General features: G+C 36.8%; 88 protein-coding genes (1 of these 88 running past the window's edge). 53 read left to right on the top strand and 35 right to left on the bottom strand.

Annotation, left to right across the window (positions count from 1 at the left end):
- The first annotated feature begins 14 nt into the window (after positions 1–14).
- A complete protein-coding gene (locus IW16_RS26640; protein ID WP_394332457.1) occupies positions 15–140 on the top strand; it encodes an IS3 family transposase in 126 nt (41 codons plus the stop codon).
- A gap of 1 nt (position 141) precedes the next feature.
- Here the strand turns inward: IW16_RS26640 and IW16_RS14080 are convergent, their stop codons facing one another.
- The 3 genes from IW16_RS14080 to IW16_RS14070 are packed head-to-tail and all read right to left on the bottom strand — an operon-like array spanning position 142 to position 3,855.
- Entirely contained in the window at positions 142–459 is a 318-nt protein-coding gene (locus IW16_RS14080) for a hypothetical protein (RefSeq protein WP_034745257.1), read from the bottom strand.
- Positions 456–1,934 (bottom strand): zinc metalloprotease, encoded by a 1,479-nt coding sequence (locus IW16_RS14075; RefSeq protein WP_131327895.1) that lies wholly within the window; start codon positions 1,932–1,934, stop codon positions 456–458. The genes IW16_RS14080 and IW16_RS14075 overlap by 4 nt, the downstream gene beginning before the upstream one ends.
- Before the next feature lie 10 nt (positions 1,935–1,944).
- Positions 1,945–3,855: a type VI secretion system Vgr family protein gene (locus IW16_RS14070; protein ID WP_051890269.1), complete on the bottom strand. Its 1,911-nt coding sequence runs from the start codon at positions 3,853–3,855 to the stop codon at positions 1,945–1,947.
- A gap of 436 nt (positions 3,856–4,291) precedes the next feature.
- Here IW16_RS14070 and IW16_RS14065 point away from each other — a divergent pair, with 436 nt between their 5' ends.
- The 3 genes from IW16_RS14065 to hisS all read left to right on the top strand — a co-directional run bounded on the left by IW16_RS14065 (position 4,292) and on the right by hisS (position 6,797).
- Positions 4,292–4,624, top strand: coding sequence for a single-stranded DNA-binding protein (locus tag IW16_RS14065; RefSeq protein ID WP_034745253.1), 333 nt, complete (start codon positions 4,292–4,294; stop codon positions 4,622–4,624).
- Positions 4,625–4,638: 14 nt separating this feature from the next.
- The gene (locus tag IW16_RS14060) at positions 4,639–5,094 is read left to right on the top strand and encodes an HRDC domain-containing protein (protein WP_228376943.1); all 456 of its coding nucleotides are present in this window, start codon (positions 4,639–4,641) and stop codon (positions 5,092–5,094) included.
- Between the two features lie 350 nt (positions 5,095–5,444).
- Positions 5,445–6,797, top strand: a complete 1,353-nt coding sequence (gene hisS / locus IW16_RS14055; RefSeq protein WP_034745252.1) for a histidine--tRNA ligase — start codon at positions 5,445–5,447, stop codon at positions 6,795–6,797.
- Positions 6,798–6,923: 126 nt separating this feature from the next.
- Here hisS and IW16_RS14050 read toward each other — a convergent pair whose 3' ends face one another.
- The gene (locus tag IW16_RS14050; RefSeq protein ID WP_034745251.1) at positions 6,924–7,502 is read right to left on the bottom strand and encodes an Imm26 family immunity protein; all 579 of its coding nucleotides are present in this window, start codon (positions 7,500–7,502) and stop codon (positions 6,924–6,926) included.
- Between the two features lie 434 nt (positions 7,503–7,936).
- Between IW16_RS14050 and IW16_RS14045 the strand changes: the two genes are divergently transcribed.
- The 4 genes from IW16_RS14045 (at position 7,937) to IW16_RS14030 (ending at position 10,972) form a co-directional block, all read left to right on the top strand.
- Positions 7,937–8,845 carry a PH domain-containing protein gene (locus IW16_RS14045; RefSeq protein ID WP_034745249.1) on the top strand — a complete coding sequence of 303 codons (909 nt, stop codon included), beginning with the start codon at positions 7,937–7,939 and terminating at the stop codon, positions 8,843–8,845.
- A 12-nt stretch (positions 8,846–8,857) separates the two neighbouring features.
- Positions 8,858–9,712 carry a PH domain-containing protein gene (locus IW16_RS14040; protein WP_034745247.1) on the top strand — a complete coding sequence of 285 codons (855 nt, stop codon included), beginning with the start codon at positions 8,858–8,860 and terminating at the stop codon, positions 9,710–9,712.
- Positions 9,713–9,727: 15 nt separating this feature from the next.
- Positions 9,728–10,363, top strand: a complete 636-nt coding sequence (locus tag IW16_RS14035) for a GNAT family N-acetyltransferase (protein ID WP_034745245.1) — start codon at positions 9,728–9,730, stop codon at positions 10,361–10,363.
- Positions 10,364–10,438: 75 nt separating this feature from the next.
- Positions 10,439–10,972 carry a PH domain-containing protein gene (locus IW16_RS14030; protein WP_034745243.1) on the top strand — a complete coding sequence of 178 codons (534 nt, stop codon included), beginning with the start codon at positions 10,439–10,441 and terminating at the stop codon, positions 10,970–10,972.
- Between the two features lie 142 nt (positions 10,973–11,114).
- On the opposite strand, the gene IW16_RS14025 is transcribed toward IW16_RS14030, so the two are convergent.
- The 3 genes from IW16_RS14025 to IW16_RS14015 form a co-directional block, all read right to left on the bottom strand.
- Positions 11,115–11,351 carry a YtxH domain-containing protein gene (locus IW16_RS14025; RefSeq protein ID WP_034745241.1) on the bottom strand — a complete coding sequence of 79 codons (237 nt, stop codon included), beginning with the start codon at positions 11,349–11,351 and terminating at the stop codon, positions 11,115–11,117.
- Positions 11,352–11,448: 97 nt separating this feature from the next.
- Positions 11,449–12,291, bottom strand: a complete 843-nt coding sequence (locus IW16_RS14020) for an isoaspartyl peptidase/L-asparaginase (protein ID WP_034745239.1) — start codon at positions 12,289–12,291, stop codon at positions 11,449–11,451.
- A gap of 255 nt (positions 12,292–12,546) precedes the next feature.
- Positions 12,547–13,437 carry a cyanophycinase gene (locus IW16_RS14015; RefSeq protein WP_394332455.1) on the bottom strand — a complete coding sequence of 297 codons (891 nt, stop codon included), beginning with the start codon at positions 13,435–13,437 and terminating at the stop codon, positions 12,547–12,549.
- A 198-nt stretch (positions 13,438–13,635) separates the two neighbouring features.
- Here IW16_RS14015 and cphA point away from each other — a divergent pair, with 198 nt between their 5' ends.
- Positions 13,636–16,266 (top strand): cyanophycin synthetase, encoded by a 2,631-nt coding sequence (gene cphA / locus IW16_RS14010; RefSeq protein WP_034745237.1) that lies wholly within the window; start codon positions 13,636–13,638, stop codon positions 16,264–16,266.
- A 76-nt stretch (positions 16,267–16,342) separates the two neighbouring features.
- On the opposite strand, the gene IW16_RS14005 is transcribed toward cphA, so the two are convergent.
- The 10 genes from IW16_RS14005 to IW16_RS13960 all read right to left on the bottom strand — a co-directional run bounded on the left by IW16_RS14005 (position 16,343) and on the right by IW16_RS13960 (position 26,868).
- Positions 16,343–16,837: a MepB family protein gene (locus tag IW16_RS14005; protein ID WP_034745380.1), complete on the bottom strand. Its 495-nt coding sequence runs from the start codon at positions 16,835–16,837 to the stop codon at positions 16,343–16,345.
- Positions 16,838–16,950: 113 nt separating this feature from the next.
- Entirely contained in the window at positions 16,951–17,670 is a 720-nt protein-coding gene (locus IW16_RS14000; protein WP_034745235.1) for a glutamine amidotransferase-related protein, read from the bottom strand.
- Positions 17,671–17,701: 31 nt separating this feature from the next.
- Positions 17,702–18,880 (bottom strand): ATP-grasp domain-containing protein, encoded by a 1,179-nt coding sequence (locus IW16_RS13995; RefSeq protein ID WP_034745233.1) that lies wholly within the window; start codon positions 18,878–18,880, stop codon positions 17,702–17,704.
- Positions 18,881–19,202: 322 nt separating this feature from the next.
- Complete coding sequence (locus IW16_RS13990) at positions 19,203–20,036, bottom strand: type 1 glutamine amidotransferase (RefSeq protein ID WP_034745232.1); 834 nt, start codon at positions 20,034–20,036, stop codon at positions 19,203–19,205.
- Between the two features lie 35 nt (positions 20,037–20,071).
- The gene (locus IW16_RS13985) at positions 20,072–21,190 is read right to left on the bottom strand and encodes a carboxylate-amine ligase (protein ID WP_034745231.1); all 1,119 of its coding nucleotides are present in this window, start codon (positions 21,188–21,190) and stop codon (positions 20,072–20,074) included.
- Positions 21,191–21,218: 28 nt separating this feature from the next.
- On the bottom strand, positions 21,219–22,172 hold the full coding sequence (locus tag IW16_RS13980) for an ATP-grasp domain-containing protein (RefSeq protein WP_034745229.1): 954 nt from the start codon (positions 22,170–22,172) through the stop codon (positions 21,219–21,221).
- A 60-nt stretch (positions 22,173–22,232) separates the two neighbouring features.
- Positions 22,233–22,946 carry an alpha/beta hydrolase-fold protein gene (locus IW16_RS13975; protein WP_034745227.1) on the bottom strand — a complete coding sequence of 238 codons (714 nt, stop codon included), beginning with the start codon at positions 22,944–22,946 and terminating at the stop codon, positions 22,233–22,235.
- Positions 22,947–22,973: 27 nt separating this feature from the next.
- On the bottom strand, positions 22,974–24,185 hold the full coding sequence (locus IW16_RS13970; protein WP_034745226.1) for an ATP-grasp domain-containing protein: 1,212 nt from the start codon (positions 24,183–24,185) through the stop codon (positions 22,974–22,976).
- 141 nt (positions 24,186–24,326) lie between these two features.
- Positions 24,327–25,742 carry a leucyl aminopeptidase family protein gene (locus IW16_RS13965; protein WP_034745224.1) on the bottom strand — a complete coding sequence of 472 codons (1,416 nt, stop codon included), beginning with the start codon at positions 25,740–25,742 and terminating at the stop codon, positions 24,327–24,329.
- Between the two features lie 4 nt (positions 25,743–25,746).
- Positions 25,747–26,868 (bottom strand): alpha/beta hydrolase, encoded by a 1,122-nt coding sequence (locus tag IW16_RS13960; protein ID WP_034745378.1) that lies wholly within the window; start codon positions 26,866–26,868, stop codon positions 25,747–25,749.
- Between the two features lie 205 nt (positions 26,869–27,073).
- On the opposite strand from IW16_RS13960, the gene glgB reads away from it, so the two are divergent.
- The 8 genes from glgB (at position 27,074) to apaG (ending at position 38,343) form a co-directional block, all read left to right on the top strand.
- Entirely contained in the window at positions 27,074–29,023 is a 1,950-nt protein-coding gene (glgB, locus tag IW16_RS13955) for a 1,4-alpha-glucan branching protein GlgB (protein ID WP_034745222.1), read from the top strand.
- Between the two features lie 112 nt (positions 29,024–29,135).
- Entirely contained in the window at positions 29,136–30,560 is a 1,425-nt protein-coding gene (locus IW16_RS13950) for a glycogen synthase (RefSeq protein WP_034745220.1), read from the top strand.
- Position 30,561: 1 nt separating this feature from the next.
- Entirely contained in the window at positions 30,562–31,122 is a 561-nt protein-coding gene (locus IW16_RS13945; protein WP_034745218.1) for a hypothetical protein, read from the top strand.
- Between the two features lie 16 nt (positions 31,123–31,138).
- Positions 31,139–32,407: a glucose-1-phosphate adenylyltransferase gene (locus IW16_RS13940; protein WP_034745216.1), complete on the top strand. Its 1,269-nt coding sequence runs from the start codon at positions 31,139–31,141 to the stop codon at positions 32,405–32,407.
- A gap of 216 nt (positions 32,408–32,623) precedes the next feature.
- Positions 32,624–33,640 (top strand): SRPBCC domain-containing protein, encoded by a 1,017-nt coding sequence (locus IW16_RS13935; RefSeq protein WP_223878177.1) that lies wholly within the window; start codon positions 32,624–32,626, stop codon positions 33,638–33,640.
- A gap of 124 nt (positions 33,641–33,764) precedes the next feature.
- Positions 33,765–36,581 carry a 2-oxoglutarate dehydrogenase E1 component gene (locus IW16_RS13930; RefSeq protein ID WP_034745212.1) on the top strand — a complete coding sequence of 939 codons (2,817 nt, stop codon included), beginning with the start codon at positions 33,765–33,767 and terminating at the stop codon, positions 36,579–36,581.
- Positions 36,582–36,621: 40 nt separating this feature from the next.
- On the top strand, positions 36,622–37,875 hold the full coding sequence (gene odhB / locus IW16_RS13925) for a 2-oxoglutarate dehydrogenase complex dihydrolipoyllysine-residue succinyltransferase (protein ID WP_034745210.1): 1,254 nt from the start codon (positions 36,622–36,624) through the stop codon (positions 37,873–37,875).
- A 66-nt stretch (positions 37,876–37,941) separates the two neighbouring features.
- Complete coding sequence (gene apaG / locus IW16_RS13920; RefSeq protein WP_228376942.1) at positions 37,942–38,343, top strand: Co2+/Mg2+ efflux protein ApaG; 402 nt, start codon at positions 37,942–37,944, stop codon at positions 38,341–38,343.
- A 2-nt stretch (positions 38,344–38,345) separates the two neighbouring features.
- Here apaG and IW16_RS25720 read toward each other — a convergent pair whose 3' ends face one another.
- The 4 genes from IW16_RS25720 to IW16_RS13900 form a co-directional block, all read right to left on the bottom strand.
- A complete protein-coding gene (locus IW16_RS25720; RefSeq protein ID WP_051890222.1) occupies positions 38,346–39,062 on the bottom strand; it encodes a T9SS type A sorting domain-containing protein in 717 nt (238 codons plus the stop codon).
- A gap of 10 nt (positions 39,063–39,072) precedes the next feature.
- Positions 39,073–39,630 carry a 3'-5' exonuclease gene (locus IW16_RS13910; protein ID WP_034745209.1) on the bottom strand — a complete coding sequence of 186 codons (558 nt, stop codon included), beginning with the start codon at positions 39,628–39,630 and terminating at the stop codon, positions 39,073–39,075.
- A gap of 247 nt (positions 39,631–39,877) precedes the next feature.
- A complete protein-coding gene (locus tag IW16_RS13905; protein WP_034745203.1) occupies positions 39,878–40,855 on the bottom strand; it encodes a glycosyltransferase family 2 protein in 978 nt (325 codons plus the stop codon).
- A 6-nt stretch (positions 40,856–40,861) separates the two neighbouring features.
- Entirely contained in the window at positions 40,862–41,746 is an 885-nt protein-coding gene (locus tag IW16_RS13900; protein WP_034745201.1) for a lysophospholipid acyltransferase family protein, read from the bottom strand.
- A gap of 81 nt (positions 41,747–41,827) precedes the next feature.
- Between IW16_RS13900 and IW16_RS13895 the strand changes: the two genes are divergently transcribed.
- Entirely contained in the window at positions 41,828–42,400 is a 573-nt protein-coding gene (locus tag IW16_RS13895) for a thioredoxin family protein (RefSeq protein ID WP_034745199.1), read from the top strand.
- A gap of 34 nt (positions 42,401–42,434) precedes the next feature.
- Here the strand turns inward: IW16_RS13895 and IW16_RS13890 are convergent, their stop codons facing one another.
- The 4 genes from IW16_RS13890 to IW16_RS13875 form a co-directional block, all read right to left on the bottom strand.
- Positions 42,435–43,796 carry an aldehyde dehydrogenase gene (locus IW16_RS13890; RefSeq protein ID WP_034745197.1) on the bottom strand — a complete coding sequence of 454 codons (1,362 nt, stop codon included), beginning with the start codon at positions 43,794–43,796 and terminating at the stop codon, positions 42,435–42,437.
- A 43-nt stretch (positions 43,797–43,839) separates the two neighbouring features.
- Entirely contained in the window at positions 43,840–45,402 is a 1,563-nt protein-coding gene (locus IW16_RS13885; protein ID WP_131327894.1) for an MFS transporter, read from the bottom strand.
- Between the two features lie 304 nt (positions 45,403–45,706).
- A complete protein-coding gene (locus IW16_RS13880; protein WP_034745193.1) occupies positions 45,707–46,753 on the bottom strand; it encodes an HlyD family secretion protein in 1,047 nt (348 codons plus the stop codon).
- Between the two features lie 5 nt (positions 46,754–46,758).
- Positions 46,759–48,090, bottom strand: coding sequence for a TolC family protein (locus IW16_RS13875; protein ID WP_228376941.1), 1,332 nt, complete (start codon positions 48,088–48,090; stop codon positions 46,759–46,761).
- Positions 48,091–48,233: 143 nt separating this feature from the next.
- Here IW16_RS13875 and IW16_RS13870 point away from each other — a divergent pair, with 143 nt between their 5' ends.
- The gene (locus tag IW16_RS13870; RefSeq protein WP_034745190.1) at positions 48,234–49,037 is read left to right on the top strand and encodes a helix-turn-helix domain-containing protein; all 804 of its coding nucleotides are present in this window, start codon (positions 48,234–48,236) and stop codon (positions 49,035–49,037) included.
- A 132-nt stretch (positions 49,038–49,169) separates the two neighbouring features.
- Here the strand turns inward: IW16_RS13870 and rplI are convergent, their stop codons facing one another.
- From rplI to IW16_RS13825, 9 genes are all read right to left on the bottom strand, one after another.
- Entirely contained in the window at positions 49,170–49,682 is a 513-nt protein-coding gene (rplI, locus tag IW16_RS13865) for a 50S ribosomal protein L9 (RefSeq protein ID WP_034745188.1), read from the bottom strand.
- 168 nt (positions 49,683–49,850) lie between these two features.
- Positions 49,851–50,153: a 30S ribosomal protein S18 gene (gene rpsR / locus IW16_RS13860; protein WP_034706728.1), complete on the bottom strand. Its 303-nt coding sequence runs from the start codon at positions 50,151–50,153 to the stop codon at positions 49,851–49,853.
- A gap of 32 nt (positions 50,154–50,185) precedes the next feature.
- Positions 50,186–50,527, bottom strand: coding sequence for a 30S ribosomal protein S6 (rpsF, locus tag IW16_RS13855; RefSeq protein WP_034706729.1), 342 nt, complete (start codon positions 50,525–50,527; stop codon positions 50,186–50,188).
- Positions 50,528–50,770: 243 nt separating this feature from the next.
- Entirely contained in the window at positions 50,771–52,123 is a 1,353-nt protein-coding gene (locus tag IW16_RS13850; RefSeq protein WP_034745186.1) for a chloride channel protein, read from the bottom strand.
- Between the two features lie 30 nt (positions 52,124–52,153).
- Positions 52,154–52,729, bottom strand: a complete 576-nt coding sequence (locus IW16_RS13845) for a hypothetical protein (RefSeq protein ID WP_034745184.1) — start codon at positions 52,727–52,729, stop codon at positions 52,154–52,156.
- A 178-nt stretch (positions 52,730–52,907) separates the two neighbouring features.
- The gene (locus tag IW16_RS13840; protein WP_034745182.1) at positions 52,908–53,261 is read right to left on the bottom strand and encodes a hypothetical protein; all 354 of its coding nucleotides are present in this window, start codon (positions 53,259–53,261) and stop codon (positions 52,908–52,910) included.
- The gene (locus IW16_RS13835) at positions 53,258–53,449 is read right to left on the bottom strand and encodes a hypothetical protein (protein WP_034745180.1); all 192 of its coding nucleotides are present in this window, start codon (positions 53,447–53,449) and stop codon (positions 53,258–53,260) included. Before IW16_RS13835 ends, IW16_RS13840 begins: the two co-directional genes overlap by 4 nt.
- Before the next feature lie 31 nt (positions 53,450–53,480).
- Positions 53,481–54,794, bottom strand: a complete 1,314-nt coding sequence (locus IW16_RS13830; protein ID WP_034745178.1) for a dihydrolipoamide acetyltransferase family protein — start codon at positions 54,792–54,794, stop codon at positions 53,481–53,483.
- A gap of 63 nt (positions 54,795–54,857) precedes the next feature.
- Entirely contained in the window at positions 54,858–55,685 is an 828-nt protein-coding gene (locus tag IW16_RS13825; protein WP_034745176.1) for an SAM hydrolase/SAM-dependent halogenase family protein, read from the bottom strand.
- A gap of 139 nt (positions 55,686–55,824) precedes the next feature.
- Here IW16_RS13825 and IW16_RS13820 point away from each other — a divergent pair, with 139 nt between their 5' ends.
- The 5 genes from IW16_RS13820 to IW16_RS13800 all read left to right on the top strand — a co-directional run bounded on the left by IW16_RS13820 (position 55,825) and on the right by IW16_RS13800 (position 60,117).
- Positions 55,825–56,781: a PhoH family protein gene (locus tag IW16_RS13820; protein WP_034745175.1), complete on the top strand. Its 957-nt coding sequence runs from the start codon at positions 55,825–55,827 to the stop codon at positions 56,779–56,781.
- Between the two features lie 120 nt (positions 56,782–56,901).
- Entirely contained in the window at positions 56,902–57,567 is a 666-nt protein-coding gene (locus IW16_RS13815; RefSeq protein WP_034745174.1) for a porin family protein, read from the top strand.
- Positions 57,568–57,712: 145 nt separating this feature from the next.
- Positions 57,713–58,210 (top strand): hypothetical protein, encoded by a 498-nt coding sequence (locus tag IW16_RS13810; RefSeq protein ID WP_034745172.1) that lies wholly within the window; start codon positions 57,713–57,715, stop codon positions 58,208–58,210.
- A 459-nt stretch (positions 58,211–58,669) separates the two neighbouring features.
- Entirely contained in the window at positions 58,670–59,368 is a 699-nt protein-coding gene (locus IW16_RS13805) for an outer membrane beta-barrel protein (protein WP_034745170.1), read from the top strand.
- Positions 59,369–59,460: 92 nt separating this feature from the next.
- Complete coding sequence (locus IW16_RS13800) at positions 59,461–60,117, top strand: porin family protein (RefSeq protein ID WP_034745168.1); 657 nt, start codon at positions 59,461–59,463, stop codon at positions 60,115–60,117.
- Positions 60,118–60,177: 60 nt separating this feature from the next.
- Here IW16_RS13800 and ffh read toward each other — a convergent pair whose 3' ends face one another.
- Positions 60,178–61,539, bottom strand: coding sequence for a signal recognition particle protein (ffh, locus tag IW16_RS13795; protein ID WP_034745166.1), 1,362 nt, complete (start codon positions 61,537–61,539; stop codon positions 60,178–60,180).
- A 621-nt stretch (positions 61,540–62,160) separates the two neighbouring features.
- Between ffh and atpB the strand changes: the two genes are divergently transcribed.
- The 29 genes from atpB to IW16_RS13640 all read left to right on the top strand — a co-directional run.
- Positions 62,161–63,261, top strand: coding sequence for a F0F1 ATP synthase subunit A (atpB, locus tag IW16_RS13785; protein WP_034745162.1), 1,101 nt, complete (start codon positions 62,161–62,163; stop codon positions 63,259–63,261).
- Between the two features lie 47 nt (positions 63,262–63,308).
- Positions 63,309–63,503: an ATP synthase F0 subunit C gene (atpE, locus tag IW16_RS13780; RefSeq protein ID WP_002979108.1), complete on the top strand. Its 195-nt coding sequence runs from the start codon at positions 63,309–63,311 to the stop codon at positions 63,501–63,503.
- An 86-nt stretch (positions 63,504–63,589) separates the two neighbouring features.
- Positions 63,590–64,087, top strand: a complete 498-nt coding sequence (locus IW16_RS13775; protein WP_034745161.1) for a F0F1 ATP synthase subunit B — start codon at positions 63,590–63,592, stop codon at positions 64,085–64,087.
- Positions 64,088–64,089: 2 nt separating this feature from the next.
- On the top strand, positions 64,090–64,629 hold the full coding sequence (gene atpH, locus IW16_RS13770; RefSeq protein ID WP_034745159.1) for an ATP synthase F1 subunit delta: 540 nt from the start codon (positions 64,090–64,092) through the stop codon (positions 64,627–64,629).
- Positions 64,630–64,647: 18 nt separating this feature from the next.
- Positions 64,648–66,225 carry a F0F1 ATP synthase subunit alpha gene (atpA, locus tag IW16_RS13765; protein WP_034745157.1) on the top strand — a complete coding sequence of 526 codons (1,578 nt, stop codon included), beginning with the start codon at positions 64,648–64,650 and terminating at the stop codon, positions 66,223–66,225.
- Positions 66,226–66,298: 73 nt separating this feature from the next.
- Positions 66,299–67,165 carry an ATP synthase F1 subunit gamma gene (gene atpG, locus IW16_RS13760; protein WP_034745155.1) on the top strand — a complete coding sequence of 289 codons (867 nt, stop codon included), beginning with the start codon at positions 66,299–66,301 and terminating at the stop codon, positions 67,163–67,165.
- A 263-nt stretch (positions 67,166–67,428) separates the two neighbouring features.
- Entirely contained in the window at positions 67,429–68,787 is a 1,359-nt protein-coding gene (locus IW16_RS13755; RefSeq protein ID WP_034745153.1) for a hemolysin family protein, read from the top strand.
- Positions 68,788–68,801: 14 nt separating this feature from the next.
- A complete protein-coding gene (locus IW16_RS13750) occupies positions 68,802–69,107 on the top strand; it encodes an ATP-dependent Clp protease adaptor ClpS (RefSeq protein WP_034745151.1) in 306 nt (101 codons plus the stop codon).
- 269 nt (positions 69,108–69,376) lie between these two features.
- A complete protein-coding gene (udk, locus tag IW16_RS13745; RefSeq protein ID WP_034745149.1) occupies positions 69,377–69,991 on the top strand; it encodes a uridine kinase in 615 nt (204 codons plus the stop codon).
- Position 69,992: 1 nt separating this feature from the next.
- Positions 69,993–70,349 carry an FtsB family cell division protein gene (locus IW16_RS13740; RefSeq protein WP_034745147.1) on the top strand — a complete coding sequence of 119 codons (357 nt, stop codon included), beginning with the start codon at positions 69,993–69,995 and terminating at the stop codon, positions 70,347–70,349.
- A 120-nt stretch (positions 70,350–70,469) separates the two neighbouring features.
- Positions 70,470–71,633, top strand: coding sequence for a methylmalonyl-CoA mutase family protein (locus tag IW16_RS13735; protein WP_034745145.1), 1,164 nt, complete (start codon positions 70,470–70,472; stop codon positions 71,631–71,633).
- A complete protein-coding gene (locus IW16_RS13730; protein ID WP_034745144.1) occupies positions 71,633–72,073 on the top strand; it encodes a DinB family protein in 441 nt (146 codons plus the stop codon). The genes IW16_RS13735 and IW16_RS13730 overlap by 1 nt, the downstream gene beginning before the upstream one ends.
- A 110-nt stretch (positions 72,074–72,183) precedes the next feature.
- Positions 72,184–73,341, top strand: coding sequence for a class I SAM-dependent methyltransferase (locus tag IW16_RS13725; protein ID WP_034745143.1), 1,158 nt, complete (start codon positions 72,184–72,186; stop codon positions 73,339–73,341).
- Positions 73,342–73,478: 137 nt separating this feature from the next.
- The gene (locus tag IW16_RS13720) at positions 73,479–73,757 is read left to right on the top strand and encodes a hypothetical protein (RefSeq protein ID WP_034745142.1); all 279 of its coding nucleotides are present in this window, start codon (positions 73,479–73,481) and stop codon (positions 73,755–73,757) included.
- 160 nt (positions 73,758–73,917) lie between these two features.
- On the top strand, positions 73,918–75,297 hold the full coding sequence (locus IW16_RS13715; RefSeq protein WP_034745141.1) for a dipeptidase: 1,380 nt from the start codon (positions 73,918–73,920) through the stop codon (positions 75,295–75,297).
- A 138-nt stretch (positions 75,298–75,435) separates the two neighbouring features.
- Complete coding sequence (locus tag IW16_RS13710) at positions 75,436–76,353, top strand: T9SS type A sorting domain-containing protein (protein ID WP_034745140.1); 918 nt, start codon at positions 75,436–75,438, stop codon at positions 76,351–76,353.
- A gap of 237 nt (positions 76,354–76,590) precedes the next feature.
- Positions 76,591–77,235, top strand: a complete 645-nt coding sequence (locus IW16_RS13705; protein WP_228376945.1) for a T9SS-dependent choice-of-anchor J family protein — start codon at positions 76,591–76,593, stop codon at positions 77,233–77,235.
- Between the two features lie 78 nt (positions 77,236–77,313).
- On the top strand, positions 77,314–78,018 hold the full coding sequence (locus IW16_RS13700) for an SDR family oxidoreductase (protein WP_034745138.1): 705 nt from the start codon (positions 77,314–77,316) through the stop codon (positions 78,016–78,018).
- A gap of 154 nt (positions 78,019–78,172) precedes the next feature.
- A complete protein-coding gene (locus tag IW16_RS13695; RefSeq protein WP_034745136.1) occupies positions 78,173–78,919 on the top strand; it encodes an electron transfer flavoprotein subunit beta/FixA family protein in 747 nt (248 codons plus the stop codon).
- A 100-nt stretch (positions 78,920–79,019) separates the two neighbouring features.
- Positions 79,020–79,967 carry an electron transfer flavoprotein subunit alpha/FixB family protein gene (locus tag IW16_RS13690; RefSeq protein WP_034745135.1) on the top strand — a complete coding sequence of 316 codons (948 nt, stop codon included), beginning with the start codon at positions 79,020–79,022 and terminating at the stop codon, positions 79,965–79,967.
- A 171-nt stretch (positions 79,968–80,138) separates the two neighbouring features.
- Positions 80,139–80,738 (top strand): bifunctional nuclease family protein, encoded by a 600-nt coding sequence (locus tag IW16_RS13685; protein ID WP_034745133.1) that lies wholly within the window; start codon positions 80,139–80,141, stop codon positions 80,736–80,738.
- A 21-nt stretch (positions 80,739–80,759) separates the two neighbouring features.
- Complete coding sequence (locus tag IW16_RS13680) at positions 80,760–82,142, top strand: nucleoside permease (RefSeq protein ID WP_034745132.1); 1,383 nt, start codon at positions 80,760–80,762, stop codon at positions 82,140–82,142.
- A 115-nt stretch (positions 82,143–82,257) separates the two neighbouring features.
- Entirely contained in the window at positions 82,258–83,220 is a 963-nt protein-coding gene (locus IW16_RS26135; RefSeq protein ID WP_084694547.1) for an RNA polymerase sigma factor, read from the top strand.
- Between the two features lie 149 nt (positions 83,221–83,369).
- Complete coding sequence (locus IW16_RS13665; RefSeq protein WP_034745130.1) at positions 83,370–83,774, top strand: hypothetical protein; 405 nt, start codon at positions 83,370–83,372, stop codon at positions 83,772–83,774.
- A complete protein-coding gene (locus tag IW16_RS13660; RefSeq protein ID WP_131327893.1) occupies positions 83,771–84,184 on the top strand; it encodes a carbohydrate kinase family protein in 414 nt (137 codons plus the stop codon). The genes IW16_RS13665 and IW16_RS13660 overlap by 4 nt, the downstream gene beginning before the upstream one ends.
- Positions 84,185–84,243: 59 nt before the next feature.
- Entirely contained in the window at positions 84,244–85,422 is a 1,179-nt protein-coding gene (locus IW16_RS13655) for an acetyl-CoA C-acyltransferase (RefSeq protein ID WP_034745126.1), read from the top strand.
- A 106-nt stretch (positions 85,423–85,528) separates the two neighbouring features.
- Positions 85,529–87,019 carry an MFS transporter gene (locus IW16_RS13650; protein ID WP_034745124.1) on the top strand — a complete coding sequence of 497 codons (1,491 nt, stop codon included), beginning with the start codon at positions 85,529–85,531 and terminating at the stop codon, positions 87,017–87,019.
- 184 nt (positions 87,020–87,203) lie between these two features.
- Complete coding sequence (locus IW16_RS13645) at positions 87,204–89,369, top strand: T9SS type A sorting domain-containing protein (RefSeq protein WP_034745122.1); 2,166 nt, start codon at positions 87,204–87,206, stop codon at positions 89,367–89,369.
- Between the two features lie 208 nt (positions 89,370–89,577).
- Positions 89,578–90,015, top strand: partial view of a mevalonate kinase family protein gene (locus IW16_RS13640; RefSeq protein ID WP_034745120.1) — the 5' end (the start) only. It continues 489 nt past the right edge of the window; the window shows 438 of its 927 coding nt (coding positions 1–438); its start codon is at positions 89,578–89,580; its stop codon lies beyond the right edge, outside the window.

Raw genomic sequence — 90,015 nt, 5'->3', positions numbered from 1 at the left:
TAACAAAAGAAAAAATGGGAATGGAAATATTTGAATACATTGAAATCTGGTACAATAAAAAAAGACGTCACAGTACCCTAAATTACAAAACAATAGAAGAATTTAATAATCAAAACGAAATTTATCAAAATGTAGCTTAACTTATACTGGAAATTTTATTTGCATATCCATTCCTTTGCTTTTTATATTTCCATTAGGATAGTATATTTTTGTTATTGTATAGTAAGAGTTTGGTGAAGTCGCTAAATAGCCTTTCCCATAAGTACCCTGATCTTTTTCTATATATGTCCCATTATACAAAAACTCTCTTAAAACATTAGGGTTTTCCTTTTTTGATTCATTAAATTTCACAGAATCAAATTTTTCAAATTTATTATCTATTTCAGGTATCATAAAATGTTTGTTTTGTGCTTTGCAGGAGATATTAACTAGTAATAACAGTAAAATATATTTTTTCATAAGCTTGTTATTTTAGAGTTTGCTGTTTTCCATTGCCACTTCCAAAGACTGTACCTTTGTTTTCCTAAATGATGAGAATAGTCCATGATATTTTCAGTTTTTGCATAAATATAAGTATACGCCGCATTAAGGTCTGCAACGCTATTCGTGAAGCTATGAGGAACTCCTTTGGTATGAAGAAATTCATGACTTGCAGTTTCATCATTCTTTTTAGCAAAGAGGACTACAAAATCAGCAAGAGCGTAACCGTTAAGGCTTTTGTAAATATTCATTTTATTTTTTTTTCCTCCGTTCTCACCCATATAAAAAGCAATGAAATATTTATTGTATTTGTATTCATTTTCTTTTTTACTTTTTAAATCCTCCTGAAGTTTTCTGTTAAGATAAAATACCAGGTTCATATAGTCCGTTGCATGCTCAGTTGGGATCGTATCTACAGCCTCATAATATGCCAATATCGTAGTGCCATCAACATATTTTCCTCCGGACTGCAGGTTTACATCGGTTGACAAGTCTAAAGAATAGGTTTCAACTTCAACCTCTATCAATGCCTGTTTCAGATATTTTTCAAATAGTTCTTTTTGCCCGATGGAAGATCCTATATTTGAGCTTCTTGAAATGATAGGGGTTTTTACTTCGACCAATAGCACTTTCGCATTCTTTCTTTTGGAAGAATCATTGGCCCAGACCTTCAGTTTACCGGCTAAGTGTTCAGTTTCTTTACCCTCCATATCTTTAGATATGGCATATACTTCTATAACCTGATCCGTAGAGAACTCTTCCAGACATTCTATGGTGACATAGTCTTTAAGGTCATGTTTTCCTTTAGATTTTACCGTGATCTCCATCGGATCGATCTTAAAGTGTGGATTTTCTTTAAACCTTAGTGTTTCAGGTTCTTCATCTGCTTCTACGATAAGGCTTAATAAGGCTGTGGTATTACCAAAACCTGATGGCACAAGATTTCCTGCCGTATCCTTTATAAAAGAAGGGTATACAGAAAGCCAGGAACAAAAATAATCTTCCGCACTGCCATCAGATTTTTTCTTCCAGGGGATGCTGTATACGCCATATTCGTTTCTTAGTTTTGCGAACATCACCGATGATGTTTTGAAAAAACCATCATATTCATTGAGATCATTTTCCAGTGTTTTAAAAGAGGCGTCTTTGTATTGTTCTGCAATAATTTCTTCGTAATAGGTGTCTCCAAAGGCCTCCGTTTCTCCAAGCCTCATCCAGTCAAAGCCATAATCTTCTCCTTTCCAGTTGTCTTTGGGTCTGAAATGGACTACACATTTCGCTGGGAGTTCCAAACCTTTGGCATATCGGGGCATTCCGAAGCGTATTCCTTTTTTAATGCCCTTTTCTTGGATTTCACCTTTCGACCTGCATATAATGTCAGATATAGAATACATATTGTAGTCATCTTCCGTTATTTCGGTAAGTTTACCTTTAATAATTCTCGTCCTGCTCATGGTTATGTTTTTAGTGAAATTTGCTTTTTTCAGCACTGTTGTTCTGAATCTCATTTTGCGCATGTCTGGTGATGGATGAGTTGCTGAATGTTTCAATTCCTTCATCATTATTCACGACAGTTTTTCCTTTCTTCGTTTCACTGCGTACATCGCCTTCTATCAGTTCCGTAAGTTTTCCGCTAATCAGATAACTCGCATTTCCCGCTACAGTATTGATATAATGTACTCCTACCGTCTGCGTATAATTCATTGTTGCTGATGTATTCATGTGATTTCCTGCCAATATACTGACGTCCTGTCCTGCACTGATGATGATATTTCCACCCGCATGAAGGATGATGTCTTTAGGTGCTGTTACTTTCACACTTCCTTTACCGTCCATGAAGCAGCTGCTTCCATTTGAATCTTCAAGAAGGGCGCTTCCTTCGCCATCATTAAAAATGGATTTTATTCCACTTCTGGTCTGTCTGGATTTAATCTGATTGTCGATTCCTCCGCCTACAGCAAGATCTCCGGGAAACATAGCCCCCATTGCAAAGGGAAAATCTGGATGATGGTATTCAAAACCGATCATTACCTGATCACCTACTTCGGGAATAGATACCCATCCTCTGTTTTGGGGTACTGCTCCGGTTCCTCCCGCATCTGGACTCATCATACGGATAAAATGAGTAGTATCATTCAGCTGCCAGCCAAACTTTACCTGTATCCGTCCCTGATTCAGGGGGTCTGCATTGGAGACAACAGTGGCTATCTGTGGTTCTGCTTTTGGAGTTTTGAATTTTGGTGCGGGAAGGTATCCGGTTCCTTCTGCGACGGCTTCAAATGATCCGGTATATATACCGTTGGTATCTAGCTCATGAGATATTTCGGTGATCATCAGTCTGGTAAAATAGGAGGTTTCACTGCTGTCGGGCTTTTTCATTTCCAAATCTGCTGTACAGCCCGGATACAGAAAAGGAATGCTTGTATTTCCTGAAACCTTAAAAACTTCTACAGCAGCGCTTCCCGCAGCACTTTTCTGGACCTCATCTACATCCAGAAATGTATTGGCATTAATAGGAGAAGGATTCAGTGACCGTGTTTTGTAGATTGTACCATTAAGCTCGTAAGCTTTCGCAGCAAGGTATCCCTGATGTCTGATATCTGCAGTTGAACTGGAAAATTTTTCGTTCTTGGCAGGGTTATAGCCGAAAAATTCAGGTTTGATATGGACGGCTTTAAGCTGTACGGTGATGTCGCTTACATGACTTCCGCTGACAAGCCGTATGGATTGTTCCGGAGGTGGGATCTTCCCGAAATGCAAAGTTTCCCCATCATAATACAACTGCTCTCCATAGGTCTCTGCCAGCCTTGACAGATAATTATAATGGGTTTCTTTATATTGCGTACTGTAGTTGATATAACTGTTATTCCCCGAATTTATGATATAGTCGAATTTGCCGGCATCCAGTGTTTCCCGGATGATTCTTTCGGCTATAATAGATGTATTCACAGGCTGGCTTCCTCCGAAGCTCTGGGTATGAATGGCAGAGTCCATCAGTATGGTAGGACTTTCTCCTTTCAGGACGATATCCCCAAGGCTCATCTTTTTCTGGCTGAATTCTACATGGGTGATCAGTCCTACAAAAGTTCTTTCAGGGCTGTTTTCCATATCCTTATAGGTAAAAACCAGGGTGAGGCGTTTCCCCAAAAACTTCATTGCTTCTTCCAGATTATGATTCTGGATTTCCTCCAGAGTATCATGAGCGAGACTAAGGTCAAAATGATGATGGCTTTTTATACTCTGTCGGAGGCTGAGGTGTTTGAAATGACGGATGATCCGTCCTTCAATGATAATGTCAAGTTTTACTACGCGGTTGATTCCCGGAATGTGATGCTCGGAAATCTTCTCGGAATTAGAGATATTTTTGTTCATCATAACGGTGTTTTTGAATAATAATTCATTCAAGTTAGAAATACTGAATTATTTAAACAACAAACTTTTTTGGAAATTTTTAAAAGAGCAGTATTTTGAAAATTTTCAGTTGTAAAGGTTTATTTTATTCATTAAAAAGGATATAAAGTAAAATGTTTTTTTAGAATGGAAATTGGATTTAGTTGGAGAATGAGAGAGGTTTCAATTCAAATAAGAGCTCATGAGAAAATAGGCTGTACAGATTTATTTTGAAGGATGATTTTTTTTGATAACATCTTCACCAATTTTTCTTTAATATCCATTTACAAACGACTACAAACGAATTTAAATAGTTTATAACCGACTATGGTGTCACCCGGTAACAATCTTTGCAACAGATATTTGAGAAAGACAGTGAACGTCTCTTATCTAAATTATTAATCTTAAAAATTTAAAAGCTATGTCACTAAGAAACAAAGTAACATTAATTGGTTACACAGGTAAAGAAGTTGAAATGGTAAACTTCGAAAGTGGAAATGTAAAAGCAAGTGTGTCTTTGGCTACTACCGACCATTACACCAATGCAAAAGGTGAAAAGGTAGAAGAAACGCAATGGCATAATCTGATTGCCTTTGGAAAAGCGGCTGAAATTCTTCAGAAGTATGCTCCTAAAGGAAAGGAAATAGCCATTGAAGGCAAACTTACATACAGATCGTATGATGATAAAGATGGCGTTAAGCGCTATATAACAGAGATTCGCGTAGAAGAAATTCTTCTTTTGGGAGGCAAGTAATTCTAAAAATACAAATGATGAAAGTAAAAGTTTTTAAAATTCGACTTCCTGAAGAATTTCTCTACAAAGATCAGAAGATGCTCGATGCTTTTCTGGAAGTGAACGAGATTATAAAAGTGGAAACCGCTTTTGTAAGTGATGAATGTTATTGGTCCGTTGTTCTGTATTTTGAAGAGCTGCAAACCGCTAAAAATACAGTGAAGGAACCAAAGGCAGTAAAATATACTGCAGATAATGAGTTTTTAAACGCTGATGAAGAAAAAATTTTGGATGCCCTGAAATACTGGAGGTCTGAGAAGGCTAAGGAACAGAACCTCCCGACTTACTTTATCGCGAGCAATAAAGAGCTGACATCTGTGGCAAAATATAAACCTGCAAAAAAAGAAGAGCTTCTGGAGATCAAAGGTTTCGGAAAACATAAGATTGAAAACTATGGAGAAGAGATTCTGGAGATCCTGGAAAGCATTTGACTTTTCATAGTGAATGATGATAATGCATCGAAAGCTGGGGAAGATTCCTTCCTCAGTTTTTTTATGTTTCGGAAAAGTCCTTGCAATTCCTTATTTTTGCACTGCTTATCTATTCAATCTGTAAAAATTATTCTAAAAAAAGGCTTTAGAGAATGTATGTTTAAAGTTTGATCCTTTATACATTTAAAATGATTTAAAGGAGAGAATCAAAGATTTTCAAAAACTTAAGTGTTCTTGTCAACCGTTTTTATAATGAACTTCAATAAAACTTAAGTGTTTTGCTTTGTAGTTGAGAACGTTTGGATAGGTTGAAGCATATATAATATTAATATCATTTATCAATTATAAAAATGAAGCCAAGTTTAGCGAAAGGAACAAGAGATTTTACAGCACAGGAAGTTTCAAGACGAAAATATATCATCAATATTTTACAGAATAATTTTGAATTATTTGGATTTCAGCCATTGGAAACTCCAAGCTTTGAAAATCTTTCTACATTAACAGGAAAATACGGAGAAGAAGGGGACCGACTGATCTTTAAGATTTTAAATTCAGGAGATTATACCTCAAAAGCCAACCAAGAAGATTGGGACAATAAAAGTCATCAAAAACTTATTGCTCAAATTTCAGACAAAGCACTCCGTTATGACCTTACGGTACCTTTTGCAAGATTTGTGGCCATGAATCATGGAAAATTGACATTCCCTTATAAACGCTACCAGATCCAGCCAGTGTGGAGGGCAGACCGTCCTCAAAAAGGCAGATTCAGAGAATTTTACCAATGTGATGCAGATGTGGTAGGAAGCGAAAGTCTGCTGCAGGAGGTGGATTTGGTTCAACTGTACCTGAAGTCATTCTCAGACCTTAAAATTCCTGTAACTATTCATATGAACAACAGAAAGATTCTTTCAGGTCTTGCTGAATATGCCGGGATTACAGAGAAGCTGATCGAGTTTACAGTGGCTTTGGATAAACTTGACAAGATCGGTAAAGAAGGTGTTGTTAAAGAATTATTGGAAAGAGAAATTTCTCAGGAATCCATAGATAAATTAGAATTTTTGTTTAACCAGTCAGATGACGCTCTGGAAAACCTTCTTCAGTTAAAAGAGAAATTTGCAGACAGCGAAATAGGCCTGAAAGGAGTTGAGGAATTGGAATTTGTTCTTACACAGTCTCTAAACCTTGGAGTAAACATGCAGAACCTGGTATTCAATATTACGCTGGCCAGAGGTTTGGATTATTACACAGGAGCTATTTTCGAAGTAAAAGCCGATGAGGTGGCGATGGGATCTATCGGTGGAGGTGGAAGATATGACAATCTTACCGAAGTTTTTGGTGTTAAAAATATTCCGGGAATTGGAATCTCATTTGGTCTGGATAGGGTGTACCTGGTCATGGAAGAGCTTAATCTTTTCCCTGAAGAAGCATCAACCAAGGTAGAATATCTGTTTGCCAATTTCGGAGGAGAGGGAACGGTAGAAGCGTTGAAAATAATCATGCAGTTAAGGGAAAAAGGGATCTCTGCAGAACTTTACCCGGAAAACTCAAAGCTGAACAAACAGTTTACTTATGCGGAGAAGAAGGGAATCAAAAATCTTGTTTTCTTAGGAGAAGAAGAGATTAAAAATAATACCGTTACTTTTAAAGATCTAGAAGCGGGAGAACAGAAAACAGTTTCTTTGGAAGAATTTTTAGGTCTTTAAAATCTTCTGAGAAATAGCTGCAAATATTTTTTGCATGTAGAAAATAACAAAAAAGATTGGCTGATTATAATCAGCCAATCTTTTTTTATTCAACAGTGGGATGTAATAGCTCCGATAATCCGGAATTTACATTTTTCCCCATACCGTAAATTGATTGTGCATACGTTCTGCAATTTCATGAACTGTTTTAATGGCGCCATCATCATCTACTCTGTATTCTACTGGTAGCTTGTGGTAATCCATCACTTCATCTTTTGACAATGAGCCTTTTAAATGAGCCATAACCCTAAATATGATATGGCTCATACGCCAACAAATTGATGGTTCAATATTGACCAGCTGCTCCGGCGTTGCCATTTTAGTTTCACCACCAATCCATATATTTTGACCAAATGCAAAAGATATGTGTTCATATCCAGATTCAGACTTATCATAATCCGGATCGCTGAATAATTTTTTCCATCTGGGAATGTCAGCAAAACGCATACTGCAAAAGATAGGTCTAAATAGCCTTTCTGTTGTTTTTACATCCGAAATATCCTTGGGAGGCTCGGTGTAAAAATGATCAAAAACCTCAATCAAATGACCTAAATTAGGTTTAATTAATTCTATATAGCGGGCTATAACAAACCCTTCTTCATTCAAAATACCGATTGCCGGAATATAAAATAAATCACCGGGATTCGGTTTTATTAAGCTCTTCATTTTAAGATGTCATTTGTTTTATCATGTATTATGTTTGAGATGGGACAAGATATGTTTTGATAAAAATACAGGATTTCCCGAATAGTTACAACATCATATCCCTATATCTGTTGGTTTGAAACGGTAGTACAATTTGTCTGGCTAATTTATAATACTGAAAATGACAGAGCAAGTTTAAAAAATCAAGCAGATTAGGGGCAAAAAATACTTCTTATGAATAAAACTAATTGACAGGTTGTAAAAAATACTTATTTTTAAAACAAAAATTAATACTAGTGGGGGAAATCATACCAGAGGAAAAATTTTCATCACAAAAGAAAAAATCACCTGAAAGATTATAATAATATCTTTCATTGTAAACACAAATTTGTAATTTGGATTAATGCAAATACTGTCTGGCATTTAATCATTAAACTATTAAACATAAAACGTAGATGAACACTGAATGTGCTTTATGCGGAACTCCGCTTACATCCATGGATACGCTTTTAGGCGAAAATAAACTGTCAGACGGAGGAATTCTCTGTAATAAGTGCCTGAATAAAGCTACAAATATCAATAAAGATCTTGTCTCTGATCTTGTGAATTACAGCATTGTTCAGATAAGAGATATGGTACTTGAAGGAGATCAGGAACCCGAGGTGGTTACTGAATCGGAGAGGGTTGATATAGTGGAGCCTTCCGGTCTGGACATTGTTCCGACACCATCGCAAAGTATTCAGTTTACGTATACAGCAGACGCACCCTCGCGACTTGATGAAATAAAAGATCAGATTGTAGCAACAGGAGCTAAACTCAGTATTTTTGTAAATAGTGAAGTGGAGGAACTGGTGAATGTTCTCGATAAAAATGAAAAACTGATTGCCATCGCAGAAGGTAAATATCTTTACAATGATTTGGAAGGAATTGTGATTGCAACGGAAAAGAGAATAATTTTCGTTGACAAAAAGTTTTTTGGTGGTGTTTTTGAAAATGAATTTCCTCTTCATAAAGTCACTTTAATACAGCATGATACAAGTCTGATATCTTCAACTCTGAAAGTATTTACGCCTGGCTTCACCGCAGAATTTAAATTGTACATAAAAAGCGCTGCCAAAAACTTCTGCGATGCGGTACAAAACCATATCAGTCGTTCTTCTGTAGATCAGATCAGACCACAACAGGCGCAGCCTATTCCTCAGCAAACAGTTCAGCAGCCACAGCAATCTCAGCAGAGTAGTGACAAAGAAACCTCCGCAGTAGTTTTTGAACAGCTGGAGAAACTGGGGAAGCTTCGTGAAATGGGAGTTCTTACGGAAGAGGAATTTGCAGAACAGAAGAAAAAACTTCTGGCTAAACTTTAAAACCAACAAAAAATGAGTAACACTTGTGCATTATGCAATGCTGAACTGACGTCAATAGATACTCTTTTAGGCGAAAATAAACTTTTAGACGGCGGAAATCTATGTAATAAATGCCTGGATAAAGTGAGCAGTATCAATCAGGAACTGTTGTATAATCTCAGCACATTCAGTATCCATAACATTAAAAGCCTTGTACAAAACGGAAAAACGGAACCGGAAAATCTGTCTCAGGAAAAAAGTATTGAACCGGGTGTCTCGAAATTTGAAGGTACACAACCCGGATTGGTCTCCAGTAGTGCTGATTCCCGCAAGTTTTATAAAAGGAGACTGAAAGAAATAAAATATGAACTGGAACAGGTAAACGCGAACCTGTCCATATTCACTAAAGGAGAGATAAAAGAACTTCCCGGAATACTCAGTGCAAATGAAAGAATTATTGCGGCCACAGATGCGCAGCTTTTAAAGTCTTTAGATGCAGGTGTTTTGCTGGTAACGCATCAAAGAATGCTTTCCGTGTCAAAGGGAATGTTTTCAAATGTGATTGTCAATGAGTATCCGAACGAAACCATTAACGAAGTCAGTATCGTAAACAATCCGTTATCTCCAATCATCAAGCTGCATACGGAAGATAAAATTGTGCAATTTGAATGTTTCTGTGACCGGGAAGATGCAGAACGGTTTTACAGTTTCATCAAAGAAATTTATAACAAACCGAAGCCTCACGATAAAACAGCTGAAGCCACTGAAGTATCTTCGGAGGCTATTTTCAGTCAGCTTGAAAAACTGGGAAAACTAAGAGAGAGCGGAATTCTTACTGAGCAAGAATTTGCGGAACAGAAAAAGAAACTCTTGGGCCAGCTTTCGTAACCATAAAGTAAGACGATGAATGCTAAAGTATCTCACGACATTCTGGAAAAATGGCTGACAGCATGGTCATTATCCAGAAAACTTCCTCTTCCTGTAAAATACAAATCTGGTTTTAAGGTAGAGGTAGGAGAGGAACAGCAAAAAGAGAGATATGTTTTTTCCGAACTCAATGAGGATTTTATCGAGCTTTCCCAGCAGATTGAAGAACCGTGGATCTATCTTAAAGTGTGTAATTCCCGTGATGAAATAAATAAAGTTGTACCCGAAAAGTGGAAAATACAGCCTCCCGGATATATGATGTCCTGCTTCGGATCAATGAAAACTTATGATTCACACCTTTGTGCGGGTTATAAAATTGAATACGAAGAATATAACTCTACAACAGCAATCAAAATCATGAACCAGAGCGGAGAACTGGCTTCTATTGGTCGTATTGTACTTGTTGATGATCTGGCTGTCTATGACAGAATTGTAACAGAAGAAATACACCAGAGAAAAGGTCTTGCTACATTTCTGATGCGGGAACTCGAGAAAATAGCCTTATCGAAAGGTGTTTACCATAACTTTTTAGTAGCAACAGAGGAAGGAAAGGCTCTTTATGAATCAATAGGATGGAAACTTTACAGTGATTATACCTCTATCGTAATTTGATGGGACTTTAAATTTTAAAACCAATCCAATTATTTTTCGGAAAGAAATAGTAATTTACGCTTCTAAACTACTGCTATGAGCGAACGATCAAGACTTGACGAAATAAAAGAGGAATTGGAAAAGTTGGATATCAATCCGACATTTTTTGCAAGAAAAGAGATCCGTGAATTACCTGATGTCCTTTCAAAAAATGAAAAAATCGTATACCTTGTTGAAGGTAGAAGCAAAGCAACAAAACATCATATTATTCTGGTTGCTACCGACAGAAGACTGATTTTCGTAGACAAAGAGTTTATGTATGGATTGAAAGTAGAAGATTTTTCCTACGATAAAATAAGCTCTATACAATATGAAACCGCACTGTTGTTAGGATCTATAGACATTCATGTATCAGATGATGTGGTAGCGATTGATGGTGTTGGTAAGTATGAGGCAGAATTATTTTGCGAAAAAGTAAGAGATTTCATGTCCCGTCCCAAAGAATATTTTCAGAATCCTTCTCAGTCAGGTACTTTAATTCAGCTGGAGCAGTTGGGAAAACTAAGAGAAAGCGGAGTTTTAAGTGAAGAAGAGTTTACTGAGCAAAAGAGAAAACTGCTTGGTCAATAGATTTTTATAAAAGAGATTAATTTTAGAATTGGCCCGTTAAAAGGCATGGAATCTGCCATTCGGCTATGATAAAGAAAAGTCATCGTAATCCTAAGACTGCGATGACTTTCTATATATGAATGTTAAAAAAACTAATATGCTTTTAGCTTAAAGAATCTTCTGCTTTTGTTTTTGCTTCATCTACTTTGTTCTGAACCTGGGAAGCCACATCATTAGCTTTGTTTTTGACATCATTTCCCCATTTGTTTAGATTATCCTTAGCTGTATTGATTTTATCCTTTACAGCCTGCTTGTCTTCAGGTGAAGAATTTTTGTATTTCCAATATGCTAAAGCACCAATACCTAGTAAAGCTAATAAACCTTTTGTCTTATTTCCCATGATTTCTATTTTTTAAAATGTGTATTAAAATTTGTTACTTATTAACATGTAAAATACGTGCCAAAAAAATAAATCAGATGATAAAAAAATGTTAAAATTATTGGAAGACCTGAAACGCTTCTCCATCAAAACTTGCGAAGACCATTGTAGGATAAGAATCCTGATGGCATATGTTTCCGTCTTTGTCAATGGCAATAGCTCCTGCGAATCCGTCAATTGTTTTAAGTTCATCAAAAGTCTTGGTAAAAGCCTGTTTCAGACTCATTCCATCTGTTGTTCGCGTAACGATTTTGGCAGCAGTGGCATTGCTTACGATGTCTTCGCCTACGCCCGTACAGCTTACTGCACAAATTGAATTGGCATAATTTCCAGCTACTGTTGCTGAGTCTGAAATTCTTCCGGGAATCTCAAAACCTTTCCCTCCGGTAGAGGTTGCTACGGCCAGTTTTCCTTCTTTATCCAGGGCAACGCAGCCTACGGTTCCTTTTCCTCCGTTTTTAAGTTTGGTTTCATATTCACTTCTTCTTTGCGGCAGTTCTGTAGAAAAGTTGTCAAAACCATGTTGAGACGCATAAATTTTAGCACCATTTCCGCCCAAAACTCTGTCATCTTCTCTGATCAGCTCTTTAGCGACCAAAATTGGATTCCTGACATCCTGAAGATTGATTACGCCGCTTAATTTCTGAGTTTCTCCATCCATAATGGCTGCACTCATCCTGATCACGCCATCACTCTGTATCTGCGAACCAATCCCTGCGTTATATAAGGGATCGTCTTCCAGAAGGGAGACAGCATAAGCTGCGGTATCAAAAGCAGAATGCGTCTGAAGATAGTCGAATGCCTGCTGAGCGATATGTTTTAAAGAATTTTGTTTTGCGGTTTTTACTTCATGGCTTTGGTCGCTTTCAGAGAAAAAACCGCCGTGGATGATAATTTTCATAAGATATATGGATTTCGGATGATGAGCTTCATGATCATGATTAAAATTTACGATAACTACTGCTCATCCTTTGTTTTCAAAAATATAGAGACAAGATAAGAATTTTCCTGATATCAGTATCGTAATATTATCTGTGAATTCTTCATTGCTTGTTTCTGATTGCAATGTTTTTTACCCTATAAAAAACCTGCCTTTCTTTTGAAGGGCAGGTTGAGTCTGTTTAATGATATTTATAGGGTATCTTTAATCCTAGGGCTATTTATCCTGCGGTATTGGATTAAACTGTGAATTCTCTATCGTCAGTTTTTTTGTGGTAAGATCGTAATGGTCGTTCATAGACATTACGTGTACGGTAAGATTATCAATTGAAATAGGTTCACCAAGGTTGATATTGGTAAGGTTGGTATCTTTAATGAATCTTCCGTCTACAAGAATGACAAGGCCGGAACCTACAGCAGTCATTACGTCATTATAGATAAAAAGTCCGGTATCTTCACCTAATCCTATTCCTAATGTTCTTGGATTGTTGACGACAGCCTGGAAAAGACGTCCGATTCTGCCTCTTTGTACAAAGTGGGTATCAATGATCACATTGTCGATTAATCCGAGTCCCTGCGTAGTCTTAATTTCACCTTTCAGGAGAGATTCAGAGCTGCTTCCCTGATAGATCATATTTTCAGAAGCTGCGGCAGCACCGGCAGAAGTTCCGGAATAGATAAAATCCTGTTCCTGATATTTCAGCAATATCGTGTCATGAAATCTTGTTCCACCAAGGATAGAAGTCAGTCTAAGCTGATCTCCACCTGTGAACATCACAACATCTGCAGCATTGGCTCTTGCAGCCATGGCATCAGAATTGGCTTCTTCACGGTTGTGTATATCAAGTATATTTACATTTTTGGCACCAAGAAATTCAAAAGCTTTCTTATATTCTGTACCTACAATTTGAGGGATCTGTGAGGCTGTCGTTACAATTTCAATGACAGAGTTTTCCTTATGCTTAGATTCATTAATGATCTTTCGCAAGATTCCTCTTTCAAAGAAATTAAGGTTTTTTTCAATGTTCTGATCGAAATCGGTTTCTGCAAAACTTCCTTTGTTTACAGCGCCTCCGATAATAATTAATTTTCCAACGGGTCTCATCATAGTGTGCAAATTTAAAAAATATTTAACATTTGACGAAATTCATGCCACATTTAAATGGTTTTTAATGTTTTAGGATTGTTAATTTTTTTTAATTCTTTTTTGAGAAATGTTTAAACGTGGTATAGTTTCGTTTAGGGTTTTACATTATCTTTGATTTTTGAAGGAGTTATTGTTAACTGATAAAAATGCAAATAGATTATGAAAATTGAGAAGATACAGGCATTACGCGGCCCAAATATCTGGAGTATCAGAAGAAAGAAGCTGATACAGATGAGATTGGACCTGGAGGAAATGGAAAATTATCCTACGAATAAGATCGATGGTTTCAGAGAAAGGATCCAAAAACTACTCCCATCCCTGATGAGCCACAGATGCTCAGAAGGAGTAGAAGGGGGATTTTTTCATAGGATAGAAACAGGAACCTGGATGGGACATGTTATTGAACATATTGCCTTAGAAATACAGACCCTGGCTGGTATGGATGTGGGGTTCGGAAGAACACGTGAAACCAAATCACCTGGAATATACAATGTCGTCTTTAATTATATTGAAGAAAATGCAGGAATCTATGCTGCGGAAGAAGCCGTAAAAATAGCGCAGGCTTTGATTGAAGATCAAGAATATGATATCCATGCCTGTATCCATACGCTTAAAGAAATAAGAGAACGTGTACGTCTTGGACCTTCTACGGGAAGTATTGTGGAAGAAGCTGTTTCCAGAAGAATTCCTTGGATCAGATTAGGAACAAACTCTTTAGTACAGTTAGGTTACGGTGTCAATCAACAGCGGTTTCAGGCTACTATTACCGGAAAAACAAGTTCAATTGCAGTGGATATTGCTTGCAATAAAGAACTGACAAAAAAAATGCTGCATGATGCGGCTATTCCGGTTCCCATTGGAGACCTGATCGTTGATGAAGAAGGATTAACGGAGGTTATCAAAAGAATAGGGTATCCCATTGTTCTGAAACCACTGGATGGAAATCATGGAAAAGGTTCCTCCATTAATGTAAATGATTGGGAAGCTGCAAAAATAGGACTTGAACATGCTCAGAAGTATTCCAGAAAAGTAATTATAGAAAAATACATTACAGGATACGATTTCAGAGTTTTGGTTATTAATAATAAAATGGTTGCGGCAGCAAGGAGAGTTCCTGCCCATGTAGTAGGTGACGGAGAACTCAATCTTCAGCAGCTGATAGATAAAGAAAACAGTGATCCGAGAAGAGGATACGGACATGAAAATGTTCTTACAGAAATCGCGGTTGATAAAGATACTTTAGAGCTTCTTGAAAAGCTTCATTATACCCTTGAAACAATTCCTCAAAAAGGAGAAATAGTTTTCTTAAAATCCACGGCTAATCTTTCTACCGGAGGAACATCCATTGATGTTACAGATATGGTACATCCGGAAAATATCACGATGGCTGAAAGAGTTTCCAAAATTATTGGCTTGGATGTATGCGGTATTGATATCATGGCAGAAAATTTAACACAGCCATTGAAAGAAAGCGGGGCTGCCATCATCGAGGTAAATGCTGCGCCAGGATTCAGAATGCACCTGGCTCCAAGCGAAGGTCTTCCAAGAAATGTAGCTGCTCCTGTTGTAGACATGCTGTATCCGCAAGGGAAACCTTATACCATTCCAATTATTGCGGTAACAGGTACGAATGGGAAAACAACAACAACGAGACTGATCTCACATATTGTAAAAAGTAACGGGTATAGAGTAGGTTTCACCACTTCTGACGGTATTTATATTCAAAATACAATGCTTTCAAAAGGAGATACTACTGGACCGCTTTCTGCTGAATTTGTTTTAAAAGATCCTACCGTAGAATTTGCAGTTCTGGAAACTGCCAGAGGGGGGATTCTTCGTTCCGGTTTAGGATTTTCACAATGTGATATTGGGGTTTTAACCAATATTGAGGAAGATCATTTAGGAATGAATGACATCCACAACCTGAAAGATCTTACCAAAGTAAAAAGAGTCGTTCTGGATAGTGTGAAGAAAAACGGTTGGAGCGTTTTGAACGCAGACAATGAGTATTCCATGAAAATCATCAATGACCTCGACAGTAATATCGCGATATTCAGTATGGATGAAAACAATCCCCATATTGTAAAATTTGCGAAAGAAGGGAAGATTACCTGCATCTACGAAGAAGGTTTTGTAACCATCAAAAAAGGCGACTGGAAAATAAGAATCGGAAAGGCCAAAGATTTTCCGATTACAATGGAAGGAAAGGCCAGATTTATGATCGAAAATGTATTGGCAGCGAGTTTGGCAAGTTATTTACACGGTTTTGGAATCGAAGATATTTCTAATTCTTTAAGAACTTTTATTCCGAGTGCTCAGCTTACACCTGGAAGACTAAATATTTTTAAATTTAAAAGCTTTAAAGTATTGATTGACTTTGCGCACAATCCTTCAGGTTACGAGGCGATCGAAGATTATCTTAAAAATGTAGAATCTACAAAGAAGATCGGTATCATTTCGGGAGTAGGTGACAGGCGTGACAGTGATATCAGGGAGTGTGGGAAAATCGCAGGAAGGATGTTTGATTATATCATAATCAGAAACGAAAAGCACCTGAGAGGAAGAACAGAAGAAGAGATCAATGGTCTGATTATCGACGGTATTAATGAAGCAGGAAGAGATGTGAGCTATGAGATTATACCAAAAGAAATTGAAGCTTTGAAACATGCAATGGGTATGGCTGAAGATGGAACGTTTATTACTGCTTTAAGTGATGTTATTTCCAATGCGATTGATCTGGTACAGGAGTATCAGGCCCGTGAGCTTCTTGAAGACGATAAAAATTCATGAACATAAATTATCTGTAATCATAAAAACGGCTGAATTTTCAGCCGTTTTTTATTTTGGAAAAAGCAAATCAGTGGCTCTATTTCAAATCCAATAATGCTTTAGCCTTTTGAAGATATGACTCCTTATTCTGTGAAAGATCAATAAAATATTCTGTCTGCCATTTTTGAGTAGCTTTAGCCTGTTTACTTTCTGTAAGATCCCAACCAGGGTAAACTCTTATGCCTCTTTTACCGGTCTTTTTTTCATGAGAGACAATTCCTTTTTCTATCAGTATATCTTTCGGAAAAATAAAAATGCCTTTGTCATTGTCTTTGGAAGCTGAAATCAGATAGAAATCAAACGGATCACGGGAATCAAACGGAGCTGTTTCTCCTTTTGCGTCCCTTTTCCAGATGGTTACAAACTGCCCTGTTTTGGTAGGGGTTATTTTAGAGGTGCGGAATTTTATTTTAAGATGGTTTAATGTAAAATTAAACCCCGAATACTCTCCACATTCATCCTCTTCTTCAACATTGGAATATTTTAGGCCAAGCGGTTGGTAAATTAATTCATCAACATTTTTAGGATCCATTAATTTGACTTTAATTTTTTCTGAATACAAGAATATTATCATTATCTGATATTTCCAGTATTTTTTGCGTTATAAAATTTGATCTTTTGAAGATTCTTGCAATTGGTTTATAATTATTTTATGAGTCTATTTACATTTTCTAACGACTTCTTTATAAACTCAATAATCAATGGATTGGGTTCTTCCAAAGTTGAAGTTAAAGCGGGTTGAAAAAGTGTTCCTACAAAGAAAGGATGGTCTTTGATTTCAAAAGATCTGTAATTATTATCCTCAGAAATCGAGGTGAATATCATACCGTGAGCTTTTAAATTGTCTGTATATATTTCATTGATGCCATAACTACAATAATATTTCCCCAAAATTGTATCCTGTTTTAAAGTTTGATAAAGGAAGCTGCTTTTTTCAATTAAATTAAGGGTTTCTTCTTCACCTTTTAACGAACATGATAGTTTTTTAATTAATAGATAAGGATTAGAAGGGGTTATTTCTTCATGACCAGCATTTTGTATATCACAGACATTTTGGGCAAATTCTATAATCATGTGTTGGAAACCTCCACAATTTCCAAAGGTAGGAATGTTATTTTCTCTGGTATACCTGATTGCATTAATTACGCCGTCCATATCTTTATAGGGGCTCCCCGGAGCTATCCATAATCCTTTGTAATTTTGCTTTTCAAATACAGTTTTAGAGTCAAAAATATCAGTAGAAATCCAGTCAAACTGAATTTCTCTTTTTAATACTTTTTGTACATCTCTTGCTGTGTTATTTAATTGATGTAAAGTGTAGTGTATGGGATTAAAATCTCCCAGAATAGCTATTTTTTCGATCATTTATTTGTTTTTATTTAAAATTTGTTTTTTTTTATTTAAAAAAGGCATTGGAGCTTCCAATCCATATCGCGTCTTTCTTATTGAAATCCACATTCACCATAGCTGCTTTTGTCATTCTCCCCAGGTTTTCCAAAAGGATAGGGCGTTCATCATCTTCATGCCAGATATAAAGAAGTCGGATTTCTGCTTTTGAAAACTCTCCGTTTATATCTTCAAAGATGGGTTCATAGGTTACTTTTCGCTGCAATATATAATTTTCTTTATCTTCAATTGCTTCTGTGATTTCTTTTGTCGGATTTAAATTTACACCGCTTCCCGCAAAAGAAAATAGAGGTTTCAATACAAAATCGTCAAGACTTTCATTTTTTGGAAATTCATGCAGAAAATAACTTTTAGGAACAAATTCATGCTTCAGCATAGGAAGAAGGAATTTAGACACCTTAAAGAACCAGTTTGGATGTGTGACCCACTTTACATCGATATCTTCACGGAAATCGAACCCGGCTTTCAAATCTGGAATTCTGTCCAGTTCATCAAAAATAACACGGTTGTAAATTCTTTTGATCTCCACCAAATTTCCTTCGCTTTCATAAAATAATTTTCGACCTTCTTTTTTTACTTTTGTCAGACAAACTGTTTTTATCCCTAATAACTTTTCTGTTAATGCAAAGTCTATTGCTGTTTTCTGTTTCTCCGGGAAAATCTCAAGGAGAATAACATTTTCAGGATTGTCATCTCCTACGATCAGTTTTTTTAAATGATTTTTAAAATCATCAGCAGGCATTTTATTTTTGATCTCTGACAGGAAAGGGTATATCTCACAAAAGGTCTCTTCAAAAGTTTTTTGAAAAACATATAAGGAAGGAAAAGCCTGAAGCTCTATCAATTGCGGTTCGATCTCTCCGTTTTCACTTCGGCAGATTCCAAAGTCTATCGTAAAAAAATGAGGTTGTAGTGTATCATTGGGAACTCTGCAGTTATCAGGAACAGCTTTTAATAAAATTTCGCCGGGAATTTCTTTGATTTGGTCAATAATACTGTTACTGGCATCCAGAAGTTTATTTTTAAATTCTTCAGTAAGAAAGAGTGGGCTTTCTGATATTCGGAATGCCGGTGCAATACCTCCTTTTTGGGTAAGACTTTCTTTAAGCTGGTCGTATTTTTCCTGTGAAAATTCCTGGTTGAACTGTTTTCTATATTTAGGGATCATATTTTTTCTTTGTGATTTGATTTTAAAAAATCGAGCATTTCTGCTCGATTTCAATACTTTTTAATTTTTTAATGCGACTCCAATAAAGCTTTGATACATTTATTTTAACGACAAAAGGTCTTTTCAAAAGTTTTAAATACTTAAGATTACTTCAGACAGTTTAAGTATGATATGTAAAATTCAACAGAAGATGAAAATCAAATATTATCAGAGAAAACTTAAGTGTTCTTCTCAACAGCTGGAATACTTACTTTTACTTAAGGGTCTAAAACTTTTGTAGTTGTATATTAAATCAATGGCTTTTGAATCTGCATTTTTCCTTTTAAGCTAAAGCTTTACTTTCCTTCAAAATGTTTTTTTTTGCAGACTGGAGGAATCTTGGCAGGATTTGTCCTCTGGTCAGAATGATCTTGTCTTCATCATCAATTCTGTCTACTGTTTCAAGATATTTCTCCATTCCGAAGTTTTCAATCATTGCCGTTTTGTTTTTTTCGTCTTTCAGATTTTCGATCATGCCTTTAGGATCAGCTTCCGGATGGAACTGTGTCCCGAAGATCTCATCTGAGAAACGTACAGCCATCACGGCCCTTTCCAGATGAATATGCGGTCTTGATTTCTCTATAGCCACAATCTTCATACCCAATTCATTTAAACGGTCCATATCGGGTTCAATAAACTGATAAGCTCTTGAATCTACGGCATAAAAAGGATCCTGAAGATTTTTGAATAAAAACTCCTGATCACCTTCCTCTGTTTTATGAACCGGCATTACCCCAAAAGAATACGATCTTCTTTTGCAGATGTTGCCCAGTTTCCAGTGAATACTTGCCAATTGGAATGAATGGCAGATCAGGAACAGGTACTTTTTATCTTCATTGTATTTATTATGCTCTAAAACAGTATCCAGAAAACCTGCATATCTGTCTTCCCATTCAAGACCTTCCCGGTGTGGATCTCCAGGTCCGCCTGAAGAAATGAAAATGTCAAAATCTTCAATCTTTGGCATTTCATTCCTGAATCTTAGATCAAATGTTTCGATGATCACATTTTCTTCAGAGCTCTCTTGGAATGCTTCCGAAATTTCTTTAATATTTCTAAAGCCTTGATTAACATGGTTGTTGTTCATGTCGATCAGTGCAATTCTAATATCTTTCATACTACTTCATATTTTTTGTAAAGTTACCAAAAATATTATGAAGCCGTTTCGCCATGCGTTATACCATACTCTGTTTCAGAGATCATATAATCAACTACTTTGGTGAGATCACCGGTCTCTTTGTAGATCTGAAGCTGTCTGTCTGCACCGGTTCCGTTTTCTAGAATGGTCCATGCGTATTCTACCTCCTTTCTGCAATCCAGCTCATCGACAACATCGTCAATAAATTCCAGAAGTTCCTTCAGAAGATGCGGATAAGGTACAGATTCTTCTTTCCCAAAATCAATCAGATGTGCTTCTATACCACTTTTAGAGGCCCGCCATTTATTTTCATTCAGTAAGAGTCTTCTGTAGCTTCTGAAGCTTAAATTCTGCTGATGAAGTTTATAGATTTTTGCGACAAGACACTGCATAATTGCGGCCAGGCATACGGTTTCATCAATACGTAAAGGCATGTCGCAAATCCTGAACTCAATGGTAGGGTAGAAAGGGTGGACCCTGAGATCCCACCAAATCTTTTTAGCATTGTCAATAGTTCCTGTTTTCACCAAAAGATCTACATAGCTGTCAAATTCACCAAGCGAATTAAAGTAGCTTGGAATACCTGTTCTTGGAAATTTAACGAAAATTTCCTGTCTGTAAGATTTGAAGCCTGTATACCTTCCAATCCAGAAAGGGGAGTTGGTAGAAAGTGCATATACATGCGGCAGAAAATAACGCATTACATTCTGTATCCTTACACCTTCTTCTCTGTTTGGAATTCCGATATGTACATGAAGTCCGAAAATAAGGTTTTCGCGGGCAACATCGCCCATATCGTCAACGATTTTAATATATCTCTCGCCCTGGGTGATATTATTATCAGACCAGTGAGAGAAAGGATGTGTTCCACCGCCTGAAACCCGGAGTCCCTGTTCATGGGCCGTATTGATTAAATGCCTTCTCAGGTTGGTAAGCTCGGCTCTGGCTTCCTTGATATTTTGGCAGATACCGGTTTCCATTTCTATCATGGATTCATGCATCTCGTGCTTTAAATTTTCACTTAAAACAGCTTTTCCGCCTTCAATAATTTTCGAAACATGAGATATTAAGTCTCTGCTCTCAACATCAATGATCTGATATTCTTCCTCGATTCCTATGGTAAATTGATGCATTTTTTTTCGTGTTTTTTTATTTTTACTCTTATTTTACTGAATCTTTTACAAAAGTGCCCCAAGAGATATTAGGTTTTCCCGGAACATATTCTTTAGCTTTTTCAATGGCTAGTTTAGCGGCATGTTCTACGATCCATGCAAAATTTTCTTCGCCTACCGAATTTTTATCTGCATCAGGAGCAGGATTACAGAAGTCAATAGCATATGGAATGCCGTCTCTGATAGCAAATTCTACCGTATTGAAATCATATCCTAAAGCCTCATTCATTGTGATTGTATAATCATGAATAGTCTTTAATAGTTTTTCCAGTTCTTCCCCTTGGGTCTGATGTGTTGTCGCGTATCTCAGATGATGCGGGTTACGCGGTTCGTAAGGCATAATATGGACATATTTTTTGCCCAGACAGTATACCCTGTAATAATCATCAAAAACAATTTCCTCCTGTACCATCATGACAAGCTGTTCTGTTTCACTTAATTTATTCCAGAGATCATCCGGGTTTTCCACTCTGTAAACACTTTTCCATCCGCCGCCATCATGAGGTTTCATATAAGCAGGAAAGCCTACATAATCGAAAATATATTCCCAGTCGTGTGGAAACTTCAGGTTTCTGAACGATGTTTCCGAAGTATCAGAAGGTCTTTCATGTGAAGGGAGCAGTACCGTCTTAGGAAGCGGAATTCCCAGTTTAATCATCAGCGCATTATTGAAGAATTTTTCATCTGCACTCCACCAGAAAGGATTATTGATTACATAAGTTCCATTAAGTGCAGCATTTTTCAAATAAGCTCTGTAAAAAGGAACATCCTGCGAAATTCTGTCGATAATTACTGCATAGCCGTAATCAGCACCCTGTTCTAGTTTGTCGATATTTACCGGTTCAGCGATGATTTCACCGCCTCCCAGTTCATTTACCCTGTCGATAAACGCCCAAGGAAATGTATCTTCCATACCGAATAGAATTCCCACTTTTTTTGTCATAATTTTTGTTTTTAAATTGGTGTATATATTACTTTTTTATCTTCTTAAATGTACAGTTTTTCAGGAGAAAAAGGTGCCAATAAATGTTGGGAAAACCATTCTCCATAGTGTCCAGTCGTGGTTAATCCATTTTCTCTCGTCGTACCAGAAATCTATCCCTTTCGAGCTTAAGATCTCCGCCATTTCAATATTCTTATCTCTGCAGATATCCTGATCCGAAGTACTTAGGACAATGTGCATGTGTTTGTATTTCCAGGCTTCATCGTTCTTTACAAATTCCCTTGGACAGTTAAAATAAACCAGCTCATCAGAATATCCATCCATGAAATTTCTGATGCTGAACGCTCCTGAAAGACAGAACAGATGAGAAACCACGTCCGGAAACCTAAAGGAAAAATTGGCCGCATGATATCCCCCGAAGCTTGCCCCGGCTACCGCTACACGATGTGTTTTGTGGATCTTCTGGATATAGGGTATGAATTCCTGAATCAGGAACTGTACGTAAAGTTCATAATTTTTGATCCTTTTCTGAGGCGGTATTTTTTCATCATAAAAACTCCATGCATCAATGGTTTGGATATTATAAAGCTTTACTTTTCCCTGCTCTATAAACCAGTTGATACTTCCGTTGAGATGGAAATCATGATTTTGGGTATACTGTCCCTGTGAAGTCGGAAACATGATGATCGGATGTCCGTAATGTCCGGTTACTTCTATTTTAAGGTTTGTTCCTAATATATTTGAATAATAATCTGTATGTTCTATATGCGGCATTGATAAATTTCTTTGATTATACGGTGTCTAGCTTGTCAATTTACTTTTTGGCGGAAGAATATTCAGCATTTCTGCCTGTATCTTTTCGGCAGCACTGTCTAATCTTTCCTGTATAATTTCCGGATCACTGGATTTATAAACAATTCCCACATGATGGTCTATTGGAAGGAACTTTACGGCTTCTTCATTTTCAAAAGCACTGTAATCAGGATGTTTATCTTTGATGAGGGCAACAATAAGCCCTGAAAAATAACCGGTAGGTTTTGAAGCCTGATAAGTCTTTCCGCGCAGCAGAGCATCTTCAATTTTTGCCCATTCACGCCATATGTTGATATTGCTTGAAGCCTCTACAAGATCTGGAATGTGTGCGCCTCCTACTCTTGAGGACGTTTCAAGAAAATACCATTTTCCATCTGCTTTCCCACGGATAAATTCAGTGTGTGTCGCTCCGTTGAGCAGGCCAAAGCTGGAAAGAACTTTTGCATTCACCTCATCGAGGGCTTTGAATTCCTCAGAATACCTTCCCAATGTTTTGGTCCTGAATACACCGCCTTCATGAGAGACCTGCATAGGAGGAGCCAGATACTTTGAAGCTGATGTGAATACAATTTCCTTATTAAAGGTCAGGCTGTCCACATGAAAAACATCACCGGGTTTAAAGCTTTCCAGTAAAAACAGGTGGCGTTCTTCTCCAAGTGCGTCCAGTTCTGCCCAGAGCTCATCTTTGGAAGACAGTTTCTTAATGCCTGATGCAGATGCTTCAGAACGTGGTTTTAATACCCATGGGGCGGGAACTTTATCTGTAAATTGGTCAACCTGGTCATTGTTGAAGACTGCGGTAAATTCCGGGACATTGATTCCTGAATCTTTCGCTTTCTGGCGCATGGCCAGCTTATCTCTGAAATAACGGTGCGTGGTTTGTCCCATGCCGGGAATACGAAATGTTTCCCTGATCAGCGCTGCTTTTTCTACATCATAATCATCAAGTGCCACTACAGCATCTACCTTTCTGGTTTTCATCAGATGTGAAAACCCCTGAACCAGATGCTCCAGATTCCAGACAGAAGGTTTTAGCTCAGACATATAAAAGACTTCTTCTATGGCATGCCAGGGCCAGTTTTTTTCTTTAAGACTCTCCGATGTTACTAAGATGATTTTATTACCGAGCTTCTTCATTTCATCCATGAAGTCATAGCCCTTGTAATAGCATGAAATACATACTATGATTTTTTCCTCCATATAATGTTTTTTTAATATTAGTGAATTATCAAAAATAAAAGCAAATTTCTGTTAATTAATTAATGTTAAAAAACCGAAATCATCTATGTTTTTGGAAATCCATACTCAAGTATACAGAGAAATTTTGTAAAAAACTAATTTTTAGTGATAATTTTCGATTAAATCGGCCAGCAACTGCACTCCAAAGCCGGTTGCAGCTTTTTCTTTGGCATATCCGGTACTTCCGAATGCAACTCCTGCAATATCCAAATGCGCCCAGTTAGGATGCCCTTCGATAAACTGTTCCAGAAATTTTGCCGCCACAATACAGTCGCCGATGGGTTTCATTGAAATATTTTTGAGATCGGCAACATCAGATTGGATATCATCCTTCCAGATGTCCCACAAAGGAAGATTCCAAACCCTTTGATTGGTAGTGTCGCCTGTTTTTATCAGAAGGTTTTTTAGTTCTTCATTATTCGAAAACATCGCTCCACAGGTATCCCCAAACATTCTTACAGAACTTCCCGTTAAGGTAGCGAGATCTATAAGGAAATCGGTCTTGTAGTTTTTAGCAAGGTAAGAAAGTCCATCTGCGAGAATCATTCGGCCCTCAGCATCGGTATTAAGAACTTCGATCGTTTTTCCATTATAAGCGGTGATCACATCGCTTGGAAGGAAAGCTTTCTCAGAGATAGCATTGTCTGTGATTGGAAGTACAGCAACGATATTCACCGGAAGTTTCATTTCTGCAGCATAAATAAGGGTTCCAATAACCGCTGTAGCGCCGCCCATATCGGATTTCATATAGTGCATGTTATCTGGATTTTTCAGTGAAACACCACCGGTGTCAAACAAAACACATTTTCCTACCAAACCGAAGGTTTTAGCATTTTTAACCGTGGTCTTGTATTCTATGATCGTAAAAGCAGCATCATAAGCACTTCCCTGATTGACGGACAGATAAGCGCCAAGACCTAATTCCTCACATTTTTTTCTGTTAAAAGCTGTATATTTTAATTCATACTTCTTTGCCAGGTTTTTAAGATACAGGCTTAAAATATCAGGCTTTTTAAGATTGGCAGGTTTGTTCAGCCATTCCTGACAGGCAGTCTGTCCGTTAGCGACAGCCTCAGCTTTTGAACCGATACCATCCAGTTTTTCCTGGCTTATATTTTCGAAATGAATCTCAAATTTGGAATTCCAAAATGCATGTTTTTTATCAAAAGGATAGTGGTAAGTTCCTAAAAGTAATCCCTTAACAAATTCTTCAAACTGTTTTTCATTCAGAAAGTCTGCTACAACCAGAGTTGGGGAAGGCTGTAGTTTTTCTTTTTGTGTTTGAGAGAATTTTACCGCAACCTGCTGCATTTCAAAATTCTGTAAGATTGATTTTCCTAAACCGATCAGGTAAGTAACACTTTCTGTGTCGGTATGGATGAAGACTTCATATTTCTTTCCAGAGAAAAAAGAATCGATGTTTTTGTTGTAGTTTTTGCTGGATTTGGTCCATTCTTCTTCTGTGAAAAGTTGGAAGATCTGCGTGTAGCTTTTATTTTTTTTATTAATTAATTTCATAAACTTAATTTTTAATGCTTTGTTGTTGTGGTGTTACTTCTACAGGGTTCTCTGTATTGTCATAGAAAAGCCATTCAATCGCTCTTGGAAACTCCTGAGACCAGTAAAATTCACTGTGGGTTCCCTCCGGATTAATGCTGGTCCTGAATTCAAAATCAAAAAGATTTTTCTTCTCCCATCGTTTTAAATATTCTTCGAAAACATGAATTCTTTTCACCATTTTAGAACCTTCCTGACCGCCTCCGTACAGATAAATTTTTGTTTTAAAGGGTACTCTGAAATTCATCATGGGGAAATTATTGTTGGGCTCCACCCACAGGGAGGGAGAGAAGATTAGCAGTTTAGAATAGACCTCTGGATAGAGGAATCCACTGTAAATACTAATCAAAGCACCTAAGGAACTTCCTCCGATTCCTGTATTGTCACGGTCTTTTTTGGTGCGGTAATGTTCATCCACAAAAGGCTTTAAAGTATCTGTGATGAAACGGATGTATTTTTTGCCTTCTGAGCCGTTGGCAACATTGTCATTATCAAAGATGTATTCCTTGATGCGGTCTTCACTTCCATGTTCGATGGCTATGATAATGACATCACCCCGACCATATTCTGCGAGTATAGAAAGTTTTTTGTCGATTTCCCAGTTTCCATAACCGCTTCCTTCGTTAAACAGATTTTGAGCGTCCTGTAAATAAAGAACAGGGTAGCTTTTTTCAGAAACATAATAGTCATAGGGCAGGGCTGCCCATATTTTACGGTAACGGTCAAGCTGCGGGATATAGAATTCATCCGAAATAACTTCAGCGATCGGAAAAAATTCTTTTTTGAAAGGGCCCCAGTTGAGTCTCCACTTTTCTACAATATCAGATGCTTTTCCGTTCGTTTTTACTGCTTTACGGTTGGGTGTAATACTTCCGTACTTATCAAGTTCTACATTTTCCCAGCCTCCCTTTGTGAATTTATATTCTACAATATCGGGTAAGATTTCGCTGTCGATCTCTACGAAATAATTGTTCTGATCCCTCTGTTTAAGCTGATAATTAGAGTCTCTGGGGTTCCAGTTATTGAAATTTCCGGTGATGTATACTGTTCTGTCGTCGCTTTCCTCAGTATAAAGTTCAAACCTCATCATGTGTGTTTAATATAAAATTAGGCAGCTAAATTTATAAAAAAGATTGTTTTAAAATCATAAAAAAATAAACGTAAAAAATAATATATTTGGTCAATGTGCCGAAAAGGAAGTAATTAACATAATAATTATTTGACTAATTATTAACCGTTATTGCAGGGAATTTTCGTAGTTTCAAAGAATAATAAAGTACAACGATATCTTGATGAATTCTGTTAAAACCTATACACTGTTCACTGACCATGATGTCTACCTTTTCAAAGAAGGCAGGCATTATAAACTGTATGGGAAATTTGGTGCACATTCTGTTGAAAAAGACGGTGTAAAAGGCGTCTATTTTTCAGTCTGGGCTCCCAATGCTAAAAAGGTTTCCGTGATAGGAAATTTCAACAACTGGAATCATAAAGATCATATCCTGTTCCCCCGGTGGGACGGGTCAGGTATCTGGGAAGGCTTTATTGCAGGGCTTACCTGGGGGACTTTATACAAATACGCTGTAGAAACGGCAAGAGGAGAAATTTTAGAGAAAAGCGATCCCTACTCATTAAGCTGGGAGCAGAATCTGCAGGCAGCATCACTCGTTTCCACGACCTGGTATGAATGGAGTGATAAAGAATGGATGGAAAAGCGCTGGAAAAATAACAGTCTGAACGCGCCGATATCTGTTTATGAACTTCATTTGGGTTCATGGGTAAGACAAGGCGATGACCCGGAAAAGTATTTGAATTATCGTGATATTGCCGCGAAACTGGTTCCTTATGTCAGGGAAATGGGATTTACCCATGTTGAATTCATGCCTGTTATGGAGTATCCGTATGATCCGAGCTGGGGGTATCAGATTACCGGATTTTATGCGGCTACCTCGCGCTTTGGTTCACCACAGGATCTGATGTTTCTGATCGATGAACTTCATAAAAATGATATTGGAGTTATTCTGGACTGGGTACCTTCCCATTTTCCGGGAGACGCCAATGGAATTCACTGTTTTGACGGATCTTATCTTTATGAGCATGAAGATCCCAGAAAAGGATTTCATCCGGACTGGAAATCTTATATCTTTAATTACGGACGGAATGAAGTTAAATCTTTTCTGATCTCCAACGCGATGTTCTGGCTGGAACGTTATCACGCAGACGGTCTTCGTGTAGATGCAGTAACCTCGATGCTTCATCTGGACTATTCCAGAAATGAAGGGGAATGGGAGCCTAATATAGAAGGTGGAAACGTAAATCTAGAGGCTAAAGCCTTCCTGCAGGAATTCAATACAGCGGTTTATAAAGAGTTTGGAGACAGCATTATTACTATTGCTGAAGAAAGTTCAGATTTTCCACTGCTTACAAAGCCTGTCCATGACGGTGGAGTGGGATTTGGAATGAAATGGATGATGGGATGGATGCATGATACACTGGATTATTTTAAAGAAGCTCCTGAAAACAGAAAATACCATCACCATAAAATCACCTTTGCGTCCGTTTATATGTATAATGAAAATTATATGATGCCGCTTTCACATGACGAAGTGGTACACGGAAAAGCAAGCCTGATTTACAAAATGCCGGGTGACGAATGGCAAAAATTTGCTAATCTCAGGGCTCTTTATGTTTATATGTATACCCATCCAGGAGCTAAGCTTCTCTTTATGGGCGACGAATTTGCACAAACAGGTGAATGGAATTTTACAAGAAGCCTCGATTGGCATTTACTCGAGTACCCTGTTCATAAGGGAATGCAAAACTTGGTAAAAGATTTGAATCATCTCTATCGGGAGGAACACGCTCTTTACGAAAATCAGTTTCATAAAAACGGGTTTGAATGGGTAGAGGCAGATGATCTTGAGAACTCTGTGTATGTATATCTTAGAAAAGGAAAAAAAAGAGATGATGTTTTGATGGTCATTTTAAATCTGACCCCAAATGTCTTGGATTATAAGGTCGGAGTGAATGCCGGAACACACTGGGAAGTGATTCTCAACTCTGATGATGATAGGTATAGCGGAAGTGCTGTAGGTGCAGATATTTTGAACGAAAAAAATGAGGAATGGATGAGACATGCAAAATCTGTTACGATACAACTTCCACCATTGGCGGGAATTATTTTAAAACAGAAGAAAGATAAAAAGTATAAACTTCACAGAATAAAACAGCATAAGAAATAATTCATATTTTAGATGTTTTAGAAAAAAGACTGTGATGAAATAGAAATTGATGTGATCAATCTGAATTTTGATAGAAGAACAGTCAGAATAAAAAAACAAATGATATTTAGAAATGAGTAAGGAAAATACGATGGTAATATATCACTTAAGTACAGAATGTTATCCGGTGGCTAAAGTAGGTGGTTTAGCGGACGTTGTAGGAGCGTTGCCGAAATATCAGAATAAAATGAAAGGCATTGATGCTAAGGTGGTCATGCCATGGTACAACAAAAAATTTGTTCACGATCATGAATTTGACATAGTTTTTGATGGCTTTATTCATCAGGGACCGGATATGCTGCAGGTTCAGGTGATGAAAGAAAAGACGGATGTTTTTGGATTTGAATTGTATATGGTTAAAATTCCAGGGCTTTTAGACAGAGAAAATCCATACGGTTACCAGGATGAAAGTTTCCAGTTTCTGGCTTTTCAAAATGGTGTGCTTCATTGGCTGACTGCCATGAAAATTCGTCCGGATGTACTTCATTGTCACGACTATCACACGGGATTGGTGCCTTTTATGACACAGCATTGCCCTGAATTTGATTTTTTAAAAGGGGTAAAAACAATAGGAACGATCCATAATGGAGAGTATCAGGGAATGATGAGCTGGAATATGGCGAATTATATGCCTTCTTTTGATTCCTATAAATGGGGACTCATGGACTGGAACGGGTATATAAATCCTCTGGCAAGTATGATCAAATGTTCCCATGCTTTTACAACTGTTTCTGAAGGTTATCTTGAAGAACTGTTTGTCAGCTTCCGCGGACTGGAAAGTCTGGTACGTGAGGAATTTGGGAAAGCCTATGGAATTATCAACGGAATAGATACCGAAGTATGGGACCCTGAAACGGACCCGATGCTGGATTTCAATTTTAATATTAAAAATGCCGTTGCACAAAAGAAGAAAAATAAAGAAAAGCTTTGCAAAGAATATGGTTTGAAACCTGAACTGCCTTTATTTGCTTTTATAGGTAGGTTTGCTGCAGAAAAAGGAGCAGATTTCCTGCCTGATGTTGTATGGAAGAGCATTAAGCAAAGTTATGGTTCATTAAATATTATGATCCTAGGTTCCGGAAACAGTTATATTGAAAATAAACTTAAAGAATACCAGCATACATATACCAATTTTGCATTGGATCTGGGCTATAAAGAGCATCTTTCCCATAAGATTTATGCCTCTGCAGATTTTCTGCTGATGCCTTCCAGGGTAGAGCCTTGCGGGCTTAATCAGATGTATTCGATGAGATATGGTACGGTTCCTGTGGTAAGATATACCGGAGGGTTGAGAGATACGGTAGAAGATATTTCAACAGGAGGAGCGGGACTTAATTTTACGTATCCGGGAGTTGATGATATCGTTCATGCAATGAACAGAGCAATGGGAATTTATAATCAGAAAGGTGTTATGAAGGATCTTATCCATGCCAACATGAATTTTGATTTTGCTTGGGAGAAGTCTGCGGAAAAATATATAGCTTTATACAATAGCTGATATGACAAGATATTTTCTTTTTGGAATGATAGCTCTGGCATTGATTTGCTGTAAGGGAAAAGACGGTAGTTCTTCCGAAAAAGAAAATACTATACCTGATCATCTTTATGATAAGATTTTGACGTATGGACTTCCCAACACCGAAAGACAGATATTGTCAGATGGTATTTCCGAAAAATGGAAAATTTTGCAAGTTGATGTTGCCGGCTGCGAAGTCACGCAGAAACTGATGGATAGTGTTGCCGCTGAAAATAACAGAACGTATGCAAATTTAGAAAGCAAATATGGCAGGGACTGGAAAGAAAGATATGAAAGAGATCTTCAGGATTTTGCGATGAAGAGAGTAGATGTGATGGATGTTTTGATTACAAACAAAATATTTAGAGATAAACTTAAACAGTGCAATATAGAAATCGACGGAGTGGATAAAGACATTATACAGTCAAAAACTCCCGGAATATATGAAGCAGCTGTTTACAGTTTTGATGAAGACTTTAACAGGAAAAACTGTTGTAAAGTGAGAGTGGATATTAATAAACGAACAGTAACTTTAATTCAATAAAAAACGCAATATATTTATGAAACGAAATGTAATCTCCATTGTGTTGGGAGGCGGCAGAGGGACAAGATTATTCCCGTTAACGTATTCGAGGTCAAAACCGGCAGTTCCTATTGCGGGAAAATACAGGCTGGTAGATATTCCTATTTCTAACTGTCTGAACTCGGGACTCAATAAAATTCTTGTTTTAACGCAGTTTAACTCGGCTTCGTTAAATTCACATATCAAGAATTCTTATCACTTTGATATCTTCAGCAAAGGTTTTGTAGATATTCTTGCGGCAGAGCAGAATGTGGAAAATGAAAGCTGGTATCAGGGAACAGCAGATGCGGTTCGTCAATCGATGAAGCACCTGGAAAAATATGATTATGATTATATTCTAATTCTTTCCGGTGATCAGCTCTATCAGATGGATTTCAAGGAAATGCTGGATTTTCATATTGAAAATGGAGGCGACGTGACGATTGCTACCATTCCTGTAGTGGCAAAAGATGCGACAGGATTTGGGATCTTAAAGTCTGATGATGACGGAAATATCACATCTTTTTATGAAAAACCTGATTATGATATTCTTGAGAGCCTGAAATCCGAAGTTTCAGAAGAAAACAAGCATAAGGGGAAAGAATATCTGGCTTCTATGGGAATTTATATTTTCACAAGAACGATTCTTAAAAAAATGTTTGAAGACGGAGCGGGTGATGACTTCGGAAAAGATATTATTCCCAATTCGATAGGGAAGTATAAAACATTGAGTTATCAGTACGAGGGATACTGGACAGATATCGGAACGATAGAGTCGTTTTATGAAGCGAATCTGGATCTCTGCCAGGATCTTCCGCAGTTTAATCTGTTTTCTTCTTCGCCGATCTACACAAGAGCGAGAATGCTTCCTCCTTCAAAAATCAACGGTTCTTATGTAAGTAAAGCTGTTTTTGGAGACGGATGCATTATCATGGCAGATAAGATCGAAAATTCAGTGATCGGAAACAGAACAAGAATAGATAAAGGAAGTACCATTGTCAACTCTTATGTAATGGGTGCTGATTTCTACCAGAATACGACTGAAATTGTCATTAACGACAGAAGTGGACGCCCAAACATGGGAATCGGAAAATACTGCTATATAGAAAAAGCTATCCTTGACAAAAACTGCTATATTGGTGATAATGTGAAGATCATCGGTGGAAAACATCTTCCGGATGGCGATTATGGAACCCATTCCGTTCAGGATGGAATTGTGGTAGTGAAGAAAGGAGCCATTCTTCCTTCAGGAACGCATATCGGCTGAAAGAAAGGCAGAAGATGAAACATATTTTTGAAACTTTTAGAATAAATCAGATAGAGAATTATTACAAATTAAATGATCAAATGGTAGCTTCAATCTTCCGCCTCTAACTTTAATTATGTCTATTAATGTTAAACATAAAACAAGAGTGATCAATATATTGGTCACTTTTTTTATTTGTATTACTTTTGTGCGATGCGTTTTTTTAAAATAACAGCCGTGATTCTTGTTTTAATGGTGGGAGCTTATGCTGCTTCCATGTATTATTTTGTAGATGAAAACAAGGACTTTAAGATAGAGAAAGAGATTGATTATCCCATTGATAAAGTCTTTTCCCAGTTTAATAATCTACAGCATTTTACGCGCTGGAACAACTTTTTTACGAGTTCACAGTCTATCGATATTGATTATTATACCCCTTATGAAGGGCAGGGAAGTGCAATCAGTTATGTAGATCCTAAAAATGATACAGACGGGGAAATGTTCATCCGTTATGAGAACCCTGAAAAGAGCTTACGGTATCAGCTTTTTGAGGACAGAAATGAAAATCCTACAGTCGTTGATGTTCAGTTCAAAGTCCTTTCTGCTGAAAAAACAAAAATCACCTGGTATGTACATACTCCCAAGCTCTCCGTACTGAGAAGAGTGGAAAACTTCTGGACAGAAGACCGATTTGCTGAAAATATCACCAAAAGCATGGTCAATCTGAAAAATGTTCTGGGTAATAAAGTTGAAAAAGATAACCAGATGGCTTCCATTAAATATGACAGTCTGATGGTAGAAAATGAAGAAGATAAACTGCTTCTGGGAATCAACGTAAGTACATCAAACAAGAAAGAAACGCTCTATAAAAATATCGTTATGAATTACAGTAAAATTTATAACTATACCACGATGGATCTTGGCAAAAAAGACGATGAATTCGGCTTTCCCATACTGATCACTGATGCCGATAACTATAAAGACAAAGAGGTTTCTTACTTTCTCGGAATTCCGCTTTCCAAAAAGATAGGAGTTACGGATAATAATTTCAATTTCCGCACAATAAATCCTTCTCAAAATTATGTGATGTACTACAAAGGAAACTATGAGGGAAGAATAAAGGCAGTTCAGCAACTGATTCAGAAGGCGAAAAAAGATGAAATGCGCTTCGGTGATATCCGTATTACCTTTATTGAACGTCCGATTGAAGGACAGGACGTAAACATGAAGCTCTCATTATCAGTGTTTAAGTGATTTTTTTTTCTTAATTTTTTTCTTAATTTTTTTTAACGGTCTCAGGCTGTCTTAACTCGGTTTTTTTTATTAAATTTGAGGATTAATTCTACAAATAAATTTTAATAATAGATAAACTGTAATAATGGACAGATTTTCATTCCTAAACGCAGCTCATTCTCAGTTAATTGAGGATTTATACCAACAATACTTAAAATTCCCGGATTCTTTGGAGCCATCATGGAAAGCCTTTTTTCAAGGTTTCGATTTTGCTTTGGAGAACTATGGAGATGACGATAACATCCAATACATCCAGGCACCAGCCAGCACTGCTCCGGCAGTACAGCAGATTTCTCAGGCAGTAACAAGCGGAGAGGTTCCTGAGCACATCAAAAAAGAATTCAAGGTAGTAAACCTTATTGAGGCTTACAGAACGAGAGGGCACTTGTTCACAAAGACAAACCCAGTTAGAGAAAGAAGACATTACACCCCTACTTTAGACATCGAAAACTTCGGGCTTAGCAAGGAGGACTTAAATACAAAATTCAACTGTGCTGTTGAAACAGGTATGAAAGAACCTGCAACATTACAGGATCTTATCAAGCACCTGGATAGCATCTACTGTGATTCTATCGGTGTTGAATACACGTACATCAACAATGTTGAAGAAAAAGATTTCATTAAAAAATGGCTTCAGGTGAATGAAAATCACCCAAGTCTTTCTGCTAATGAAAAAACTGAGATTTTATTAAAATTAAATCAGGCAGTAGCTTTTGAAAACTATCTTCATACCAAATTTGTAGGGCAGAAAAGATTCTCCCTTGAAGGAGGTGAAACGTTGATTCCTGCACTGGACCAGTTGATTTCAAGATCTTCTCAATTGGGAGTGGATGAAGTTGTTTTGGGAATGGCTCACAGAGGAAGACTAAACGTATTGTCAAATATTTTTGGAAAGTCTTACAAGCAAATCTTCTCAGAATTTGAAGGAAAAGAATTTGAAGAGGATGTATTCTCAGGTGACGTTAAATATCACTTAGGATCATCTAAAAAAGTGAAAACTGCTTCTGGAGAAGAAGTAGCGATCAACCTTACTCCGAATCCATCTCACCTTGAAACTGTAGCAGCTCTTGTAGAAGGGATTTGCCGTGCAAAGATAGATGACAAATACAAAGGAGACGGTTCTAAGATACTTCCTATTGTAATCCATGGTGACGGTGCTATTGCCGGTCAGGGTATTGCTTATGAAGTTGCTCAGATGATGACTCTGGAAGGATATAAAACAGGAGGAACTGTTCATATCGTTGTTAACAATCAGGTTTCATTTACAACAAACTATGCAGATGCAAGATCATCTACATACTGTACAGATATTGCAAAAGTAACGGAATCTCCTGTAATGCACGTCAATGCTGATGATGCTGAGGCGGTAGTACATGCCATGCATTTTGCAGCAGATTTCAGAGCTAAGTTTGGTAAGGACGTTTATATCGATTTATTAGGATACAGAAAATATGGGCACAACGAAGGTGATGAGCCTAGATTCACACAGCCTAATTTGTATAAATTAATTTCAAAACATCCAAATCCGAGAGAAATTTATAAAGATAAATTACTTAAGGACAGCATTACTTCTAATGACGTGATCGCAAAAATGGAATCAGATTTCAAAGTACTTTTAGATAAAGACTTTGATGCTTCCAAAGAGATCGAGAAGAATGTAATGGATCTTTTCATGGCAGATGACTGGGTTAATTATCCTATCGGAAAGAGAGGGGCGGTTCAGATTCCTGTAGATACAAAATATGACTTGGAAAAGCTTAAAGAACTGGCTATTAAAATGTCGTCTCTTCCAGCTGATAAAAAGTTTATCAATAAAATTACAAGACTGTTTGATAACCGTGTTAAGGCTATCGAAGGAAATTCATTAGACTGGGCTCTTGGAGAATGGTTGGCATATGCTACACTTCTTGTGGAAGGGCACAACGTAAGAATATCCGGAGAAGATGTGGAAAGAGGAACATTCTCTCACAGACATGCGGTAGTAAAAACTGAAGATACAGAAGAAGAGTATATCCCTTTAAGACACGTATCAGAAAGTAGATTTGATGTATTCAACTCTCACCTTTCAGAATACGGAGTTTTAGGTTTCGATTACGGATATGCAATGGTATCACCAAATACACTGACGATCTGGGAAGCTCAGTTCGGAGACTTTGTCAATGGTGCTCAGATTATTGTTGATCAGTATCTGGCTGCAGCAGAAGAGAAGTGGAAAATTCAGGACGGATTGGTGATGTTATTACCTCATGGTTCAGAAGGTCAGGGTGCGGAACACTCTTCAGCAAGATTAGAAAGATTCTTAACGCTTTGTGCGAATGAAAATATGGTGGTAGCGAATGTAACTTCACCAGCAAACTATTTCCACTTGTTAAGAAGACAGCTTAAATGGACATTCAGAAAGCCGTTGATCGTAATGAGTCCTAAATCTCTGTTGAGACATCCAAAAGTGGTTTCTCCATTGGAAGATTTTGCTAATGGTTCATTCCAGCCAATATTGGACGATCCTACAGCAGATCCTAAAAAAGTAGAAAAATTAGTATTGTGTTCAGGTAAATTATACTTTGAATTATTAGCTAAGAAAGAAGAACTTAACTGTGAAAATATTGCATTGGTAAGATTGGAGCAGCTATATCCGCTTCAGACAGAAACATTAGATGCGATCTTCAGCAAATATGAGAACAGGACACAGTTGATCTGGGCTCAGGAAGAACCTGAAAACATGGGTGCATGGTCTTATATCCTGAGAAACTTCAGAGATACAGGAATCCAGGTTGTAGCTCCGGTACCAAGTGGTGCTCCTGCTCCTGGAAGCCACAAAATGTTTGAGAAAAGTCAAAATGCAGTGATCAACAGAGTTTTCGACAGAGATGATGCTCCTGTAAAAAGACCCGTTACCGTATAATTAAGAAGAATACCCAATTAAAAAATAAAAAATACTCAATATGTCAGTTTTAGAAATGAAAGTTCCTTCACCGGGAGAATCCATTACAGAAGTTGAAATTGCAACTTGGCTTGTGAAAGATGGTGATTACGTAGAAAAAGATCAGCCCATCGCAGAAGTAGACTCAGATAAAGCAACTCTTGAATTGCCTGCAGAACAAAGCGGTGTAATCACGTTAAAAGCTGAAGAGGGTGATGTTGTACAGGTTGGCCAGGTAGTTTGTTTAATTGATGTGGATGCTCCTAGACCTGCAGGCGGAAGCGCACCTGCTGCTGAAGCTCCAAAACAGGAAGAAGCTCCGAAAGCTGCTGAACCAGCTAAACAGGAAGCTCCGAAACCAGCTCCTACACCGGCTCCGCAGACTTATGCAACAGGAGCACCATCTCCTGCAGCTAAGAAGATCCTTGATGAGAAAGGTATTCAGACAGGACAGGTTTCCGGAAGCGGAAGAGATGGAAGAATCACTAAAACAGACGCAGAATTGGCTGCTGTACCTGCTTTGGGTGGAACTCCTTCTACTGCAACAGGTGCAAGAACTACTACAACAACTAAACTTTCAGTTCTTAGAAGAAAAATTGCTTCAAGATTAGTATCTGTAAAGAACGAAACAGCAATGTTGACGACTTTCAACGAAGTTGATATGTCTGAAATCTTCAGATTAAGAAAATTATATAAAGAAGAATTTGCTCAGAAGCATGGCGTAGGATTAGGCTTTATGTCTTTCTTTACAAAAGCAGTAACAAGAGCATTACAAATGTATCCTGATGTAAATGCATCTATCGACGGAGATTTCAAAATCAACTATGATTTCTGCGATATTTCTATTGCAGTATCTGGTCCTAAAGGATTGATGGTTCCGGTATTGAGAAATGCTGAAAACATGTCTTTCAGTGGAGTTGAAGCCAATATTAAAGATCTTGCTACCAAAGTAAGAGACGGTAAAATTACTGTTGATGAAATGACTGGTGGTACGTTCACTATTACAAACGGTGGTACTTTTGGATCTATGTTGTCTACACCAATTATCAACCCTCCACAGTCTGCAATCTTAGGAATGCACAATATCATCCAGAGACCGGTAGCGGTTGACGGGCAGGTCGTAATCAGACCAATGATGTATGTGGCGATGTCTTATGACCACAGAATTATCGATGGAAAAGAATCTGTAGGATTCCTTGTAGCGGTAAAAGAAGGTATCGACAACCCTGTTGAAATATTAATGGGTGGTGACGAAAGAAAAGGTCTTGGATTATAAATTTTAATAAAATTTTAAGATAACTTACAGTCTCGCCTTGAAAAAGGCGAGATTTTTGTATAAGTTATGAAAACTAAGGTGATGTTCTCAAAAATGACTTCCAATATCAAAGTTTCAGTAATACCTGAATATGATAGTAAAAACAGTTATCCATCCGAAAACCGTTACGTTTTTAAGTACAATATTACAATAGAAAATGACGGAAGCTTTCCTATTAAAGTACTCAAAAGAAAATGGCTCATCTTTGATGTCGGGTTTGGATATACAGAGATTATTGGAGATGGTGTGATCGGTTTGACACCGGAAATCCCGGAAGGCGAAAATTTCGCTTATTTTTCAAATGTTATGCTTAGGTCCGGCGTAGGAAATATGAGCGGGAAATACCTTGTTAAAAACATGGAGACACAGGAAACCTTTGAGATTGAAATCCCAAAGTTTAACCTGTTGTCTGAAGTGTTGAGCAACTAGTATTATTCTTTAATGAATTTATGTCTGCTGATTCCCTGTTGAGATTTGATTTCTAAGAAATATCCTCCTTTTGAAAGGCTGGAAACGTTTATTTTGGAATCATTGGAATTCTCAAAAACGAGTCTCCCTTCAGCGTTATAAATCTTTGTTGATTCAATACGCTCGATGCCTTGAATTTCGAGGAAACCGTCTTTTACAGGGTTCGGATAAATCTTTACTGAGGGTTTACCGGATGATATTGTTTCTCTGGCAGCCAGAAAAGAACTTTCATAAAAGGCCTGATCTCCAAGATTATTGGTAATAACTAAATTTCTTGTATTTCCGGAATTGGTAATTTGATAATTATGCTGCTCTGAATTGAATGCAAAATAATTGGCATACTGAGTAAAAAAAGTAGTATTCTCCGGTGTTGTACATGTTTGATTTGTACCGACACCATAAGTCCAGAAAACAAAATGTGCAGGAGTGATATCAGATTCATGGATGTTACCCCACATGCTTGTCCCACAAATAGGACTACTCATATTAGTGTAACCTGACATACCTGATGGAGTAAAAGCCATTGTAGGTGTTCCTATTTCGCTATTTTGAGGAAGCATATAGGTTGTGCTGTTCTTAACAACTTTCTTTAAATACCATGTCGTATTTACAAGTTCAGTACTCTGTGCCTGAAATAAAGTGCTGATGATAAAAGCAGCAGGAAGTAAAAGTTTTTTCATTGTTTTTAGGTTATAGTTTTTTGATGTATTTATTTAAAAATGATTCATGTATTTCGTCGTTTTCAGTAATGATTAATTTTTCAAAGGCCAGCAGCGAAATTTTAGCACAGGCTTCTGCATCATCTCCGGCACGGTGATGGTTCAGGCTGATCTGGTGATGTTCTGCCAGATGTTTCAACCCATATTTAGGAAGATAATTCCATGATTTTTTGGCCAGCTGAATACTGCAAAGATAGTTGAGCTGTGGAGTAAACATACCATAATGTTGAAAGCAGCCTCTTAAAACCCCGGCATCAAAGCTGGCGTTATGGGCAATCATCAGAGTTCCGTACATCATTTCTTCAGCTTCATACCAAACTTCGTCAAAAGTTGGGGCATCTTTTACATCTTCAGGTTGTATTCCGTGAACATCAATATTGAATCTGCTGAAATAAGGAAAGCTCGGTGGTTTGATCAGCCAGGTCTTTGTTTCAACGATCTTAGAATCCTGTACAACACAAATACCCATTTCGCACGCTGAATTCTTCTCGTGAGTTGCTGTTTCAAAATCTATTGCGCAGAAATCCATTTTTTATGAGTGATTAATTAAAAATTATGAATAATAATGTTGGTCAGAGCGGTCTGTTTATTATAGGTAAAGCCCCAATAAAGGCCTATAAGTGATTCAGAGTTTAGAGTTTGATGTTTAAATTTATTTATAGCGTAAGTTATAAATTTTCCGGGATATCAAATGATACTAGACTTTCATTTCTTATGAGGAATATTATAGAACAACTTTATTTCACATATTGATATAAGAATTCGTGAAACATCCTCTATCTGCCTCCTAAAAAATGTTTAAAAATAAGCCATTTTGATTGGTAGAAATTGTCTTTCTGATAGTTTTGGCGAAGTTTCCAGGTTCCTGGAAGTTGTCCATAAAACCCGAAATGAGCTCGTACGACGGCCCAAAGATGTGGAAAACCGTGTTTAAAGCCAAAATAAATTCCCGCAACCCCATCTATGCACAGCCTGAAAAAAATCAATGCTATCAACTTAGGAAAAGGAAGGTTCTTCAGCATCATAGAAAGATTGTTTCTTATATTCAAATAAGTCTTCTGAGCACTTTGTTTATTGAGAGTTCCACCGCCTACATGATAGACTTTCGACTTTCCGGTATAGAATATTTTATTTCCGGAGTTGATTAACCTCCAGCAGAGATCAATCTCTTCCTGATGGGCAAAAAATCGTTCGTCAAAACCCTTCTGCTCCCAAAAATCCTTTGAGCGGATAAAAAAGCTGCATCCTGAAGCCCAGAAAATTTCCGTTTCATCATCATACTGTCCCTTATCTTCTTCCAGATTATCAAAAATCCGCCCACGACAGTAGGGATAACCCAAATTGTCGATCATGCCTCCGGCAGCACCAGCAAATTCAAAATAATTTTTATTGTTAAATGATAAAATCTTTGGCTGTATAGCTGCAATAGAAGTATCTTTCTCAAACAGCGCCAGTATCGGTTCTGTCCAATTTTCAGTAACTTCTACATCAGAGTTAAGAAGACAGTAAAATTCGTTTTTTATTTCTTTTAAACCCTCATTGTAACCACCTGCAAAACCGTAATTTCGGTCATTTACGATGATTTTCACTGTCGGAAAGTGAGTTTGTATAAATTCTACAGAATCATCAGAAGAAAGGTTATCAATGATGTAAATATCTGCATCTTGAGAAAAACTGACAACACTTGGAAGAAACTTTTCAAGCCAGCTTTTACCATTCCAGTTTAAGATAGCAACGGCTAATTTTTTCGGCATCAGATTTTATTTTTTTTCACCATCATAATTTTTAATGGAACTTTTATATTTCCATTTCCTATGTGACCACAAGTAGTTGTCCGGGTTTTTGTGCAGCGTATTTTCAAGAAGTTTATGGAACTTTTTTACCACTTCATGTTCTACGAATTTTTCACCGTCAGGATAAATCCGGTGGTAGTTCACTTGATAATAGCCCCGTTTTACTTTCTTCATTTCGCAGTAAATAAAAGCAAGGTCCATTCTCGTAGCCAGTTTGTCATACCCGATAAATGCAGGTGTTCTCTGGTTGAGAAACTCTAATCCATAATTAACATGGGCAACATGAGGGGTTTGATCTGCTACAAACATATAAGCGGATTCGCCATCACTTTTAGATCGGAAGATATTCATGATTACTTCATTGGCTTCCAGTGCTTCATTCCCAAATTTGTTCCTTACTTTCTTCATCTGGTTTTCCCAGAAGTCACTGTTAACCTTTCTGTACACCGGGTGGCAGTGTTTTTGAGGGATGATTTTTGCCAAAGCATTGATCCATTCCCAGTTAAAAACATGTCCTGCAAGCATGATAATATTCTTACCCTCAGCCTTAGCCTCATGAAAAACCTCCTGGTTGATATGCTGCATTCTGACTCTGGCCTCTGTTTCAGAAATACTGAAAGATTTGATCGTTTCTACAAGATAATCTGAGAAATTTAAGTAAAACTTCTTTCTTATGGTTCTGATTTCTTCTTCTGATTTTTCAGGAAAAGAATTTCGTAGATTCTGGGTAATAACGTTCTTTCGGTAGCCTACCAGATAGTAGTTTAAGAAGAACATAACGTCCGAAAAAATATACAATACTTTAAGCGGAAGTTTTGAAATGAAATATAATATTTTGATTAAGAAATTCATAAAACATGCAAATTTAGTGATAAAAAAATTATGGTTCTATTTTTGCTTGCAATAAGTATAAATTTTTTTTATTTTTATATTATGAAAAAATTGTCGATCATAGCCTTTTTGGGACTTAGTGTACTAGCTTTTTCTCAGAAAACCAAAAATGTTCCGGAAGGAAGGAAACAGGATAATACCCTTCTGGTAAAAGCTGACCATGCAGAACTGGATGCGAAGAAGAAAGCGGGTGAGGAAAAGGCAAAACTACCTAAGCCTTATAACCCGAAAGCTAATGCTGAAGCTGATATCAATAAACTTATTGCCCAGGCAAAAAAAGAAGGAAAGAATATAATGATCCAGGCCGGTGGAAACTGGTGTATCTGGTGTCTCCGTTTTAATAATTTTGTACAGACTACTCCTGAACTGAAGGAAACTGTAGATAAAAACTATCTGTATTATCACCTGAACTATTCTCCTGATAATGAGAATCCAAAAGTTTTTGCTAAATATATTAATATCAAAGAAAAGATGGGATATCCGTTTTTTATTGTTTTAGATAAAAATGGAAAACCAATTCATGTGTTGAAAGACAGTTCTGTTCTTGAAGAAGGAAAAGGATACAGCGCAGAGAAAGTAAAAGAGTTCTTTAATCAGTGGGCTCCAAAGTCATAAGATCAGAACCGGGAAATTTTCCCGGTTTTTTTATTTACAGCAATTTCCTGATCCAACTTAATTTTTTTTCGGAATAGGGAGGATATTTAATACTGGGTTCACCCCAGTTTGCTTTTTCTAAAATAGATTTCTGATGTGAAAAAGCATCAAAACCGAATTTACCGTGGTAATTTCCAATACCGGACGCTCCGACCCCTCCAAATGGCATACGCTCGTTACCTAAATGCATAATCACATCATTGATACATCCACCGCCAAAGGACAGTTTAGCCGTAAAAGCTTGTTTTTCTTCAGAATTCCTGGTGAACAGATAAGCTGCAAGAGGTTTTTCAAGCTCCAGAAGGGTATTAAGAACCAGGTTAAAATGGCTAAAACAAATAACGGGAAGTATAGGGCCAAATATTTCTTCCTGCATCACATCATCTTCCCAGTTGACATTATTTAAAAGGGTAGGCTCTATATATAGATTTTCTTCATCAGAATTTCCTCCAAAATATATTTTCTCTCTGTTGATAAGCTTTACCAAACGGTTGAAGTTCTTTCGGTTAATTATTTTGGTATACTGTTCGGAATCTGGGGTGTATTTAAATTCATTAATATACTTTCTAAGCATTTCCAGAAACTGTTCATGGACAGATTCGTCTACCAGTAGATAGTCCGGTGCCACACAGGTTTGTCCGGCATTCAGGAATTTTCCCCAGACAATTCTTTTGGCTGCTGTTTCCAGGTCAGCATCTTTGCTTACAATAGCCGGAGATTTTCCTCCTAATTCCAGAACGACAGGAGTTAAATTTTCTGCTGCTGCTCTGTAAACAATTTTTCCGACTTTTGTACTTCCTGTGAAAAATATTTTATCAAATTTGAAGCGTAAAAGTTCCGTGGTTTCATCAATACCCCCTTCGTAAACATACAGATATTCAGGAGGAAAATTCTCATTGATGAGTTTAGCCATTATCTTCATAGTATTTTCTGCTATTTCACTAGGTTTTAAAATGCAGCAGTTTCCTGCAGCCAGGGCAGCAATCATTGGAGATAAAGATAATTGATAAGGATAATTCCAGGCACCAATGACCAGAACGCAGCCTAAAGGTTCCGGATGAATGCTGCTGCTACCTATCTGATTAGCAAGATTGGTTGTAACTTTTTTGGGTTTTGTGAGGGCGTTTAAATTCTTCAGGTAATAATTAATATCATTAAGTACAAAAGAAATTTCCGTTGTGAAAGTATCGAATTTTGATTTGCCGAAATCCCGGTAAATGGCTTCACATAAAAGATTTTCATTCTTTATAATGATATCCCGAAGTTTTTCAAGATACATTTTCCTGAACTTGATATTTTTCGTCTGCTGAGTTTTGAAAAAAGTTTTCTGATGGGAGACAATTTCCTGAATTTTCATAAGATCAAATTTCAGGAAGTACAGCAAATTTTCGGCCTAAAAATTACATAATATTTCTCACTGCAATTTTTACGGGATGATAAAGTAATAAAGCGAATGCAGTAATCAAAGCAAGCCAGAACAGTCCGGTAAAAATTTCCATATTGGAAAGAAGAATCGACTGTGCTGTTATTTTAGCTTTAAATGCTCCTGCGGTCATAGATAAGGATTCATTGACCGGAAGCTTTGACAGGTGAGCTCCGAAAATATGATCCCACTGGCTATAGAAAACAGGATTGGTATTCGTCAGATTAAAACTTAAAGTATCAGAATGTTTTAACGTTAAAAACAGCATGAGGTTTTGCATCAGAGCATATCCGATTGCGGTAGTCCAGAAACGGGTTGTAGTTCCTAAGGCTGTCGCATTGGCGACATATTGCTCCGGCATTCCCGAAATCAGAAAGAAAACAAGAGGTGTAAACAGCAATCCCTGTGCAATTCCCTGAAGAAATAGAGGCGGACAGATGGTGGAAAGCGTAGTGTCGGGATAAAAAGTATAAGTGAACCAGGCACAATCAACTGCCAGAAGGAGAAACCCTGTAAAGAAAACGATTCTTGAAGAGATGCCCCGCATCAGACAGATTCCTGATAAAACAATGCCAACTAAGGTTCCTGCCACATTCCAGTATTGAATGTCGACAATATAATCCCACGGCCATTTCCATACTGTTGCCATAATGCTGTATACATTATTCAGCCCAGACCGGATCAGATAAAAAATAAAAAACAGGATCATCCCGGCAATGACATTTTTGGACCTGAAGACTTCAAAATGAAAGATAGGCCTTTTGGAATTTCTTTGTTTGAGCATGAATAATCCCCCTGAAATAAGAAATATGAAGAGGCACATGATAATGGTATCAGATTCAAACCACATCAGTCTTTTACCATAAATAATGGCATATCCACCAGACTGCAGACAAGCCCAAAGCAAGAACCAACTGGTGATGTCAAGCTGGTACAGAGGCATTTTAGGGAAAAATCTGTTCGTATTGAAAAGAGTAATCCCTATAATGAGAACAAAAACATGAAAATAGAGCATCATTAAAATCATATGCCGAAAATCATAGTTTTCAATGCTTGATTTTAATAAAGAAGTTGTTATTGTTCCACCGGTCAGCATGATCGTATACATAAAAAGATAAGCGATCACTTTTGCATGTTTGGTTTTTAGCTCAGCGATGATCAGCGGAAGAAAAATAGCACCTTCAAAAAGTCCGAAAATTCCCTCAAGAAAACGAATGACTAAAATGACCTGGTAATTATTCGTAACCGATAATACATACAGTATAATTACAGAAACCGAGGCCATCAAAAGGATATAATATTTGACACTGAAATACGCCAGAAACCTTTGTAGTACCAAAAGGGTAACCACAAATGTCCCATACATCAGGATCATTAAATACTGGATGTCATCTGAATCTACATCCATAAAAGAAGAAGTGAAGGCACTGTTGGAATGCAAGAGCGACAACAACATGAGGTGAGGGAAAAGGGCGAGTACCAGAAGGGGCAGTTTCAGCCATTGCGGTACCCATTTATGATAAACTGTATTGTGTTGCATTGTTGATGATGTATTGTGATAAGGAGGGAAATATTTTTAAGATAAATAAAAAGCGGAAGGACAAAAGAGCAGGGTGTAAAAAAAGTAAAAGGTAAATTGACAAATACTTACGAATCATTGTAAGCCTGTCGCTGCAACTCTGTCTTTCCGCTGAAAAAATCTAATGGGCTGTTTATTAAATCTGATACTATGCTTATTTAAAAATATAAGGATGTGATCATTATTACAGTATTCTTCTGCATTAACATCGTTCGGCTCTAATAACTCACACAGCCCTATATTCTCTAACATTCACACTACATCACTATATTTTTTTTGCGCTTACCAGAACATTCATTCCGGAAAGCAGTTTTTCGTTGTTCTGATTATTATCCAGGATAATCTTTACCGGAAATCTCTGCTCAATTTTGACAAAATTTCCTGTAGCATTATCTGGTTTTATAAGGGAAAACTGTGAACCCGAAGCCGGTGATATAGAAACCACTTTTCCTTTAAACTGAATATCAGGATAGGCATCAGCAGTGATGATGACTTCCTGCTTGGAGTCGATCTGGCCAAGTTGGGTTTCTTTATAATTGGCAATGATCCATTTCTCTTTGCTTACGATCTGTACCAAAGCCTGTCCTTCTTTGATCAGCTGTCCTTCCTGAATTGTTTTTTTTCCCACCCATCCGTCGTAAGGTGCTGTAATCACGGTATAGGATAGAAAAAGCTTAGCGTTATTCAGGCTTGCAGAACTCTGCTGGATCTGGCTTTTAACGGGAGCTACTTTAGTCTGTTGTTCACTGGCACCTGCTCTTACTGCATTCTTTTGCTGTTCCAGGGCTAAGAGATTGGCTTTGGCCTGTTCATAAGAAGCTTTTACATTTTCAAACTGCTGTTCTGTTGCAGCGTCTTCGGATACTAAGTTTTTATACCTCTTAAAATCCTGTTCTGTTCTCCAGATATCAATTTTGGCTGAAGCAATTTTAGCATCGATGATTTTTGAATCACTTTCTTTTGTGCTGACTCCGCTTTCTATCGTGGTGATATTTTCAGCATTGGCATGAAGTCCGGCTTCTGCCATTTTTACCTGGTTAACAAACTCCCTGTTATCTATGACGATCAATGTATCACCTTTGTGTACGAACTGATTTTCTTCAAACTGTATTGTTTTAATAAACCCTGAAACCTTACTGGAAACCGGAGTAATATACTGTTCGATCTGCGCATCGTTTGTTGTGACATTTTTTCTGGAGAAGAGATAGAAACTTACCATTCCTGTAATACCGCTTATAATAAGGATCCATGCCAGCAGTGTGATTGTCTTGTTGATTCTCTTTTCGTTTTGTGTCAGTTGTTTCTTTGCCATAGTTTTTATAAGTTTCCAATCGTGTACTGGAGTTGGTAATATTTTAATTGTCGGTTAATTTTTACAGAGATAAGATTGGATTCTGCTTCGAGATAGGCGTTGTCAGCATCAATAAGTTCTGTGATCAGACTTAATTTGTTTGCATACTTTGTTCTAACAATGCGGTAGTTTTCTTTAGCCTGTCCAATCGCTTCTTCGGCAATCTTCACCTTCTGGTCGGTTTCCTCAAACTTTTTGTAAGCCTCATACACGCTATGTCTTATGTTTTCCTCATTTTCCTCAATCTGAAGTTTAGCCAGATCGATATTCTCTTTGGCTTCCTGCATTTTATACTTGTTTTTATACAGGTTTTCGATAGGATAGGTAAGGTGTACGCCCAGCATTCCCAAACGGTAAGCATAAGGCTCCGGAGGAAAAAACATCATATTCGGATACTTGATGAAGTATTCTCCACCTGCTGTAATTTTTGGGAGATAATTCGCACGGGTAATTTTCCTGTCTAATTCCTTTAATGTTAAATTTTTGTGGGCCATTCCTACAGATTCATTCTTGCTTAAAGCGGTTTCTGTTAGTTCTTCGATATAAGGAATAACTGCTTTGTCTGAGATCAGATCTTGAGTATCTGCATGCATTTCCTGATTTTCGGGAAGAGACAAAATTGTTTTCAGTTGATGTTCTGCAATCTGAATATCATTATCAAGTTCCGTCCAGCTCATGGTATGGTTGGAAAGCTGTAAAGAGGTTCTGAGTACTTCATTTACTGTGACGACTCCATTGGCTTTTAATGCTTTGACTTGTTTGATATTCACAGAATCTTCCTTCATTTTATCAAGGATCAGACTTTGCTGCTCTTTTAGGTGATGAATCTGAAGAAAAGCTGTAATAATCTCCATTTTGAGCTGTCTCTCGTCCTGATGTGTTCTCAATGCTGATATTTCAGTGTCAATAGATGCTTTTTTTTCTGTATTTCTGATTTTTCCGCCCATATAAACAGGGATTGATGCAGAGAGTGTGAAATCATACATGCCGTTGATCACATCATATTTGGTAGCCTTATTAAAAAAACCATTTTGATGCTGAAAAAGATTTGTCACCTGACTGTAACTGGTATGGAATTCAATATCCGGAAGTTTCTCCATACCAAGGTCTTTTTCATGGGTAACAGACATTTCCTGTTTAAGGTGGCTGATGCGGATGTTCTTATTATTTTTTAAGCCGGTCTCTATAGCCTGGTGAAGACTGAGACGCTGGTAGTCGATCATTTGGGAGTGTAAAAAACTGCCTGTAAGCAGTAAGCACAACGCCATGCACTGATATCGGCAAGCGTTAAATATCATATTCATAATTTATTTAAAAGATTTTTGCTAAAATGATTTTGATGCCGCAAAGTTACGATGCATAGCGTCGGACCTTATTTGTGAAAACAGAAAAAGATTTGTTCATTTACGCCAATTTGAAATTTTCTTCTTACCTTTATTTAATGAATGACAGCCATTTTGGAGCAGTAGAAGAAGAAGATGCCGAATTTTATGTTTATAACGTGCTCACAGGTAACGTTACAACAGACATTCATCATCACAGTTCTGCTCAGCTAGTATATGCAGAGGGGGGAATAGTCCATGTTTTCACAGATCTCAAACACTGGTATCTTCCTGCAAGATGCTTTATGTGGATCCCTGCAGGAACACCGCATTATATTTTTTCTACAAGCCCAAAAGTAGATCTTTATAATTTTTACTTTAAAAAAGAAGAAAATGAAAGTGGCTTTTTTGATGAAATTAATATTTATTCAGTAAGTCATCTGCTTCGGGAAATGATTTTATACACCAAAGACTGGGATGGGAAAATCACAAAAAATGATCCTGTTAAATATTATTTTCTCAAAGCTTTAAAGGGAATTCTCCCCGAAAAAAGAGATAAAAAGCTGGCTTTCCCTGTTCAGCATCCCTTTCCAAAGGATGAAACCCTTCTTAAGATTGCCAAGTACATTCATGCTAACCTTGAAAAGCCTCTTACGATAGAATCTACAGCGAAAGAATTCGGAATGAGTACCAGAACCCTTTCCCGTAAATTTAAGGAAATTTTAGGCATGAATTACGTCCGTTTTTTACGTGCCTTAAGAATTACGCGTTCTTTGGAACTCATGTTGGAAAGTAAATACAATATGTATGAAATAGCGATGATGGTAGGGTACAACAGTCTTTCTTCTTTCAGCAATATCTTTAAAAAAGTAATTGGTGTACCGCCTACAGAGTATCAGCAGAAATTGAAAGGAAATCAATAGAGTGATTTGGAAGGCTTGAGAGGATAAGAAGTAGGGCAGTTTTTGTTTATAGAATAGATGATGCTCTAAAAAGACAAAAGAAAAACCACTTCAAATGAAGTGGTTTTTCTGTATATTGAGAAATTCAGCTTATTAAGCTTCTTCTTCAGTTTTAGGAGCTTCCTTCTTAACAGGAGCCGGAGCTGCTGGAGCAGGAGGTGCATCAGATACAATATCGAATTCGAAGTTGTATTCCACATTTCTGTGTAGTCTGATGTTTGCTGTAACTTTACCAGTTCTCTTGATAGTGTTACCAGGAATCTTGATATATTTCTTCTCAACAGAAACTCCAGCTTTAGCAAGAGCATCAGAAAGATCAGAATTGTTAATAGATCCGAATAATCTGTCACCAGAACCTACTTTTGCAGGGATCGTGATAGAAGTTTTCTTCAATTGATCTACTACACCGTTAGCAGCAGCAATTAATTTAGCTTCTTCTTCTTTTCTAGCTTCTAAAGTAGCCTCTAGAGCTGCTTTGTTTTTAGGAGTAGCTAAAAGAGCAATTCCTTGAGGAAGTAAGAAGTTTCTAGCATAACCAGGTTTTACGCTTACTGTATCAAACTCAAGTCCTAAGTTTTCTACGTCTTTTTTTAGGATGATATCCATTGTTGTTGTCCGTTTTTAGTTTTAGAGCAAAGAATCAAGAACAAAGAGTTAAAATATTACATATTTTTTATCCTGTAATTTTATCTTTTATCTAAAAATCGTTAGAATTAATTATTTATTCAGCAACAAAAGAAGAGGCAAGCCTCTTCTCTTATTTATTTTTTTGTCTTATTTCAATAAGTCAGCTACGTAAGGTAGTAAAGAAAGGTGTCTTGCTCTTTTGATAGCAGCAGAAACTTTTCTTTGGTATTTTAAAGAAGTTCCAGTGTATCTTCTTGGTAAGATCTTACCTTGCTCGTTTACAAACTGTAGTAAGAAATCAGCATCTTTGTAGTCAACGTGCTTAATTCCGTATTTTTTGAATCTACAATATTTCTTTTCAGATTTTGTATTGATATCAAGTGGAGTAAGGAATTTTACTTCAGATTCTCCTCCAGCAGAGGCTTGTTTAGCCATTTCGTCTATTGCCATGTCTTGTCTTTTTTAAAAAATAGGGTTAATAATTAAGCTCTAGCCGCTTTGATTTTAGTTCTTCTAGTTACAGCATACTCAACAGCGTGCTTGTCAAGTTTTGTAGTAAGGTAACGGATTACTCTTTCGTCACGTTTGAATGCTAATTCTAAATCAGCTACTACAGTACCTTCACCTTTAAACTCGATTAAAGTGTAGAATCCGTTCTTTTTTAATTGAATTGGATAAGCTAGTTTTTTTAATCCCCAGTTTTCTTTGGCAACGATTTCACAGTTCTTTTCTTTTAAAAGATCTTCAAATTTTTTCACTGCTTCCTCTACCTGAGCATCAGATAGAACGGGAGTTAAAATGAAAACAGTTTCGTAATTGTTCATAATGTTAAATGAATTTGTTAATTATTTCGAGGTGCAAAATTATAGAATATATTTGTAATATACAATAGTTGTATGAAATAGTTGGCAGTTATAAGCGGATGTTTTTGAATTTAAAGTTGTTAATTTAAAGTTGAAGGCTGAAGAAGCATTTTTTGATTGGTCATTTTTATCAAAATACTTTAAAAAACGAACAGCTGAAAACGAGCAGCAGAGCAATCATTAACTAAAGGAAACAAAGTAGATCTAATCCTTTTCTCTGATTTCCTTCAAAAAATTCACTTTGATCACATCATATAGAGAATGTCTGCTTACCAGAATAGAAGCAATAGATGATACCATTCCTGCCAGCATCAAGTGAAAAATCAAAGAGTGCCTGTCCGTCATTTCCAGTACAATGATAGCAGAAGTAAACGGGGCTCTTGTAATTCCGGTAAGAAATGCTACCATTCCTGCGAGAATAACCACATTGGTTTCGTTAGGCGTTAAATGGATAGCTCCTGAGATCACGGACCCTATGCTGGCACCGGCACTCAGAGCAGGAGCGAAAATTCCGCCTGCACCTCCTGACGTAAAAGAAAGGGCAGGACCAAGCATTCTGAGGATGGGAACATACCATTCTTCGTGCTTATCCTTGGTAAAGAGAACCCGTTCCATAATTTCCTTTCCTGATCCAAGAATTTCTCTGTTGATAAAATAGGCTATGGAAGCGATAAACAATGCACAGATCACCAGAAAAATAACATTGGCTTTGTTGGTTTTAAGGTTTCTTTTTTTCCATTCATTCATCTTAAGCATGGTTACAGAGAGCTGACTGGCCATAATCCCCGAAGTTCCCGCCACGAGAATAATAGGAAACATTACCAGTAAAGAAACATCATGTGTTTTGGGATATCCGAGATATAAATAAGATCCTGCTAAGGTCTGAGCCGTCAAACCGGCAATGATTACCGCTGTAAATAAAGCAGTCTTGAAATAGTTAATATGTGTTTTTGACAGTTCCTCAACAGCGAATACAATACCTCCCAGAGGAGTATTAAATGCCGCAGCAAGACCTGCTGCTGCGCCCGTCATGATCATGTTTTTCTTTGATATTTTCGGCCACCAGTGGGGAAGATATTCGTTAACTTTTCTGAACACTGAACCTGCAATCTGAATTGTTGGACCTTCCCGTCCTACAGCACCGCCGCCTATAACGAGAACAACGGATGAAAGAATTTTGAAAACAATAATCTTAAGGCTTAAAAGACTTCTGATCTTTGTATGTTCCTTTGGATTGGCAAGCTCTACAGCTGCCATAACCTGCGGAATACCACTTCCTTTAGCATTCGGAGCGAATTCTTTGACCAGCCACCAGGAAAGGACAAAGCCAATCGGAGCAATAATAAAGATCATCCAGGCATGCCAGTTCATTATGAAATGCAGCAGATGTTCTCCCCATGCAAATACCTTAGCATACATCACGGCAAAAAAGCCGGTAATCACAGAACCTATCCAAAAGGGAATAGCCTGAAGAAGATTGTTTTTCAGCTGTTCGTTCCGGATATTGTCAAAAGACTTTTTAACGCCTTTTCGGAGGAGGGAGAGTAATTTCAGCATGTGTTTGTTTTATAGAATGTAGAGTTGAGATTAGATTTCTTTTAAAAAGGCAGCTGTTATCAAGGCGTTGTTTACAGAAAGATCTTTAGGCAGGCCAAAGCTTAGCAGGTCATTTTTAACCGTTAGACTGAAGTCATCATCTGGAATTTCTTTAATTGCCTTTTTTCTGTTGGAGGTTAAAAATGCTAACGTTTTGTATGGGTCACTTCCCAAAACGTAGAAATCTTTAAAGCCTGAGTCCTGATTAAAATTAATATTAAAACTGTTGAAAATTCCTGCTATTTTATCGGCCAGCTTCTTTTTATTGATGGAGATAAAGCCAAAATTTTCATTTAATATTTTGAGTCCCCAGATCTGCAGGCTGTCATACTCACTGGTTGTACGCGCTCCCTTTGCCGTTGTTCCTTTTTTGCTTACTATAAAAAGATAGAAAGAAAACTGTTCATCCCTGTCCATTATGTAATAGCATATTTTTGGACTGATCAAAGGGTTCTCGTCGTCAGTTTTGAACTTATCATAGGGAGAGTCTTCCATGATTAATTCTTCTTCCCCTTTAGAGAAGTCAAATAGTTTAGCAGAATGTAGTTTTCTGAAATCCAGTTCCATTGATATATAGTATAGTCTGTTTTTTAAAGGTAAAATTATTTCATCAGAATTCCAACAACAAAAATTACAGTGAGTGAAAAGGGTAGCTGTTTATTCAATACAAAAAAAGCGAAGTAAATTGATGTCAAAATAAAAAAGCTTCCCAAAAGGAAGCTTTATATTGTATGTATTATAAGGGTCAGGCAAATCCAAAAAGAAAAATACCACCGATACCATAAATTAATAACAGAACTAAAATAAAAATAAGATTGATATTCCTTAGCGTGAACTTTTTCTTGTTCTGTAGAATCACTGCCTCTACGATAATAAAAAGAAGCCAAACTGCGTGAAAAACTGCCATAAGCATTAGCAATGCCAATCCATCCCAGCCTTTTGCGTCATTGATTACAATAGCAAAAGCGAGTGTTCCGATGATCATCACAGTGAGACGTATTAAAATATGACTTGCAGCGTTTTGATCAGCCGGTGGCCCCGTTTTTTTCTGTTCGTCTTCCCGCTTGATCTCAAACAGCTCTCTCAGTTCAGAGTTCATTCCTTTTGCTTATTGTATAGTTTTACAAAAAACTGCAATACCCCAACAAAAGCAATCAGGTTTAAAATACCAAATACTCTAAATAAGCTCATGGAGTAAAACTCAAAAAAACTGGCTATAATTTGTACAAGATCAATAAGGATAATAGTTCCTACTGAAATCATGGCAATTAATGTTGCGTTTTTCATGTTCTTATTTAGAGTATTGGTTTATGTTATTTTATATTTCTGTGTTCAGATCCCAGTTCTGAAGATAATCGTGAACGTGCTTAAGCATCATTCCGCCTAAAGATCCGTCTACCACTCTGTGGTCATAAGAGTGAGACATAAACATCAGCTGACGGATTGCAATCACATCACCATCTTTGGTTTCAAGTACGGCTGGTTTTTTTACAATTGCTCCAATTGCCAAAATAGCTACCTGCGGTTGAGGAATAATAGGAGTACCCATTAGGTTTCCAAAACTTCCTACGTTAGAAATCGTATAAGTAGCACCTTGGGTGTCTTCAGGTCTTAATTTTTTGTTTCTAGCTCTGTAGGCAAGATCGTTGATCGCTTTTGCCAAACCTGAAAGTGATAATTGGTCCGCATTTTTAATAACAGGAACGATAAGGTTTCCGTCTGGTAAAGCAGTGGCCATACCAATGTTGATATTTTTCTTCTTAATGATGTTTTCACCACTGATAGAAACATTGATCATTGGGAAATCCTGAATTGCTTTTACGATAGCTTTTACGAAAATCGGCATGAAAGTCAGTTTTTCACCTTCACGTTTTTCGAAAATATCTTTATGCTTGTTTCTCCATTTTACAACGTTGGTAACGTCTGTTTCGATGAAAGAAGTAACGTGTGGAGCAATGTGTTTTGCTTTTACCATGTTCTCAGCAATGATTTTTCTCATTCTGTCCATAGGAATGATCTCATCGCCTGCTGCTGTAGAAACTGTAGAGACAGGTGCTGAAACTGGAGTTTTTACTGCTGCCGGAGCTGCTTCCTGTACTGGAGCTGCCTGTTGAACCGGTTGGTTTCCTCTGTTGGAAACGTATGCTAATATATCTTCTTTTGTAATTCTACCTTCTAAGCCACTTCCTTTAATGGTCTTCAACTCAGATTCAGAGATGTTTTCCTGCTGTGCGATAGATTTTACAAGCGGAGACAGATAAAGATCTCCTGAAAATTCTACATTCGCTGCAGCCTGTAACGGCTCTTCAATAGTTTTTAAAGTTTCAGTGTCCGGAGCAGATGCCGGCGTTTCTGTTTTCACTTCCTCTGAAGCTGTATTTCCGCCTTCTCCTTCAATTTCTAAAATGGCAATGGCCTCGCCAACTTTAGCAACTTCGTCCTTTTGTTTCAGGATTTTTACAATTTTCCCCGAAACTGGTGTCGGAACGTCTGAATCTACCTTATCTGTTGCAATTTCAACTACGGAATCATCCTCTTTTACATTATCACCTTCATTGAATAACCAAGTGATAATTGTCGCTTCCATAACACCTTCTCCCATGGAAGGAAGCAATAATTTGTATTCTGCCATTTTTAATTTTTAGATTTTGACAAATATATAAAAAAAATCGGTTTTTTTATGAAATATATAATCTTAGACGAATTCAACATAAATATTCTCGCCTACATTGAGCCCAAACAGGCTTTTAGCCCCGTTTTTTTTACTCCCTTTGTAGATCGTAAGCTCCAAAAGCTGACTGTCATTGAAGATCGCTGCCGACTGTCCATGGAATTCTGTTTCCCTTTCCCAGTCTGAAACGACTTCCGTATGACTTGAAAAGACTCTTGAAAGTGTTAAATTTCTAAATTTTATCGTGAAACCTTCATTGCCTTTACCTGTACTTTCAAAAAAGTCTTTACTGATATTTGAGATTATATTTCCGAAATTATCAATATATGTAACTTCTCCAATGATCATCTTTTCAGATTCATTGAATACAGGTTTTGGGAAAAGAAGTTCTTTAGCCGAATCTATTTTCCGTCCAATTACCTCCGGAAGACCACCATTGGCTAAATGTACGGCAACAGGAACAAAAACATCCGTAGAAGTAAAATTTACGACATCATCAAAACGGCTGTTCAGTGTAATTTCGTAGATCGCTTCGGGTTTAATGTCAGAAAATATAAGACCTAAAAGCCCGTTATCTGCTGCCAGAAAATAATAACCATCAGCTTTGTACAGGATATTTTTTCTTGATTTGTGATAAAAACTGTCAACAGACAGAATGTGAATAGTCCCTTTGGGGAAATATTTATAAGCATTCCGGACGATATATGATGTCTGGATAAGGTTAAATGCCGGGATATCGTGGGTTATATCAATAATATTAACCTCAGAATTTAGAGAAAGAACTTTGCCTTTCACAGCGGCAACTCTGTAATCTAAATTTCCGAAATCCGAAGTAAGGGTAATAATTGACATGAATCTTTGTGTAGAATAAATAGTGTTTACTGCAAAGTTATTTAAAATAAAAACAAAGCCCCAAAAGATTGTGGAAAAGAATTGATATAAATTTGAAAAAAAGCTTTAATTTTAAGATCTAAACAAATAAAAATACTGCATGTTCGAATTAACATACGATTTGGAAGATGTCGATGTAAAGACCTTCTATGGCGTTAATAACCAATATTTCAACTTATTAAAATCAAGCTTCCCTACGCTTAAGATCACAGGACGGGATCATTTTATCTTCGCAATGGGTAATCAGGAGGCTTTAGATATATTTAAACTCAAACTGGATGATATTATAAAATTTATCTCTAAAAACAATTCTATTAGCCTGAAAGACGTTGAAAACGTCCTGAATATAAAGGATGAGAACGAGAAGCACTTGATTTTCGATCAGGATATTATTGTGAAGGGAGTGAATGGTAAGGTGATCAAAGCCAAAACCACGAATCTTAAGAAACTGGTAAAAGAAACCGAGAAAAAGGATATGGTGTTTGCCATTGGTCCTGCAGGAACGGGGAAAACATACACCAGTGTAGCCCTGGCAGCGAGAGCTTTGAGAGATAAGGAAGTGAAAAGAATCGTCCTTACAAGACCTGCTGTAGAAGCTGGAGAAAGTCTTGGTTTTCTGCCTGGAGATCTTAAAGAAAAGCTGGATCCGTATTTACAGCCGTTATATGATGCATTGAGAGATATGATCCCTCACGAAAAACTGGAGGGGTTTATGGAGAAGAAAGTCATTGAAGTCGCTCCTCTAGCTTTTATGAGAGGACGTACCCTTGACGATGCTTTTGTAATTCTTGATGAAGCACAGAACACCACCCATGCACAAATGAAAATGTTCCTGACCAGAATGGGGATGAATGCAAAGTTCATCATCACAGGGGATCCAACCCAGATCGATTTACCACCGAAACAACAGTCGGGACTAAAGGAGGCGATGAGAATTTTGAAAGACGTGAAAGAAATCGGTTTTGTACATCTTACAGAAGAAGATGTGGTAAGACATCCGGTAGTGAAAAAGATCATTTTAGCATACAATGAAGAAGATAAAAGACTGAAAGATTAAATTTTCATTTGCCTATACAGTATAATGCAACCTGTAATACGATGAGTTTTTTTTGTTAAAAGTTGTTAATTCCAAAAATAGTATTAGTTTTGCGGCAGATTAATTAAAAAAACTAATACAATGAAAAAACTTTTACTTGTTGCAGTAGCGGCAGTAGTAAGTGCTAATTTGACTGCTCAGGAAGTTAGATTCGGAGCGAAGGCTGGTTACTCACTTTCAACTTTAAAATTCAAAAACGGAAAAAATTCTGAAACAACAGATCCTTCCCATACTTTTTATGTAGGAGGTTTGGTTGAATATAAGATCAGCGATAAGTTTGGTTTGCAGGGAGAAATTTTATACTCTCAATTAGGAGGTAAAGTTTCCAAAAGTGTAAAGGATCAGGATAATGACTATTTCAAAATTCAGAATAAAATGATTTTTGGAACATTAATGGTTCCTGTTTCTGCTAAATATTTTATTACAGAAGGATTATCAGTTTCTGCAGGTGCAAGTTTTGGATATATTCTTACTGCAAAATCTAAAACTGTTACTGATTTAGGTTTAGGAGGAATAATCCCTGGATTTGAACTTGAAGGTAATGACGAAACAGATATTAAGGATCAAACGAATAAACTGAACATTGCGCCTTTCCTTGGAGCTGAATATATGTTGGAAAACGGATTGTTCTTTGATGCCAGATACAATATGGGAGTTTCTAATTTAGCTAAAAACCCTATTGATGGAGAGAAAACAACGAACAGCTTTTTACAGGTTGGTGTTGGTTTTAAATTCGGAGGAAACTAGTTCCATTGGAACTTCATTAAAGATATAAAGCGGGACAAGAATTTTGTCCCGCTTTTTTATTGTTTTTACGAATGTGTATCGTTAACTTTATGTTAATAATGAAAATAATTATTAATTTTGTGGTATCAATTAAACTATTTAAATAATGAAAAAGCTATTTTTACTAGGTGCTTTCGCGCTGTTAGGTGGTGCGGCACACGCGCAGGAAGGGTTTAAGCTGGGAGGTCACATCGGTATTCCGGTGGGTGATGCCGGTGATGCATCTTCATTTACATTAGGAGTAGATGCTGCCTATATGTGGAATATTACAAAAGGACTAGACCTTGGGGTTACAACAGGATATTCTCATTTCTTCGGAAAGGATAATTTTGACGATTTCGGATTTATTCCTGTAGCAGTTTCAGGAAAATACAAATTTTCAGGAGCTCCTATCTTTGTAGGTCTGGATCTTGGATACGGAATTTCTGTAAAAGATGGAGTAGACGGAGGTTTCTACGCACAGCCTAAATTTGGATACCAGATGGCTAAAGGTGAACTGTATTTAGGATACCAGACGATCAGCAACAGACGTGATTATGGATGGTATACTTCCAGCTGGAACGTAGGTGCCGTTAATATAGGCTACAACTTCTTCCTTAAATAAGGATATATTAAGAATACAATATCAAACTCCGGCTTTAGAGCTGGAGTTTTTTATTTGAATACGAATGAATATCTGATATGATTAGGTATTTCAGATAAATCAATCCATTTGATGATTGACAGATAGAAAATTTATCTTAATTTATAAATATTTGCTTCACTTTAAGACTAAAGCCTTAAATATTAACGTTTTATACTGTTTTTCGCTGTTGATAATTATAAATAATAAAGAATTTATAAGAAAATGATAAATTCAAAAGAGTAAGTATATTTCGATCCCATTGAACAATTATAGTTTTTTTATTCCAAATATTGTGAAAAAAACAAAACATTACTATTAATACGTTTTAATTTAGGAAATCACTAAAAATAGGCAATGATATTAATCACGTTAACAAATTTTAATATTAGCCGGACCCACTGTAAATTTGCCCTCAGAAAGTATTAAAATTATTATAAAATGAAAAAATTAGTATTAGCTGGTGCAATTGCACTTTTCGGTCTATCAAATGCTCAAATTGCTAAAGGTACTGTATATGTATCAGGTCAGTTAGGATTTTCTCAGGAAAGCAACAACAATACAGATAAAAAAGTATCTGAAATCAATATCATTCCAACAGTAGGATATTTTGTAAACACTAACCTTGCTGTAGGTGTAGGTGTTGGTTACAAAAACGCAAAAACAACAACTGAAGTAAACACTACTAACACTTTCGGTAACATCACAACTGCAACAGTAGGAACAACAAAAGATATCAACAACGCTATCGTAGTTGAGCCTTTCGTTAGAAAATACTGGACTTTAAGTGATAAATTGTATATCTTCGGTCAGTTATCAGTTCCTATGGAATTTGGTAGCGGTAAAGATAAAGTTGAAACTACTACAACTGTATCTTCTTCTACAGGTGTTCCAGCAACTACAACTACTACAACTTCTACTAGTATTGATAAAGCAAAATCTACTTCTATCGGTGTTGCTGTTAAGCCAGGTTTAGATTATTTCTTAAACAAAAACTGGACTATCGAAGCTACTATCGGTGAATTCGGTTACAACAACTTTAAATATAACACAGATGGTGCTAAAAGTGTTGATAACTACAATTTCGGATTGAACTTATCTTCAGTTACTATCGGTGTTAAATATGTTTTTTCTAAATAATTAGAAAACATTTAAGACAATACAGAAGCCCTGAAATTTATTTTGGGGCTTTTTTTATCTTTAAAAATTAAATTTTAGAATAAATAATAATCATGAAAAAAATCTTATTAGCATCCGCTCTTGCTTTATTTACAGGAATGAATGCGCAGACAACCTTTGGAGTAAAAGCAGGTTATGCATCATCAAAACTAAACTCTAATGAGGGTGATCTTCAATTGGGAGGAATTGAAGGTAAGTTGAAATCAAAATCCGGGTTTTATGTAGGAGCTTTGGTGGAACATAAATTGAATAGTAAGTTTGCTGTTCAGGGCGAAGTACAATATGCGAACTTAGGAGGAAAAGCAGAAGTTTCATTGCCTGGTGGTATTACGGTGACTGAAAAATTTAATTTCAACAGAATTGTAATTCCTGTATCGGCAAGATATTATGCAACTCCGGAGTTGGGCATTTATGCAGGTCCTTATATGAGTTTTAAAGCCAATACGACTGTAAAAATGAAGGTGAGTGGAGCAGCATCTAATCCACAGGGGGTCAATGCAGGAGAAGAATATCTTGAAAAAGCTTTCAATGATAATTTAAAATCTACAGATTTTGGACTTTTCTTTGGTGCTGATTATAATGTGTACAAAGGATTGTTCGTAGATGCACGTTACAGTTTTGGACTGACTAATATGATTAAAGATCCTGTAAATGACGAGAAAATGAAGATGAACTTCTTCCAGCTCGGATTAGGATACAAGTTTAAATAAAAACAAAAAACTCTCAGAATTTCTGAGAGTTTTTTTATGTCTTGTGGGGTTTAAACACTGTTATTTTCCCATCATTCCGCCCATACCCGGCATATTCGGCATTTTGCTCATCATCTGCATCATCTGTTTTCCCTGAGGTCCCTGCATCATCTTCATCATTTTACCCATCTGTTCAAACTGCTTCATAAGCTGATTCACATCTTCAATTTTTCTTCCTGCACCTTTTGCAATTCTTTGCTTTCTCTGAGAGTTAATAATAGAAGGTCTTCTTCTTTCGTCAGGAGTCATAGAGTAGATGATCGCTTCAATATGTTTGAAAGCATCATCACTGATCTCAACATCCTTGATTGCTTTTCCAACCCCGGGAATCATTCCCATAAGGTCTTTCATATTACCCATTTTCTTGATCTGGTTGATCTGCTTCAGGAAGTCATCAAAACCAAATTCATTTTTAGCGATCTTTTTGTGTAGTTTTTTGGCTTCTTCTTCATCAAACTGCTCCTGAGCTCTTTCTACTAAGGAAACCACGTCACCCATTCCTAAGATCCTGTCTGCCATTCTTTCCGGATAGAAAAGATCTAAAGCTTCCATTTTCTCACCGGTAGAGATGAATTTGATTGGCTTTTCCACTACAGAACGGATGGTTAAAGCAGCACCCCCTCGTGTATCACCATCTAACTTCGTTAGAACAACACCGTCAAAGTTCAGTGCGTCGTTGAATGCTTTGGCTGTATTTACAGCATCCTGACCTGTCATAGAGTCCACTACAAACAAAGTCTCCTGAGGCTTGATGAAGTAATGTACCGATTTGATTTCGTTCATCATCTGCTCGTCAATGGCAAGACGTCCTGCTGTATCAACGATTACCACATCATGGCCGTTTGCTTTTGCAAAAGCGATGGCATTTTCAGCAATAGTAGAAGGGTTGGTGGAACCTTCCTCTGTAAATACCGGAACTCCGATCTGTCCACCCAATACCTTAAGCTGGTCAATCGCTGCCGGACGGTAAACGTCACAGGCAACCAATAAAGGTTTTTTAGTTCTTTTTGTCTTTAAAAAATGAGCCAGTTTCCCTGAGAAGGTGGTTTTACCTGAACCCTGAAGACCTGCAATAAGGATCACAGTAGGCTTTCCTGAAAGATTGATTCCTTCCTGAGAACCTCCCATCAGGTCGACTAATTCGTCATGAACGATTTTCGTCATTAACTGTCCAGGGGTAAGGGAGGTAAGAACATTCTGTCCTAAAGCTTTATCCTGAACTCTTTTTGTAAGATCTTTTGCAACTTTATAGTTAACATCGGCATCTACCAGCGCTCTACGGATTTCCTTTACGGTTTCCGCTACGTTGATTTCGGTGATCTTTCCGCGTCCGGAAATATTATGTAGAGCCTTATCTAATTTATCCTGTAAACTATTAAACATATTTATTGTAAATTATAGGTTTGCAAAAATAAGGAATTTTTAGCATATCCAAAGTGTTCGGGGACGTAATATTATATATATAGAAAAAATGATAAAAATCAAATCGTATGAAAATACGATAGAAAAAGTCTATTTTTGCGATCAGTTAAAATAAACCTTCCTATTTATAGAGGTTGAAAATAAGTTTATAATGAAATTAAATCCTAATATCCTGGTAACGGTATTATTCTTTTTAACATTTCTGATTCATTTTTCCCTTTGGAAATTTGTTTTTCACTTAGATGAGATTATTATTGTTAAATTTTATCTTTTTTTAAGTGTAATGTTTATGCTGATGATTACAATGATTGTTTTAATTAATAGAGTAGCACCTGAATTTTTAGGACTGTCTGTGATTGGTCTGATCCTTTTAAAATTCGGTTTAATGTACTTAATTAGGAAGAAATTGAACTTTGAAGTGATTCCAGGGTATAAATTTCATTTTATAATACCTTATTTTGTCCTGACGACGCTACTTACATACTATGCGATTAAGCTGATTAATCATGACAAAAAACAGTAAAATTATTTATTGAAAATAGAAAAAATATTATATTTTTGCACAACGAAAAAAACCTATCAATGTTTAAGAAATTCGCAGTTTTATTCTACAGTATTTTTGTATTAAATTTAGTGTCTGCACAGCACGGCGAGGCTGCTGCTGGAACAGCTCCTGCACAAGAGCTTTCGGAAAAAGACAAAGCAAGTAAAGAAAACAAAGAGTTCATCGATCATCACTTGTTGGATGCTCACGACTTCACATTGATGGTAGACAAAGACGGTCACCACATCGGTTTCCCTCTTCCGGTTATTTTCTATGACAACGGATTCCATGCTTTTATGAGCAACAGTAAAGAAGGGTTTATGCACGGTGAAACAACTGAAGTAGATGGTTCTTATTATAAACTGCACCACGAGAAAATATTCAAAACGGATGCAGCGGGAACTTTAACACTTGGTGAAGATGGTTTTCCTACTAACGAGAGACCTTTAGATCTATCTATTACAAAAAGCGTACTTATTCTTTTATTAGTATCAATCTTTATGTTGGTATTATTTGCTGGAATGGCTAAATCTTATAAGAAATCAGTAGTTCCTACCGGAGCAGCAAGATTCTTAGAGCCGTTAATCATTTTCGTAAGAGACGAAGTAGCAATCCCGAACATCGGTCATAAATACAAAAGATTTATGGGGTATCTGTTAACCGTATTCTTCTTTATCTTATTCCTTAACGTATTAGGATTGATGCCTTTCGGAATCAATGTTACGGGAAATATTACCCTGACGTTTTTCCTTGCTATCCTTACTTATTTAATCACTACATTCTCTGCTAATAAAGATTATTGGAAGCACATCTTCTGGATGCCGGGAGTACCTGTGCCAATGAAACTGATCATGTTGCCAATCGAATTGTTAGGAACTATTACTAAGCCTTTCGCATTGATGATCCGTCTTTTTGCTAACATGACTGCAGGACACATCGTAGTAATGAGTTTGATCGGATTGATCTATGTATTTAAGAACTTCGCAGCTGGTGTTGCATTCCCGTTCTTAACACTAGTAATCTATTTATTGGAAGTATTGGTTGCATTTCTACAGGCTTATATCTTTACAATGTTATCAGCTCTGTTTATCGGAATGGCGGTACAGGAGCACGAGCACGAACATCATGCTGCTCACTAATTGGAATTATAAATTAAAGTAAAACAAATTTTTTAAAATTATATATTATGGAAATCCCTAAAATTGTAGGTGCTGGTATCGTAGTACTAGGTGTTGGTATTGGTCTTGGTAAAATCGGAGCTGCTGCTCTTGAGGCTATCGCTAGACAACCTGAGCAATCTGGAAAAATCCAAACAGCTATGCTTATCGCTGCTGCACTTGTTGAAGGTGTTGCGTTTGCTGCTCTATTCGCAGTAAACTAATTAAAATCAAACCATTACCCGTAACGGTTGGTTACAGGTAATGGTTATTTAAGAAAAAAAGTAATAATTATTTATACATTTATATAATGGAATTAATTCACCAGTTTTCATCAGGATTATTTATTATCCAGTCTGTTATTTTTCTAGCATTATTATTTTTGTTAGGCAAATTTGCTTGGAAACCTATTTTAAAATCGATCAATGACAGAGAAACTTCTATTGTTGATGCTCTTAATCAAGCTAAACTAGCAAGAAAAGAGATGGAGACTTTAAAAGAGGATAACGAAAGAATTATTCGTGAAGCTAAGATCGAAAGAGATGCTATCCTTAAAGAAGCCAGAGAAATTAAAGATAGAATCGTAGGTGAGGCTAAGGATGCTGCTAAAAATGAAGGAGACAAAATTATTGAAGCCGCTAAGCAGACGATCCAAACTGAGAAAAATGCTGCTATGGCAGACATCAAAACTCAAATCGGTGTTTTATCTGTAAACATCGCTGAATCTATCCTTAAGCAGAAGTTGGATAACAACGAAGCTCAAAACGAATTAGTTCAAAATTATTTAAACAAATCTAACCTTAACTAAGAATGCTTACATCTAAAGTAGCTAAAAGATACGCACAGGGATTGCTTGACTTCACGAATGAAGCAGGCCATACAGCTGCTGTATTTTCTGAAATGAAAGATGTAGTAAAGATCATGTCTCAATCTGTGGATTTGAACAAGTTCTTTCTTACACCTTACATTGATGCAAAAAAGAAAATAGAGGTAGCAGACCAGATCTTTAAAGATTTTTCAGTTTCTTCGCAGAACCTGATCAGATTGGTGATCAAGCATGGCCGTGAAAACCAGCTGAAAAATATTGCTCAGGAATTCATCAATAAAGTTGAGGATATCAACGGAGTACAGAGAATCACTCTTACTACAGCGACTCAGCTTTCTAAAGAGAACCTTGATCAGATTTTAAGATCTACCAATCTGGTAAAAGCAGATTCTAACTTTGATCTTAATGTAAACGTGAAGCCTGATATTTTAGGTGGTTACATTTTAAGAGTAGGTGATCAGCAGATCGATGCATCTGTGAAAACCAAATTGAGTCAGATTAAAAAAGATTTTCATTTAAATTAAGAAAAAAACAACCATATAATGGCAGAAATAAATCCGGCAGAAGTATCTGCGATCTTAAAACAACAGTTGGCCAACTTCGACACTCAATCTAACGTTGAGGAAGTAGGTACAGTTTTAACCATCGGTGATGGTATTGCTCGTGTATACGGGTTAGAAAATGTACAGTACGGTGAGTTGGTTAAATTTGCTAGTGATGTAGAAGGTATTGTACTTAACCTTGAAGAAGACAACGTAGGTGTTGCTCTACTTGGTGAAAGTAAATTAGTGAAAGAAGGAGATACAGTAAGAAGAACAAACAGAATCTCTTCTATCAAAGTAGGAGAAGGTATGTTAGGTAGAGTAGTTGATACTCTTGGTAATCCTATCGATGGTAAAGGACCAATCGAAGGAGAACTTTACGAAATGCCATTGGAAAGAAAAGCTCCTGGAGTTATCTTCAGACAGCCGGTAACTGAACCTTTACAGACAGGTATCGTTGCGATTGACTCTATGATCCCTGTAGGAAGAGGACAGAGAGAGCTTATCATTGGTGACAGACAGACAGGTAAAACTACTGTTGCGATCGATACGATCATCAACCAGAGAGAATTTTTTGATGCAGGTCAGCCTGTATATTGTATATATGTTGCGATCGGTCAGAAAGCTTCTACTGTAGCACAAATCGTTAAAACCCTTTCTGATAAAGGAGCTTTAGCATATACTGTAATCGTTGCGGCTAATGCATCTGATCCGGTTCCAATGCAGGTATATTCTGCAATGGCAGGAGCATCTATCGGTGAGTTCTTCAGAGACTCTGGTAGACCGGCATTGATCGTTTATGATGATTTATCTAAACAAGCGGTAGCATACCGTGAGCTTTCTCTACTATTGAGAAGACCACCGGGACGTGAAGCTTACCCTGGAGACGTTTTCTATCTTCACTCAAGATTATTGGAAAGAGCTGCAAAAGTAATCGCTGATGATAAAATTGCCAGCCAAATGAACGATTTACCTGAGTCTTTAAGACCAATCGTAAAAGGAGGAGGTTCTTTAACTGCACTTCCAATTATCGAAACTCAGGCTGGTGACGTTTCTGCATATATTCCAACAAACGTAATCTCTATTACTGACGGACAGATCTTCTTGGAGTCTGATCTATTCAACTCAGGAGTTCGTCCAGCGATCAACGTTGGTATCTCTGTATCAAGAGTAGGAGGTAACGCTCAGATCAAATCAATGAAAAAAGTATCTGGTACACTTAAATTGGACCAGGCTCAATATAAAGAATTGGAAGCGTTCGCGAAGTTCGGTTCTGATTTGGATGCTTCAACTTTAGCAGTAATTTCTAAAGGAGAAAGAAACGTAGAACTTCTTAAGCAGCCGGTAAACTCTCCGCTTCCTGTAGACAGTCAGGTAGCAATGATTTATGCTGGTACTGAAAACTTAATGAGAAACGTTCCTATTAAGAAAGTAAAAGAATTCCAATTAGAATATATCGAGTTCTTAAGATCTAAGCACCCTGATACAATGGCGGCTATTAAAGCTGGTAAAATCGACAACGATATTACAAACGTTCTTAAGCAGGCAGCTAACGATTTAGCTTCTAAATATAACTAAAATCTTCATTGTTTAAGGTTTGGAATCCGTTTTAAACCTTAAACTTTAGACCATAAACTTTGAACCCAAATTAATGGCAAACTTAAAAGAAATACGAGGCAGAATTACGTCAATTTCATCTACGATGCAAATCACACGTGCTATGAAAATGGTTTCGGCAGCGAAGCTTAAAAAAGCACAGGATGCAATCGTAATGTTAAGACCTTACTCTGAAAAATTACAGGAAATTATCCAGAATGTAAATTCTAGCTCTGATCCTGATCAGATTTCTGTTTATGCTCAAAAAAGAGAAGTGAAGAGAATTCTTTTCATCGCTGTTACTTCAAACAGAGGTCTTGCAGGAGCTTTTAACTCATCTATTGTAAAAGAACTTAACATTCAGTTTAGAGATAAATCTCAGTACGAAGTTGAAGTGCTTACCATTGGTAAAAAAGCTTTTGACGCTGTGAGAAAAACACGTACAGTATATTCTAATGAAAGTGCTGTTTTTGATAACTTAAACTTTGAATCAGTATCTCACGTTACTGAAGGAGTGATGAACAGCTTCAAAGAAGGTAAATTTGACGAAGTTTATTTGATCTATAATAAATTTGTTAATGCTGCTACTCAGGAAGTAACTGCTGAACAGCTTCTTCCGATTTCTATGGCTGAAAAAGTTGAAGAAACCCAAGTAGAAACAGATTATATCTTTGAACCAAACAGAAATGAAATTTTAGATAATTTGATTCCTAAAGCTATTAAAACTCAGGTTTTCAAAGCTGTTTTGGATTCAGTAGCATCTGAGCACGGAGCTAGAATGACAGCAATGCATAAAGCTACAGATAATGCACAGGAGCTTAAGAATGATCTTGTAATTTTCTATAACAAAGCAAGACAGGCTGCTATTACAAACGAAATCCTTGAGATCGTTTCAGGAGCAGAAGCTTTGAAAAATTCATAAAGAATTATTTTAATATCCACATAAAGCATCGACAATGTCGGTGCTTTTTTTATGTTTAAAAGTCATCTTGAGAACCGTACTTAAAGTCCTGTTGCTTTTATCATCAAGGTAATAGAATGCAAGTTGTCCTTTGGGTGTAAAGAGGGTAGTATGCTTCCAAATATTCCTTCATAAAAAATTAGGCTGCCGAAATATGTCATCCTGGACGCAGGTTATTTTTATTTTATCTATCTTTGTAAACTAAAATATTATACAACTTCTAAATGGACTCGGACATAGTCAGGCTTTTGCTAGCCTTATTTCTTGTTTTACTAAATGGCTTTTTCGTAGCCGCAGAATTTTCAATTGTTAAAGTTCGTTATTCACAAATCCAGTTAAAAGCCGCCGAAGGTAATTCCATGGCGAAACAGGCGGAACACATTATCAAGCATCTTGATGAGTACCTGTCTGCAACGCAGCTTGGTATTACATTAGCATCTCTTGCATTGGGTTGGGTTGGTGAAAGTGCACTTCACCATGTCGTTGAGAGTATTTTCCATTCCTTGAATGTTGAATTGGCTCAAACGACAATCACCACTATTTCAGTGGTGACCAGTTTTGTTTTAATTACTGTGATGCACATTGTATTTGGAGAACTTATTCCAAAGTCAATTGCCATCAGAAAATCTGAAGCAACTACAATGGCTACTGCAGTTCCATTGAGAGTTTTTTATACCATATTTAAGCCGTTTATCTGGTTGATGAACCTGATGTCAAATACTTTTTTAAGATTAGTAAAAATACATCCGGCTTCTGAACAGGAAATTCACTCAACCGAAGAACTTCAGCTTCTTGTAAAGCAGAGTGCAGACAGTGGTGAGATTGAAGAAGAGAACTACGAGATCATTAAAAATGCATTTGATTTCACGGATCATTCCGCAAAGCAGATCATGGTTCCAAGACAGAATATCACTTCCATTGACTTTGAAGAAGATATCACTGAAATCATCAATATGATCATGGATAGTGGCTATTCACGTATTCCCGTATATCTGGACTCTATAGATAATGTAATTGGTATTTTTTATACCAAAGAGATTATCAGGGAATATGTCAAAAGGAAAGGTGATCTTAACCATGATGATCTTAAGGATCTGATGCGTGATGCGTTTTTCGTCGTGGGAAGCAAAAAGATTTCAGACCTTCTGAAGATATTCCAGCAAAAGAAACAGCACCTTGCCATCGTAATTGATGAATTTGGGGGAACTGAAGGTATTATTACTTTAGAAGATATTTTGGAAGAGCTTGTAGGAGAGATACAGGATGAAGAGGATGACGAAGATAAGCTGGTAGACAAAATAGGTGACAATATCTATTGGGTTCAGGCTACACAGCCATTGGATGAGATTAATGAGCATTTGCCTAAAAAATTACCTCTTTCTGAAGAAAGTGAATACAATTCACTGGCAGGATTTATTCTGCATGAATTGGAAGATATTCCTGAAGAAAATGATGAATTTGACCTGGAAAACTACCATTTCAAAATTCTGAAAATGAATAATAAGAGTGTAGAGCTCGTGGAATTGGTATATGAAGGTCCCAACGTCCTTAGTGATTTGGCAGATAAATTAGGTGAAGTTTAAAGAGAGAAAAAGACATGATTTTTTATAACAGCATAAAAGATTACGAAGATCCAAAACGGCAGTATGAAGAAGAAGTACTGGTTTTGGATGATACGGACGAAGTATATAAACTCGTTCTTCATAATGATGACATCCACACATTTGATTATGTGATTGACTGTCTGATTGAAATTTGCAAGCATACACTGGAACAGGCGGAACAATGTACCATGCTGGTGCATTATAAAGGGAAGTGCACGGTAAAAACGGGTTCACTGGACCTTCTTAAGCCTATGCACGAAAAACTTCTTTCAAGAGAATTATCAAGCGAAATAGTATAAACAAAACTCTGCCATTGGCAGAGTTTTTTTATTTAAGACATATTCATCAAAAATAATATAGAGTTAGTATGTGCCATAAAACGTTGTTTAAAACAGGCTGTTTTAAGTCTGTAAATAAATAAAAAGAAGTTAATTATAGAAAATCTTAAAAATCCGGCCAGTCAAGGCATCGGTTTTTTTTGTGTTAAAACTAAATTCTACAGGGATTGTTTTACTTGCATTCATCTAAAATAGTATATTTGTACCAACTATAAAGAAACAAAAAAAGAATGCTTGTAATAGGAATTGCGGGAGGTACAGGATCCGGCAAAACTACAGTTGTTGACAAAATACTGCAACAGCTTGACATTGAAGGAATGAATATCCTTTCTCAGGATAATTATTATCACGACAACCCGAATCTGACACTGACCGAGAGAGAAGCGCTCAACTATGATCATCCGAAGTCGATAGATTTTGATTTAATGATAAAACATGTGAAAGCTTTAAAAAACAATGAGCCCATTGAACAGCCCATTTACAGCTTTGTAACACATTCCAGAACAGGCGACCATGTCACTGTAGAACCTAAGAATGTATTGGTAGTAGAAGGTATTCTGGTCCTTACGAATAAAGAATTACTGAAAGAGTTCGATTTAAAAGTATTCGTTCATGCAGATTCTGACGAAAGACTCATCAGGAGGATTAGGAGGGATACCCAGGAGAGGGGAAGAGATCTGAGCGAAGTTCTTCACCGTTATCAGACCACACTGAAGCCAATGCATCAGGAATTCATAGAACCATCGAAGAATGAAGCCGATTTGATCATTCCAAATATGAGACAGAATTCCGTAGCGATTGATTTTTTAACTACTGTTATCAAAAATTCGTTGAGAAAACATTAAAATGGAAGAAAATAAACTTATTAAAGACATCCAGCCAAAGTCTGAAACATTCAAAATTATCCAGAAATATGTTCTGAATAAGTACACCATTACGATTGGGATGTTTCTGGTCTGGATGATTTTCTTTGATAAAACCTCTTTCCTTGTAATTAATGAACTGAACGGCGAGATCAGCCGATATGAAGACCAGCTGGAGTATTATAAAAAGGAATACGAAAAAAATGATACCTTTTATAAAAAGCTGATGAACAATAAAGAAGAAAAGGAAAAATACGCAAGGGAGAACTATTTCATGAAAAAACCGGATGAAGAAATCTTTATCCTGGTGGTAGATAGTGCCAATACAGCCAAAAAATAATTTGAAACATGAACTGTCGATTATCTTCGCAGTGAATAGGCCAGACGTCAATTTTATTGATTTACCATTGACTTGCGGAGCAAGATTTACCATTCACCACTGACCATTAACAAATAGCCAATGTCCAATACAGATATACTTCCAAACTGGGAAAAATTAGTAAAAAAACAGCTTAAAACAGAAGACATTTATTCCATTTTAAAGAAAGAAAATCTGGAAGGAATCGATGTTAAACCTTTTTACAGTGAGGTTCAGAAACCATTGGCTAATCTGCCGAAAGTGGAAGAGAATACCCATCTGGTAGCGACATATCATGAAAGTCTGGAAGAAGATGTATTTGCATTTATTTTGGATCATAATGTAGAAACCCTTGAGCAGAAAACACTGTTTGTTAATAATAAAGATCTTGCGGGTCATATAAGCCCACAGGAAGAAGACCAATATTTTTCGTTGATAGATGTTTTTGACGAAAATGAAGGGACGATTGACGACCAGCTTGCAAAAGAGCTTTTATCAAAAGATTTCAAAAGAAATATCTGTATCGATATTGCTCTTCACCAGAATGCCGGGGCCGCAATTTATCAGCAATTAGGATTTGCTCTGGCGAAAGCAAAGGAACTGATAGAAGTATATGGACCTGAAATTTTGAATAAACTGATTTTCAGAATAGCAGTAGGAGGAAATTATTTCTTTGAAATGGCGAAACTGAGAGCTTTTAAAATAGTCTTTAACCAGCTTTCCAAAGAATATGGCTTGAATGAGATTCCTTATATTTTTGCTGAAACTTCTTTAAGAAATAAAGCAATTGCAGATAATGAAAATAACCTGATCCGCTCTACTCTTGAGCTGGCTTCCGCGATGATTGCAGGTGCAGATGCTGTTTTCAGCAATAATTATCTGGTGAACAGGAGTACTGATATTTCTGAAGAAATTTCTTTTAAACAGCAGATTGTACTGGCCTACGAAAGTATTATTAATGTATTTGAAGATGCATCGAATGGCAGTTATTATGTAGAAGACATTACCCGTCAGATTGCAGAAAAAGCATGGACACTCTTTGTTGAGATAGAAGAAGCGGGTGGTTACCTTGCACTTATAAAGCAGGGGATTATTCAGAAAAACATCTATGATCAGGCTGTTCAGGAACAGAAATGGGTTGAAGAAGGAAAAATAAAGCTGATAGGCGTCAATTTATACCCCAAATTAGAGGTTAAAAGATCAATAGCAGATCTATACAAAGAAAAAGAAATAAAAGCTGTACGTTGGGCTGAAATGTTTGAATAATGAAAGAAAAACTGATTGACCTTTTTGAATATACCTGTCATTTCAACAAAGAAATGATTAAATGTATTTCTGAAAACATGACAAAAACTGATGAAAAAACAATCAGTCTGATTAATCATACCCTGAATGCCCATCAGATTTGGAATTCACGAATATTGTATGAAAAATCATTTGAAGTCTGGCAAATCAATCCTTTTGAATCTCTTGATGACATCAACCATCAAAACTTGCTGACAAGCGTTGATATCATTGAAAATTTTGATCTGGATCAAAGAAGAGAATATCAGAATTCAAAGGGAACAAAGTTTGAAAACAGTATTTTTGAAATGTTATTCCATACCATAAATCATTCAACCTATCACAGAGGTCAGATTAATACACTGCTTAAGCAAAATGGGATTGATCCTTTAGTAACTGATTATACTTTTTATAAAAGATAAAAATAGCAGACTCTTCAACTGCAAATAATAAATCAGAACGGACTGTATTAAGATGTACTGCGAAGCATTTTATTACTTTTAAATTAGCCGTTTTAAAATTTGAAAATTCCATGGAATCTGTGGGAAATAAAATAAACAGCAAAGAAATTCAGGATTATATCAATGTAAATCTCAATACAGATCTGCATATGCTTTTATTGAAAAAATCTCCTTTCCCTGAGGTTTCTATGCAGGAGATTGTCCAGCAGATTAAAGGAAAGCAGACTGCTCACAAAAAGTTTCCTTTTTTACTGACGGAAGGGATTGTTTTTCCTCCACAGCTTAATTTAGAACAGACATCGTCAGAGAAAACAGCAGAATACAAATCCCAAATTCTTAAAGGAAAGAAATTGATCGACCTTACCAGCGGTTTTGGAATTGATGCCTATTACCTGTCCCTAAATTTTGAGGAAGTTATATTGGTAGAACAGAATCAGGAGTTATTAAACATTGTGGAGCATAATTGGGGCATTTTAGAACGAAAAGCAACATTTATCAATCAAAATCTGGAAGATTTCTTACAGACCAATCAGGAACATTTCGATGTTGTTTATCTGGATCCTGCGAGAAGAGACCAGAACAAAAATAAGGTATTTCTGTTGGAAGACCTTTCACCGGATATTCTTCAGATCAGGGAAAAACTGCTTGCCATTGCAGATCAGGTAGTCATAAAACTTTCTCCACTGATTGATCTGAAATATTTGATTTCAGTGGTTCCGGGCATTTTCAGAATTGAAATATTAGCGGTAAGAAATGATGTGAAAGAAGTCGTTATTTTTCTTTCCAATGAACCGAAAGAAAGAATTATGGTGAACTGTATCAATCTTGAAAGCGGAGAATCTGCCTTTAATTTTGCATTTGGGGAAGAAGAAAATAGCCAAGCATTGTATTCTGAGCCCGAAAAATTCATATATATTCCCAATAATGCTATTTTAAAAGCCGGCGTTTTCAATTTGATTTCACAAAGGTTTGGGCTGAAAAAACTTCATCCCAATACCCATATTTATACGTCGGATCAAAAGTCAGATGATTTTCCGGGGAGAATTTTAGAAATGGAGGCTGTTGATTCTAAGCAGATTAAAAAGAAAGCGCAGTTCAATATCATTTCTAAGAATTATCCTTTAAAACCCGAAGATATCAAGAAGAAATACAGTCTGAAAGATGGCGGAGAAGCCTATCTTATTTTTACACAATCCAAACAAGGTAAAATTATTTTAAAATCAGTATAAAAATGTTGCCCCAAAAAGCAGGATTTCTTAATTTTGGGAAATCAAAAATTTAAGCATGAAATCGCTTGCTGTTAAAATAATCATAACCGGCTAAAATAATGCGATTCCATACGACCTTTAAAAAATAAATTTTACATATGAAAAAATTAATTATATGTTTGGCCGTTGCAACTGTAGCCGTAAGCTGTAAAAAGATCCAGGCAGGAGGAAACAAGAATACTCTGAAACTGGAAGAAGGAGTAGAAAGATATTCTGACGACGTACAGGGTGGAGGTGAAGCACACGGTCATGAAGCTGCTGCAGGACATAAAGAGGTGGCTCCTGCTGAAAAGCACGAAGCTGCAGCTCCTAAAACAGACAGTACTGCTGCCGTGAAGCCTGCTGAAGCTGATAAAACTCCAAAAGCTGAACACTAATTACTAGTACACAATATAAAAAATGTCCTGCCGAGATGCAGGACATTTTTTGTACTGAAGCCTGCATCCTCCTGAATAATAACAGTTCTTTAGAAAATTATCTGTTTTTGTTTGCTGCTGCAGACCAATTTTTTTATTTTTAACAAAACAAATTTTTAAAATGCAAGAGACATTAAATTACATTAACGAAAACAAACAGCGTTTCGTCGATGAATTATTTGAGTTATTGAGAATTCCTTCTATTTCTGCAGATCCGGCTTATAAAAATGATGTATTGAAATGTGCAGACGTTTGTGCAGAATATCTTAAAAATGCTGGTGCCGATCATGTTGAAGTATGTGGAACAAAAGGATACCCAATCGTTTTTGGAGAGAAAATTTTAGATAAAAACCTTCCTACGGTACTGGTATACGGACATTACGACGTACAGCCTGCAGATCCGTTGGAATTGTGGAGAAAACCTCCTTTCGAACCTTATATTGAAAAAACAGAACTTCACCCTGAAGGAGCAATCTTCGCCAGGGGTTCAGCCGATGATAAAGGACAGTTTTTTATGCATTTAAAGGCTTTTGAAGCAATGATGAAGACCAATACTCTTCCTTGTAACGTAAAATTTATATTAGAAGGAGAAGAAGAAGTAGGATCTGTGAGCCTGGGAGATTTTGTCAATGAAAATAAAGAAAAACTTTCTTGCGATTGTATTCTGATTTCCGATACTCATATCTACAGCAACGAACAGCCTACGGTTACTACAGGATTACGTGGATTAAGTTATGTGGAGGTGGAGATTGAAGGCCCCAACAGAGACCTGCATTCAGGGCTTTACGGAGGTGCAGTTCCAAACCCGATCCATGTTCTTTCAAGAATGATTGCGAAGCTGATTGACGAAGACGGACATATTACCATTGATGGATTCTATGACAATGTAGAAACTGTATCTGATGCTGAAAGAGCAGATATGAACAAACTAAAGGATAATCCTGAAGAATTCAAGAAATCTATCGGACTTAATGGAGTGGAAGGTGAAAAAAGCTATACAACCCTGGAAAGAACATCAATTCGTCCTACTTTAGACTGTAACGGTATTTGGGGAGGATATACAGGAGAAGGTGCAAAAACAGTAATTCCTTCTAAGGCTTCTGCTAAAATTTCAATGCGTCTGGTTCCTTATCAGACTCCGGAAGAAATTACAGAAAAATTTACTAAATATTTCGAAAAAATAGCTCCTGATAACGTAAAAGTGAAAGTTACGCCTCATCATGGAGGTATGCCTTACGTTCTGCCAAGTGATACCAAAGAATTCTTAGCTGCCAAAAAAGCTATGGAAACAGCATTTGGAAAAGAAGTTCTTCCATACAGAAGTGGAGGAAGTATTCCGATTACATCGATGTTTGAAAAAGTATTGGGTGCTAAGTCTGTATTGATGGGCTTTGGACTGGATTCAGATGCAATTCACTCGCCGAATGAACATTACGGACTGTTTAATTTCTACAAAGGAATTGAAAGTATACCATTATTCTTCGAGAACTATTCAAAATAATTAATATTTTGTAAGTATAATCCATAAAGCGTTTCGACATCGGAGCGCTTTATGCTTTTTTATGATAATATCCCTACCAAATGATATTTTTTTACATAATGTATGTGTTTATTTTTAGTTCAACCTAAAAATAATACTATGAAAAAAATTTACTCAATCGCAGCATGCTTGTTTTCAATAGTTTCCTTTGCACAGCAGATCGTTTCCTTTGAAAATTCAGATGGATTTTACGCGGGAGATATTCAAGGACAGGGAACCTGGATTAGTACTCCAACTGGTGATGAACCTCCTAATGTGCTTCATCAGGTTATTTGCACTGATAATGCAACGCATGGTTCCAATTCACTCAAAATTGTAAAAGAAAATACATATGGGACGCAATCTATTCCTATTATCGGAGCATTTGATAATCTTCCGGTTTTACTTTCCCATAATAATTTTACTGTTTCATTTGACATGAATATGTCTCAGCTTCAAGGATCTATATTTAGTTTTCAGGCATTGCGTAGTGCTGATGAGAAATATGTCGTGAGATTGGATTTTGATAATTCAGGAGTTGTTAAAGTCCTTAAAAATTTTTCGGGAATTTCTTCCATGGAATCTACATCTTCCAGCTGGTCTCCTAATTCATGGTATAGAATGAAGATTGTTGGAACTGCTGCAGATATTAAATATTATTTAAATGAAACTTTAATTTATTCTGGTACGGCAGCGGAAGAACTGAATATCGATCAGCTTCGTTTCGTACATGATAACACTGAAGGCGTTGCTTATATTGATAATATTAAAATCTATAACCAGGCAATGTTATCTGTATCAAACAGTACGGTTAATAATAATACAGTTAGAGTATATCCGAACCCTGCCACTGATTTTATTAAGATCAGTTCGTCTGGTAAGATAAAGAGTATCGAAGTATACGATTCTGTCGGAAAAAAGGTTGAGGCAACTCTGAAAAATGACCGGGTAGATGTAACTTCTCTTAATGCAGGGCTGTATTGGGTTAATATAAAAACAGATGGTGAAAACTTTTCTGAAAAATTTATAAAGAAATAGGAAGAAGAACAGATATCAATCTGATTTTCTTTCCTTTGCTAAGTTGTTTTTCATGGTTTGGTGAATATTACTGATATTTATAGATTCTTCAGTTAAAATATTGTTTAATGCTTATGATTGTAGAAATATCATTTATGCATTGTGTGATCTTCAAAAATTAAAAAATAAAATATTGTATGTATTTGGCTCATATTGTTGGGTTATCTGTGCTTTTTTTGATAGGTTGTTCCTGCGACAATATCTACTCAAACGGCAGCAAGGACGGGAAATAAAGCGATGGCTTGTTTTGATGCCAGCGCCCCGGCTCCACGTGTGAACAATGATTGGTTAATCAGTCCGCAGATGAAGTTGGGATCTACAGGAAACAGTCTTAGTTTTTGGGCAAAATCAATCCATGAGGATTATGGACTTGAAAAATTCAATGTATGGGTTTCTACGACAAATACTGCAACGGCAAGTTTTACAAAAATCAATACCAATGTTATTGTAACTCCTTCTGTTGTGGAGTGGAACCAGCATACTTTTAATCTTGATGCCTATGCCGGACAAAATGTATACATTGCGATACAGTGTGTTTCTGATGATCAGTTTGCTTTATTTATTGATGACTTTAAAGTGACTACAACAGGTACTTTGGGTACTTCTGAAGTGGCGAAAACATCATCTGTAAGCTCTGTTTATCCTAATCCGGTTTCTGATATCCTAAATGTAAAATCTAACTCAAAAATTAACAGTGTGGAAATTTTTGATGTTGCAGGAAGAAAAGTTGACGCAAACTTGAATGGTGACAAAGTTAATGTACAGAATCTTAATGCTGGAAGCTATATCATTAATATAGTGACAAAAGAAGGTAAGACCACCGAGAAATTCATCAAAAAATAAGACCTGATAAATCTTAGTACTTATAGAACGCTCCATTTGGAGCGTTTTTGTTATTTTAGAGCATTAAAATTAAACAGTATGCCAGAAAATAAAGTAGCTTATATAACGGGTGGAACCAAAGGAATTGGTTTCGGAATAGCCAGAATACTTTTGGAAAACGGTATTTCAGTAGCATTTTCAGGGCGTAAGCGTGATGATGTGGAAAAAGCTGAAGAAGATCTTAAGCAGTATTCAGAGAATGTTTTTGGGATTGTTTCAGATGTAAGAAGTCTGGAAAGTGAAGAAGAGGCTGTGAAATCTACCATTGCTAAATTTGGAAGACTGGATTTTGTCATTGCCAATGCCGGATTGGGAATATTTAAACCTGTAGACGAACTGACTGCACAGGAATGGAATGATATGATAGAGACTAATCTGACCGGAGCTTTCTATACCTTAAAAGCTTCTGTAGAGGAGCTAAAAAAGACCGAAGGCTACTATATTACGGTTTCAAGCCTTGCAGGTGCCAATTTCTTTGAAAACGGAACAGGATATAATGCTTCTAAATTTGGAGTTGTAGGATTTACCCAGGCAGCGATGATTGATCTTAGAAAATATAATATCAAATCCACAGTTATTATGCCGGGATCGGTTGCTACAAATTTTAACGGAAATGTTCCTTCAGAAAAAGATAACTGGAAGATTCAGCCAGAAGATATGGGGAATCTGGTTCTTGATATTTTAAAGATGAACCCTCGTGTTTTGCCAAGTAAGATAGAGTTTAGGGCAACAAAACCAGCTTAGTAAATGCATTTAATGTATTGAATAGTAAAAAAATAAGTATTATGCATGCATAATATATTTTTTAATTATATTAGCAAAAGTAAAATATAACAAAATCCCGGCATAAAACAGTAAGGTTTTTTATGCAGAAAAGGGAAAAAATAAAATAGTACACATGAAAATATTAGTTTGTATCAGTAGTGTTCCAGATACTACTTCCAAGATTAACTTTACGGCAGATAAATCTGCTTTCGACAAAAATGGAATTCAGTGGGTAATCAATCCTTTAGATGAATTTGCATTGACTAAAGCGGTTAAACTTCAGGAATCTCAGGGTGCAACTGTAACAGTAATCAACGTAGGAGATGCTGCTACAGAACCGGTAATCAGAAAAGCATTAGCTATTGGTGCCAACGATGCAGTAAGAGTAAACCTAGACCCTAAAGACAGCTATTCTACAGCAAAAGAAATTGCTTCTGTAGCTCAAAACGGAGGATATGACCTTATCCTTTGCGGAAAAGAATCCATCGATTATAACGGCGGTTCTGTACCGGGAATGGTCGCTCAGTTATTGAATCAGCCATTCGTTAATGCATCTGTAGGATTGGATGTAAATGGAAGCGAAGCTACTGCTGTAAGAGAAATTGAAGGTGGAAAAGAAACGATATCAGTAAAGTTACCTGCTGTCATCGCAGGACAAAAAGGATTGGTAGATGAAAAAGATCTTATCATCCCGAATATGAGAGGGATTATGTCTGCGAGAACGAAGCCTTTACAAGTGGTAGAGCCAACTTCTTCTGAAGTAAAAGTACAGGGAGTTTCTTATGACAGCGTACCACCTAGAGCTGCCGTGAAAATGGTTTCTCCTGACAACCTGGATGAATTAGTAAGATTACTTCACGAAGAAGCTAAAGTGATCTAAAAATTAAAAGCAGGAAGTTGGAGCCGGAAGCTTAACGTTTCCCAGTCTGACTCCCATCTTTTTAATCCTTAAATTTTTTAATCTTTAAATTATTTTTAAAATGGCAGTATTCGTATACGCAGAAAATATAAATGGAGTTTACAAAAAAGCAGCTTTTGAAGCAGTTTCTTATGCTAAAGCAGTTGCAGATCAGGCTGGAGATACCGTTACGGCAATCTCTGTAAACCCAACAGATTCTTCAGATTTGTTGTACAAATATGGAGCATCAAACGTTATCAACATCAAAGATGAAGGTCTTAAAAGCTTTTCAGCAAAAGCATTTGCTCAGGCTGTAAGTGAAGTGGCAGATGGAAACACAATCGTATTCCCTCACACTACAGACGCTTCTTCTATTGCTCCAATGCTTGCAGTAATGAAGAACTTTTCTTTAATTACCAATGTTTTGGAAGCACCGGAAAGTCTTTCTCCATTTCAGGTAAAGAGAAGAGCATTCTCCGGTAAAGGATTTATGCATGCAAAAGCTGAAGGAAATGGTGTGATCATCACAGTTTCACAGAATGCTTTTGGAGTAAAAGAAAATGCAGTATCAGGTTCAGAAGAAGTTAAAAATCTTTCAGTAGCTAACGAAGATACTAAAGTGATTTCTCACGAGCAGAGCTCAGGTAAATTAGACCTTAAAGAAGCTGAAATCGTGGTTTCTGCAGGAAGAGGGATGAAAGGTCCTGAAAACTGGGGAATGATCGAAGATCTGGCTAATGTTCTTGGAGCTGCTACAGCATGTTCTAAGCCTGTTTCTGATATCGGCTGGAGACCTCACACAGAGCACGTAGGGCAAACGGGTAAAGCAATTTCACCAAACCTTTATATCGCTGTAGGTATTTCAGGAGCTATCCAGCACTTGGCTGGTGTAAACTCTTCTAAAACGATCGTAGTAATCAATAACGATGCTGAAGCACCATTCTTCAAGTCGGCTGATTATGGAGTAGTGGGAGATGCATTCCAGATTATTCCTGCATTAACGGAAAAAATTAAAGCAATCAAAGGGTAAAAAAGTTAATGGTGAATTTTACTTTACCGGTCAGTAATGAATTGTAATACTGAAAGGAGGTTAATTCACAATATACAATCCAATTATAAAATAAAAGCTCGGGCTTTTCCGGGCTTTTATTTTTGCGTAAAAACTAAAATCCAAATAAAAAATTAATCTATATTTGTAGCTATGGATTATAAGCAGCTAATTATTCGCGGAATATCGTACAGCCAGACTCAATCGGGGGCTTACGCTTTGTTACTGGAACATGAAGAGACACATATAAAATTACCTGTTGTTATAGGAAATTTCGAGGCTCAGTCCATCTCACTCGGATTGGAAAAAGACATCCATCCGCCGCGTCCACTTACCCATGATTTATTCACAAAATTTATAGTTTCCGCCAATTATGAATTGGTTTCAGTAATTATCTACCAAATCGTAGATGGCGTATTTTTTTCAAATATCAATTTCAAAAATAAAGCTAATAACGAAGAGCTCATTCTTGATGCAAGAACTTCTGATGCTGTAGCAATGGCCGTAAGATTTGACGCGCCTATTTTTACGACACAGCAGGTTCTAAATGAAGCAGGAATTCTTCTGGAACTGGAAGATGTTTCAAAGGAAGAACAGCCATTCTCAGAAACTGTACAGTCAGAAGATAATCTGAAGGCTGTTTCTATGGAAGAACTTCAAAAATTACTTGACGAAGCCGTAAAAGAAGAAGACTTCGATACCGCTTTGGAAATTCAGGAAGAAATTAAGAGAAGGAAAAAAAAAATTGACTAAAGAGACACTTTATACTAAACTATGAATTTAAAATTACGACTGACCATCCTCAGTTTTCTCCAGTTTTTTGTCTGGGGAGCATGGCTGATTACGATGGCTAATTTTTGGTTCGGTACAAAACACTGGGAAGGAGCCCAGTTTGGAGCCGTTTTCGGAACAATGGGAATAGCTTCTATTTTTATGCCGACCCTCACCGGAATTATTGCAGACCGCTGGATCAATGCAGAGCGTATCTTTTCGGTACTGCACATCCTTTACGGTATTATACTTTTTATACTGCCTCATTCCGCTGATCCTAATTCTTTCTTTTGGCTAATGCTTCTGGCAATGTGCTTTTATATGCCGACCATTGCACTTGCAAATTCCATTTCTTACACCATCCTGAAAAACAGTAATCATGATGTAGTGAAAGATTTCCCACCAATCAGGGTATGGGGAACGATAGGGTTTATTGTGGCCATGTGGATCACTAATCTTACAGGAAACAAAGCAACAGAAGGACAGTTTTATATCGGAGGAGCTATTGCTATATTTTTAGGAATTTATGCCCTGACTTTACCAAAATGTCCACCTCAGAAGCTAATTGATAAAAGTGCTCCGTTATTTGAACAATTGGGGCTTAATGCGTTTAAGCTTTTCGGAAGTTATAAAATGGCTTTGTTCTTCCTGTTCTCAATGCTGTTAGGTGCTGCGCTTCAGTTGACTAATGCCTATGGAGACGTATTCTTAAGTGAGTTTTCTCATTTTCCAAAATATGCAGATTCATTTGTAGTACAGAGATCTACCATTATTATGTCCATTTCTCAGGTTTCTGAGACCTTATTTATTCTGGCCATTCCTTTCTTTCTGAAGAAATTCGGAATTAAAAAAGTTATGCTGATGTCAATGCTGGCCTGGGTGCTTAGGTTTGGGTTCTTTGCGTACGGTGTTCCGGACGGATTTGGACTTTCACTGATCATCTTTTCTTGTATTGTATATGGAATGGCATTTGACTTCTTTAATATCTCAGGTTCTCTTTTTGTGGAAACAACTACTGATAAAAAGATACGTTCATCTGCTCAGGGGTTATTCATGATGATGACCAACGGTTTTGGAGCTCTTTTCGGAAGCTACCTTGCAGGCTGGGCGATTGATAAGTTTTTTACACACAAATTTACAAACGTTTCAGATCTGTCCGCTTATCTGGACACCACAGCAGACAATCCTACTTTTCTGGAAATCCTTAAAAATAGTTTTAACTCGGCAGTGAACAGTGATGGAACACTTTCATCTGTAGTAATGGTAAAAGACTGGCAGAATATATGGCTCTCTTTTGCAATCTATGCATTGATTCTTGCCATATTCTTCGCTATCTTATTCAGACATAAACACAATCCGGAAGAAGTTTCTTCAGTGAAACATTAATTCTACTGATCTGATTCTTAAAATATTAAATTGCACTTTTGAAAAAAGGTGCAATTTTTTTTATTTTCGGGCAACCTTTTAGAATAAACCCCGTCTTATAGATAGAAACCGATACATGGAGAACCTCGAAAAGAATTTTTTACTGGCTAAAAAACAGGACCGGAAGGCACAGAAAGCTCTATATGAGATGTTTTCGGCAAAAATGCTGGCCATGTCAAATTCTTATACAAACAATCTTCATGACGCTGAAGACATTTTGATAAACGCATTTATGAAGTGCTTTACGAGGTTGACCGAATGCAGAGACTGGAAGAGTTTTCCTTTCTGGCTGAGAAAAATTGTGGTCAATGATTCTATAAGTTTTGTCAGGAAGAGCCGAAATATTCTATATGCTGATATAGAAATTGCAGATGACTATTCTGAGGAAGATATCGATGATCGGCTTTGTGAAATCAATATTGAAGAAATATTTTCACAGATGCCGACAGGATATAGACTGATCTTTAACTTATATGTTTTTGAAGAAAAAAAACATCAGGAGATCGCAGAAATTCTGAATATTTCAGAAGGCACAAGTAAAAGCCAGCTATTAGGGATTAGATTTGATCAGTATGTACCCAAGTACGGAAAGGTTTTTAAACAGGAAAATAATTCTTTATTCGTAGATGACTTTGACCGGAGTGATTTAAAAAGAAACCAGTTTAATAATACGTATATCTATATGCCTGTAGATTTGAGATTTGTCTTGAATCCAAAATATATTGAATATGAAGGAGTTCAGTATCTTGATAACAGAAAAAGGCAGCTGAGTCTGGTAATGGGAGTTTATGGAGGCGTGCGAGTGGGCAGCGTAAACTATCTAAGATATTCAAACGAAAATTCCAGGAGAATCGTAGAAAGAGAGCGGATTATGCATGGAGTGAATGATTTTATTGTCGGTGGAAAATTTGGAGTAAGCTATGGAAGCTTTAAAGTTTTTGTTCAGAAAGATTTTACACCGGTATTTAATGAGAGTGCACTTCTGAAGAATAAATATGGAGTTCAGATTGGAATAGAATTTGTGAATATCATTTTTTAATTAGATAATAAAATAATGCCTTTTTTAAATATAATTTAATTTTAATCAGTTTTTATTGATACTAACAAATGTTTGTACGCCAATCACCCGTTTTTAAAACACACTGTTTATAAGTGTGTTTTTTTTTGTATTTTGGCACTTTAGTAAATATGAAAAATATTCAGTTATTAGGATTAATATTAGTGGTCGTAGGCAGTTTTCTGCCTCTTGTTCATGTTCCTATAATAGGAAACTGGAACTACTGGAAGCTAGATCACTATCTGGCTATTGCATGCTGGATTTTTGCTGCCTGTGCTGTTTTTGGAATTGTCAATAACAATCCGAAAGTGGTAAGGTTTTTTGGCGTATTGCTGATCCTGTTGTTTGCATTCACACTGGTTGCAGTAAAGATGCAGTCTCTGGATTATTTCAGCTTTCTACCTTTTAAATCATGGCGCGAGGCTTTTGCCGGAGTTGTAAAACTAAAGTGGGGTTGGGCTGTGGAATTTTTAGGAGCTTTCCTTATGGTTTTCGCAATAGGCAGTAAAAAAGTAAATAACAGGACACAGATATGAAGCATTTAAACACAATATCAGCTGCTTTATTCATGCTGGTGTTTTCACAGGTTAAATCTCAAAAAACATCATTTGATAAGCCTGATCAACCTGCCAAATGTAAAAACATAAGAGACGGAAAGTTTCTGCGTGCCAATTACCCTGAAGGAATATGGCACATGACCATAAAAGACAATGTTCAGACCGAATATTTCAACAATGGGAAAGATTATATCAAATCTACACTTGTTTTTGTAGATGATTGCAATTACAAAGCAATTGTCCTGGAGAAGACAGAGAAAGATGATCCTGTACAGATAGGAGATGTTTTCAGTAATAAAATTGTAGAAACTCAGGATAACCTGGTGAAAGTACAGTCCAGAATTGAAAAAAGCCAGTTTGAGATTATCTACGTAAAAGTGAAAAAATAGTATAGTATAATGAAGCCGGAAGGCGTCATTTCGTTAAAAAAAGTCAAAATTTAATACACATGAAAGAAGTATTCATCGTTTCCGCAGTAAGAACACCTATTGGGAGTTTTATGGGAAGCCTTTCAACCGTTCCTGCTACAAAGCTGGGATCTGCTGCTGTAAAAGGAGCATTAGACAAAATCAATCTTGATCCTAAAAATGTTCAGGAGATCTATATGGGAAATGTACTGCAGGCAGGAGAGGGCCAGGCACCGGCACGTCAGGTAGCTTTAGGTGCAGGTCTGTCTATTGAGACACCTTCTACTACAGTCAATAAAGTATGTGCTTCAGGAATGAAAGCAGTAACTATGGCTGCACAGGCTATTAAAGCTGGTGATGCTGATGTGATTGTTGCAGGAGGTATGGAAAATATGTCTATGGTTCCCCATTATTATAATGCAAGAGTTGCCACCAAATTAGGTGATATCAAAATGCAGGATGGAATGGTGCTGGACGGTCTTACAGACGTCTACAACAAAGTACATATGGGAGTATGTGCAGAAAAATGTGCAGTAGATTACAGTATTTCCAGAGAAGACCAGGATAATTTTGCAATAGAATCTTACAAAAGATCTGCAAAAGCATGGAGTGAAGGTAAATTTGCAGAAGAAGTAGTATCAGTTGAGATCCCTCAGAGAAAAGGTGATCCGATTGTTTTTTCAGAAGATGAAGAGTACAAAGCTGTGAATTTCGACAGACTTCCTACGCTTCCTACTGTATTCAAGAAAGAAAACGGTACAGTGACAGCAGCTAATGCATCTACTTTAAATGATGGTGCTTCTGCTTTGATCCTTGTATCTAAAGAAAAAATGGAAGAACTGGGCCTTAAGCCTTTAGCGAAAATTGTTTCGTATGCTGACGCAGCTCAGGAGCCTGAAAACTTCACAACTGCTCCTTCAAAGGCTTTACCAATTGCACTTAAAAAGGCAGGTTTAGAGATTTCTGATATTGATTTCTTCGAATTTAATGAGGCATTCTCTGTAGTAGGTCTTGCCAACAATAAGATCTTAGAACTTGACGCATCAAAAGTTAACGTAAACGGAGGAGCAGTAGCTATTGGACATCCACTGGGAAGTTCAGGTTCCAGAATCATCGTGACGCTGATCAATGTATTGAAGCAGAATAATGCAAAATACGGTGCTGCAGCTATCTGTAACGGTGGTGGTGGAGCATCTGCTATTGTAATTGAAAATATGTAATATTCTTTCAAACAATATTTTACCATTAAGGAATCGATAATTTTCCTAAATTCTAATCGATTTCTTAATGGTTTTTCTATTTTTGTGCTACTAATATTTATTTGAAATGTCTGAAATTGAGAATCAACAACCTCAAAACATAAAGAATAATCCACGGATTATGAAAGCCTGGGCAGTATACGACTGGGCTAATTCTGTTTATTCATTGGTCATTACCTCTACAATCTTTCCTATTTACTATTCCATTCTAACTACTGCTTATGAGAAAAAAGAGTATGTGGAGGAAACAAAATCATGGATTGATGTTCCGGTAAGACACATGATCAAGATTTTCGGTAGAGAATACCAACCCGATGCAGTATATGGATATTCACTTACCATATCCTTCTTTATTGTCGTATTGCTTTCTCCATTCCTGTCTTCACTGGCAGATACCATTGGAAATAAAAAATCATTCCTGCAGTTTTTCTGCTACCTTGGGGCTACCTCATGTATGGGACTGGCCATGTTTACCGGAATGCACAATGTATTTCTAGGGCTCCTTTTCAGTATTACAGCAAGTGTAGGGTTCTGGGGAAGTTTGGTGTTTTATAACTCCTTTCTGCCGGATATTGCAACACGGGATAAACAGGATGCACTTTCTGCGAAAGGATACGTCTATGGATATCTGGGGTCTGTAGTTCTTGTGGTGATCTGTCTTGTACTGATTCAGGTTTTCGCAAAAGGGGCAGCGCAGCAGCTTTTATTTACAAGAATAAGCTTTCTGTTAACTGGTGCATGGTGGTTCGGGTTTTCCCAATATACTTTTAAACACCTTCCTCAGTTTGGGGATGTTAAAGAAAAACTGCCTAAAGATCTGGTGCTTCTGAATTATAAAAACATCTTTAAAAAACATGAAGAGCAGGGCGGTTTCTTTGAAGTTCTGAAAGACAATATGAGCTTTTACAAAGATATTGCCAAAGAAAGTTTCCATGAACTGTTTAAGGTAGGGGGAGTATTGTTTAAAGATAAAAATTTAAAATTCTTCCTTTCCAGCTTCTTCTTTTACAGTGTCGGAATGCAGACCATTTTTCTAATGGCTACTTTATTCGGAAAAAGTGAGATCAACCTTGCTCAGGATAAATTGATTGGAACCCTTTTGGTCATTCAGATCGAAGCGATCATCGGAGCAGTGATATTCTCCAGACTATCGAGAAAAATTGGAAATAAGAATGTAATCTCTATTGCTATTGTATTATGGATTGTAGCCTGTCTTTGGGCATACTTCCTTAATAAAGAAAATCCTACTGTGGAATATCAGTTTTATGGGGTGGCAGCAGTTGTAGGATTGGTAATGGGCGGACTTCAGGCGATGTCGAGATCGACCTATTCAAAGCTTCTTCCGGAAGATTCTATGGAAAATACCACTTATTTCAGTTTCTATGATGTGCTTGAAAAAATAGCGATCATTATTGGAACATTCATATTCGCAACATTGATTGAGCATTTTAATAATATGCGTATCGCAGCGCTTTCAATGACTTTGTTTTTCGCAACAGGACTTATCCTGATTCGATTTTTAAAAGTCAGTATGTTGAAAGAAAGAGATACTTTATAAATTTGAAAGGCGTTATTTGATAACGCCTTTTTTATTGCCTTTCAATTCTATTGTCTCTAAATTACATATTCATATCAAATTCTTTGATTATTATAAATTGAATAAGAATCAGACTTAAATCTTGAATTATTATTCACTGTATTTTGATTTTTTTTTGTTTATTTTTAAATCTAATTAAGTGAAAATGATAAGAAAAATCCTATTGCTATGCCTGCTGCAATGCTTTGTGGTTGGTTTTTCCCAACAGCTGAGACCTGTTGCCCAAAAAATTTCTGAATATCATGCGGAGAAAAACAATTTTCAGAAGTATGATTTGTTTGAGACTAATAAGGCTTCTCCGAAACTCGCGGAGTATAAAAGAGCTGCTACAGATATTACAGTCATCAAGGCAAAATCTGCTGAACTGAGAAGACTGCTGAACGAAAGGCCTGAATATTTAGAAATAAGCTTTCCTTTTAATGGGGATCAACAGATCACTGTGGAGTTGTATAAAAATCAAATCTTCACGAATGATTTTAAGGTTGTTACCAACAAAGGGGAGATTGTAAACTATACTCCCGGTGCTTATTATATTGGAATTGTAAAGGGAGATAATACTTCTATTGCAGCTTTCAGCTTCTTTAATAATGATATTGTAGGAGTAGCATCCACTTCTGACCTTGGAAATGTAGTTCTTGGAAAAGCAAAAAATGCGGAAGATTTTGTAAGTTATTCAGAATCTAAACTTACAGGAGCTAATCCTTTTGTCTGTGGCGTGGATGAACTGAAAGAGAATCAGGCTAAAAACATCTCCTTCGACCCAAATGCAGGCAAAAAAGCAATCACAGAGAATTGTGTAAGAATTTACTATGAGGTATGTTTTAAGCCCTACCAAAATAACAATTCTGATATGACAACCACTACAAACTGGCTTACCGCTGTTCATAATAATATTGCGGCACTTTACAGCAATGATGATATCAAAGTGGCATTAAATGAGATCAATATTTGGACAACACAGGATCCCTACACTGGAACCCCAAATGCCAATCTTTCCAGCTTTAGAAATAACAGACAAACGTTTAACGGCGATCTTGCCCATCTGATCAATGCACCGGCTACCACAAGTATGGCATATGTGAATTCTCTATGCGGAACCTATAAACATGCTTATTCAGGAATTTCTCAGACCTATGCGAATGTTCCTGTATATTCGTGGACTATTCAGGCGATGACCCACGAAATGGGACATAGTTTAGGGTCTCCTCATACTCATGCCTGTGAGTGGAACGGAAATAATACAGCCATCGATGGATGTGGAGCCCAGGCAGGCTACAGCGAAGGGTGTACAGGCCCTATTCCTTCTACAACAGTGAAAGGATCAATTATGAGCTACTGTCATCTTGTTTCGGGAGTGGGAATTAGTTTTAGTAATGGTTTTGGGCCACAGCCTGCTGCTTTGATCAGAAATACTGTCGATTCAAAACCGTGTTTGGGAACCAATTGTGTTACGGCTTGTTCGTCTACAATTACACAGATGAATATTTCAAATATTACCCAGATTTCAGCCAATGCAGCATTTACTGATGCCGTTTCTACATCCTGGAAGTATAAACTTGTCAAAATGGATGGTACTCTTGTAGAGTCTGGAAATATAAGTTCGCAAGCGCTTAATTTTAACAATCTCCAGCCTGCGACTTACTATCAGCTGTCCGTAGGAACAAGCTGCTCAGGATCCAATGCTTACCAAAGAACTCAGGTTTTTCTCACGGATGCAGTATGGTGTGATGGCGCTCTGTTTACAGATACAGGCGGTCAGACAGCGGGTTATGGAAATAGTGAAACGATCGTTAAAACATTTTATCCTTCCTCGGGAGCGCTTACGATGACTTTTACAGAATTTGCTTTAGAACAGGATTATGATTTTATGTATGTCTATAACGGGCCTTCCACAGGTTCTCCATTATTTGCAAATGGAAATAATCTGACAGGAGATACAATACCTGGTCCTTTTACTTCTACCCATTCTTCAGGAGCTATTACCGTAAGGTTTGTATCTGATTCTGGAGTAACAGGAAATGGATGGAAAGCAGGTTTTTCATGTGGCGTGTTACGGGTTGATGATGCAGTTGCTGGCAATAATTTGATAAGTATTTATCCAAATCCGGCAAAAAATATAATCGTCATTTCGTCTAAAGACGCTCTGAAATCTTATAAAATTTATGATGAAGCTGGAAGATTGGTATTGTCCTCCTATTCATTGAAAGGAGATAGAGAGGAAGTCAATGTTTCTTCTCTACAGAAAGGAAATTATGTTGTAACCATTGAAACCGATAAAAAGACAGTCAGTAAAAAATTAATAAAACAGTAATCCTTTTTTATATGAATAAGCAATAAAAGTCTGATCGTTTCAGGCTTTTTTGTTTATTATAACTTTTCTCAACAGTACTACAGGTAAGTATTACTGAAATTATTTAGAAACAGAGAGATTACTTTCCTGAAATAAATTGCAATTCGGCTTGAGTTTTGCTTATATTCAGCGGAATAATTATAACTTTGTAAAAAGATTTATTGTCAAAATGACGAACCCTCTATTTTATGCAAAAATAATTCTGTTCGGAGAATATGGGATGATTGAAGACTCTCAGGGGCTTGTAGTGCCTTACAGTTTCTACAAAGGCACCCTTAAATTCTCAGATTTAAGCTCTGAATTTGAACTTAAATCCAACAGACATCTGCAGAAATATTCTGATTTTCTTGCTGCGCTTAATCTTTCTGACGATTTCAAGTTGGATATTGAACGCTTTAAAAATGATATTACATCAGGACTTTTCTTTGATTCCAATATTCCTCAGGGATATGGAGTGGGAAGTTCAGGAGCTTTAGTGGCAGCTATTTTTGAAAAATACGCGATTAGCAAACTGGATCCTGAACAAATCTCAAAAGATAATCTGAAAAAATTAAAAAATGTTTTCGGAGAAATGGAAAGTTATTTCCATGGTAAAAGTTCTGGAATG

It is taken from the genome of Chryseobacterium vrystaatense (assembly GCF_000737765.1).
In the GTDB taxonomy this organism is placed as follows: domain Bacteria; phylum Bacteroidota; class Bacteroidia; order Flavobacteriales; family Weeksellaceae; genus Chryseobacterium; species Chryseobacterium vrystaatense.
The sequence above is the reverse complement of the archived record's forward strand: the minus strand, read 5'-3'. Positions and strand labels throughout refer to the sequence as shown.

Excerpts from the sequence above, each read along its gene's own strand:
- IW16_RS14045 (WP_034745249.1), top strand. The coding sequence starts at position 7,937 with ATGAACACTGAATGTGCTTTATGCGGAACTCCGCTTACATCCATGGAT.
- rpsR (WP_034706728.1), bottom strand. The coding sequence starts at position 50,153 with ATGGCAATAGACGAAATGGCTAAACAAGCCTCTGCTGGAGGAGAATCT.
- glgB (WP_034745222.1), top strand. The coding sequence starts at position 27,074 with ATGAATTCTGTTAAAACCTATACACTGTTCACTGACCATGATGTCTAC.
- IW16_RS13985 (WP_034745231.1), bottom strand. The coding sequence starts at position 21,190 with ATGCATCAATTTACCATAGGAATCGAGGAAGAATATCAGATCATTGAT.
- IW16_RS13910 (WP_034745209.1), bottom strand. The coding sequence starts at position 39,630 with ATGGATTTCTGCGCAATAGATTTTGAAACAGCAACTCACGAGAAGAAT.
- IW16_RS13730 (WP_034745144.1), top strand. The coding sequence starts at position 71,633 with ATGAAAGAAAAACTGATTGACCTTTTTGAATATACCTGTCATTTCAAC.
- IW16_RS13875 (WP_228376941.1), bottom strand. The coding sequence starts at position 48,090 with ATGATATTTAACGCTTGCCGATATCAGTGCATGGCGTTGTGCTTACTG.
- IW16_RS13835 (WP_034745180.1), bottom strand. The coding sequence starts at position 53,449 with ATGAAAAACGCAACATTAATTGCCATGATTTCAGTAGGAACTATTATC.
- IW16_RS14040 (WP_034745247.1), top strand. The coding sequence starts at position 8,858 with ATGAGTAACACTTGTGCATTATGCAATGCTGAACTGACGTCAATAGAT.
- IW16_RS13960 (WP_034745378.1), bottom strand. The coding sequence starts at position 26,868 with ATGAGGTTTGAACTTTATACTGAGGAAAGCGACGACAGAACAGTATAC.
- odhB (WP_034745210.1), top strand. The coding sequence starts at position 36,622 with ATGTCAGTTTTAGAAATGAAAGTTCCTTCACCGGGAGAATCCATTACA.
- IW16_RS26640 (WP_394332457.1), top strand. The coding sequence starts at position 15 with ATGGGAATGGAAATATTTGAATACATTGAAATCTGGTACAATAAAAAA.
- IW16_RS14050 (WP_034745251.1), bottom strand. The coding sequence starts at position 7,502 with ATGAAGAGCTTAATAAAACCGAATCCCGGTGATTTATTTTATATTCCG.
- rpsF (WP_034706729.1), bottom strand. The coding sequence starts at position 50,527 with ATGAACAATTACGAAACTGTTTTCATTTTAACTCCCGTTCTATCTGAT.
- IW16_RS13695 (WP_034745136.1), top strand. The coding sequence starts at position 78,173 with ATGAAAATATTAGTTTGTATCAGTAGTGTTCCAGATACTACTTCCAAG.
- IW16_RS13710 (WP_034745140.1), top strand. The coding sequence starts at position 75,436 with ATGAAAAAAATTTACTCAATCGCAGCATGCTTGTTTTCAATAGTTTCC.
- IW16_RS13945 (WP_034745218.1), top strand. The coding sequence starts at position 30,562 with ATGACAAGATATTTTCTTTTTGGAATGATAGCTCTGGCATTGATTTGC.
- IW16_RS13735 (WP_034745145.1), top strand. The coding sequence starts at position 70,470 with ATGTCCAATACAGATATACTTCCAAACTGGGAAAAATTAGTAAAAAAA.
- IW16_RS26135 (WP_084694547.1), top strand. The coding sequence starts at position 82,258 with ATGGAGAACCTCGAAAAGAATTTTTTACTGGCTAAAAAACAGGACCGG.
- IW16_RS13815 (WP_034745174.1), top strand. The coding sequence starts at position 56,902 with ATGAAAAAACTTTTACTTGTTGCAGTAGCGGCAGTAGTAAGTGCTAAT.
- IW16_RS13810 (WP_034745172.1), top strand. The coding sequence starts at position 57,713 with ATGAAAAAGCTATTTTTACTAGGTGCTTTCGCGCTGTTAGGTGGTGCG.
- IW16_RS14025 (WP_034745241.1), bottom strand. The coding sequence starts at position 11,351 with ATGGGAAATAAGACAAAAGGTTTATTAGCTTTACTAGGTATTGGTGCT.
- IW16_RS13830 (WP_034745178.1), bottom strand. The coding sequence starts at position 54,794 with ATGGCAGAATACAAATTATTGCTTCCTTCCATGGGAGAAGGTGTTATG.
- IW16_RS13965 (WP_034745224.1), bottom strand. The coding sequence starts at position 25,742 with ATGAAATTAATTAATAAAAAAAATAAAAGCTACACGCAGATCTTCCAA.
- IW16_RS13805 (WP_034745170.1), top strand. The coding sequence starts at position 58,670 with ATGAAAAAATTAGTATTAGCTGGTGCAATTGCACTTTTCGGTCTATCA.
- atpG (WP_034745155.1), top strand. The coding sequence starts at position 66,299 with ATGGCAAACTTAAAAGAAATACGAGGCAGAATTACGTCAATTTCATCT.
- IW16_RS13895 (WP_034745199.1), top strand. The coding sequence starts at position 41,828 with ATGAAAAAATTGTCGATCATAGCCTTTTTGGGACTTAGTGTACTAGCT.
- IW16_RS14075 (WP_131327895.1), bottom strand. The coding sequence starts at position 1,934 with ATGAGCAGGACGAGAATTATTAAAGGTAAACTTACCGAAATAACGGAA.
- IW16_RS13655 (WP_034745126.1), top strand. The coding sequence starts at position 84,244 with ATGAAAGAAGTATTCATCGTTTCCGCAGTAAGAACACCTATTGGGAGT.
- IW16_RS14080 (WP_034745257.1), bottom strand. The coding sequence starts at position 459 with ATGAAAAAATATATTTTACTGTTATTACTAGTTAATATCTCCTGCAAA.
- IW16_RS13980 (WP_034745229.1), bottom strand. The coding sequence starts at position 22,172 with ATGACAAAAAAAGTGGGAATTCTATTCGGTATGGAAGATACATTTCCT.
- atpB (WP_034745162.1), top strand. The coding sequence starts at position 62,161 with ATGTTTAAGAAATTCGCAGTTTTATTCTACAGTATTTTTGTATTAAAT.
- IW16_RS13970 (WP_034745226.1), bottom strand. The coding sequence starts at position 24,185 with ATGGAGGAAAAAATCATAGTATGTATTTCATGCTATTACAAGGGCTAT.
- IW16_RS13775 (WP_034745161.1), top strand. The coding sequence starts at position 63,590 with ATGGAATTAATTCACCAGTTTTCATCAGGATTATTTATTATCCAGTCT.
- IW16_RS13870 (WP_034745190.1), top strand. The coding sequence starts at position 48,234 with ATGAATGACAGCCATTTTGGAGCAGTAGAAGAAGAAGATGCCGAATTT.
- atpA (WP_034745157.1), top strand. The coding sequence starts at position 64,648 with ATGGCAGAAATAAATCCGGCAGAAGTATCTGCGATCTTAAAACAACAG.
- IW16_RS14070 (WP_051890269.1), bottom strand. The coding sequence starts at position 3,855 with ATGATGAACAAAAATATCTCTAATTCCGAGAAGATTTCCGAGCATCAC.
- IW16_RS13890 (WP_034745197.1), bottom strand. The coding sequence starts at position 43,796 with ATGAAAATTCAGGAAATTGTCTCCCATCAGAAAACTTTTTTCAAAACT.
- IW16_RS13680 (WP_034745132.1), top strand. The coding sequence starts at position 80,760 with ATGAATTTAAAATTACGACTGACCATCCTCAGTTTTCTCCAGTTTTTT.
- hisS (WP_034745252.1), top strand. The coding sequence starts at position 5,445 with ATGAAGCCAAGTTTAGCGAAAGGAACAAGAGATTTTACAGCACAGGAA.
- IW16_RS13700 (WP_034745138.1), top strand. The coding sequence starts at position 77,314 with ATGCCAGAAAATAAAGTAGCTTATATAACGGGTGGAACCAAAGGAATT.
- IW16_RS13800 (WP_034745168.1), top strand. The coding sequence starts at position 59,461 with ATGAAAAAAATCTTATTAGCATCCGCTCTTGCTTTATTTACAGGAATG.
- IW16_RS13850 (WP_034745186.1), bottom strand. The coding sequence starts at position 52,123 with ATGCTGAAATTACTCTCCCTCCTCCGAAAAGGCGTTAAAAAGTCTTTT.
- IW16_RS13885 (WP_131327894.1), bottom strand. The coding sequence starts at position 45,402 with ATGCAACACAATACAGTTTATCATAAATGGGTACCGCAATGGCTGAAA.
- atpH (WP_034745159.1), top strand. The coding sequence starts at position 64,090 with ATGCTTACATCTAAAGTAGCTAAAAGATACGCACAGGGATTGCTTGAC.
- ffh (WP_034745166.1), bottom strand. The coding sequence starts at position 61,539 with ATGTTTAATAGTTTACAGGATAAATTAGATAAGGCTCTACATAATATT.
- udk (WP_034745149.1), top strand. The coding sequence starts at position 69,377 with ATGCTTGTAATAGGAATTGCGGGAGGTACAGGATCCGGCAAAACTACA.
- IW16_RS13690 (WP_034745135.1), top strand. The coding sequence starts at position 79,020 with ATGGCAGTATTCGTATACGCAGAAAATATAAATGGAGTTTACAAAAAA.
- IW16_RS13930 (WP_034745212.1), top strand. The coding sequence starts at position 33,765 with ATGGACAGATTTTCATTCCTAAACGCAGCTCATTCTCAGTTAATTGAG.
- rplI (WP_034745188.1), bottom strand. The coding sequence starts at position 49,682 with ATGGATATCATCCTAAAAAAAGACGTAGAAAACTTAGGACTTGAGTTT.
- IW16_RS13995 (WP_034745233.1), bottom strand. The coding sequence starts at position 18,880 with ATGATCCCTAAATATAGAAAACAGTTCAACCAGGAATTTTCACAGGAA.
- IW16_RS14005 (WP_034745380.1), bottom strand. The coding sequence starts at position 16,837 with ATGGATCCTAAAAATGTTGATGAATTAATTTACCAACCGCTTGGCCTA.
- IW16_RS14030 (WP_034745243.1), top strand. The coding sequence starts at position 10,439 with ATGAGCGAACGATCAAGACTTGACGAAATAAAAGAGGAATTGGAAAAG.
- IW16_RS13905 (WP_034745203.1), bottom strand. The coding sequence starts at position 40,855 with ATGCCGAAAAAATTAGCCGTTGCTATCTTAAACTGGAATGGTAAAAGC.
- IW16_RS13715 (WP_034745141.1), top strand. The coding sequence starts at position 73,918 with ATGCAAGAGACATTAAATTACATTAACGAAAACAAACAGCGTTTCGTC.
- IW16_RS13685 (WP_034745133.1), top strand. The coding sequence starts at position 80,139 with ATGGATTATAAGCAGCTAATTATTCGCGGAATATCGTACAGCCAGACT.
- IW16_RS14000 (WP_034745235.1), bottom strand. The coding sequence starts at position 17,670 with ATGATCGAAAAAATAGCTATTCTGGGAGATTTTAATCCCATACACTAC.
- atpE (WP_002979108.1), top strand. The coding sequence starts at position 63,309 with ATGGAAATCCCTAAAATTGTAGGTGCTGGTATCGTAGTACTAGGTGTT.
- IW16_RS13845 (WP_034745184.1), bottom strand. The coding sequence starts at position 52,729 with ATGGAACTGGATTTCAGAAAACTACATTCTGCTAAACTATTTGACTTC.
- IW16_RS13900 (WP_034745201.1), bottom strand. The coding sequence starts at position 41,746 with ATGAATTTCTTAATCAAAATATTATATTTCATTTCAAAACTTCCGCTT.
- IW16_RS13650 (WP_034745124.1), top strand. The coding sequence starts at position 85,529 with ATGTCTGAAATTGAGAATCAACAACCTCAAAACATAAAGAATAATCCA.
- IW16_RS13975 (WP_034745227.1), bottom strand. The coding sequence starts at position 22,946 with ATGCCGCATATAGAACATACAGATTATTATTCAAATATATTAGGAACA.
- IW16_RS14035 (WP_034745245.1), top strand. The coding sequence starts at position 9,728 with ATGAATGCTAAAGTATCTCACGACATTCTGGAAAAATGGCTGACAGCA.
- IW16_RS13740 (WP_034745147.1), top strand. The coding sequence starts at position 69,993 with ATGGAAGAAAATAAACTTATTAAAGACATCCAGCCAAAGTCTGAAACA.
- IW16_RS13755 (WP_034745153.1), top strand. The coding sequence starts at position 67,429 with ATGGACTCGGACATAGTCAGGCTTTTGCTAGCCTTATTTCTTGTTTTA.
- IW16_RS13665 (WP_034745130.1), top strand. The coding sequence starts at position 83,370 with ATGAAAAATATTCAGTTATTAGGATTAATATTAGTGGTCGTAGGCAGT.
- IW16_RS14060 (WP_228376943.1), top strand. The coding sequence starts at position 4,639 with ATGATGAAAGTAAAAGTTTTTAAAATTCGACTTCCTGAAGAATTTCTC.
- IW16_RS13950 (WP_034745220.1), top strand. The coding sequence starts at position 29,136 with ATGAGTAAGGAAAATACGATGGTAATATATCACTTAAGTACAGAATGT.
- IW16_RS13720 (WP_034745142.1), top strand. The coding sequence starts at position 73,479 with ATGAAAAAATTAATTATATGTTTGGCCGTTGCAACTGTAGCCGTAAGC.
- IW16_RS13820 (WP_034745175.1), top strand. The coding sequence starts at position 55,825 with ATGTTCGAATTAACATACGATTTGGAAGATGTCGATGTAAAGACCTTC.
- IW16_RS13840 (WP_034745182.1), bottom strand. The coding sequence starts at position 53,261 with ATGAACTCTGAACTGAGAGAGCTGTTTGAGATCAAGCGGGAAGACGAA.
- IW16_RS13750 (WP_034745151.1), top strand. The coding sequence starts at position 68,802 with ATGATTTTTTATAACAGCATAAAAGATTACGAAGATCCAAAACGGCAG.
- IW16_RS13825 (WP_034745176.1), bottom strand. The coding sequence starts at position 55,685 with ATGTCAATTATTACCCTTACTTCGGATTTCGGAAATTTAGATTACAGA.
- IW16_RS14020 (WP_034745239.1), bottom strand. The coding sequence starts at position 12,291 with ATGAAAATTATCATCCACGGCGGTTTTTTCTCTGAAAGCGACCAAAGC.
- IW16_RS13645 (WP_034745122.1), top strand. The coding sequence starts at position 87,204 with ATGATAAGAAAAATCCTATTGCTATGCCTGCTGCAATGCTTTGTGGTT.
- IW16_RS13725 (WP_034745143.1), top strand. The coding sequence starts at position 72,184 with ATGGAATCTGTGGGAAATAAAATAAACAGCAAAGAAATTCAGGATTAT.
- cphA (WP_034745237.1), top strand. The coding sequence starts at position 13,636 with ATGAAAATTGAGAAGATACAGGCATTACGCGGCCCAAATATCTGGAGT.
- apaG (WP_228376942.1), top strand. The coding sequence starts at position 37,942 with ATGAAAACTAAGGTGATGTTCTCAAAAATGACTTCCAATATCAAAGTT.
- IW16_RS13990 (WP_034745232.1), bottom strand. The coding sequence starts at position 20,036 with ATGAAAGATATTAGAATTGCACTGATCGACATGAACAACAACCATGTT.
- IW16_RS25720 (WP_051890222.1), bottom strand. The coding sequence starts at position 39,062 with ATGAAAAAACTTTTACTTCCTGCTGCTTTTATCATCAGCACTTTATTT.
- IW16_RS14065 (WP_034745253.1), top strand. The coding sequence starts at position 4,292 with ATGTCACTAAGAAACAAAGTAACATTAATTGGTTACACAGGTAAAGAA.
- IW16_RS13940 (WP_034745216.1), top strand. The coding sequence starts at position 31,139 with ATGAAACGAAATGTAATCTCCATTGTGTTGGGAGGCGGCAGAGGGACA.
- IW16_RS13660 (WP_131327893.1), top strand. The coding sequence starts at position 83,771 with ATGAAGCATTTAAACACAATATCAGCTGCTTTATTCATGCTGGTGTTT.
- IW16_RS13880 (WP_034745193.1), bottom strand. The coding sequence starts at position 46,753 with ATGGCAAAGAAACAACTGACACAAAACGAAAAGAGAATCAACAAGACA.
- IW16_RS14015 (WP_394332455.1), bottom strand. The coding sequence starts at position 13,437 with ATGATGAGACCCGTTGGAAAATTAATTATTATCGGAGGCGCTGTAAAC.